The 115343-nt window shown below is 37.0% G+C and carries 115 protein-coding genes, 6 rRNA genes and 1 riboswitch (2 of these 122 cut by a window edge); of the genes, 93 read left to right on the top strand and 28 right to left on the bottom strand.

From position 1 onward, the window contains the following. The 21 genes from rplF to MKY02_RS20960 form a co-directional block, all read left to right on the top strand. Window positions 1–524 carry the 3' portion of a 50S ribosomal protein L6 gene (rplF, locus tag MKY02_RS21060; protein WP_038179095.1) on the top strand. Its footprint begins 16 nt before the window's first position, so the window shows 524 of its 540 coding nt (coding positions 17–540); its start codon lies off the left edge, out of view; it ends in the stop codon at window positions 522–524. Between the two features lie 33 nt (window positions 525–557). Continuing rightward, on the top strand, window positions 558–917 hold the full coding sequence (rplR, locus tag MKY02_RS21055; RefSeq protein WP_038179097.1) for a 50S ribosomal protein L18: 360 nt from the start codon (window positions 558–560) through the stop codon (window positions 915–917). 21 nt (window positions 918–938) lie between these two features. After that, window positions 939–1439, top strand: a complete 501-nt coding sequence (rpsE, locus tag MKY02_RS21050; protein ID WP_038179099.1) for a 30S ribosomal protein S5 — start codon at window positions 939–941, stop codon at window positions 1437–1439. Between the two features lie 13 nt (window positions 1440–1452). Beyond that, window positions 1453–1635, top strand: a complete 183-nt coding sequence (rpmD, locus tag MKY02_RS21045) for a 50S ribosomal protein L30 (protein ID WP_038179101.1) — start codon at window positions 1453–1455, stop codon at window positions 1633–1635. A 33-nt stretch (window positions 1636–1668) separates the two neighbouring features. Next, complete coding sequence (gene rplO / locus MKY02_RS21040; RefSeq protein ID WP_038179103.1) at window positions 1669–2109, top strand: 50S ribosomal protein L15; 441 nt, start codon at window positions 1669–1671, stop codon at window positions 2107–2109. Then, a complete protein-coding gene (gene secY / locus MKY02_RS21035) occupies window positions 2109–3395 on the top strand; it encodes a preprotein translocase subunit SecY (protein WP_038179104.1) in 1287 nt (428 codons plus the stop codon). The genes rplO and secY overlap by 1 nt, the downstream gene beginning before the upstream one ends. 66 nt (window positions 3396–3461) lie before the next feature. After that, on the top strand, window positions 3462–4115 hold the full coding sequence (locus MKY02_RS21030) for an adenylate kinase (RefSeq protein WP_038179106.1): 654 nt from the start codon (window positions 3462–3464) through the stop codon (window positions 4113–4115). A 457-nt stretch (window positions 4116–4572) separates the two neighbouring features. After that, window positions 4573–4791 carry a translation initiation factor IF-1 gene (infA, locus tag MKY02_RS21025; protein WP_038179110.1) on the top strand — a complete coding sequence of 73 codons (219 nt, stop codon included), beginning with the start codon at window positions 4573–4575 and terminating at the stop codon, window positions 4789–4791. A gap of 37 nt (window positions 4792–4828) precedes the next feature. After that, on the top strand, window positions 4829–4942 hold the full coding sequence (gene rpmJ / locus MKY02_RS21020; protein ID WP_000868344.1) for a 50S ribosomal protein L36: 114 nt from the start codon (window positions 4829–4831) through the stop codon (window positions 4940–4942). 23 nt (window positions 4943–4965) lie between these two features. After that, window positions 4966–5331, top strand: a complete 366-nt coding sequence (gene rpsM / locus MKY02_RS21015; RefSeq protein ID WP_038179120.1) for a 30S ribosomal protein S13 — start codon at window positions 4966–4968, stop codon at window positions 5329–5331. 25 nt (window positions 5332–5356) lie between these two features. Next, entirely contained in the window at window positions 5357–5746 is a 390-nt protein-coding gene (gene rpsK / locus MKY02_RS21010) for a 30S ribosomal protein S11 (protein ID WP_038179122.1), read from the top strand. A gap of 140 nt (window positions 5747–5886) precedes the next feature. Then, a complete protein-coding gene (locus tag MKY02_RS21005) occupies window positions 5887–6831 on the top strand; it encodes a DNA-directed RNA polymerase subunit alpha (RefSeq protein WP_038179123.1) in 945 nt (314 codons plus the stop codon). Between the two features lie 54 nt (window positions 6832–6885). Next, window positions 6886–7266 carry a 50S ribosomal protein L17 gene (gene rplQ / locus MKY02_RS21000; protein WP_038179125.1) on the top strand — a complete coding sequence of 127 codons (381 nt, stop codon included), beginning with the start codon at window positions 6886–6888 and terminating at the stop codon, window positions 7264–7266. Between the two features lie 420 nt (window positions 7267–7686). Then, on the top strand, window positions 7687–8532 hold the full coding sequence (locus MKY02_RS20995) for an energy-coupling factor ABC transporter ATP-binding protein (RefSeq protein WP_038179127.1): 846 nt from the start codon (window positions 7687–7689) through the stop codon (window positions 8530–8532). Further along, window positions 8508–9380 carry an energy-coupling factor ABC transporter ATP-binding protein gene (locus MKY02_RS20990; protein WP_038179129.1) on the top strand — a complete coding sequence of 291 codons (873 nt, stop codon included), beginning with the start codon at window positions 8508–8510 and terminating at the stop codon, window positions 9378–9380. The genes MKY02_RS20995 and MKY02_RS20990 overlap by 25 nt, the downstream gene beginning before the upstream one ends. Beyond that, complete coding sequence (locus MKY02_RS20985) at window positions 9377–10174, top strand: energy-coupling factor transporter transmembrane component T family protein (RefSeq protein ID WP_038179130.1); 798 nt, start codon at window positions 9377–9379, stop codon at window positions 10172–10174. The genes MKY02_RS20990 and MKY02_RS20985 overlap by 4 nt, the downstream gene beginning before the upstream one ends. 22 nt (window positions 10175–10196) lie before the next feature. After that, window positions 10197–10946 carry a tRNA pseudouridine(38-40) synthase TruA gene (truA, locus tag MKY02_RS20980; protein WP_038179132.1) on the top strand — a complete coding sequence of 250 codons (750 nt, stop codon included), beginning with the start codon at window positions 10197–10199 and terminating at the stop codon, window positions 10944–10946. Window positions 10947–11118: 172 nt separating this feature from the next. After that, window positions 11119–11556 carry a 50S ribosomal protein L13 gene (gene rplM, locus MKY02_RS20975; protein WP_038179134.1) on the top strand — a complete coding sequence of 146 codons (438 nt, stop codon included), beginning with the start codon at window positions 11119–11121 and terminating at the stop codon, window positions 11554–11556. Window positions 11557–11577: 21 nt separating this feature from the next. Continuing rightward, on the top strand, window positions 11578–11970 hold the full coding sequence (rpsI, locus tag MKY02_RS20970; RefSeq protein ID WP_038179136.1) for a 30S ribosomal protein S9: 393 nt from the start codon (window positions 11578–11580) through the stop codon (window positions 11968–11970). A gap of 158 nt (window positions 11971–12128) precedes the next feature. Next, the gene (locus tag MKY02_RS20965; RefSeq protein WP_038179138.1) at window positions 12129–12842 is read left to right on the top strand and encodes an N-acetylmuramoyl-L-alanine amidase; all 714 of its coding nucleotides are present in this window, start codon (window positions 12129–12131) and stop codon (window positions 12840–12842) included. 79 nt (window positions 12843–12921) lie between these two features. Beyond that, on the top strand, window positions 12922–13983 hold the full coding sequence (locus MKY02_RS20960) for an Mrp/NBP35 family ATP-binding protein (RefSeq protein ID WP_038179140.1): 1062 nt from the start codon (window positions 12922–12924) through the stop codon (window positions 13981–13983). Window positions 13984–14041: 58 nt separating this feature from the next. Here the strand turns inward: MKY02_RS20960 and gerD are convergent, their stop codons facing one another. Beyond that, entirely contained in the window at window positions 14042–14641 is a 600-nt protein-coding gene (gerD, locus tag MKY02_RS20955; RefSeq protein WP_038179142.1) for a spore germination lipoprotein GerD, read from the bottom strand. Window positions 14642–14791: 150 nt separating this feature from the next. Here gerD and MKY02_RS20950 point away from each other — a divergent pair, with 150 nt between their 5' ends. Continuing rightward, window positions 14792–15472 (top strand): KinB-signaling pathway activation protein, encoded by a 681-nt coding sequence (locus tag MKY02_RS20950; RefSeq protein ID WP_038179191.1) that lies wholly within the window; start codon window positions 14792–14794, stop codon window positions 15470–15472. Between the two features lie 169 nt (window positions 15473–15641). On the opposite strand, the gene MKY02_RS20945 is transcribed toward MKY02_RS20950, so the two are convergent. Beyond that, window positions 15642–16295 (bottom strand): hypothetical protein, encoded by a 654-nt coding sequence (locus MKY02_RS20945; RefSeq protein ID WP_038179144.1) that lies wholly within the window; start codon window positions 16293–16295, stop codon window positions 15642–15644. A 262-nt stretch (window positions 16296–16557) separates the two neighbouring features. Here MKY02_RS20945 and MKY02_RS20940 point away from each other — a divergent pair. From MKY02_RS20940 to MKY02_RS20860, 17 genes are all read left to right on the top strand, one after another. Further along, window positions 16558–18110 (top strand): 16S ribosomal RNA (locus MKY02_RS20940). 184 nt (window positions 18111–18294) lie between these two features. After that, window positions 18295–21224, top strand: a 23S ribosomal RNA gene (locus MKY02_RS20935). 63 nt (window positions 21225–21287) lie between these two features. Next, window positions 21288–21403, top strand: a 5S ribosomal RNA gene (gene rrf, locus MKY02_RS20930). Together the 16S, 23S and 5S rRNA genes form the textbook arrangement of a ribosomal RNA operon. A 2893-nt stretch (window positions 21404–24296) precedes the next feature. After that, window positions 24297–25849: ribosomal RNA gene (locus tag MKY02_RS20925) — 16S ribosomal RNA — on the top strand. A gap of 184 nt (window positions 25850–26033) precedes the next feature. Then, a 23S ribosomal RNA gene (locus MKY02_RS20920) occupies window positions 26034–28963 on the top strand. A 63-nt stretch (window positions 28964–29026) separates the two neighbouring features. Next, a 5S ribosomal RNA gene (gene rrf, locus MKY02_RS20915) occupies window positions 29027–29142 on the top strand. 169 nt (window positions 29143–29311) lie between these two features. Next, complete coding sequence (locus MKY02_RS20910; protein ID WP_038180857.1) at window positions 29312–29887, top strand: dienelactone hydrolase family protein; 576 nt, start codon at window positions 29312–29314, stop codon at window positions 29885–29887. Window positions 29888–29938: 51 nt separating this feature from the next. Then, window positions 29939–30316, top strand: a complete 378-nt coding sequence (locus MKY02_RS20905) for a GntR family transcriptional regulator (RefSeq protein ID WP_038180856.1) — start codon at window positions 29939–29941, stop codon at window positions 30314–30316. A 15-nt stretch (window positions 30317–30331) separates the two neighbouring features. After that, window positions 30332–31432 (top strand): DUF1648 domain-containing protein, encoded by a 1101-nt coding sequence (locus MKY02_RS20900; RefSeq protein WP_340711656.1) that lies wholly within the window; start codon window positions 30332–30334, stop codon window positions 31430–31432. 274 nt (window positions 31433–31706) lie between these two features. Beyond that, entirely contained in the window at window positions 31707–32105 is a 399-nt protein-coding gene (locus tag MKY02_RS20895) for a hypothetical protein (protein ID WP_038180854.1), read from the top strand. A gap of 532 nt (window positions 32106–32637) precedes the next feature. Next, window positions 32638–32901, top strand: a complete 264-nt coding sequence (locus tag MKY02_RS20890) for a CD3324 family protein (RefSeq protein ID WP_038180852.1) — start codon at window positions 32638–32640, stop codon at window positions 32899–32901. A 120-nt stretch (window positions 32902–33021) separates the two neighbouring features. Next, entirely contained in the window at window positions 33022–33660 is a 639-nt protein-coding gene (locus tag MKY02_RS20885; protein WP_038180850.1) for a FusB/FusC family EF-G-binding protein, read from the top strand. A 298-nt stretch (window positions 33661–33958) separates the two neighbouring features. Then, window positions 33959–34264, top strand: a complete 306-nt coding sequence (locus tag MKY02_RS20880; RefSeq protein WP_038180847.1) for a metal-sensing transcriptional repressor — start codon at window positions 33959–33961, stop codon at window positions 34262–34264. A 444-nt stretch (window positions 34265–34708) separates the two neighbouring features. Then, window positions 34709–34915, top strand: coding sequence for a copper chaperone CopZ (copZ, locus tag MKY02_RS20875; protein ID WP_038180843.1), 207 nt, complete (start codon window positions 34709–34711; stop codon window positions 34913–34915). 104 nt (window positions 34916–35019) lie between these two features. Beyond that, complete coding sequence (locus MKY02_RS20870) at window positions 35020–37440, top strand: heavy metal translocating P-type ATPase (protein WP_038180840.1); 2421 nt, start codon at window positions 35020–35022, stop codon at window positions 37438–37440. Window positions 37441–37454: 14 nt separating this feature from the next. Continuing rightward, window positions 37455–38246, top strand: coding sequence for a hypothetical protein (locus MKY02_RS20865; RefSeq protein WP_038180838.1), 792 nt, complete (start codon window positions 37455–37457; stop codon window positions 38244–38246). 94 nt (window positions 38247–38340) lie between these two features. Then, window positions 38341–38622, top strand: coding sequence for a glutaredoxin family protein (locus tag MKY02_RS20860; RefSeq protein ID WP_038180835.1), 282 nt, complete (start codon window positions 38341–38343; stop codon window positions 38620–38622). A 294-nt stretch (window positions 38623–38916) separates the two neighbouring features. On the opposite strand, the gene MKY02_RS20855 is transcribed toward MKY02_RS20860, so the two are convergent. From MKY02_RS20855 to MKY02_RS20845, 3 genes are all read right to left on the bottom strand, one after another. After that, entirely contained in the window at window positions 38917–39546 is a 630-nt protein-coding gene (locus MKY02_RS20855; RefSeq protein WP_038180832.1) for a nitrite reductase, read from the bottom strand. A 187-nt stretch (window positions 39547–39733) separates the two neighbouring features. Next, window positions 39734–40669 (bottom strand): cation diffusion facilitator family transporter, encoded by a 936-nt coding sequence (locus MKY02_RS20850; protein ID WP_038180829.1) that lies wholly within the window; start codon window positions 40667–40669, stop codon window positions 39734–39736. 11 nt (window positions 40670–40680) lie between these two features. Next, window positions 40681–40989: an ArsR/SmtB family transcription factor gene (locus tag MKY02_RS20845; protein ID WP_038180826.1), complete on the bottom strand. Its 309-nt coding sequence runs from the start codon at window positions 40987–40989 to the stop codon at window positions 40681–40683. 302 nt (window positions 40990–41291) lie between these two features. Here MKY02_RS20845 and MKY02_RS20840 point away from each other — a divergent pair, with 302 nt between their 5' ends. After that, a complete protein-coding gene (locus tag MKY02_RS20840; protein ID WP_179078260.1) occupies window positions 41292–42431 on the top strand; it encodes a sensor histidine kinase in 1140 nt (379 codons plus the stop codon). Window positions 42432–42496: 65 nt separating this feature from the next. Here MKY02_RS20840 and MKY02_RS20835 read toward each other — a convergent pair whose 3' ends face one another. The 3 genes from MKY02_RS20835 to MKY02_RS20825 form a co-directional block, all read right to left on the bottom strand. Next, complete coding sequence (locus MKY02_RS20835) at window positions 42497–43255, bottom strand: FixH family protein (protein ID WP_340711655.1); 759 nt, start codon at window positions 43253–43255, stop codon at window positions 42497–42499. An 81-nt stretch (window positions 43256–43336) separates the two neighbouring features. Further along, window positions 43337–44227 (bottom strand): EamA family transporter, encoded by an 891-nt coding sequence (locus MKY02_RS20830; protein ID WP_038180820.1) that lies wholly within the window; start codon window positions 44225–44227, stop codon window positions 43337–43339. Between the two features lie 237 nt (window positions 44228–44464). Beyond that, window positions 44465–45034 (bottom strand): GNAT family N-acetyltransferase, encoded by a 570-nt coding sequence (locus MKY02_RS20825; RefSeq protein WP_038180818.1) that lies wholly within the window; start codon window positions 45032–45034, stop codon window positions 44465–44467. Window positions 45035–45240: 206 nt separating this feature from the next. Between MKY02_RS20825 and MKY02_RS20820 the strand changes: the two genes are divergently transcribed. Both MKY02_RS20820 and MKY02_RS20815 read left to right on the top strand, forming a co-directional pair. Beyond that, entirely contained in the window at window positions 45241–46197 is a 957-nt protein-coding gene (locus tag MKY02_RS20820) for a carbohydrate kinase family protein (protein WP_038180814.1), read from the top strand. Beyond that, window positions 46197–46619, top strand: a complete 423-nt coding sequence (locus tag MKY02_RS20815) for a protein-tyrosine phosphatase family protein (protein WP_038180811.1) — start codon at window positions 46197–46199, stop codon at window positions 46617–46619. The genes MKY02_RS20820 and MKY02_RS20815 overlap by 1 nt, the downstream gene beginning before the upstream one ends. 360 nt (window positions 46620–46979) lie before the next feature. Here the strand turns inward: MKY02_RS20815 and MKY02_RS20810 are convergent, their stop codons facing one another. After that, window positions 46980–47687: a DUF421 domain-containing protein gene (locus MKY02_RS20810; RefSeq protein WP_081730030.1), complete on the bottom strand. Its 708-nt coding sequence runs from the start codon at window positions 47685–47687 to the stop codon at window positions 46980–46982. A 148-nt stretch (window positions 47688–47835) separates the two neighbouring features. Here MKY02_RS20810 and MKY02_RS20805 point away from each other — a divergent pair, with 148 nt between their 5' ends. Next, on the top strand, window positions 47836–49050 hold the full coding sequence (locus MKY02_RS20805) for an MFS transporter (protein WP_038180808.1): 1215 nt from the start codon (window positions 47836–47838) through the stop codon (window positions 49048–49050). Window positions 49051–49113: 63 nt separating this feature from the next. On the opposite strand, the gene MKY02_RS20800 is transcribed toward MKY02_RS20805, so the two are convergent. Next, complete coding sequence (locus tag MKY02_RS20800; protein WP_038180804.1) at window positions 49114–49788, bottom strand: universal stress protein; 675 nt, start codon at window positions 49786–49788, stop codon at window positions 49114–49116. Between the two features lie 313 nt (window positions 49789–50101). Then, a complete protein-coding gene (locus MKY02_RS20795; protein ID WP_268746457.1) occupies window positions 50102–50233 on the bottom strand; it encodes a hypothetical protein in 132 nt (43 codons plus the stop codon). Between MKY02_RS20795 and MKY02_RS20790 the strand changes: the two genes are divergently transcribed. The 9 genes from MKY02_RS20790 (at window position 50233) to MKY02_RS20750 (ending at window position 57081) form a co-directional block, all read left to right on the top strand. Continuing rightward, entirely contained in the window at window positions 50233–50508 is a 276-nt protein-coding gene (locus MKY02_RS20790; RefSeq protein WP_051448597.1) for a hypothetical protein, read from the top strand. The two genes, MKY02_RS20795 and MKY02_RS20790, sit on opposite strands and share 1 nt — an antisense overlap. 113 nt (window positions 50509–50621) lie before the next feature. After that, window positions 50622–50867 (top strand): PHP-associated domain-containing protein, encoded by a 246-nt coding sequence (locus MKY02_RS20785; protein WP_081730029.1) that lies wholly within the window; start codon window positions 50622–50624, stop codon window positions 50865–50867. 443 nt (window positions 50868–51310) lie between these two features. Further along, the gene (locus MKY02_RS20780; protein WP_038180801.1) at window positions 51311–53716 is read left to right on the top strand and encodes a Na+/H+ antiporter subunit A; all 2406 of its coding nucleotides are present in this window, start codon (window positions 51311–51313) and stop codon (window positions 53714–53716) included. After that, the gene (locus tag MKY02_RS20775; protein ID WP_038180798.1) at window positions 53706–54128 is read left to right on the top strand and encodes a Na(+)/H(+) antiporter subunit B; all 423 of its coding nucleotides are present in this window, start codon (window positions 53706–53708) and stop codon (window positions 54126–54128) included. Before MKY02_RS20780 ends, MKY02_RS20775 begins: the two co-directional genes overlap by 11 nt. A gap of 3 nt (window positions 54129–54131) precedes the next feature. Next, on the top strand, window positions 54132–54470 hold the full coding sequence (locus MKY02_RS20770) for a Na(+)/H(+) antiporter subunit C (protein WP_038180795.1): 339 nt from the start codon (window positions 54132–54134) through the stop codon (window positions 54468–54470). Then, a complete protein-coding gene (locus MKY02_RS20765) occupies window positions 54463–55944 on the top strand; it encodes a Na+/H+ antiporter subunit D (protein WP_038180792.1) in 1482 nt (493 codons plus the stop codon). The genes MKY02_RS20770 and MKY02_RS20765 overlap by 8 nt, the downstream gene beginning before the upstream one ends. A 21-nt stretch (window positions 55945–55965) precedes the next feature. After that, on the top strand, window positions 55966–56448 hold the full coding sequence (locus tag MKY02_RS20760) for a Na+/H+ antiporter subunit E (protein WP_038180789.1): 483 nt from the start codon (window positions 55966–55968) through the stop codon (window positions 56446–56448). Beyond that, on the top strand, window positions 56448–56732 hold the full coding sequence (locus MKY02_RS20755; protein ID WP_038180787.1) for a Na(+)/H(+) antiporter subunit F1: 285 nt from the start codon (window positions 56448–56450) through the stop codon (window positions 56730–56732). The genes MKY02_RS20760 and MKY02_RS20755 overlap by 1 nt, the downstream gene beginning before the upstream one ends. Beyond that, a complete protein-coding gene (locus MKY02_RS20750; protein ID WP_038180784.1) occupies window positions 56710–57081 on the top strand; it encodes a Na+/H+ antiporter subunit G in 372 nt (123 codons plus the stop codon). The genes MKY02_RS20755 and MKY02_RS20750 overlap by 23 nt, the downstream gene beginning before the upstream one ends. A 118-nt stretch (window positions 57082–57199) precedes the next feature. Here the strand turns inward: MKY02_RS20750 and MKY02_RS20745 are convergent, their stop codons facing one another. Together MKY02_RS20745 and MKY02_RS20740 are read right to left on the bottom strand one after the other, a co-directional pair. Continuing rightward, complete coding sequence (locus tag MKY02_RS20745) at window positions 57200–57901, bottom strand: response regulator transcription factor (RefSeq protein ID WP_038180952.1); 702 nt, start codon at window positions 57899–57901, stop codon at window positions 57200–57202. Continuing rightward, window positions 57894–60605: a sensor histidine kinase KdpD gene (locus MKY02_RS20740; protein WP_340709394.1), complete on the bottom strand. Its 2712-nt coding sequence runs from the start codon at window positions 60603–60605 to the stop codon at window positions 57894–57896. The genes MKY02_RS20745 and MKY02_RS20740 overlap by 8 nt, the downstream gene beginning before the upstream one ends. A gap of 264 nt (window positions 60606–60869) precedes the next feature. Here MKY02_RS20740 and kdpF point away from each other — a divergent pair, with 264 nt between their 5' ends. The 9 genes from kdpF to MKY02_RS20700 all read left to right on the top strand — a co-directional run bounded on the left by kdpF (window position 60870) and on the right by MKY02_RS20700 (window position 69245). After that, entirely contained in the window at window positions 60870–60950 is an 81-nt protein-coding gene (kdpF, locus tag MKY02_RS22115; protein WP_076034203.1) for a K(+)-transporting ATPase subunit F, read from the top strand. 23 nt (window positions 60951–60973) lie between these two features. Further along, complete coding sequence (gene kdpA, locus MKY02_RS20735; protein WP_340711654.1) at window positions 60974–62668, top strand: potassium-transporting ATPase subunit KdpA; 1695 nt, start codon at window positions 60974–60976, stop codon at window positions 62666–62668. A 15-nt stretch (window positions 62669–62683) separates the two neighbouring features. After that, complete coding sequence (kdpB, locus tag MKY02_RS20730; protein WP_038180775.1) at window positions 62684–64750, top strand: potassium-transporting ATPase subunit KdpB; 2067 nt, start codon at window positions 62684–62686, stop codon at window positions 64748–64750. Window positions 64751–64760: 10 nt separating this feature from the next. Beyond that, the gene (kdpC, locus tag MKY02_RS20725) at window positions 64761–65399 is read left to right on the top strand and encodes a K(+)-transporting ATPase subunit C (RefSeq protein ID WP_038180773.1); all 639 of its coding nucleotides are present in this window, start codon (window positions 64761–64763) and stop codon (window positions 65397–65399) included. Window positions 65400–65626: 227 nt separating this feature from the next. Beyond that, window positions 65627–66049: a GNAT family N-acetyltransferase gene (locus MKY02_RS20720; protein ID WP_038180770.1), complete on the top strand. Its 423-nt coding sequence runs from the start codon at window positions 65627–65629 to the stop codon at window positions 66047–66049. Between the two features lie 213 nt (window positions 66050–66262). After that, window positions 66263–67699 carry an ABC transporter permease gene (locus MKY02_RS20715; RefSeq protein WP_340711653.1) on the top strand — a complete coding sequence of 479 codons (1437 nt, stop codon included), beginning with the start codon at window positions 66263–66265 and terminating at the stop codon, window positions 67697–67699. A 10-nt stretch (window positions 67700–67709) separates the two neighbouring features. After that, window positions 67710–68387, top strand: coding sequence for an ABC transporter ATP-binding protein (locus tag MKY02_RS20710; RefSeq protein ID WP_076034207.1), 678 nt, complete (start codon window positions 67710–67712; stop codon window positions 68385–68387). Window positions 68388–68529: 142 nt separating this feature from the next. After that, entirely contained in the window at window positions 68530–68742 is a 213-nt protein-coding gene (locus tag MKY02_RS20705) for a hypothetical protein (RefSeq protein WP_038180763.1), read from the top strand. Window positions 68743–68963: 221 nt separating this feature from the next. Next, window positions 68964–69245, top strand: a complete 282-nt coding sequence (locus MKY02_RS20700) for a hypothetical protein (RefSeq protein WP_038180761.1) — start codon at window positions 68964–68966, stop codon at window positions 69243–69245. Between the two features lie 172 nt (window positions 69246–69417). On the opposite strand, the gene MKY02_RS20695 is transcribed toward MKY02_RS20700, so the two are convergent. The 3 genes from MKY02_RS20695 to MKY02_RS20685 all read right to left on the bottom strand — a co-directional run bounded on the left by MKY02_RS20695 (window position 69418) and on the right by MKY02_RS20685 (window position 72090). Next, window positions 69418–70872, bottom strand: a complete 1455-nt coding sequence (locus tag MKY02_RS20695) for a sensor histidine kinase (RefSeq protein ID WP_076034208.1) — start codon at window positions 70870–70872, stop codon at window positions 69418–69420. Next, window positions 70865–71530, bottom strand: coding sequence for a response regulator transcription factor (locus MKY02_RS20690; RefSeq protein WP_038180757.1), 666 nt, complete (start codon window positions 71528–71530; stop codon window positions 70865–70867). Before MKY02_RS20690 ends, MKY02_RS20695 begins: the two co-directional genes overlap by 8 nt. A 209-nt stretch (window positions 71531–71739) precedes the next feature. After that, window positions 71740–72090 carry a YybH family protein gene (locus MKY02_RS20685; protein ID WP_038180755.1) on the bottom strand — a complete coding sequence of 117 codons (351 nt, stop codon included), beginning with the start codon at window positions 72088–72090 and terminating at the stop codon, window positions 71740–71742. Window positions 72091–72287: 197 nt separating this feature from the next. Between MKY02_RS20685 and MKY02_RS20680 the strand changes: the two genes are divergently transcribed. The 4 genes from MKY02_RS20680 to MKY02_RS20665 all read left to right on the top strand — a co-directional run bounded on the left by MKY02_RS20680 (window position 72288) and on the right by MKY02_RS20665 (window position 74901). Next, window positions 72288–72905, top strand: coding sequence for an NAD(P)-dependent oxidoreductase (locus tag MKY02_RS20680; protein WP_038180752.1), 618 nt, complete (start codon window positions 72288–72290; stop codon window positions 72903–72905). 40 nt (window positions 72906–72945) lie between these two features. Continuing rightward, a complete protein-coding gene (locus tag MKY02_RS20675) occupies window positions 72946–73620 on the top strand; it encodes an ankyrin repeat domain-containing protein (RefSeq protein WP_081730028.1) in 675 nt (224 codons plus the stop codon). Window positions 73621–73768: 148 nt separating this feature from the next. Next, window positions 73769–74005, top strand: a complete 237-nt coding sequence (locus MKY02_RS20670; protein WP_038180749.1) for a hypothetical protein — start codon at window positions 73769–73771, stop codon at window positions 74003–74005. 80 nt (window positions 74006–74085) lie between these two features. Further along, the gene (locus tag MKY02_RS20665; RefSeq protein ID WP_076065548.1) at window positions 74086–74901 is read left to right on the top strand and encodes a metallophosphoesterase; all 816 of its coding nucleotides are present in this window, start codon (window positions 74086–74088) and stop codon (window positions 74899–74901) included. 53 nt (window positions 74902–74954) lie between these two features. Here the strand turns inward: MKY02_RS20665 and MKY02_RS20660 are convergent, their stop codons facing one another. Next, window positions 74955–76097 carry an FAD-dependent monooxygenase gene (locus MKY02_RS20660; RefSeq protein ID WP_076065547.1) on the bottom strand — a complete coding sequence of 381 codons (1143 nt, stop codon included), beginning with the start codon at window positions 76095–76097 and terminating at the stop codon, window positions 74955–74957. Window positions 76098–76298: 201 nt separating this feature from the next. Here MKY02_RS20660 and MKY02_RS20655 point away from each other — a divergent pair, with 201 nt between their 5' ends. From MKY02_RS20655 to MKY02_RS20645, 3 genes are all read left to right on the top strand, one after another. After that, entirely contained in the window at window positions 76299–77615 is a 1317-nt protein-coding gene (locus tag MKY02_RS20655; RefSeq protein WP_051448595.1) for a hypothetical protein, read from the top strand. Between the two features lie 289 nt (window positions 77616–77904). After that, on the top strand, window positions 77905–79182 hold the full coding sequence (locus MKY02_RS20650) for a dicarboxylate/amino acid:cation symporter (protein ID WP_340711652.1): 1278 nt from the start codon (window positions 77905–77907) through the stop codon (window positions 79180–79182). Between the two features lie 103 nt (window positions 79183–79285). Then, the gene (locus MKY02_RS20645; protein WP_038180741.1) at window positions 79286–80020 is read left to right on the top strand and encodes a sulfite exporter TauE/SafE family protein; all 735 of its coding nucleotides are present in this window, start codon (window positions 79286–79288) and stop codon (window positions 80018–80020) included. A 106-nt stretch (window positions 80021–80126) separates the two neighbouring features. On the opposite strand, the gene MKY02_RS20640 is transcribed toward MKY02_RS20645, so the two are convergent. Continuing rightward, the gene (locus MKY02_RS20640) at window positions 80127–81314 is read right to left on the bottom strand and encodes an alanyl-tRNA editing protein (RefSeq protein WP_340711651.1); all 1188 of its coding nucleotides are present in this window, start codon (window positions 81312–81314) and stop codon (window positions 80127–80129) included. A 118-nt stretch (window positions 81315–81432) separates the two neighbouring features. On the opposite strand from MKY02_RS20640, the gene MKY02_RS20635 reads away from it, so the two are divergent. The 14 genes from MKY02_RS20635 (at window position 81433) to MKY02_RS20570 (ending at window position 95457) form a co-directional block, all read left to right on the top strand. Next, window positions 81433–81723, top strand: a complete 291-nt coding sequence (locus MKY02_RS20635; protein WP_038180735.1) for a DUF6509 family protein — start codon at window positions 81433–81435, stop codon at window positions 81721–81723. Between the two features lie 117 nt (window positions 81724–81840). Beyond that, window positions 81841–82986, top strand: a complete 1146-nt coding sequence (locus MKY02_RS20630) for a VanZ family protein (protein ID WP_038180733.1) — start codon at window positions 81841–81843, stop codon at window positions 82984–82986. Window positions 82987–83154: 168 nt separating this feature from the next. Then, window positions 83155–83922, top strand: coding sequence for an ABC transporter ATP-binding protein (locus tag MKY02_RS20625; RefSeq protein WP_038180730.1), 768 nt, complete (start codon window positions 83155–83157; stop codon window positions 83920–83922). Next, entirely contained in the window at window positions 83909–85822 is a 1914-nt protein-coding gene (locus MKY02_RS20620) for an ABC transporter permease (RefSeq protein WP_076034214.1), read from the top strand. The genes MKY02_RS20625 and MKY02_RS20620 overlap by 14 nt, the downstream gene beginning before the upstream one ends. 5 nt (window positions 85823–85827) lie before the next feature. Then, on the top strand, window positions 85828–86187 hold the full coding sequence (locus MKY02_RS20615; protein ID WP_076034215.1) for a YxeA family protein: 360 nt from the start codon (window positions 85828–85830) through the stop codon (window positions 86185–86187). Between the two features lie 397 nt (window positions 86188–86584). Then, window positions 86585–87037, top strand: a complete 453-nt coding sequence (locus tag MKY02_RS20610; protein ID WP_038180723.1) for an Lrp/AsnC family transcriptional regulator — start codon at window positions 86585–86587, stop codon at window positions 87035–87037. A 280-nt stretch (window positions 87038–87317) separates the two neighbouring features. Further along, window positions 87318–88259 carry a nickel ABC transporter permease gene (nikB, locus tag MKY02_RS20605; RefSeq protein WP_340709387.1) on the top strand — a complete coding sequence of 314 codons (942 nt, stop codon included), beginning with the start codon at window positions 87318–87320 and terminating at the stop codon, window positions 88257–88259. Between the two features lie 33 nt (window positions 88260–88292). Further along, entirely contained in the window at window positions 88293–89168 is an 876-nt protein-coding gene (locus tag MKY02_RS20600) for an ABC transporter permease (RefSeq protein WP_412104678.1), read from the top strand. Window positions 89169–89187: 19 nt separating this feature from the next. Then, window positions 89188–90726, top strand: coding sequence for an ABC transporter substrate-binding protein (locus tag MKY02_RS20595; RefSeq protein WP_038180715.1), 1539 nt, complete (start codon window positions 89188–89190; stop codon window positions 90724–90726). 8 nt (window positions 90727–90734) lie between these two features. Continuing rightward, the gene (locus MKY02_RS20590; protein ID WP_038180712.1) at window positions 90735–91745 is read left to right on the top strand and encodes an ABC transporter ATP-binding protein; all 1011 of its coding nucleotides are present in this window, start codon (window positions 90735–90737) and stop codon (window positions 91743–91745) included. Further along, window positions 91714–92730 carry an ABC transporter ATP-binding protein gene (locus MKY02_RS20585; protein ID WP_038180709.1) on the top strand — a complete coding sequence of 339 codons (1017 nt, stop codon included), beginning with the start codon at window positions 91714–91716 and terminating at the stop codon, window positions 92728–92730. The genes MKY02_RS20590 and MKY02_RS20585 overlap by 32 nt, the downstream gene beginning before the upstream one ends. Before the next feature lie 2 nt (window positions 92731–92732). Then, window positions 92733–94337 carry a gamma-glutamyltransferase family protein gene (locus MKY02_RS20580; RefSeq protein ID WP_038180698.1) on the top strand — a complete coding sequence of 535 codons (1605 nt, stop codon included), beginning with the start codon at window positions 92733–92735 and terminating at the stop codon, window positions 94335–94337. Beyond that, window positions 94331–94927, top strand: a complete 597-nt coding sequence (locus MKY02_RS20575; RefSeq protein ID WP_076034216.1) for a chromate transporter — start codon at window positions 94331–94333, stop codon at window positions 94925–94927. Before MKY02_RS20580 ends, MKY02_RS20575 begins: the two co-directional genes overlap by 7 nt. Then, window positions 94924–95457: a chromate transporter gene (locus MKY02_RS20570; RefSeq protein ID WP_038180695.1), complete on the top strand. Its 534-nt coding sequence runs from the start codon at window positions 94924–94926 to the stop codon at window positions 95455–95457. The genes MKY02_RS20575 and MKY02_RS20570 overlap by 4 nt, the downstream gene beginning before the upstream one ends. A 199-nt stretch (window positions 95458–95656) precedes the next feature. Here the strand turns inward: MKY02_RS20570 and MKY02_RS20565 are convergent, their stop codons facing one another. The 3 genes from MKY02_RS20565 to MKY02_RS20555 form a co-directional block, all read right to left on the bottom strand. After that, window positions 95657–97804 (bottom strand): M28 family peptidase, encoded by a 2148-nt coding sequence (locus MKY02_RS20565; protein WP_051448593.1) that lies wholly within the window; start codon window positions 97802–97804, stop codon window positions 95657–95659. 570 nt (window positions 97805–98374) lie between these two features. Further along, entirely contained in the window at window positions 98375–99805 is a 1431-nt protein-coding gene (locus MKY02_RS20560) for a sensor histidine kinase (protein WP_076034218.1), read from the bottom strand. Window positions 99806–99812: 7 nt separating this feature from the next. Beyond that, window positions 99813–100511: a response regulator transcription factor gene (locus MKY02_RS20555; protein WP_038180691.1), complete on the bottom strand. Its 699-nt coding sequence runs from the start codon at window positions 100509–100511 to the stop codon at window positions 99813–99815. A gap of 148 nt (window positions 100512–100659) precedes the next feature. Here MKY02_RS20555 and MKY02_RS20550 point away from each other — a divergent pair, with 148 nt between their 5' ends. From MKY02_RS20550 to MKY02_RS20540, 3 genes are all read left to right on the top strand, one after another. After that, entirely contained in the window at window positions 100660–101904 is a 1245-nt protein-coding gene (locus MKY02_RS20550) for an RNA-splicing ligase RtcB (protein WP_038180688.1), read from the top strand. A gap of 88 nt (window positions 101905–101992) precedes the next feature. Then, entirely contained in the window at window positions 101993–102607 is a 615-nt protein-coding gene (locus MKY02_RS20545; RefSeq protein ID WP_038180686.1) for a PH domain-containing protein, read from the top strand. Between the two features lie 142 nt (window positions 102608–102749). After that, window positions 102750–103295 (top strand): HPP family protein, encoded by a 546-nt coding sequence (locus MKY02_RS20540; protein WP_038180684.1) that lies wholly within the window; start codon window positions 102750–102752, stop codon window positions 103293–103295. Window positions 103296–103684: 389 nt separating this feature from the next. Here MKY02_RS20540 and MKY02_RS20535 read toward each other — a convergent pair whose 3' ends face one another. Continuing rightward, window positions 103685–104167, bottom strand: coding sequence for a SepA family multidrug efflux transporter (locus MKY02_RS20535; protein WP_038180682.1), 483 nt, complete (start codon window positions 104165–104167; stop codon window positions 103685–103687). A gap of 216 nt (window positions 104168–104383) precedes the next feature. Further along, window positions 104384–104680 (bottom strand): hypothetical protein, encoded by a 297-nt coding sequence (locus MKY02_RS20530; RefSeq protein WP_038180679.1) that lies wholly within the window; start codon window positions 104678–104680, stop codon window positions 104384–104386. Window positions 104681–104901: 221 nt separating this feature from the next. On the opposite strand from MKY02_RS20530, the gene MKY02_RS20525 reads away from it, so the two are divergent. Genes MKY02_RS20525 through MKY02_RS20510 form a run of 4 tightly spaced genes read left to right on the top strand, consistent with a single transcriptional unit; the run spans window position 104902 to window position 107265 of the window. Continuing rightward, window positions 104902–105315 (top strand): BlaI/MecI/CopY family transcriptional regulator, encoded by a 414-nt coding sequence (locus tag MKY02_RS20525; RefSeq protein WP_340709381.1) that lies wholly within the window; start codon window positions 104902–104904, stop codon window positions 105313–105315. 3 nt (window positions 105316–105318) lie between these two features. Beyond that, the gene (locus tag MKY02_RS20520; RefSeq protein WP_340709380.1) at window positions 105319–106167 is read left to right on the top strand and encodes a M56 family metallopeptidase; all 849 of its coding nucleotides are present in this window, start codon (window positions 105319–105321) and stop codon (window positions 106165–106167) included. Between the two features lie 53 nt (window positions 106168–106220). Next, a complete protein-coding gene (locus MKY02_RS20515; RefSeq protein WP_340709379.1) occupies window positions 106221–106871 on the top strand; it encodes a DsbA family protein in 651 nt (216 codons plus the stop codon). After that, window positions 106861–107265: a disulfide oxidoreductase gene (locus MKY02_RS20510; RefSeq protein ID WP_038180669.1), complete on the top strand. Its 405-nt coding sequence runs from the start codon at window positions 106861–106863 to the stop codon at window positions 107263–107265. Before MKY02_RS20515 ends, MKY02_RS20510 begins: the two co-directional genes overlap by 11 nt. Before the next feature lie 54 nt (window positions 107266–107319). Here the strand turns inward: MKY02_RS20510 and MKY02_RS20505 are convergent, their stop codons facing one another. The 5 genes from MKY02_RS20505 to MKY02_RS20485 form a co-directional block, all read right to left on the bottom strand. Continuing rightward, entirely contained in the window at window positions 107320–108075 is a 756-nt protein-coding gene (locus MKY02_RS20505; protein ID WP_038180666.1) for an amino acid ABC transporter ATP-binding protein, read from the bottom strand. A gap of 17 nt (window positions 108076–108092) precedes the next feature. After that, window positions 108093–108806, bottom strand: a complete 714-nt coding sequence (locus tag MKY02_RS20500) for an amino acid ABC transporter permease (RefSeq protein WP_340711650.1) — start codon at window positions 108804–108806, stop codon at window positions 108093–108095. 12 nt (window positions 108807–108818) lie between these two features. Continuing rightward, window positions 108819–109526 (bottom strand): amino acid ABC transporter permease, encoded by a 708-nt coding sequence (locus tag MKY02_RS20495; RefSeq protein ID WP_340711649.1) that lies wholly within the window; start codon window positions 109524–109526, stop codon window positions 108819–108821. 84 nt (window positions 109527–109610) lie between these two features. Further along, on the bottom strand, window positions 109611–110477 hold the full coding sequence (locus tag MKY02_RS20490; protein WP_038180659.1) for a transporter substrate-binding domain-containing protein: 867 nt from the start codon (window positions 110475–110477) through the stop codon (window positions 109611–109613). A 35-nt stretch (window positions 110478–110512) separates the two neighbouring features. After that, a complete protein-coding gene (locus tag MKY02_RS20485; RefSeq protein ID WP_038180656.1) occupies window positions 110513–111688 on the bottom strand; it encodes an acyl-CoA dehydrogenase family protein in 1176 nt (391 codons plus the stop codon). Window positions 111689–111799: 111 nt separating this feature from the next. Further along, a riboswitch (SAM riboswitch) is annotated at window positions 111800–111902 on the bottom strand. A 344-nt stretch (window positions 111903–112246) separates the two neighbouring features. On the opposite strand from MKY02_RS20485, the gene MKY02_RS20480 reads away from it, so the two are divergent. The 4 genes in view from MKY02_RS20480 to MKY02_RS20465 are tightly spaced (at most 30 nt apart) and all read left to right on the top strand, a layout consistent with a single transcriptional unit that may run on beyond the window. Then, entirely contained in the window at window positions 112247–113431 is a 1185-nt protein-coding gene (locus MKY02_RS20480; protein WP_038180654.1) for a betaine/proline/choline family ABC transporter ATP-binding protein, read from the top strand. Window positions 113432–113461: 30 nt separating this feature from the next. Then, the gene (locus MKY02_RS20475) at window positions 113462–114097 is read left to right on the top strand and encodes an ABC transporter permease (protein ID WP_038180651.1); all 636 of its coding nucleotides are present in this window, start codon (window positions 113462–113464) and stop codon (window positions 114095–114097) included. A gap of 15 nt (window positions 114098–114112) precedes the next feature. Continuing rightward, the gene (locus MKY02_RS20470) at window positions 114113–115045 is read left to right on the top strand and encodes an osmoprotectant ABC transporter substrate-binding protein (RefSeq protein ID WP_340711648.1); all 933 of its coding nucleotides are present in this window, start codon (window positions 114113–114115) and stop codon (window positions 115043–115045) included. Continuing rightward, window positions 115038–115343, top strand: the beginning of a protein-coding gene (locus MKY02_RS20465) for an ABC transporter permease (protein ID WP_340711647.1). 390 nt of this gene lie beyond the right edge of the window; 306 of the gene's 696 nt are visible here — the first part of the coding sequence; its start codon is at window positions 115038–115040; its stop codon lies beyond the right edge, outside the window. Before MKY02_RS20470 ends, MKY02_RS20465 begins: the two co-directional genes overlap by 8 nt.

Here is a 115343-nt window from a genome sequence, read left to right as displayed (position 1 = left end):
AAAAACCAATCGAGGTACCTGCTACTGTAACTGTAACTGTCGCTGCTGACAACACAGTAACTGTTAAAGGACCAAAAGGTGAACTTGTTCGCTCTTTTAACAAAGATATGAAAATTGAACAAGAAGGTAACGTGATTACAGTATCTCGTCCTTCTGAGTCAAAAGACCACCGTACTAACCATGGTACAACTCGTGCTCTTTTAGCAAACATGATTACTGGTGTTTCTGAAGGATTTGAACGTGCACTTGAATTAGTTGGTGTAGGTTACCGTGCTCAATTACAAGGAACTAAACTTGTATTGAACGTAGGTTACTCACATCCTGTTGAGTTCACACCTGAAGAGGGAGTAACTGTAGAAGTTCCTTCAAACACTAAAGTTATCGTTAAAGGGATTAGCAAAGAACGTGTTGGAGCACTTGCTTCTAACATTCGTCAAGTGCGTCCACCAGAGCCTTATAAAGGTAAAGGGATCCGTTATGAAGGCGAATTCGTTCGTCGTAAAGAAGGTAAAACAGGTAAATAATGCTGCTTAAAGCATTAGAAAGGAGTGACCTCTGTGATTACGAAACAAGATAAGAATCAAGTTCGTAAAAAACGTCATGCGCGCGTGCGTTCTAAAATTACTGGTACTGCTGAATGTCCACGTTTAAACGTATTCCGTTCAAACAAACACATTTACGCACAAATTATCGATGATTCTAAAGGCCTAACACTAGTAAGTGCTTCAACTATGGATAAAGAGTTTGAAGGAACTGCTGGTAACTTAGAAGCTGCTACAAAAATCGGTGAAACTATCGCTAAAGGCGCTGCGGAAAAAAACATCAAAGCTGTTGTATTTGACCGTGGTGGTTACTTATATCATGGACGTGTTAAAGCTTTAGCTGAAGCTGCACGTGCAAATGGTTTAGAATTTTAATAAGAAGGAGGTACACATTTCATGAGTCGCATTGACGCAAACAAACTAGAACTTGAAGAACGCGTTGTTACGATCAACCGCGTTGCTAAAGTTGTTAAAGGTGGACGTCGTTTCCGCTTCACTGCACTAGTAGTGGTTGGAGACCGTAATGGCCATGTTGGTTTCGGTACAGGTAAAGCTCAGGAAGTACCTGATGCAATTCGCAAAGCAGTAGAAGATGCGAAGAAAAACTTGATCGAAGTTCCACGTGTTGGTGGTACAACACCACACTTAATCATGGGTCGCTTCGGTGCAGGTAACATCATGATTAAACCTGCTGCTCCTGGTACAGGAGTTATCGCTGGTGGACCAGTTCGTGCTGTATTAGAGCTTGCTGGTATCACTGATATTCTTTCAAAATCACTTGGTTCAAATACGCCAATTAACATGGTTCGCGCTACTGTTAGAGGTTTATCTGAACTTAAACATGCTGAAGAAGTTGCAAAACTTCGCGGTAAATCAGTAGAAGAACTATTAGGTTAAGGGGGGAAATAATATGTCAACTAAACTACAAATTACCCTTACTAAAAGTTTAATCGGTACTAAACCTGCTCAACGTAAAACAATCGAAGCGCTTGGCTTACGTAAAGTAAATCATACTGTTGAACATCCAGATAATGTGGCTGTTCGCGGTGCGATCACAAAAGTAGCACATTTAGTTACTGTTACAGAGATTTAATTCAAAAATCAATAACAAGGAGGTGCCACCCAAATGAAACTTCATGAGTTAGAACCAGCTTTAGGTTCACGTAAAGAACGTAACCGCGTAGGTCGTGGTATCGGTTCTGGTAACGGTAAAACTTCTGGTAGAGGGCATAAAGGTCAAAAAGCTCGTTCTGGCGGCGGCGTTCGTCCAGGATTTGAAGGCGGTCAAAACCCATTGTTCCGTCGTTTACCTAAACGTGGATTTACGAACATTAATCGTAAAGAATACGCTATCGTAAACCTTGACGCTTTAAATCGTTTTGAAGACGGCACAGAAGTAACACCAGCTTTATTAATTGAAACTGGTGTTGTGAGCAACGAGAAAGCTGGAATCAAAGTTCTAGGTAATGGAACTCTTGAGAAAAAGCTTACTGTTAAAGCTCATAAATTCTCAGGTTCTGCTAAAGAAGCAATTGAGAATGCTGGCGGACAAATCGAGGTGATTTAATGTTTCAAACAATCTCTAACTTTATGCGCGTGAGAGATATTAGAAATAAAATCATTTTCACTCTTTTGATGTTGGTCGTATTCCGTCTTGGAACGTTTATACCGGTACCAAACGTCGACGCTAATGTATTAAAAGCCACTGATCAATATAGTTTAGTTGGTTTCTTAAATACATTTGGTGGGGGAGCTTTGTCAAACTTCTCGATTTTTGCTATGGGTATAATGCCATACATTACGGCTTCAATTATAGTTCAGCTATTGCAAATGGATGTTGTCCAAAAGTTCACCGAGTGGTCAAAACAAGGTGAAGTTGGTCGACGTAAAATCGCTCAATTTACACGTTACTTCGCAATTATCCTTGCATTTATTCAATCAATCGCAATGTCTTACGGTTTTAACCGTATGTACGGCGGTTCATTGATTAAAGATGAGGGTGTTATGACGTACTTAACAATTGCGATTGTGTTAACTGCTGGTACTGCATTTTTACTTTGGTTAGGTGAGCAAATTACTGAAAAAGGTGTTGGGAATGGTATTTCCATTATCATCTTCGCAGGTATCGTAGCTGCATTGCCAAACACTGTGAATCAAATTTATGCTTCACAATTCGAGAATGCGGGAGAGCAATTATTCATCCGTATAATCGTGATGGCTCTTATTGTATTGGCCGCTCTTGCGATTGTTGTAGGTGTCATTTACGTTCAACAAGCGTTGCGTAAAATTCCTATTCAATATGCAAAACGTGCTGGTGCTCAAAGAGGTGCACAACAATCTCATTTACCATTGAAAGTAAATGCGGCTGGGGTTATCCCAGTAATCTTTGCTGTTGCGTTTATCGTAACGCCAAGAACAATTGCAACTTTCTTTGGAGATAATAAAGCAACTCAGTTCATTGAAAGAACGTTCGATTATTCTCAACCAGTTGGGATGATCATTTATGTAGCGTTAATTGTTGCGTTTGCATATTTCTATGCGTTCGTTCAAGTGAATCCTGAAAAAGTTGCAGATAATTTGAAAAAGCAAGGTGCCTATATCCCGGGTATTCGCCCAGGTAAAAGCACTCAAGATTATCTAACAACTGTTTTATATCGCTTAACGTTTGTAGGTGCGATCTTCTTGTCGCTTGTTGCGATTCTTCCAATCATTTTCATTAATGTTGCGAAGCTTCCATCATCGGCACAAATTGGCGGTACTAGTCTACTAATCGTTGTCGGTGTTGCACTGGAAACGATGAAACAATTAGAATCACAACTTGTGAAACGCCACTACAAAGGTTTCATGAAATAATGTTGGTTTCTAGGGACGATTTTCGTTCCTTGAACCTTCACAATAACTTGAGGGGGCTCTCTCCGTATGAATATCGTTTTGATGGGTTTGCCTGGTGCTGGTAAAGGCACTCAAGCAGATAAAATTGTTGAGAAGTACGCAATCCCTCATATTTCTACAGGCGATATGTTCCGTGCAGCTATTAAAGGTGGTACGGAATTAGGTCTTTTAGCGAAATCGTTTATTGATAAAGGTGCACTTGTACCAGATGAAGTAACGATTGGTATCGTTCGCGAGCGCTTAAGCCAACCTGATTGTGATCAAGGCTTCCTACTAGATGGTTTTCCACGTACTATTGAACAAGCTGATGCGTTAGATAATATTTTATCTGATCTTGGTAAGAAAATAGAATATGTAGTAAATATTCAAGTAGAACAAGAAGAGTTGATTAAACGTTTAACAGGTCGTCGTATCTGTAAAGTATGTGGCTCTGCTTATCACTTAGTGTTTAATCCTTCTAAAGAGGAAGGCATTTGTGATAAAGACGGAGGAGAACTTTATCAAAGAGCTGACGATAATCCAGAAACGGTTTCTAATCGCCTGGAAGTGAATATCAAACAAACACAACCTTTACTTGATTTTTATCAAGATAAAAACGTGTTAACAAATATCAACGGACAGCAAGATATCTCAGATGTTTTTGCTGACGTAGATGCTCTATTACAGGGCAGCCGCAACTAATACCCGAATCCCGGGTGCAGATAACTGCCTCCGCGGGGAGTATGCGGTAGCAACGGAAATGTATTTTCGAGAGCTGCAAAAGCATATTGTGCCCGGTCTATGCACTGATGAATTAGATGTATCGGTATACGGGATACCCTTTGTCCTTGATGCAATCATAGTTCTGAAAGGGTATAATGGGTTTCGTGGAAGCATCTGTGCAAACGGGTATGGAAGGATCTTATCCAAGGCAATTCCGGATGGTCATGTTGACATGAGGGAAACAAGGTTCAAACGGAAAGTCAATTCCATGGGTTGTAAGAAGCGAAACCTGATGAGCGTCTTTCGAACATCTCTCATACAATCCAAACATATGTTGAGACGAGTCGTTTCTTTCATGAAAGAAAAAAACTTGAAGCAAATTCCGTTTGATTTGAAGATGGGAACCTGAATTGCATATAGAAGGGAGACAGGGTCGATGGCGAAAGACGATGTAATTGAAATCGAAGGCACAGTTGTTGAGACTTTGCCAAACGCGATGTTTAAGGTAGAATTAGAAAATGGTCATACAGTTCTTGCTCATGTATCGGGCAAAATTCGTATGCACTTTATTCGCATCTTGCCTGGAGATAAAGTAACTATTGAGTTATCTCCATATGACTTAACTCGCGGTCGTATCACATACCGTTTTAAATAATCTTTTGCACTCCGGACCACTAAGGAGGTTAGGTTAGATGAAAGTGAGACCATCTGTGAAACCGATCTGCGAAAAATGTAAAGTTATTCGCCGACGCGGTAAAGTAATGGTAATCTGTGAAAATCCTAAACACAAACAAAAACAAGGTTAATTTGAAGGAGGTGCACAACGTATATGGCACGTATTGCTGGTGTTGACATTCCTCGCGACAAACGCGTTGTAATTTCATTAACTTACATTTACGGAGTAGGTAACACTACTGCTAAGCAAGTTCTTGCTGGAGCAGGTGTTTCTGAAAGTACTCGAGTTCGCGATCTTACTGAAGACGAACTTAACAAAATCCGTGAACAATTAGACACTTATAAATTAGAAGGTGATCTTCGTCGTGAGATCTCTCTTAACATTAAACGCTTGATGGAAATCGGATCTTTCCGTGGTATCCGTCACCGTCGCGGTTTACCTGTTCGCGGTCAAAATACGAAGAACAATGCGCGTACGCGTAAAGGTCCTCGTAAAACTGTAGCGAACAAGAAAAAATAATCGGTAAAGGAGGTTTCTTCTTAACATGGCACGTAAACAACAATCTCGTAAACGTCGTGTGAAAAAGAATATCGAATCTGGTATTGCTCACATCCGTTCTACATTTAATAATACAATTGTAACCATCACTGACATGCAAGGTAACGCTGTTTCTTGGTCAAGTGCAGGTGCTTTAGGATTCCGTGGTTCTCGTAAATCAACTCCTTTTGCTGCACAAATGGCTGCTGAAACTGCTGCTAAAACATCAATCGAGCATGGTTTAAAAACTTTAGAAGTAACTGTTAAGGGTCCTGGTGCAGGTCGTGAAGCTGCTATTCGTGCACTTCAATCTGCAGGTTTAGACGTTACAGCAATTAAAGATGTAACTCCAGTTCCACATAACGGTTGCCGCCCACCAAAACGTCGTCGTGTATAATTGATGAATCTCAATCTATTGATTGAGAATCTCATTTCTTGTACAAACTGAATTGTGCAGACACATGATTGATTAGACATTCGATTTTATGTAGGAAATAAAAATCATACATTCGATGTTTTGAAGGAGGGTAAATTTGAATGATCGAAATTGAAAAACCAAAGATTGAAACCGTTGAGATCAGCGATGATGCCAAATACGGCAAGTTTGTTGTAGAACCACTTGAACGTGGATATGGAAACACTTTGGGAAATTCTTTACGTCGTATCCTTCTGTCTTCTTTACCAGGAGCTGCTGTTACTTCAATCCAAATTGACGGCGTACTACACGAATTCTCTACTATTGAGGGCGTTGTAGAAGATGTTGCATCAATTATTTTGAACATTAAAAAGCTAGCTTTAAAAATCTATTCTGATGAAGAAAAAGTCATTGAAATAGATTTCAAAGGTGACGGAGTAGTAACTGCTGCGGATATTACGCATGACAGTGACGTTGAAGTGTTAAACCCAGATCTATATATTGCAACTATTGCTAAAAATGGTCATCTTCGTATGCGTATGTATGCGCAACGTGGACGTGGTTACACTCCTGCTGATCAAAACAAACGCGAGGATCTTCCAATTGGCGTGATCCCGATCGACTCTATTTACACTCCAGTTTCACGCGTCAACTTCCAAGTAGAAAACACTCGTGTTGGACAATCGTCTGATTTCGATAAACTTTCTCTTGATGTATGGACAGATGGTAGCATCGGTCCTAAAGAGGCGATTTCGCTCGGAGCAAAAATATTAACCGAGCACTTAAATATCTTCGTTGGTTTAACAGACGAGGCACAAACTGCTGAAATCATGGTTGAAAAAGAAGAAGACCAAAAAGAAAAAGTCTTAGAGATGACTATCGAAGAGCTTGATCTTTCTGTGCGTTCTTACAACTGTTTAAAACGAGCAGGTATCAACACTGTTCTTGAACTTGCTAACAAGTCTGAGGACGACATGATGAAAGTTCGTAACCTAGGACGTAAATCATTAGAAGAAGTAAAAGCGAAGTTAGAAGAGCTTGGTTTAGGGTTACGCGAAGAAGACTAAGCGAACTTTTATATAAAAGACTGATCAGTTATTGAACAAAGGAGGGAAACATCCATGGGTTACAGAAAACTTGGACGTACAAGTTCTCAACGTAAAGCGATGTTACGCGATTTAGCTACTGACTTAATCATCAATGAGCGCATTGAAACAACAGAAACTCGTGCTAAAGAATTACGTTCGGTTGTTGAGAAAATGATTACTTTAGGCAAACGCGGAGACTTGCATGCTCGTCGTCAAGCAGCTACATTTATTCGTCGTGAATTAGCTACTACAACTGACGCTGAAGGCAATGAATCAACAGTTTACGCTTTGCAAAAATTGTTCGATGATGTAGCACCACGCTACGCTGAACGCCAAGGCGGTTATACACGCATTATGAAAATGGGACCTCGCCGCGGTGACGGTGCGCCTGTAGTTGTGATTGAACTAGTTTAATCATACGATGCGGAGGAGGGTGTTTGGTTCATAGCTATTTGAACTGCACCCTCTTTTTTTAAAAATTAGAATTAAGATTTATACGACAAATTTAAAAGCAGAGTGTTATGATGAGCGGACATAAGTGCCGTCTCGTTTAGCTCTACGCACCTCATTCACTCTTAAGGTCTGAGCAACTTTAAGAACGGAGATACGAAACAAAGCGCATTTCTCTGAATGGGGTGCGCGCTTTTTTATTTAATTTGGAAGAGCCCTAGCTCATGTCCACTAAATATTAGCAATGAAGAGAATCGACTTTCGCCGTTATAAGCAAAAGTCGTATTTTTCTAATCTAGAATCTTTTCAGCTAGTATTCATACATAAAACAGTGTAAGTTAGAGAGAACAGCGGAGCGAAGTTGAGCGAGAGGAGTTTGAGCATATGGATGAAATCTTATCACTGGAACACATCACATTTACATATTCCCCGGATGAACCGGATATTAAGAACGCGGTTGAAGACGTGTCATTTACTGTGCATGAGGGCGAATGGATTGCGATTGTTGGTCACAACGGATCTGGCAAATCAACTATCGCGCGCCTTATGAACGGCTTATTGTTCCCACAAGAAGGAACGATTAAGGTTTTGAATCAGTCATTAACAGAAGAAAATCTTTGGGATATAAGATCTCAAATGGGTATGGTATTCCAAAATCCTGATAATCAGTTTGTTGGAGCGACTGTACAGGATGATGTTGCTTTCGCACTTGAAAACAACGGTATACCATATGAAGAAATGGTTAAACGTGTACATGAGGCATTGAAACAGGTAAAGATGGATCAGTTTTTAAATCATGAGCCACAGCATCTATCAGGTGGTCAAAAGCAACGTGTGGCAATTGCAGGTGCACTTGCACTAAAACCGAGATTACTGATTTTGGATGAAGCGACATCAATGCTCGATCCTCAAGGTCGTGCTGAAGTACTTGCTACTGTACAAGCATTACGTGAAGAGACTGGTTTAACGGTCCTATCAATTACACATGATTTAGAAGAAGCTATATTAGCTGATCGTATGTTATTTATGAATGGTGGCAAGAAATTTGCTGAAGGAACACCATCTGAAATTTTCGCTTTAGGCGACCAATTAGTAGAGCTTGGATTAGATTTACCATTTGCTATGAAGCTAACAAAGCTTTTGAAACAAAATGGTGTAAAGCTTCTAGGCGAGCACATGACAGAAGAAGAGCTGGTGAATGACTTATGGACATCCAACTTCAAAAAGTAAGTTATGCTTATGCACAGGGAACGCCATTTGAAAAGAGAGCGTTATTTGATGTTGAATTGGCTATTCCTTCAGGTAGCTATCAAGCAATTATAGGTCATACAGGATCAGGGAAGTCTACGATTTTACAGCATCTAAATGCCCTTTTAAAACCTACAGAAGGTACTATACAAATCGGAGACAAGACTATTACAGCTGGTAAAAAGACGAAGGATTTAAAACCAGTTCGTCAAAAAGTAGGGATTGTATTTCAGTTTCCCGAACATCAGTTATTTGAAGAAACGGTTTTAAAAGATATTATTTTCGGTCCGATGAACTTTGGTATCTCTGAAGACGAAGCGACAAAACGTGCGCAGCAACTAATCGAGCTCGTAGGTTTACCACTTACGGTACTTGATAAATCACCATTTGATTTATCTGGTGGTCAAATGCGAAGAGTTGCTATTGCAGGGGTACTTGCTATGGAACCGGAAGTAATTGTCCTTGATGAGCCAACCGCTGGACTTGATCCTCGAGGTCGTAAAGAAATTATGGATTTATTCCTACAACTACACAAGGAAAGAAATTTAACGACAATCCTTGTGACACATAGTATGGAAGATGCGGCACGTTATGCAGATCGAATTGCAATAATGCATGAAGGGAAATGTGTATTAACAGGAAATCCAGAAGAAATCTTCGGTAATGCTAAGCAATTGGCAGCTTATCGACTAGAGCCTCCACGTATTGTACGTTTCCAGAGAGAATTTGAAGAGAAGGTCGGTCGCAAGTTACCAACGCTTTGTCTAACGGAAGAAGAGCTCGCATCAGCGATTGCGGAAGCTGTTCGAGAGGAGCGTGCGGGTCAATGATGGAGAAAATGATTTTTGGCCGCTTTATGCCAGGGGATTCCTTCGTGCATAAATTAGATCCTCGCTCGAAATTATTATTTGTATTCGCATTTATCATTATCGTATTTTTAGCGAACAATCCTGTGACGTATGCAGCTCTCTTTGTGTTTACACTACTTGTTATTTTTGTTTCGCGGATTAAATTATACTTCTTAATAAATGGCTTGAAGCCGGTTATTATATTAATGGCATTTACATTCTTACTTCATATTTTCTTCACGAAGGAAGGTGAACTGCTTTATCACTGGAAGTTTATCAGTATATATGAAGAAGGTTTGAAGCAAGGTATTTTCATTTCTATTAGATTTTTAGTATTAGTCTTTATGACATCCATTTTGACGCTAACAACTTCACCGATTTCAATTACAGATGGATTAGAAGTTCTATTGAATCCATTCAAAAAATTAAAATTACCTGTACATGAGTTAGCTCTAATGATGTCAATATCGCTTCGCTTCATCCCTACACTAATGGATGAGACAGATAAGATTATGAAGGCACAAATGGCGCGTGGATCTGATCTTAGTACAGGACCAATTAAAGAACGTGTTAAAGCCGTAGTACCATTGTTAGTACCACTCTTCGTTAGTGCATTTAAGCGTGCGGAGGATTTGGCAACAGCAATGGAAGTACGTGGTTATCGAGGCGGAGAAGGACGGACACGCTATCGCCAGCTGAAGTGGGATAGTAAGGATACATTAGCGATCCTGTTACTTGTAGCTATGACAGCATTATTAATAATCCTTCGTAGTTAATGAATGAGGAGACTGCATAACGATGAAAAGAAGAATGAAAGCTACAATCACATATGATGGAACGAATTTCTCAGGTTACCAAGTGCAACCTGAGAAACGTACAGTGCAAGAAGAGCTTCAGAAAGTACTTACCGTCATGCATAAAAATGAGATTGTCCAGGTGACAGCAAGTGGGAGAACAGATGCTAAGGTGCATGCAACAGGCCAAGTAATCCATTTTGATACGACACTGTCCATTCCTCTTGATCGTTATGCACAAGCATTAAACGTTCAATTGCCGAGAGACATCCGAATTGTTCAAATAGAAGAGGTGTCTAATGACTTTCACGCGAGGTTTAGCGTCCATGGTAAGCGATATCGCTATATCTGGTCGTGTGAAGCCGTACAGAGCCCTTTTAGACGTTTTTATGCGACACCTTCCAATGGTGTAAAGCCAAATGTTATGGCTATGCAAGAAGCAGCACAGTATATTCTAGGGACACATGATTTTTCGTGCTTTTGTGCAGCCAATACAAGTGTGAAAGATAAAGTGCGTACTGTTGCAAAGTTAGACTTTGAATGGCATGGTGAGGAATTGCATATGACAATTGAAGGAAATGGCTTTTTGTATAATATGGTGCGAATTATTGCAGGTACTTTATGGGAAGTCGGAATTGGTAAACGCCAAGCTGATGAACTTGCCTCAATTATTGCTTCAATGAATCGAGGAAATGCCGGTAAAACCGCGCCACCACACGGATTGTACTTAGAATCTGTGTTCTATAACGACTGAAGCAACATCACCAGGTGTTTTTGGTTAAGCACTTGACAAAAGTTGTTATTCGTTATAATATGACATATGGTATTTTCATTACCCCACTCGATAAGCCCCGAATCTTATAGTGTTGTGGATAAAGAAAACAATTGGAACAGAAAATAGAAACAATTAGTAGGAGGATACTAACATGCGTACAACATTCATGGCTAAAGGTCACGAAGTAGAGCGTAAATGGTTAGTAGTTGATGCAGAAGGCAAAACTCTTGGTCGTTTAGCTTCTGAAGTAGCTGCTATCTTACGCGGTAAACATAAAGCAATTTTCACACCAAACGTTGACACTGGGGATCACGTAATCCTTATCAACGCTGGTAAAATCGAATTAACAGGTAAAAAATTACAAGATAAAATTTATTACCGTCACACTCAATTTGCAGGTGGTTTAAAAACTCGTACTGCAGGTGAAATGAAAGAAAAATATCCAAAACAAATGCTAGAATTAGCTATCAAAGGGATGCTTCCTAAAAACTCTTTAGGTCGTCAAATGTTCACTAAACTTCACGTATACGCTGGAGCAGAACACCCACACGCAGCACAAAAACCAGAAGCATATGAGCTTCGCGGATAATCATTAGAGGAGGAAATACCCTTGGCACAAGTTCAATATATCGGCACAGGTCGTCGTAAAAGTTCTGTAGCTCGCGTACGTTTAGTACCAGGCGAAGGAAATATCGTTATTAACAACCGCGACGTTGAAAACTACGTCCCATTCGCTGCTTTACGCGAAATTATTAAACAACCATTAGTAGCAACTGAAACAGTTGGAAGCTACGACATTCACGTTAACGTGAATGGTGGTGGATACACAGGTCAAGCTGGCGCAATCCGTCACGGTATTGCACGTGCATTACTAACAGTTGATCCTGATTTCCGTCCAGCACTTAAATCAGCAGGTCTACTTACTCGTGACCCACGTATGAAAGAACGTAAGAAGCCAGGTCTTCGCGGCGCTCGTCGTGCACCTCAATTCTCAAAACGTTAATCATTCGTTTATGCGAATTCAAACCGTCCCATTTTTATGGGGCGGTTTTTTGTTTTAAAATACAAGAAGTTATATATAAATGATATTTATACGCTTATCAATACGACATATCGTCCAATCTTATGGCATATATTAATGCAAAAGGGCGGTGTCGTTATTTGAAGCGGTGGCTTATTTTAGGGACAATTTTACTTTGTTGTATACTATTTGTTGTATATGGAGTAAAAGCATCAGATCGGGGATTTTTCATCTCAGAAACTCTTGGTGGAGTGAAAATAGTAGTAGATGCTGGGCATGGCGGGATAGATGGCGGTGCATCTACGGCGGATATTATTGAAAAAGATATCACACTTGCCATTGCGCAAAAGGTAGAGAAGAAGTTAAAGAAAAAAGGTGCGACTGTATTTATGACTCGTACTAAAAATGGTGATGTTATTGCCGAACATGCTTCAGATCAAAGTTACAACACATTGCGTGAACGTAAAAGAGAAGACATTTTTTTAAGAGAACGACTTGTAGCTAAGCAAAAACCGGATCTCTTTATAAGTATTCATGCTAACGCAATTCCAGAAACGAAGTGGAGAGGTGCACAGGTATTCTATCATGCAAATGGGCATCCCGGTGGTGAGTTTTTGGCAAAAGAAATTCAGTCTTCTATTCGAGAGAATTTGAAGAATACAAAACGAGAAGCGCTGTCTATTAAGCAAGTATATTTATTGAAAAAAGCTACGATGCCTTCTGCACTTATAGAGACAGGCTTTCTCAGTAATCCAGAAGAACAAAAATTACTTACATCACCGAATTACCAAGATCAAATGGCAGATGCAATTGTCCAAGGAATTGAGCAATACTTTGAGATTAATATTGAATAAAGCAACTCGTAGACCTAATTCATACCCTTTGTGATATACTAAAATTCGAAAAAAGATATTTACTAGAGGAGTGTCTATTGTGATTAATGAACAACAAGTCCGTGAATTAGTCGGAGAACTAAAAGATCCTTTTTTACATAAAACATTAGCAGAAACAAACGGTATTACGAATGTCTCAATAAAAGAAGAAAAAAACCATGTAAGTGTGAAAGTGGCGATTGCTAAAACTGGTACACCAGAACAAATGCAATTACAAATGCAAGTTGTAGATGCATTGAAAAACGCTGGAGTGGAAACTGTAGGTATTCGTTTTGAAGAACTTCCTCAAGAAATTTTAGAACAATTTCGTGGTACAGCTACAAGAGCAGAAGCTCAAGATGTATTATCTCCACTTAATAATGTTAAATTCATTTCAATCGCTTCAGGTAAAGGCGGTGTAGGTAAATCAACAGTATCAGTTAACCTTGCTGTAGCTCTTGCACGTCTTGGCAAAAAAGTCGGCCTAATTGACGCTGATATCTATGGTTTCAGTGTGCCTGATATGATGGGTGTACAGACAATGCCAGTGGTAGAAGAAAACCGTATTATTCCGGTTGATCGCTTAGGTGTGAAAATGATTTCTATGGGCTTCTTTGTTGAAGATAATGCACCGGTAGTATGGCGCGGACCAATGCTTGGAAAAGTATTAGACCAATTCTTCCGCGATGTAGAGTGGGGCGAGCTTGACTACTTACTATTGGACTTACCTCCAGGTACAGGGGATATTGCACTTGATATTCACCAAATGCTACCTGAATCAAATGAAATCGTTGTGACAACGCCACATCCTACTGCAGCGTTTGTAGCAGCTCGAGCAGGCGCAATGGCAATTAAAACTGATCATAACATCCTTGGTGTTATTGAAAATATGTCTTGGTTCCAATCAAAAGTATCTGGCGAACGTGAATTCGTCTTCGGCGAAGGCGGCGGTCCTAAATTGGCTGAAGAACTTCGCACAGAATTACTTGGTCAGATTCCATTAGGTCAACCTGACTGGAATGATGTTGATTTTGCACCATCTGTTTATGCAAAAAATCATTCTACAGGTCAAATTTATCTTGATATCGCTCGTAACGTAATTGGAAAATTAGAAGAAAAATAATTACTAAAAGAAGCGGGACCCTATAAAAGGTCCCGCTTCTTTTTGTTAATCATTACTGTCATTGTTTCTGTTTATCGCCACTGGACTCATCGCCACTTTTACCACCCTTTGATTTCTCTCCACCACCACCTGATTCACCGGCAGATTGAATCAGTTTGAGCCATTTTTCTTGTAGAAGTGGGCTTTCAATTGTTTCAGCAATAATTTTTTCTAAATTTTCTTTTGAATTTGCTGATTTTAAAATCTTCTCGAGCTGTTTTTGCATATCGGGCTGACCAAAAAATTGTTCAAGATCTTTTTGGAATGAAGCATCTTTAATTAAGTCCTTCATAACGCCTTCTTGTTCCTTCTTCATACTTTTAGCAAATGTTTCACGGAATTTTGGATCTTCAAACTGTTTCTTCCAATATTCTTCAGATTTTTTGGATAGCAATGTTTCCTCAATTGCTTTTTTTACTTCTTCATTTTCCAATATAACTAAATCCCGAAAGCTGTTATCTTCTAGAAGCTGTCGTATTGCTTTTTTGCCATCTTCAGATTGCAGTGCATCGAGCATTATTTTCTTTACTTCATCATAGGACTGTGTATTTTGTTGGTTTGCAGAACAACCTGCCAAGAAAACGATGAAGCAAAATGAAAAGACGATCCTTTTGGCCATTCTAATCCCTCACTTTCTTCATATTGCTTTCAATTATTGTTCACAATTAACGAAGTAATATGTATTGATTTGCAGGAGAAATAGATTTTTTGCGGATTCGTTGTTAGAATGAAACAAGAAATTGTTTTTATAAACGGAGGACTTTTAGTCGTGACGATACGAAATTGGTTTAAATTTTTCTTAAATGCAATGTTGATCGGTGGTTCTATTACAGGAGTTTTTAGTTTATTCATTAGATGGAACGACTTTTATGCTGTGCATTTCTCTAATGGAGAATGGGCAGAGTTCTTTTCAGGAATTATTTGGTTTGTTATTTTAGGTTTTACAATGAGTGTTATTGCGCAAATGGGGTTCTTTGCATATTTAACTGTGCATCAAATTGGAGTGAACATTTTCCGTTCTTTAACATTATGGAATTGGGTACAAATGCTAATTATAGTTGTTACGTTAGTTGATTTGGTATTGTTACGCTTCAAACCATATGCTCATACTGCTCAAGATTGGCTCTTGTATATAGTTTTATTGCTTGTCTTATTGGCAGGATCAATTGCAACAGCTATTCAAAAGACAAGGCTAACAAAGAAACACGTTCTCATTCCAGCCTTATTTTTTATGATTGTTGTAACCACTCTAGAATGGTTAATCGCGTTATGGGTACGTACTGACGGTGGTGATGAATACGTAACGTTATTACTATTCCCGCTTTTAGCAGTTAATGCTTTCCAATTGCTGGTTTTGCCGAAGTATAATGCAAAGTCAGATGAAGATCGATTAAAACTGGAAGAGCGTCGTAAAGCACGTCGATTAGCCGAAGCATCTAAAGTGAAGTAATAAGTAAAGTGATGTCCTTGTATAGATGGACATCACTTTTTTTGTGAAAAAACATTAGTATTGGACTAATAGTATTGAAACGTCATAACATGCTTTGTTTTTTAAAATTAGTGAATCATAGACAGTGTTAAGTAATAATTATCCCTATCTCTTGTGAATGAAGACTCTCTTAAGGGAACTTCTTATCCTTTACTTCGTAGCCAAAGATTGTCTTTTCTAAAGTAGAAAATTCGTATTTAGCGCGCAATTCATCAATTTTTTTAAAACTTATACGTTCTTCTTGATGCATAGGAGCAGTAATAATATCTCCTTTTACAAGTATAGGTAGTTTATCGGTCGACCATACTTTAGTAGATCCGAGCATATTAATTTGTTCTTGCCATAAATGTTGACGCATATCACTAGGGAATAGTTGGTCCTTTGTTCTAAACCATAATGGCTTTACGCCAAAATGCTTTTCATAAATAGCGATTTCTTCCTCCAAGGCCAGTAGGTTACTTTCATAATATGTGCTTTCTTTTCCTAATAATCCAGTTGGAATCTTTTTCTCTTTAATTAATTGTAAAATCGCAGGGGAACGATTAATCCAATCCTTATCTAATAGTAATAGAGGATAAGGGGGAGACAAAACCTTTACCCATTGCTCCAGTTCCTGATCTCCGAATGAAACATCAATTGTTAACGTTTGACCATAAGTACCTTTTGCAATTACATCTGGACCATCTGTTACATTAAAAACTTCTAAAAGTTTCTCTTTCGTAGGTATAAGTAATAAAAAAACAACCAAAATAAAACTACTAAAAATGATAGTTTTCCGCATCATATCAACGCTCCCACTCATTTTTTATTATCACTAAAAAAATCCCCTATTACTTTTTTATGATAATGTGTTGACAATAATGCAAAAAGGATGATAAGATATGGAAGTCGTCAAAACAACACGACAAAATGAACCTTGAAAACTGAACATGCAAGACGTTAATCAATAAATGATTTTGAACATCAACTCTGTTGGTGGATCAAAACAAAAATAGATATCATCTTCGGATGATACGCTAGCAAAGCTAATGAGCTTTCAAACTACTTTTATGGAGAGTTTGATCCTGGCTCAGGACGAACGCTGGCGGCGTGCCTAATACATGCAAGTCGAGCGAATGATGAAGAAGCTTGCTTCTTCTGATTTAGCGGCGGACGGGTGAGTAACACGTGGGCAACCTACCTAGTAGATTGGGATAACTCCGGGAAACCGGGGCTAATACCGAATAATCCATTTTGTCACATGGCAAAATGCTGAAAGGCGGTTTCGGCTGTCACTACTAGATGGGCCCGCGGTGCATTAGCTAGTTGGTGGGGTAACGGCCTACCAAGGCAACGATGCATAGCCGACCTGAGAGGGTGATCGGCCACATTGGGACTGAGACACGGCCCAAACTCCTACGGGAGGCAGCAGTAGGGAATCTTCCACAATGGACGAAAGTCTGATGGAGCAACGCCGCGTGAGTGATGAAGGTTTTCGGATCGTAAAACTCTGTTGTAAGGGAAGAACAAGTACGTTAGTAACTGAACGTACCTTGACGGTACCTTATTAGAAAGCCACGGCTAACTACGTGCCAGCAGCCGCGGTAATACGTAGGTGGCAAGCGTTGTCCGGATTTATTGGGCGTAAAGCGCGCGCAGGTGGTTTCTTAAGTCTGATGTGAAAGCCCACGGCTCAACCGTGGAGGGTCATTGGAAACTGGGAGACTTGAGTGCAGAAGAGGAAAGTGGAATTCCAAGTGTAGCGGTGAAATGCGTAGAGATTTGGAGGAACACCAGTGGCGAAGGCGACTTTCTGGTCTGTAACTGACACTGAGGCGCGAAAGCGTGGGGAGCAAACAGGATTAGATACCCTGGTAGTCCACGCCGTAAACGATGAGTGCTAAGTGTTAGGGGGTTTCCGCCCCTTAGTGCTGCAGCTAACGCATTAAGCACTCCGCCTGGGGAGTACGGCCGCAAGGTTGAAACTCAAAGGAATTGACGGGGGCCCGCACAAGCGGTGGAGCATGTGGTTTAATTCGAAGCAACGCGAAGAACCTTACCAGGTCTTGACATCCCAATGACCGCTCTAGAGATAGAGTTTTCCCTTCGGGGACATTGGTGACAGGTGGTGCATGGTTGTCGTCAGCTCGTGTCGTGAGATGTTGGGTTAAGTCCCGCAACGAGCGCAACCCTTGATCTTAGTTGCCATCATTTAGTTGGGCACTCTAAGGTGACTGCCGGTGACAAACCGGAGGAAGGTGGGGATGACGTCAAATCATCATGCCCCTTATGACCTGGGCTACACACGTGCTACAATGGACGATACAAAGAGTCGCTAACTCGCGAGGGTATGCTAATCTCATAAAATCGTTCTCAGTTCGGATTGTAGGCTGCAACTCGCCTACATGAAGCCGGAATCGCTAGTAATCGTGGATCAGCATGCCACGGTGAATACGTTCCCGGGCCTTGTACACACCGCCCGTCACACCACGAGAGTTTGTAACACCCGAAGTCGGTGAGGTAACCTTTATGGAGCCAGCCGCCGAAGGTGGGATAGATGATTGGGGTGAAGTCGTAACAAGGTAGCCGTATCGGAAGGTGCGGCTGGATCACCTCCTTTCTAAGGATAATTACGGAAACAGATCTTGGATCTGTCGATTAACGTCTTGCGTTCAGTTTTGAAGGCTCATTGTAAAATGATCTTCAAAACCTTGTTCTTTGAAAACTGGATAAAACGACATTGAAGCAAATTAAGTAACACATTTTTTATTATTAAGTTTTTTAGGCTTAATAACTAACTTTTAGGTTAAGTTATTAAGGGCGCATGGCGGATGCCTTGGCACTAGGAGCCGAAGAAGGACGGCACTAACACCGATATGCTTCGGGGAGCTGTAAGTGAGCTTTGATCCGGAGATTTCCGAATGGGGGAACCCACTGTTCGTAATGGAGCAGTATCTTGACGTGAATACATAGCGTCTTGATGGCAGACCCAGGGAACTGAAACATCTAAGTACCTGGAGGAAGAGAAAGAAAAATCGATTCCCTGAGTAGCGGCGAGCGAAACGGGAATAGCCCAAACCAAGAGGCTTGCCTCTTGGGGTTGTAGGACACTCTATATGGAGTTACAAAGGAATGAGTTAAACGAAGCGGTCTGGAAAGGCCCGCCAGAGCAGGTAACAGCCCTGTAGTTGAAAGTTCATTCTCTCTTGAGTGTATCCTGAGTACGGCGGAACACGTGAAATTCCGTCGGAATCTGGGAGGACCATCTCCCAAGGCTAAATACTACCTAGTGACCGATAGTGAACCAGTACCGTGAGGGAAAGGTGAAAAGCACCCCGGAAGGGGAGTGAAATAGATCCTGAAACCATGTGCCTACAAGTAGTTAGAGCCCGTTAATGGGTGATAGCGTGCCTTTTGTAGAATGAACCGGCGAGTTACGATTACATGCGAGGTTAAGTTTTAGAAGACGGAGCCGCAGCGAAAGCGAGTCTGAATAGGGCGAATGAGTATGTGGTTGTAGACCCGAAACCAGGTGATCTACCCATGTCCAGGGTGAAGGTAAGGTAACACTTACTGGAGGCCCGAACCCACGTACGTTGAAAAGTGCGGGGATGAGGTGTGGGTAGCGGAGAAATTCCAATCGAACCTGGAGATAGCTGGTTCTCTCCGAAATAGCTTTAGGGCTAGCCTCGTGATAAAGAATCCTGGAGGTAGAGCACTGTTTGAACTAGGGGTCCATCCCGGATTACCGAATTCAGACAAACTCCGAATGCCAGTGATTTATGCACGGGAGTCAGACTGCGAGTGATAAGATCCGTAGTCAAGAGGGAAACAGCCCAGACCACCAGCTAAGGTCCCAAAGTAATTGTTAAGTGGAAAAGGATGTGACGTTGCTTAGACAACCAGGATGTTGGCTCAGAAGCAGCCATCATTTAAAGAGTGCGTAATAGCTCACTGGTCGAGTGACGCTGCGCCGAAAATGTATCGGGGCTAAACAATTCACCGAAGCTGTGGATGGACATCTTAGATGTCCGTGGTAGGAGAGCGTTCTAAGTGCTGTGAAGTCAGACCGGAAGGACTGGTGGAGCGCTTAGAAGTGAGAATGCCGGTATGAGTAGCGAAAGACGGGTGAGAATCCCGTCCACCGAATGACTAAGGTTTCCTGAGGAAGGCTCGTCCGCTCAGGGTTAGTCGGGACCTAAGCCGAGGCCGATAGGCGTAGGCGATGGACAACAGGTTGATATTCCTGTACCACCTATTTACCATTTGAGCAATGGGGGGACGCAGTAGGATAGGGTAAGCATGCTGTTGGTTATGCATGTTCAAGCAGTGAGGCGTGAAATGAGGCAAATCCCATTTCTATAACGTTGAGCTGTGATGACGAGGACGTATGTCCGGAGTTCCTGATTTCACACTGCCAAGAAAAGCCTCTAGCGAGGTAAAAGGTGCCCGTACCGCAAACCGACACAGGTAGTCGAGGAGAGAATCCTAAGGTGTGCGAGAGAACTCTCGTTAAGGAACTCGGCAAAATGACCCCGTAACTTCGGGAGAAGGGGTGCTCTAGTAGGGTGAAAGCCCGAGAGAGCCGCAGTGAATAGGCCCAGGCGACTGTTTAGCAAAAACACAGGTCTCTGCAAAACCGTAAGGTGACGTATAGGGGCTGACGCCTGCCCGGTGCTGGAAGGTTAAGAGGAGTGCTTAGCGCAAGCGAAGGTGCGAATTGAAGCCCCAGTAAACGGCGGCCGTAACTATAACGGTCCTAAGGTAGCGAAATTCCTTGTCGGGTAAGTTCCGACCCGCACGAAAGGCGTAACGATCTGGGCACTGTCTCAACGAGAGACTCGGTGAAATTATAGTACCTGTGAAGATGCAGGTTACCCGCGACAGGACGGAAAGACCCCGTGGAGCTTTACTGTAGCCTGATATTGAATTTTGATACATCTTGTACAGGATAGGTAGGAGCCAGAGATTCCGGAGCGCCAGCTTCGGAGGAGGCGTTGGTGGGATACTACCCTAGATGTATTGAACTTCTAACCCATGCCCCTTAGCGGGGTAGGAGACAGTGTCAGGCGGGCAGTTTGACTGGGGCGGTCGCCTCCTAAAGAGTAACGGAGGCGCCCAAAGGTTCCCTCAGAATGGTTGGAAATCATTCGTAGAGTGTAAAGGCATAAGGGAGCTTGACTGCGAGACCTACAAGTCGAGCAGGGTCGAAAGACGGGCTTAGTGATCCGGTGGTTCCGCATGGAAGGGCCATCGCTCAACGGATAAAAGCTACCCCGGGGATAACAGGCTTATCTCCCCCAAGAGTCCACATCGACGGGGAGGTTTGGCACCTCGATGTCGGCTCATCGCATCCTGGGGCTGTAGTCGGTCCCAAGGGTTGGGCTGTTCGCCCATTAAAGCGGTACGCGAGCTGGGTTCAGAACGTCGTGAGACAGTTCGGTCCCTATCCGTCGTGGGCGTAGGAAATTTGAGAGGAGCTGTCCTTAGTACGAGAGGACCGGGATGGACACACCGCTGGTGTACCAGTTGTTCTGCCAAGGGCATCGCTGGGTAGCTATGTGTGGACGGGATAAGTGCTGAAAGCATCTAAGCATGAAGCCCCCCTCAAGATGAGATTTCCCATTACGCAAGTAAGTAAGATCCCTCAAAGACGATGAGGTAGATAGGTTCGAGGTGGAAGTGTGGCGACATACGGAGCTGACGAATACTAATAGATCGAGGACTTAACCAAATTTTACTTAACAAACTTCAATGTAATTTATCCAGTTTTGAGAGAACAAGTTCTCTAATATAGTCTAGTGATGATGGCAAAGAGGTCACACCCGTTCCCATGCCGAACACGGAAGTTAAGCTCTTTAGCGCCGATGGTAGTTGGGGGTTTCCCCCTGTGAGAGTAGGACGTTGCTAGGCACATCAAAGCACAGCTGATTTAATCAGTTGTGCTTTTTTTTTTGTATAAAATTATTTTAATGCTTTAACATCAAATAGTTGGGTGACTAAAACCTTATTTATATTTAATGAGGAATACATCTTTTACTTCAAATCGTTTCAAAATTTTAAAGCCGAATGCATTTCGTTTAAGCACTTTCAGGGAGTTAGCTTATTAAAGCCGGGCTATTTTCTTTAGATTGACCAAACCATGTACAAAAGTGTTTATTATTCATGAGCTCTAGAGACATATCGGTATACCTCTTTAGATACCAAATCATTTAGTTTACTTTACTTTCTCTTTTATAAAAGACATTGTGTAGTTTTTGTATTTCTTTTAATCATAGGGATTGCATTTTTTTGTGTACAACGGGGAATAGAATTCATTCCCTAATAGATACAAGGACAATAAAGATATTTCTCTGTGATAATTAAAGGTTGATTTAACTCTCTTTGAACGGCTGCCTTGAAGGATGGATTCATATCCATGACAACAATATCTGCATTCGTTGAAGTTATATCTGATTTTTTTCGGCAATCCAAGTATAAAGAAATCGTGGTTCTCTTGCGCTTTTTTACTCAATTATTTGAAATTCTCTACAAAAATATTATAGAATTTGTTTTTAAAGTGCACTCCAATTTTAAGAGACAACTAACAATTGAGTGGCGGCTCTTTTATGAAAAGTTTACTCTTGAAATTATCATCTATGTTTTACAACGAAATTTAAAAGTCCAATTTTAGAATCTCAAATTCATTTATTATCTAGAGAAGGAAGGAAAAAACTTAAGTTGGAGCGTTAAAGACTTCTTGTATTAGAAAAGGAAGGGTCGTCCACCAATGAAGGAATAGCCAAAGAAGTACAAGCATTAGGAGAGTTAAGATATAACTTTATATTCATGCTTTAATCTATAAATTACTTGCGGTTTGTCCATTGTAAGAGTAGCCCCTATTCTAGGGGAGATCTTTATTACTGGATGGAGCAAATGAATTATCTACATAAATAAGAGTATAAATTCAAATCAAATAAATAATATGTTTGATAAAGATTAAGTAAGGTATGAGCAGCGTAGTATTCACTGGAAATACGTAATAGAAAGTTATCAAATCAATTCCAAAACAGAATTTATTTTGATGTGTCGATTAGGACTGAAATGTCTTATTTGTATGAAAAAACATCTTATTGAAAAAAAGACAGTTACATTTCCTTTGTATCGTGACTTGTGATAGAGAGGTTAGACTAACCCTTAGAGCTTTTTAAAGTTAGTAATTCTTTTATTATATATGCAGTTCAAGGCTGGTACGATCCAATAAAGTTATATCAGTACTTAACTAAAATTTTTTTCATAAAGTTTTTTATAAAGGGGGAACTGGGTGTAGTTATAGAGAACTTTTTTAATTATTGAACTCAAAAATACACTAGTCGGTTTATCATCATAAAATTTATCAACTTTTTATATAATTTGTTTTGTTTATATTCATATAGTTGTCTAACGTAATGTGAGATATAGTAGTTTTTATTTCAAATGTATAATACTGAACTCTTTGAACTCTTATTATATGTATTTAATAAGTTGTTCTGTTTTTTAATCAACTAGAGAAATAATTCCGTATATACATAATCGACTCTTCATTCTTTTATTTCTTAACAAAAGTAAAAGTTACTCTATGTTATAAAAAGAATTGAATCTTGTAATAACCGATAAATTGAGCTTATAGTAGGTGCTATTTGTTGGAATTAGGTAATTATTATTCTATTATCTTTGTTTTATGGCAGTTAATAATGGTAATGAACTCAAATAATGATTGAGCTGATTAATCGTGAAACTGTCTTTTCAACTTTTTAAGACGAGTGTAATAAGGGGGATGTTTATGTTGATAAGACCTAATACTAGTTCTTAAAATCTGATTTAAAACGTTATTATTCTAATGCTTATTTTATTATTTTGTTATTAAATGACCTACACACATTAGTGTAAAGTACATTAAAAGTGGATAATTTGTTATCTAATGCTCCATCTAAAGAGACTTAACCAATAATCTTTGAATAAGTAGATTTCTGACAGCCTCTTAGAGTGTAGGAGCTAATGTTATAGAACAAAGAAGTATATTTACGGTTGAAAGATTTACTTCATCTTTGTTAGGTTCATTCATTCTGAGTACAGGAAATAAAGCTTATTTTTTTCTAGGATATCTAGCGATGGATCTAAATTCATTTGTTCTAGGTGTGATAATAATCAAAGCATCTAATAGAACAGGATTAATCGTACTTTAATCTTTTCTGGTGCCTCTAAGTAAAGCTAGTCCATTTGCAAAGCGATTTCATGAAAATCTCTTTTAAATGATAATAATCAAATGTATAAAGTTTTCTAATCTCTTTAATATTTTTCTTTAATGCTATTCGATAAACTCTAAAATGCACAAAGGAAGTAATATAAAGTTAATAGTATTGAGCCTTATATAATAAGCGGTCAATCCCTAGATAGATATCTAAAACCTTACTCTAACTGCGTAGCTACGCCTCTCTCGGAACAGTTTTTATAAACATAAAAACTCCTTTTATATTTTTCTGTAATAAAGTGTTGACAGTTATATCTAATGTGTTGTATTATATTAATTGTCGCTAAGACGTACTGAGAAAAACTTAATAACTTCACTTTCAAATAAAACTTTTAAAAAGTTGTTGACAGTTGAAGATATAAATGTTAGGATTTAAAAGTCGTCAAAACAACACGACAAAATGAACCTTGAAAACTGAACATGCAAGACGTTAATCAATAAATGATTTTGAACATCAACTCTGTTGGTGGATCAAAACAAAAATAGATATCATCTTCGGATGATACGCTAGCAAAGCTAATGAGCTTTCAAACTACTTTTATGGAGAGTTTGATCCTGGCTCAGGACGAACGCTGGCGGCGTGCCTAATACATGCAAGTCGAGCGAATGATGAAGAAGCTTGCTTCTTCTGATTTAGCGGCGGACGGGTGAGTAACACGTGGGCAACCTACCTAGTAGATTGGGATAACTCCGGGAAACCGGGGCTAATACCGAATAATCCATTTTGTCACATGGCAAAATGCTGAAAGGCGGTTTCGGCTGTCACTACTAGATGGGCCCGCGGTGCATTAGCTAGTTGGTGGGGTAACGGCCTACCAAGGCAACGATGCATAGCCGACCTGAGAGGGTGATCGGCCACATTGGGACTGAGACACGGCCCAAACTCCTACGGGAGGCAGCAGTAGGGAATCTTCCACAATGGACGAAAGTCTGATGGAGCAACGCCGCGTGAGTGATGAAGGTTTTCGGATCGTAAAACTCTGTTGTAAGGGAAGAACAAGTACGTTAGTAACTGAACGTACCTTGACGGTACCTTATTAGAAAGCCACGGCTAACTACGTGCCAGCAGCCGCGGTAATACGTAGGTGGCAAGCGTTGTCCGGATTTATTGGGCGTAAAGCGCGCGCAGGTGGTTTCTTAAGTCTGATGTGAAAGCCCACGGCTCAACCGTGGAGGGTCATTGGAAACTGGGAGACTTGAGTGCAGAAGAGGAAAGTGGAATTCCAAGTGTAGCGGTGAAATGCGTAGAGATTTGGAGGAACACCAGTGGCGAAGGCGACTTTCTGGTCTGTAACTGACACTGAGGCGCGAAAGCGTGGGGAGCAAACAGGATTAGATACCCTGGTAGTCCACGCCGTAAACGATGAGTGCTAAGTGTTAGGGGGTTTCCGCCCCTTAGTGCTGCAGCTAACGCATTAAGCACTCCGCCTGGGGAGTACGGCCGCAAGGTTGAAACTCAAAGGAATTGACGGGGGCCCGCACAAGCGGTGGAGCATGTGGTTTAATTCGAAGCAACGCGAAGAACCTTACCAGGTCTTGACATCCCAATGACCGCTCTAGAGATAGAGTTTTCCCTTCGGGGACATTGGTGACAGGTGGTGCATGGTTGTCGTCAGCTCGTGTCGTGAGATGTTGGGTTAAGTCCCGCAACGAGCGCAACCCTTGATCTTAGTTGCCATCATTTAGTTGGGCACTCTAAGGTGACTGCCGGTGACAAACCGGAGGAAGGTGGGGATGACGTCAAATCATCATGCCCCTTATGACCTGGGCTACACACGTGCTACAATGGACGATACAAAGAGTCGCTAACTCGCGAGGGTATGCTAATCTCATAAAATCGTTCTCAGTTCGGATTGTAGGCTGCAACTCGCCTACATGAAGCCGGAATCGCTAGTAATCGTGGATCAGCATGCCACGGTGAATACGTTCCCGGGCCTTGTACACACCGCCCGTCACACCACGAGAGTTTGTAACACCCGAAGTCGGTGAGGTAACCTTTATGGAGCCAGCCGCCGAAGGTGGGATAGATGATTGGGGTGAAGTCGTAACAAGGTAGCCGTATCGGAAGGTGCGGCTGGATCACCTCCTTTCTAAGGATAATTACGGAAACAGATCTTGGATCTGTCGATTAACGTCTTGCGTTCAGTTTTGAAGGCTCATTGTAAAATGATCTTCAAAACCTTGTTCTTTGAAAACTGGATAAAACGACATTGAAGCAAATTAAGTAACACATTTTTTATTATTAAGTTTTTTAGGCTTAATAACTAACTTTTAGGTTAAGTTATTAAGGGCGCATGGCGGATGCCTTGGCACTAGGAGCCGAAGAAGGACGGCACTAACACCGATATGCTTCGGGGAGCTGTAAGTGAGCTTTGATCCGGAGATTTCCGAATGGGGGAACCCACTGTTCGTAATGGAGCAGTATCTTGACGTGAATACATAGCGTCTTGATGGCAGACCCAGGGAACTGAAACATCTAAGTACCTGGAGGAAGAGAAAGAAAAATCGATTCCCTGAGTAGCGGCGAGCGAAACGGGAATAGCCCAAACCAAGAGGCTTGCCTCTTGGGGTTGTAGGACACTCTATATGGAGTTACAAAGGAATGAGTTAAACGAAGCGGTCTGGAAAGGCCCGCCAGAGCAGGTAACAGCCCTGTAGTTGAAAGTTCATTCTCTCTTGAGTGTATCCTGAGTACGGCGGAACACGTGAAATTCCGTCGGAATCTGGGAGGACCATCTCCCAAGGCTAAATACTACCTAGTGACCGATAGTGAACCAGTACCGTGAGGGAAAGGTGAAAAGCACCCCGGAAGGGGAGTGAAATAGATCCTGAAACCATGTGCCTACAAGTAGTTAGAGCCCGTTAATGGGTGATAGCGTGCCTTTTGTAGAATGAACCGGCGAGTTACGATTACATGCGAGGTTAAGTTTTAGAAGACGGAGCCGCAGCGAAAGCGAGTCTGAATAGGGCGAATGAGTATGTGGTTGTAGACCCGAAACCAGGTGATCTACCCATGTCCAGGGTGAAGGTAAGGTAACACTTACTGGAGGCCCGAACCCACGTACGTTGAAAAGTGCGGGGATGAGGTGTGGGTAGCGGAGAAATTCCAATCGAACCTGGAGATAGCTGGTTCTCTCCGAAATAGCTTTAGGGCTAGCCTCGTGATAAAGAATCCTGGAGGTAGAGCACTGTTTGAACTAGGGGTCCATCCCGGATTACCGAATTCAGACAAACTCCGAATGCCAGTGATTTATGCACGGGAGTCAGACTGCGAGTGATAAGATCCGTAGTCAAGAGGGAAACAGCCCAGACCACCAGCTAAGGTCCCAAAGTAATTGTTAAGTGGAAAAGGATGTGACGTTGCTTAGACAACCAGGATGTTGGCTCAGAAGCAGCCATCATTTAAAGAGTGCGTAATAGCTCACTGGTCGAGTGACGCTGCGCCGAAAATGTATCGGGGCTAAACAATTCACCGAAGCTGTGGATGGACATCTTAGATGTCCGTGGTAGGAGAGCGTTCTAAGTGCTGTGAAGTCAGACCGGAAGGACTGGTGGAGCGCTTAGAAGTGAGAATGCCGGTATGAGTAGCGAAAGACGGGTGAGAATCCCGTCCACCGAATGACTAAGGTTTCCTGAGGAAGGCTCGTCCGCTCAGGGTTAGTCGGGACCTAAGCCGAGGCCGATAGGCGTAGGCGATGGACAACAGGTTGATATTCCTGTACCACCTATTTACCATTTGAGCAATGGGGGGACGCAGTAGGATAGGGTAAGCATGCTGTTGGTTATGCATGTTCAAGCAGTGAGGCGTGAAATGAGGCAAATCCCATTTCTATAACGTTGAGCTGTGATGACGAGGACGTATGTCCGGAGTTCCTGATTTCACACTGCCAAGAAAAGCCTCTAGCGAGGTAAAAGGTGCCCGTACCGCAAACCGACACAGGTAGTCGAGGAGAGAATCCTAAGGTGTGCGAGAGAACTCTCGTTAAGGAACTCGGCAAAATGACCCCGTAACTTCGGGAGAAGGGGTGCTCTAGTAGGGTGAAAGCCCGAGAGAGCCGCAGTGAATAGGCCCAGGCGACTGTTTAGCAAAAACACAGGTCTCTGCAAAACCGTAAGGTGACGTATAGGGGCTGACGCCTGCCCGGTGCTGGAAGGTTAAGAGGAGTGCTTAGCGCAAGCGAAGGTGCGAATTGAAGCCCCAGTAAACGGCGGCCGTAACTATAACGGTCCTAAGGTAGCGAAATTCCTTGTCGGGTAAGTTCCGACCCGCACGAAAGGCGTAACGATCTGGGCACTGTCTCAACGAGAGACTCGGTGAAATTATAGTACCTGTGAAGATGCAGGTTACCCGCGACAGGACGGAAAGACCCCGTGGAGCTTTACTGTAGCCTGATATTGAATTTTGATACATCTTGTACAGGATAGGTAGGAGCCAGAGATTCCGGAGCGCCAGCTTCGGAGGAGGCGTTGGTGGGATACTACCCTAGATGTATTGAACTTCTAACCCATGCCCCTTAGCGGGGTAGGAGACAGTGTCAGGCGGGCAGTTTGACTGGGGCGGTCGCCTCCTAAAGAGTAACGGAGGCGCCCAAAGGTTCCCTCAGAATGGTTGGAAATCATTCGTAGAGTGTAAAGGCATAAGGGAGCTTGACTGCGAGACCTACAAGTCGAGCAGGGTCGAAAGACGGGCTTAGTGATCCGGTGGTTCCGCATGGAAGGGCCATCGCTCAACGGATAAAAGCTACCCCGGGGATAACAGGCTTATCTCCCCCAAGAGTCCACATCGACGGGGAGGTTTGGCACCTCGATGTCGGCTCATCGCATCCTGGGGCTGTAGTCGGTCCCAAGGGTTGGGCTGTTCGCCCATTAAAGCGGTACGCGAGCTGGGTTCAGAACGTCGTGAGACAGTTCGGTCCCTATCCGTCGTGGGCGTAGGAAATTTGAGAGGAGCTGTCCTTAGTACGAGAGGACCGGGATGGACACACCGCTGGTGTACCAGTTGTTCTGCCAAGGGCATCGCTGGGTAGCTATGTGTGGACGGGATAAGTGCTGAAAGCATCTAAGCATGAAGCCCCCCTCAAGATGAGATTTCCCATTACGCAAGTAAGTAAGATCCCTCAAAGACGATGAGGTAGATAGGTTCGAGGTGGAAGTGTGGCGACATACGGAGCTGACGAATACTAATAGATCGAGGACTTAACCAAATTTTACTTAACAAACTTCAATGTAATTTATCCAGTTTTGAGAGAACAAGTTCTCTAATATAGTCTAGTGATGATGGCAAAGAGGTCACACCCGTTCCCATGCCGAACACGGAAGTTAAGCTCTTTAGCGCCGATGGTAGTTGGGGGTTTCCCCCTGTGAGAGTAGGACGTTGCTAGGCACATGAAAGCACAGCTGATTTAATCAGTTGTGCTTTTTTTATTGTTTATAATAAGGTCTTTTAATAGATAGATAATTTTGCAGTCGTATAGGAATAAAACTATTTATTTACATATTTTAGGTATTAGTGAGCTTTGATATAATATATTCAAAAAGATTGGTGGATTCTTATGACATTAAAAAAACCATTAGTTATTTTACTCCATGAAATTTATGGAGTTAACGATCATATGGAGTATTATAAAGTTATTTTTAATGATGCAGGATTTGATGTAATGGTTCCTAATTTACTAGATAGAAAACCTTTTCATTATTCAGAAGAAGCGGAAGCATATACATACTTTATGATAGAAGTAGGGTTTGAAAAGGCGGAGTTAATAATTGAGCAAATTATAAATGAACAAAAACAATTTTATGAGGATATTTATATTGTTGGATTCAGTATAGGCGCAACGCTGGCATGGTTATGTAGCGAAAAGTCAGTATCAGCTGTTTTCGCTTTTTATGGATCGCGTATTCGTCAATACTTACATATTAACCCAAAAGTTCCTACTGTGGTTTATTTTGCTGAAAAAGAGAAATCTTTTAACCCTCAAATAATTCTTAAGCAATTACAACAAAAAAATCAAGTTTATACTCACTTAGTGAATAAAAGTCATGGCTATATGAACCCCTTTGATAAAAAATTTGATAAATTAGCAGCTGATGAATCAACAAATGAAATTTTTAGATGGATTAAATTGTAGGTATTTATTTGATTTGTTATAATATATATAGAACAGAATGGAGTGATACGTATGTTTCTGCAAATTGAGCCACAATCAGATGTGCCGATATATACGCAACTAACGCAGCAAATTATTGAAGGTATTGCCAGTGGACAGTTAAAGCCTGGAGAGTCCTTACCATCAGTTAGAGCATTGGCAGCTGATTTAGGCGTAAATATGCATACGGTTAATAAGAGTTATCATGAATTAGAGAAGAAGGGTATGATACTCATTATCCCAAAGTCTGGTGCAGTTGTTTCAGGACCAAATGATTTAGGTGTGACAAATGCGCAAATACAACAAGTTGAGAGAATGCTACGACCTGTGGTTGCAGAAGGGCTGGTCGTTGGATTGGGGGCACAAGATTTACAACAACTTGTGCAAAAACTAATAAAAAACTTGTCATAAAGGGGCCTAAAGGAAATGGATGGATATATTTTTTCATTAGTTATGTTCGCTGTGATTGGTTTACTACAAGCATTTGTACCATATTGGATTAAAGAGACGATTGTTTTTGGCGTAACCGTACCAGATCAGCAAGTCTATCACCCTATTGTGAAAGCATCTAAAAAGATATATACTTTAACACTTTTAAGCATCCTAATCATTATAGTGGCAGGTTATATTTTATGGGAACTAAATAGTAGAGTGAATGATGAGTTAGCCGTTATTGTGGGAATATCCCTACAATTTATATTGATCGGTATAAGTATGGTGATGTATTTTATATTTCATAATAAAATTACGAAGTTGAAAAAAGTAGAGGAATGGGGAGCAGACCTGAAACAAGTAAAGGTAACAGACTGGTCTGTACGGGCACGTGATGAAATGTTACCGATATTCTATTTTTTACTACCAATCTTTGTTGTAGGTGGCCTAATTATTTACACTTATATGCAATATCCATTACTTCCTGAAAAAATTGCAACACATTGGGGGCCTAACGGTCAGCCGGATGCCTTTACAGATAAAAATAGATTTTCAGTAATTGCATTACCACTCATTTTATTAGTGATGCAGATTATGTTTGCAGGTATTATTGAGTTAACACGTCGCTCTGGAATTAAAATTAGTGCGACTAGAACGCAGCGATCCATTCGTCAGCAACTGGCATTGAGAAAGTATTCGAGTTGGTTAATGTTTTTAATGACCATGTTAATAACAATTCTCTTTAGTTTCTTACAATTGACAACAATTCATAGCGACCTAGTAAGTGAGAGCGTGATGCTTATCATGTTCATTAGTTTCATTTTTCTCACGATTATTGGAGTAATTACTTTTGCAGTGAAATTGAGTAGTTTAGGTGAAGCTAAAGGGACTAATTATTCGTCTTCTGGCATTACAGATGTAGACGAAGACCAGTACTGGATAGGTGGTCTTATTTATTTTAACCGCAATGATCCATCAGTCTTTGTAGAGAAGCGATTTGGTGTTGGGTGGACGGTAAATATGGCTCGTCCTACTGCCATTGCATGTATTTTCGGGCCGATTGTATTAATTATTTTAATTTCTATATTTGCATAGAACGATGAAGATGCTGTAGCTAACATATCTACTTAAACACGTCTATAGAGCCGATATAGACCTTAAAAAGTAGAAATATAAACTAGGTACATCAAATTATCAAAGAGCTTTATAAGGTATCTAATGACGATATCTGAGTAATGAGTTCATCGAATAAAAGGACCACATTTACAACCAAACTACTTAATTTGTAACGATTTGTTCATGTGGTGTTCATATTGGCAAAGTAATGTTACTACCATAGTAATAAAAAATTCTATGGGGGAATGACATTATGGAGGCAAAATGGAGTTTACGCTTAATTCGTTTAGCAGCAATTTTTGGTTTGATTGGAGCTGGATTAGGTTCGCATATGGCGGGCTCTGGTAGTTATCAATTCCGTCCGATTCATGTTCATATTTTATTAGTAGGTTGGTTATCAGTGTTCTCATGGGGTATGTTCTATCGCGTCTATAAAGTGAAATCAGCAAAATTAGTAGCGGCGCATGGATGGACTGCAATTATTGGCTCTATTGGTTTAACGGTCGGTATGTGGTTAAACGCACTAAAGCCATTTAACGTGAACGAAACATTCGCATTAGTCTTTTATATCGTAGGCGGAACGATTTTATTGGTAAGCTTTGGTTTATTCATCATTACAACATTCATGATCGATACTAAGGGTAGAAAATGAAGTAATATATATGAGAAAAGCATCTTCAGAAAATAGATTGAAGGTGCTTTTTGCGTTTTTACACACATATAAAACAAGAACTGATAATAAATCATTTAGTATAAGGCTTACAGCATAAATATAATTATATTAAGTATTTTAGCCCTTATTTGCAAAGTATTTCCCGGGAAATACTTATAAATCAAGTCAAATTAACACTTTACCATCACTTTGATCGAAAATTTCATAGGTGAAGTAATCAATCAGATCATACAAACAAGAAATTGCAAAATAGTCCTTTAACGGTGTAAAATATTGTGTGAATCGATATTGATTTATCGTATCGTATCGTCCAATTTATAAAAGGATGTGATTAGGGTGGGATATGAAAAATACTTACCAGCTACTACAAGAACTCATGCAAAGCCTTTTAATAATAATTTGGCGATTCTTTGCATGGGGTGATTAAAGTATCATCGCCGTTGCATGTCATATTATTCATTGAAATGCTTTGCCCTAAACTTCAATTATGATAGTGAAGGAGCGAGTTCCAATGAGATATGTGAATGCACAGGATATTATACCGCAAAAGCTGTTAGCTGAAATTCAACAGTATGTACAGGGAGATTTACTCTATATTCCCAAGCTAGAAAAAAACAGGGTCAAATGGGGAGTTCATTCTGGTGAGCGTAAACGGCTATCTATACGCAATGCACAGATACGAGATGCATTCCGAAATGGATCATCTTTAACAAACCTAGCCGAGCAATACAATTTATCTGTGGAAACAATAAAAAAAATTATTTATACAAAATAAGTCGTAATAGCTGCTATCGTAACTAGCAGCTATTTTTATGTAGAGTTTAATTATAAAAATAATCCCCAATTGTAAACCTGATATATATGTAGTAAGTTGAATATAAAGGAAGTGATACGAATGGAACTCTTTATGAATGTAGAGCAATACCAGTTCGTCAAGAAGCAGGCTAAGAAATTAGCTAATGCTTATGCGAACACCAATGATGGGCATGTCCTTCAGGCGGTACAGGCGCTAGTAATGGAGAGTATTAATGAGAAACTCATTGGATTAGATGAAGATAGCAGTAGTATTGTGAAGCAAATCGTAACTATAAAAACGAAGGAGCAGCTTGAAAATTTTATTGAAAAGATAAAAGTTTATGTTACGCCCTTTGAAAAGCTAACTGAAAAAGAACTAAAAAAGCTCTTCCCAAAAGATAAAAAATTGAAAGTTCCAGATTTAAAAAATATAGATTGGACTGAAATTTCTTATTTAAGTTGGTTCGATTCTGGAACTAACCGTAAATATATTGTTTATAGAAATGATAACAACATTAAAAGTATCCGAGGCGTCTTTAGTCAATCTAGTAAAAAGGGAATATGTACTATTTGTAACCAGCATCAATCAGTCGGAATGTTCATGAGCTCTAAAAAAGGTAAAGCGATAGGCACATATGTAAAAAGAGGAAACTATATTTGCGTAGATAGTGCAGCATGTAATGAAAATTTAACAGATTTTACTAGGCTAACAGACTTCATTCAAACGATTAATGACTAAATTTTAGCTAAAGCAAATCATCTAATTTAGTTGATTTGCTTTTTTTATTTGCATATTTTGGAAGATATAAGTAAGGGGATAGATATTTCTAAAATAAATTATTAATCCATTAACATATTAAAATTCATGCAGATTCCGTTTCAAAATAAATAAACATTCCAGTAAAAATGTCGCAACACTTAGAAAGAGCATATTGTAACCTCTCCTACTTTGTAAACAAGAGTCAAGAAAATAATTATGGTACAATCAAGTTAAACTCATCATTAATAATACCCTCGTAAGAAAAGAAGGTGACAATATGTCAAACCCGTCAGAAGAAGTAAAAATTACACATCGATCAACAAAGGAAAAAGATGATATTTTAAATCGCTTAAAACGAATTGAAGGACAAGTTCGTGGTATTCAAAATATGGTTGAAAACGATCGTTACTGCGTAGATATCTTAATTCAAGTATCCGCTATCAATGCAGCATTGAAGAAAGTGAACATGAATTTATTAGAAAAGCATACTAGCCATTGCGTATCGGATGCGATTAAGAATGGTGAAGGGGAAGAAGCGATTAAAGAATTAATGGACGTTTTTAAGCAATTTGCAAAGTCCTAATGAGTGATAGTCAGCTATTTATGCTGGCTTTTTATCTCGTTATTGACATACCTAACGGGGGTATGGTAAATTGTTTATAGGGAGCAATAAAAACTCCAACGAAACTTTGGAAGGAGAGATAAAAAGAATTAGCAGAGTTATGGACGCTTATAGTAATTAAGAAATTTAGCCGGGAATGCCAAGTTTTCAATATAGATGGATAAAAAAATGAGTATAAGAAAAACTTAAAGTGAAGCTCCGTTTTAGAACACTTTAATTATTTGATTAGTATTAATAGTTTTTCATGTAGCTATTAGAACGGCTGAAAAGGTATAGATAAGATGGTACAAACAAGGTGAAAGAGTTTGTAGTATTTTTAGTTAGATAAACAAAAGTTTTATTTTACCCTACGTGGGTATAGTAAATTTATAAAGGGAATAAAAACACAATAGGAGGAATTTTTTTATGCAACAAATAACTTTAAACGTACAAGGCATGTCTTGCGGACATTGCGTTAATTCAATTGAAGGAAATGTAGGTAAGTTAAACGGAGTTGAATCTGTAACAGTACATCTTGATACAGCAAAGGTAGATGTATCATTAGATCCAAATGTGATCAGCTTAAAAGAAATTAAAGATGAAATTGAAGATCAAGGCTATGATGTAGAGTAATCTACTTAAAGAAAAAAGTGTCAATAATAAATCGTGCTGGTTTTTTCAGCACGATTTATTTTAAAACAAAGCATTCATAATTGCAGTGATGTAAGGAGTGAAAAATGATGAGTCAAAAGAAAGCGACTTTACAAATAACAGGTATGACATGTTCTGCTTGTGCAAATAGGATTGAAAAAGGATTGTCCAAAATGGAAGGTGTTGAAGAGGCAAATGTGAATTTTGCACTCGAAAAAACACAAATTGTCTATGATTCAGATAAAACAGACGCTACGAAATTTAAGGAGAAAGTTAAAGCGTTAGGATATGACGTAGTAAGTGAAAAAGTTGACTTCGATGTTACTGGGATGACTTGTGCAGCTTGCGCAAATAGAGTTGAAAAACGCTTAAATAAATTTGACGGAGTTGAACTAGCAACTGTTAACTTTGCATTAGAATCTGTTCATGTGGAATACAATCCAGAACAAGTGAATATTCCTGAAATGCAAGAGGCGATAAAAAAACTTGGTTACTCTCTTGAAGAAAAACAAGAAAAAACTGGTGACCATATCGACCATCGCCAAAGAGAAATTCAAAAACAACAAGGGAAATTTATTTTCTCGCTTATTTTGTCTATCCCTTTGTTATGGGCAATGGTAAGTCACTTCGAATTTACAAGCTTCATTTGGTTGCCGGATATGTTGATGAATCCTTGGGTTCAATTTGCCCTAGCAACACCTGTTCAATTTATTGTTGGTAAACAATTTTATGTTGGCGCATATAAGTCATTAAAAAATAAGAGTGCAAACATGGATGTACTTGTGGCATTAGGTACATCAGCTGCTTATTTCTATAGTTTATATTTAAGTATCAAGTCGATTGGCACAAATGCTCATATGGTGGAGCTATATTATGAAACAAGTGCGGTTTTAATCACCTTGATTATTTTAGGAAAGCTATTTGAAGCTAAAGCAAAAGGTCGTTCATCTGAGGCTATTAAGAAATTAATGGGGCTACAAGCGAAAAACGCTACTGTTTTTCGTGACGGCAAAGAGATAATCATTCCTATTGAGGAAGTATTAAAAGGGGATATTGTCTACATTAAACCAGGTGAAAAAGTACCTGTTGACGGTGAAATTGTGGAAGGTCAATCAGCACTTGATGAAGCAATGTTAACGGGTGAAAGTATTCCTGTAGATAAAACAGTGGGCGATACGGTTATTGGTTCAACGATTAACAAAAATGGTTTTTTGAAAATTAAAGCAACGAACGTTGGGAAAGATACAGCTCTAGCGCAAATAATTAAAGTAGTTGAAGAGGCACAAGGCTCAAAAGCACCGATTCAACGTTTAGCTGATGTGATTTCAGGTATATTTGTTCCAATTGTAGTAGGTATAGCTATTATTACGTTCCTTGTGTGGTACTTCATGGTGAGTCCGGGAGATTTTGCGGAAGCACTTGAGAAATTCATCGCAGTATTAGTCATTGCTTGTCCATGTGCACTTGGCTTAGCGACACCGACTTCAATCATGGCTGGATCGGGCCGTGCAGCAGAATTCGGAATCTTGTTTAAGGGTGGCGAACATCTTGAAACAACACACCGTTTAGATACAATTATCCTAGATAAAACAGGAACTGTTACAAATGGTAAACCATCATTAACAGATGTTTTGTTAGCACAAGGTGTAGATGAGGTAAACTTCCTTAAACTTGTGGGTACAGCAGAGAAAAACTCTGAGCATCCACTTGCAGAAGCAATTGTATTAGGGATAAAAGAAAAAGGTATTGAACTTGGTTCTTCTGAAATATTTGAAGCAGTCCCTGGTTACGGTATTCAGTCTAAAGTGGATGGTAAACAATTATTGATTGGTACACGTAAACTAATGGCGAAACACAACATTCAAGTGCAAGATGTATTAGTACAAATGGAGAATTTAGAGAAGCAAGGTAAAACAGCTATGTTAGTTGCTATCGATGGTCAATACGCGGGTCTAGTAGCTGTAGCAGATACAATTAAAGAAACATCAAAAGATGCTATTGCTCGTTTACACAAATTAGGGTTAGACGTAGTAATGATTACAGGAGATAACACTCAAACAGCAAAAACAATTGCAGCTCAAGTTGGAATTAAGCATGTCATTGCAGAAGTTTTACCAGAAGGAAAAGCAGATGAAGTAAAAAAACTTCAAGCTGTAGGGAAAATTGTTGCGATGGTAGGCGATGGTATCAATGATGCTCCAGCATTAGCGACAGCTAATATTGGGATGGCAATTGGTACAGGTACTGATGTAGCAATGGAAGCGGCAGATATCACGCTAATTCGAGGCGATTTAAACAGTATTGCCGACGCAATTTTCATGAGTAAGAAGACCATTTTGAATATTAAACAAAACCTTTTCTGGGCACTTGCATATAACAGTTTAGGTGTACCAATAGCCGCAGTCGGTTTATTAGCTCCGTGGTTAGCTGGAGCAGCAATGGCGTTTAGTTCCGTTTCTGTTGTTCTAAATGCTTTAAGACTACAACGTATTAAGCTAAAAGTTTAGAGGAGGCAATATATATGAAACGTAGTACGGCAACTTGGGCTATTTCCGCAATTGTCTACTTAGGAATTATCATAATAGGTTACAGTGTATATGCCAATATGAACCCAAAAGCAGAAGTAACAGACGATCATAATAGTAAAAATGAACATACAGATCATAAGGTAAGTGACATGAGTGAAGTTACACCTAAAGTAGCTTACGCTAATGGAATTACAACAGTAGAATTAAAAGACAAAAACAATAATGCACCAGAATTAGAAGTTTCCCACGAAAAGCTAATGCATTTAATCGTTGTTAGTGCAGACTTAGAAGAATATCATCATTTTCACCCTGAAGAAGCGAATAAAGGAATCTATCAAAACAAGTTTGACTTAGCTGATAATTCTTATAAAGCATTCGTAGATATCAAACCAAAAGGGCTTCCGTATTCAGTGCAACCAATTGAATTTCATGTTGGTGAAACACATCAAAAGAACAGCGGGAATAATCTTGTTGTAGATAAAGGATTTACAAAAACCATTAACAATCAGCCAGTGGAGCTTAAGACTACAGCATTTAATGTGAATAAGGAAATCACTTTGAATTTTGATTTGAAAGGGGCTAAACCTGAACAATATTTAGGTGCTTTAGGCCATGTTGTCATTTTAGATGAAAACGCGGAGAACTTTATTCATGTACATCCTGTATCGAATGATCAAACCGTTTTTAAAACAGAATTCACTAAGCCTGGTGTATATAAAATGTGGGCTGAATTTAAGTTTGGTGAACAAGTAAACGCTTATCCGTTTGTAATCGAAGTAAAATAAGATTTTGAAAAGGGGGTATTTCTAAGTCGGGAGAACGACTGATGAGAACCCCTTTTTGCTAGGTTATAAAATACTTAGTGGGAGGTCGTTATGAATGAAAAAACTTCAATTGGAGCTCTATACAAGACCGACATGTTCAGATTGTCAGGAAGCGAAAGTGTTTCTTGCCAACAATAACATTTCATATATAGATTATGATTTAACGCAACAGCCGTTAAAGGAAAAAGAGTTAATCAAGTTAAGCGGCGCAAGAATGGTTCCTACCTTTGTGTTCAAAAATAACTCTTTGTTAGGTCTGGCTAGCAAACTAACAGTAATGATTGGATTTGAACAAAATCTAGATGAAGTAAAAAGGTTATTAATGATTAATAACTAAAAATCGAGAACCTGCTGCAAAAGTAAGCAGGTTCTTTTTTTCATTCAAATATAAAAGTAATCTTTTCATATATAAAGATATTTAAGATTCTACATCAATGATGAGAGAGGAATAGTAAAGAACATAAATCATTGGATCGAGCAAAATGAGTATAGAATTTCTATATAGTTGAGATAGCTTAAATAGAAAGAATGCACACGCTTCATTTAGTATGAAATGAAACGTGTGCAAGTGGAATTACAGTATAACTTATATATATTGATATATTACTCTCGAATTTTAAATTTCCTATATTTAATGAACAAGTTGCGCTTTAAGATTGTCTAATCCAAAGCGTTTAATGAATTTAAATAACGGTTCACGCTTTTTACCATTCTCAGCATAAATTTCAACGATTTTCTCTACAACCTCATACAATTGTTCAGGAGTAAGTTGCTCCATTAGTAAAGTCCCTGCTTGAGCATCAAAACCTTTTGCTTTTCCTCCTATATATAAATCATAGCCATTTTTGATTTTCATGACGCCGATATCATTGACTAAAGGTTCACCGCAGCCGATGGGGCAACCTGTATAGGCTGGGCGAAGCGTAAAGGGAACGGGTTTTCCTGCAATACGTTTATTTAGTTCAATAGCAACTGGCATACCTTCTTGTTCTGACCCTTTGCAGAAATTACAAGTTCTTAGGCTTTTGACGAAATTTCCGACAGGGTAACAGGACAGGCCAACTTCTTTAAATTTCCCTTTTACGAATTCCACATTACTTTCAAGTACATCGATGTAAAGCTGCTGGAAAGTCGTCAATTCCAGTTCATCCCCGTCATTCATGTACTGAGCAATGACAGCCAACTGTTTGGCATTTAGTTTAGCACCAAATGAAATTCCACCGTTAACGGCTAATTTCACTGTGTTGTCATTTTGAGTCATATCTATTTTCACAACCTTCTAATCTTTTATCATTTGAATTGCACATTTACATAATACCATACCGTGGGAGGGTATAATAAGTTTAAATAAAATAATTCCGCGGATAATTGTTCACGAAATTATTTTCCCATAGGAAACAGGATAGAATTGATTCGTTTTGAACGATTTCTTAATACCTGCTACATTTTTAGACTTTCATGTTTTCATGTTGAAGCATTGATTTTTCAACTTGAATTGTAGTGTGTCCAATATGGAATTCTTTCTCGATTACATGAATGGCTTTTTGAAGAATCACTTGTTCATTTTCTTCATCTTTAATTAGTAAATGAGAACTTAAAGAATTTAATCCAGATGTAATTGTCCAGATATGGAGATCATGTACATTAATAACACCATCTATACTCTCTAATGCTTTTTTTACCTCTTGTTGATCAATTGCTGCCGGTGTCCCTTCCATTAATACATGTACGGTATGCTTAATAATTCCCCATGCACCTTTTAGAATTAATAATGCAACAACAACACTAATGATCGGATCTGCAATGTACCAGTCGAAGAAATACATGACAATACCAGCAACGATAGCTCCGACAGAACCTAATGCATCCCCAAGAACATGAAGATAAGCACTTCGAAGATTGACATTATCTTTTACATCACCTTTACTCATTAATGACCATGCGCTAATAAGATTTGCTAATAATCCAACTAGAGCAATTAACATCATAGAACCACTAGCAACAGTTGGTGGTTCAAAGAATCTTCCATAAGCTTCATAGATGATGAAACCTGCAATTAAGAATAAAGTGATGCCATTAAAAAAGGCTGCTAGAATCTCAAATCGATGGTAACCAAATGTTCTCTTTGGAGAAGCGGCTTTAGCAGCAAATCCTATCGCCACTAAGCTTAGGATTAAAGAAGCTGTATCACTTAACATATGTCCAGAATCTGCAAGTAAAGCTAAACTATTAGTAATTAAGCCTCCAATAAACTCCAATAACATAATTCCTGCCGTGATTGAAAGGGCTATAATAAGCCCCTTTTTGTTGCCGTCCCTGCTATGATCATGCCCGTGGTGGTGATGCCCGTGATCATGACTGTGGTCGTGTCCGTGATGATGCATATAAATTCCCCCTAATCATGTAATGAGTGGTCAATTACTTGTTTGAGTACTTCAATAACATGCTCGTCATCATAGCTATAAAATAATGATTTACCCTGACGACGTGATTTCACTAAACGTAAGTTTTTCAGAAAGGATAGTTGATGGGATACAGCAGATTGAGTCATGTTCAGAACATCTGCAATATGTCCAACTGAACATTCTTCCTGCGATAGTAAATATAAAATTTTCACTCTTGTAGGATCTGCTAATGCTTTGAAAGTTCTTGCAACATCTTCAACCGTCGATTCATTTAAAAAGTGATGTTTACTTTGCTCCAATTAATTGACCCTCCCTAATATTATTATATGAACACATGCTCATATGTTGATATTACAATATTATATGTGATTTGTAAACTACGTGTGCATTATTTTGCATTAATTTAGAAATTTAATTCGTCTAAATATAATAATCAATCATTCATAAATATTATAAGTGCTATTTAGAAGAATTTATTTCTTTAACATGCTAGTGGTTGTCAGGTGATGTTTTATGATTTCTAGAATCAAAATGGCTATCGGTTTGGATTTTTTAAAATTTTGTTATAATAAAAGATTAGAAAGAGTGGTGAATTGACAGAATGTCGAATTGGTATAGTATTTTCCCGAAAAATCCATTGCTTAGTATTTCGACTTGGATTCTTTTCTGTTTCGTCCCTCTTTACTTTGTTTTTCGTACAACATCTACATTAATTGTATCTATTGCAGTTGCTATTTTGATTGTATATATTATTTGTTTTCGCTTTTCTTATAGTACTAATAATGGTTTAGTTTATGTGTGCATTTCCCTAGAGATGGTTATAAATGCGGTAATGACAGTTCTTTTTGGCTACATTTATTTTGCCTTCTTCACGGCTTTCTTTATCGGGCGAATTCGCCATACTGTTGGGTTCTATATTATGTATGGTCTTCATATTGCTATGACCGTTGGTTCAATTATAGGGGGTTTCTTTATCGAGACAGAGCTATTTATTAAAGAGATTCCTTTTATCGTTATTGTCGTATTTGGTGTGATTTTAGGGCCCTTTTATATATATAGCACAAACAAACGTGATAAATTACAAGGACAATTAGCAACTGCCAATGAGCGTATTTCTGAACTAAGCGTTTATGAAGAACGTCAACGGATTGCTAGAGATTTGCACGATACTTTAGGGCAAAAGCTTTCTATGGTTGGCTTGAAGAGTGATTTGGCTATTCGTTTAGTAAAAAAAGATCAAGATGCTGCAATACAAGAGCTTCGGGATATTCGTCAAACAGCTAGTATTGCTTTAAAAGAAGTGCGAGAAATGGTGTCGAATATGAAGGCTGTAAAAATTGAAGATGAGCTATTACATGTTCAACAAATTTTAACAGCAGCTGATATTAAAATGATTATTGAAGGTAAATCAGAATTTAATCACATTCCTGCAATTATTGGCAATACATTAAGTATGTGTTTGAAAGAGGCCGTCAATAACGTAGTAAGACATAGTAAAGCAACTGAATGCAAAATTACCATTAAACAAAAATCCGATGTCATCCAATTGACTGTATTGGACAATGGTATAGGTATTTCTAATATGAATAGAAAACCGTCGAGTAACGGTTTAAATGGTATGAAGGAAAGAGTCGAGTTTGTAAATGGTGACCTAGAGATTTCTGAAGAAAATGGTACGCTTGTGAAAGTTACTTTGCCAAATGTTATCATGTACCAAAAGGAAAATTCAAAGCGTAATTAAAATTATACTATTGAATATACAAAGGCCCCTAAAGATATAGACTTTACGGGCCTTTGCTCTGTTATTTATTTCACTGTAAATGTTTTTTCTTCATGGAAATGAAGCTCTTTGCCTTTTTCAACATGAAGCGTTACATTATAAGTACCTGCATCATTGAAAGTGTTTTTTACTTCGTAAGTACCGTCTGCTTTTTCTTTTAGTGTTAACCATCCAGCTTCTTCAGTTTCTTTATTAACAACTTGGAAACGAACTTTTGCATCTGTCAGTGCTTTACCGTCATGCTCAATAGTGACACTAAAATTAGTGTTCTCACCTTTTTTAGCAGTTGTTTGAGAGAATGTAGCAGAAGTATCTCCATGTGCATGTTCATGTGCTTCTTCTGAATCGTGATCATTGTCTTTAGTTTTTGCGACTTTTCCTGCAACTTTCATATCTGCATCGACCATTTCATGACCCTCACCATTTGTTACATGTGCTGTAATTTCATAATTACCAGCTTCTTTAATTGTCATTTCAGCTACATAGACATTATCTTTGTTTACTTTAGTTTCTAACATTTTATCTGAATGGGTATCAGCATTTTCCACTTCGAACGTTACTTCTGAAGCATTTGTTAAAACTTTTCCATCTTCTGTTACTTTTACTTGGAATTCAACTTTTTCTCCGACATCAGCGGTTTTAGGGACAGTAACATCAGCTTTTAGAACAGGAGCCTTGACTTCCTGTTTTTCGACTTTATCTGTATTTTTCTCTTCATTATCATTACAAGCTACAAGTGCAACACTTGAAATTAATGCTAATGCTGTTAGTGCAATTTTGCGCATAAAAAAAGCTCCCTTCTATTCAATACGATTGATTGTACCAAAAAAGAAGAGAGAGTTTGCAAAAAAAGTGTGAAGTTTTATCTAATTTGCTTTATTTCTTGTCAATAGAGTAGGTAAAGTCATACCAATTAATACTAGAATAATCCCTACAATTTGTATCCAAGTTAAAGATTCATGTAGCACAACAACCGAAACAGTAATTGCTACAGGTAGTTCCATGGCACTTAAAATAGAAGCCATACCACCACCGACTTTAGGGACAGCGATTGTGAATAATAATATCGGTAAAATTATACCAAATACTCCAAGTAGTAAGCCGAATTTCCAAAGTCCAGCACCAAATAATTGTCCATTCCAAACAATTTCAGGTGATAAGAAAATAGATATTAAAACAAGTGCAAAGAATGACATAATCAACATCCGTGCAATTGTAGAAATTTCTTCAGTTGGTCTTGAATTGATTTGGATGAAAATAGAGAAGCTGACTGCAGCAGCAAAACCAAATACCCAACCTTGCCAAGCAATACCGCTTAAATCGACATCTAAAATCCCAGCTGCCAAAATTGTTCCCGCGAAGAGGAAAATAAGAGAAATGACTTCCTCGCGCTTTGGTAAGCGACGATGTAATAAACAATCGATAAGCATGCCAACCCAAGTGAACTGGAATAACATAACAACCGCTAAAGAAGCAGGTAAATAATTTAAAGATTTTCCGTAAACAATACCTGTCGTACCTGTGAAAATCCCGGCTAAAAGTAATATAATCAGACTTTGTTTAGATAGTCGAGGTAACTTACGTTGTGTAAATATAAAGAGTAGCAATGCAAGTGAAAATCCAATAACATATTGGCTAGTAACTGCCTCAGCTGAATCAAATCCGTGTTGCATAGCTACCTTTATAATAGTGGACAATATTCCGTAACTACTAGCCGCAAGTACAACTAATAGCGAGTAAAATAAATTTTTATTCATATAAACAACTCCTATTATTGGCCAGATTAGAATCAACCAAGAGGATAGTATAACATTTTTTTAGAATTTGTGAAGAGGGAAGTTTACTGTGTAGTATTACTTTTTACACAAAAAAACATGAGCATCTTTTGAAGAGACTCATGTTTTTATATTAGTTGTAGTAATTATAAAATTTGTTATTTAAAGCTGTTAACCATAGGGATAGAAGCTTTTGGTTTTGGTCGATGGACGAGTACCTTAGCAATAAAGAGGCTTAACCATATGGTGGAAAGGTTCGTCTATGATTGTCCATGGTTCTGTGATGACGTATCCCATACGTTTGTATAGTTGGAGTGCTTTTTCTTTTTGAGTTTCTACATTTAATGATATTTTTTTATAACCTTTTTCACGTGCTAGTTGTTCGGAGAATTCTAGAAGAATGGTGCCGATCCCTTGACCACGGAAGTCAGGATTGATGCAAATTGTATCGACGTAATATTCGTCTTCATGAGCTTCTTTATCCACTTTTGGTGTTTCTGCGCCTTTTTCTTGTAGCCATGTTTCTAAGTTGGCATCCATTTGCGGTGCTGCATCACCCGAATAAATTACTAGAGTACCGACTACTTGACCATTATGTTCTGCAACATATGTATTGAGGTATGAGTGACGGTTATCTGTGCGCTCAAATAAGTTAATTAATTCGCTTTCGATAGCTTTAGGTTCTGTTTCACCTGTCATACGATTTGCGATATCTCCTATTGCCTCAATAATAAGTGGTGCGACAAATTTACCATCAGCTAGTTCAGCATTTCTTACAGTAATCATCATTTTTTATCAAACTCCTTCAAGGTTAAGTATAGCAAATAGAGAAGGCAATTTCCGATTATAAGTGTTTGTGCCTATGACGAATTAAAGAATGAAAGGGAGGTTCTCCTTAATTTGACGAAAGATGTCGAAAAATACCGAAAGAAACTTTTTCAATGAGCGATTTCATGGTACGCTAGAAGTAAGATATTTTGTGGAGGAGTTTGTGAATGTTAGACTCAAAAAAAGAATTCGTTCTCGTATACGGAGATGCGTTTGTAGATTTTATTGCCAATGATATGACTAACACATCGTTTACTAAGTTTTTAGGTGGTGCTACTGTAAATGTAGCTGCAGGAATTAGTCGCATCGGTGCGCCTTCTGCATTAATCACTATAACAGGGGATGATGAAACATCTGAATTCGTCCGTAATGAGCTAGATAAAGAGGGCGTAAACATGAATTATGCAAAAATTGTCCCTGAAAAACGTGTAAGTGGTGTACATGTCCATCTAACTGAAGGAAATGATCGCATTTTTACGAATTATATTGATGAAACACCTGATTTACAAGTAGAGCCTGAGCATTTGCAAGAAGAAGCATTTAAACGTGCTTCTATATTTAATATCTGTTCAAATACTATGTTCCATCCGACTGCACTTGAAACAACTCGTGCAGCAGTAGTATTGGCTAAAAAACATAATGTATTACTTGCGATGGATGCCAATATTCGTCCATTACGTTGGGAAAGCCAAAAAGTTTGTTATGATACAATAAATACATTTTTGCAAAGTGTAGATATGTTGAAGTTGGCTGATGAAGAACTGTTCTTCTTAACAGAAACCACAACCCTAGAAGAGGGGGTTGTAGCGTTAGCAAAATACAATATTCCTTTTATAATGATAACGGTTGGCGCACAAGGCACGTATGTCGTATTGAATGGTGAAGTGAAACATGTACCGTCGATTCCAATTACATGTGTAGATTCGACCGGTGCTGGCGATGCATTTATGGCTGGTATTTTACGACATGCACATTTATATGGTATACCAAAAACAATGGAAGATGCTTATAATTGTGTATTCTTTGCAAATCAATTAGGCGCAATGGCTGCAACAAAAGCAGGTGCTATTACAGCAATGCCATGTTTCGAGGAGATAAAATCACTTATTAAAGAAGGTGTTTAATGGTGGAGAAAAAATATCATGCATTATTGGATGATCGAATTTTCTTTGGAGGGGCAGCAGATGCAGAAGAAGCTGTTACTAATGAAAAAATTGACGTTGTCGTCGATTTACGTGTGAAAGAACCAGAAAAAGTTACTTATTATAGAGTACATGCCCCTATTGCAGATGAAGCGGAGCAGGTTGAAGCCTCTATCTTGGAAGCGGTCGATAAAGTAGTATCAGCATATCGTGATGGGAAAAAAGTTTTTTTTCATTGTGGAGGCGGTGGTGGCCGTGCAGGTACTGTCGCGGTTGGTACACTTATTGAACTAGGACAAGCAACTTCTGTCGAAGAAGCTGAGCAAAAAGCAAAAGCTATACGTAATAAGGTAAACGTTCGCGAACCGATGAAGATTGCTTTGCAAAATATATATGATAAATAATTTTTGAAACCTTGTTGAATTAACAACAAGGTTTTTTTGATAAAGCCACTTATAAAAATGTCCCTATTCAACAATAATTTTCCTTTTTAATTCATTTCATGAAATGAATTACTCACTAAAAACAAAAAAGGTGTTTCCTGGAGAATACCTATGATAATTGCTAATTTACTACACGCAAAGAACAATAAAAACGAATGGTTTATTAACATAAGTACTCTCTACATTATTACTGATTTAGGAAAGGTGAATTATGTAATTGAAAGCGCCTATCGAATAAAAGCGCTCTTTATTAATAATTGTATAAGCCAATATTGAAAAAACTAATCATAATTTTATTCTTAATAATAAGTAAATGAATTATTATATATCCTTATCCCTCACGGTAATATACAGTGAGCCATTGGGTTGGACCTGAGCGTAAAATACATCATTTACAGCTTCAATCTCTTTTTTGCGGAGCTTACGTATTAACCAATCTTCAGTTAAATTTAGTTCCTCCATTGTACTCCAGACGATCTTCCCATCAGCGATAACTTCCATGGGTATATGAGGGGGAGTTGAGACGTCGGCCTTTACATCTTGTTTTGTGGCACTCTGTTGAGGAGTCTTTTTCAAAATGCTCAGTTCTCCATTTGTTTCTAAGACAGCGTATTCTATATCTTGAATTGAGAAGACGGATTGTTCACGCATCATCATCATGACATCATCCATATGCAGCCTCGCGGATTTTAATGCTTGTACAGATAGCTCACCATGTTTAATGATAACTGTAGGTGTATCATCGATTATTACTCGTATCTTTGGAAACTTAATTGCGAGGATACTCATAAGTATTGTCAAAGCAGTCCACCATACTAGAGAAATCAAGCCATCTATAAAGGGTGTTTCTTCTTGAGAAGCGATTTCTGCAGCTGTCGAACCAATCGTAATACCTGTAATGTAATGGAAAAACGTTAACTGACTTAGCTGTTTTTTCCCGAGCCAACGTGCCAATATGAGGAGTACTATAAATGATATGGTTGTTCTCAGCATCATTTCCCAAAAGTTAATCTCGAAAAAATGGTCCATGTAAATCAAACTCCTTTTCACTTCATATCTGTTAGCTTTCCTTTAAAAACAATAGATATTCCCGATTAATATGAAAACATTTGCTTAATTATTGTTATAATAAGTAAATTGATTATTTCGTAAACAGAAGGAAGTGTAATGAAAGAAGATGACGACAGTAAATAAAACGCACTCGCTAGGGAATCCAGTATATCCGATAATGTTTGCAATAGGGCTTTGTCATTTGTTCAATGATACTTTACAAGCCGTTATCCCAGCGATGTTTCCAGTATTAGAAAGTGAGCGAGGTTTAACATTTACTCAACTTGGTTTTATAGCATTCGCATTAAATATGGTAGCTTCAGTATTACAACCGGTTGTTGGTTATTTTAGCGATAAAAAGCAAAAACCTTATGCACTACCGCTTGGTATGACTAGCTCATTTATTGGTATGGCAGGTTTAGCTTTTGCCGCAGATTACTGGATGATCTTAGTTTCGGTTATATTTTTAGGTTTTGGCTCTGCTATTTTCCATCCAGAAGGTTCACGTGTTTCTTTTATGGCCGCAGGTTCGAAACGTGGATTGTCACAATCTATTTATCAAGTTGGTGGTAATTCAGGACAAGCACTTGCACCTTTGATTAGTGGCTTTATTTTAGTGCCATTTGGTCAAAAAGGAGCAGCGTGGTTTTTAATTGTTGCCGCTATAGGCATCATAGTTTTAACTAAAATTTCAGCGTGGTATAAAAAACAGTTAGAGGAAGAACGTTTATCTAAAAAGAAAAAAGGGATTATTTCTTCTTTGCCACAAATGACGAAAAAGCAAATAGGAATAGCACTGGGCTTATTAATGATGGTCATTTTTGTTCGTTCATTTTATGTGACGAATATAACAAGCTTTTATATTTTTCATTTAATGGATAAGTATGGATTGACTATACAAAAAGGGCAGTTGATTATTTTTATATTTTTAGCTATTGGTGCAGTTGGGACATTCTTTGGGGGACCGATGGCAGACAAATTAGGGCGTAAAAATATCATCTTATTATCGGTGCTTGTACCGATGCCACTTGCCTTAATATTGCCTTATGTTCCATTGTGGGGTGTTATTGTACTACTTATTTTAATAGGATTCTTCATTATGCTAAGTTTTTCTGTGACAGTAGTTTACGCACAAGAATTAGTACCAAGTAAAATTGGCACTATGGCAGGATTAACGGTTGGATTAGCTTTTGGGATGGGAGCAATCGGAGCAGTAGTTATTGGTATTATGATGGACCATTATGGGATTTTTAAAACAATGGTTGTTATATCTGTATTACCAATACTTGCATTAGTTGCTTTTGCATTACCGACAGATCGTAAATGGAAATTAAAAAGTTAAAGGTATTTATAAGTGAAAAAGCTGTCTAATGGTTCATTTAAATAACCATTTAGACAGCTTTTATTATTGGCGAGATTTACTTGGGATTTTCGTTGAATCTGTTACATGATTTTCAGAGATATGTACCTCATGCATTTTGTTTTCATGCATAAACTTGAAGATACCATTGTCAAAATCAGTACCAATTTCTTTGAAGAAAATACCTTCGTAATAAATGTTTTTTGAGCATGTAAAGCTTACTTTATAATCGTTACCGTCCTCTAGTAAATATGCTCGAACACCTTTTTCGAACATCGCATCTTCTTCATTACGGACGTGACGTTCAACAGAAACGACATGTAAATCGACAAAAGAGATTGTTTTAAGAAGTAAATTCATAAATGAACCTTTCGTAATTTCCTCCCATCGACTTTGTGCAGTTTGTCCAATAACGACTTGTGTGATGTTGTATTGGTGTGCAACCTCTGCAATAACATTTTGTATTGGCTTTTTCTCGTTGTCGCGAATGATAAATTCCTCTACCTCTAGCTCTTCCGCAAGTTGTTGCCAATTGTTAAGATATTCAACCTTCTCAGCATCGAAGTTATCAAATGGCTGCGGATCAACCGTTAGAATATAGAGTGGACAATCTAGCATTTTAGCCATTTTATACCCTCTGCGAATCAATCTTTCTCCGTTTGCTCCGTAGTATGCACATACTAAAATACTCTCGTCCATACGTCCTCTTAAATGTTTCACGGCAGTTCACACCTCGTGTTTAGTATTTTGTTCCTTTATATGAAAGTGTCTTAATTTTATATGGTTAGTTGAAGCAAGAATATAAATACCTGACTGCGTCTAGGAATAATCCGTTTTATCACTTTTAGAGTTGACTCTTTTTCTTCAAAATAATCATGAATACTAATATGTATCCATATGGCTTCTTATTATGATGGTACTCACATTTATAGTCAAGTGCCCAAATATGTAAAAATTTATTGTTTAATAAGAGGTTATAAGGAAAGGACCTCGTTTGATAAGAAAGATAAACAATAATAAATTAAATTAAAAATTATCTACGCAATAAATCTTTATATTTACTGCGTAATGAATTTAATTTTTCGAGTTTTGAAATAGAATTTTCCTTCAACTGTTTTCCTACATCAATAATTAAATTTTCTATTAAAAAAGTGGGAGCAATCATTGAATGGAACTCCCATAACGCACCTCTACTTTGATCAAACATTTGTTTATGAAAATGAGTATTACCTAATTGACGGCATAAAGGTCTTTCCAGCAATGGAAGTGGATATTAAAGAAGTAGGACATATTTTATTAATTGGTAATCGTACAGATATTGGTGAACTACGTATAGCCCTTGAACCGTTTACAGATAAAAATAGCTTTATTGAATTTGAACAGTTACTTGAAAAAGCTGAAGCATATAATCTTTTGAAAATAGGTGCTCACCCATTTTGAGACAGTACTTCATTGAATGAGTTGGATCCACAATTGCTTTGTAGGTTAGATGCATTCGATTTAAATGGGAAAGACTTATATCAACAGGGTATTAATGAGAATTCTGAAAAAGTATAGGCTTCGCAGAAAATCTAGAAAAATCAGTTGTTGGTGGCAGTGATACGCATCATTTTATGCAATATGGGTGTATTGTAAATGAGCTTGAACAAGAATGTTCAACAATCGATGAACTGAAAAAAGTAATCTTTGAAGGTAGATATACGATTGAGATTTCTTCAGAACTACATGAGAAGGTTAAAACAGCAAAAGAGATGAAAGAAATAGAGAAAAGAAAAATGGAAAAGTTAATCAAAAATTAACATGAAGAAGATGTATTATAACGGCGGATTTTTTATGACATGATGGAGGTTATGTCTATAGAAAATTCGTCTTTTTTTAATATTGATAAAGAAAAATTAACAATTTTATGACTATTTATTGTGTCAGGGGTGTCTATTATGATGATTCGAGTAGCATAAAAGTGAAATGACCGAGAAAATATTGTATAATTTACAGGTAATATCGTTATATCCTTTTTAATATATTATCGCCATAATATGCGTTCATAGATATTAAATAGATGTAATACTAGTTTTTTACCACGTATTGTTTTACCCCTAATTCTGCATTCTTTCATTAATAAAGCACTATAAGAACCTTAGTCAGGACTCTTAATATGTTGGTAAGTATTTTGCCATAGGTTAACCATTTCAAATTAAAATTCACATAATTTTAGAATACTGTTACAAGGAGGTTTGGACTTTTGACAATAAATTTGGCAATTGTAATACCGTTTTTGATGGCAATACTTATTCCAATACTATATAGGCGTTTTACAAAACTACATATAGGTTGGCTTGTATTAGCCGTTCCTGTCATTATTTTTATAATGCTAGTTCGATTAGTCCCATTTGTGGCGGAAGGTCATACTTATTCTCATACGTATAATTGGATTCCTTCTTTAGATATAAACTTTACAACATATTTAGATGGACTAAGTATGATTTTTGGACTTCTTATCACTGGTGTAGGTAGCTTAGTTATTTTATATTCCATTTTCTATTTATCTGCTAAAGAATCCCTTCAACATTTTTACTGCTATTTACTCCTTTTTATGGGCGCTATGCTTGGCGTCGTATTTTCCGATAATTTAATGGTGTTGTACGCTTTTTGGGAGCTTACAAGTGTTTCTTCATTCCTGCTTATTGCGTTTTGGCATCATCGTAAAGCTTCGCGTGCTGGTGCACAAAAAGCGATGCTTATTACAGTTACTGGCGGCGTTTCGATGCTTGTTGGTTTTATTATGTTGCATATGATGACGGGTTCATATAGTGTGCATGAAATCATACGTAATGTAAGTGAATTCACGGACCATCAGCTGTTTATTCCTGCAATGATATTAATATTATTTGGAGCATTTACAAAATCTGCACAGTTCCCATTCCATATATGGTTGCCAGATGCGATGGAAGCACCAACGCCCGTTAGTGCATATTTACATTCAGCTACGATGGTGAAGGCTGGAATATACTTAGTTGCACGGTTAACGCCTATTTTCGGTGGAGATGCGATTTGGTTTTGGCTTGTCACTGTAGCTGGGCTTGTGACGTTGTTCTGGGGTTCGTTTAATGCGGTGAAACAAACGGATTTAAAAGCATTACTCGCATTTTCAACCGTCAGTCAATTAGGACTTATTATGAGTTTGTTTGGTATGGGTTCAGTCGCCTTTAGGCTGGGTTATTCAGACTCTACTATTATTTATACACAGGCAACTTTTGCTGCACTTTTCCATTTAGTAAACCACTCAACCTTTAAAGGTGCATTATTTATGATGGTTGGAATAGTGGATCACGAGCTAGGTACACGTGATGTACGGAGGCTTGGGGGCTTGATGTCACTAATGCCTCTGACGTTTACGGTCGCTGTCATTGGTAGTTTGTCGATGGCTGGAATGCCACCATTTAATGGCTTCTTAAGTAAAGAGATGTTCTTTGCGGCAGCGATTCATATGAGAGAACTTGATATCTTTTCAATTAGTAGTATAGGGATATTATTCCCTGTTGTAGCTTGGATAGCGAGTATTTTCACATTTGTATATTGCATGATCATCATTTTTAAAACATTCTTTGGTAAACCTTATGAAAACAATGAGGGGAAACCTATTCACGAGGCACCAATAGGAATGCTTGTCTCTCCAATTATTTTATGTGTGCTTGTTGTAGGAATATTCGTTTTCCCAAATGTTCTTGGTCAATACATTTTGAAACCTGCAATGGCAAGTATTTATCCGGGATTTGCTCCTGCTGATGTACTTACGCCAGAAATTCATGCTTGGCATGGTATTAATACGGAATTACTCATGACGATAGGGGTCGTTATTGTTGGGGTAATGTTGTACAGGAAATTAAAAACGTGGAAGCCTGTGTATCGAATATTCCCATATCGTTTTTCGTTTAATGAACTGTTCAGGCATTTATTAGAGGTACTTGAAAGTGGTTCAAATAAGGTGACAACTAGTTATATGACGGGTTCACTAAGGAAATATGTCCTTTATATCTATTTATTTTTCATTTTAGCGGTTGGTGGCTATTTCTTATTTAGTGGTGGATTTGCGTATAGTAGTGCAAATGATGCGCCGGTTGAGATTTATGAGTTGATGTTAATCATTGTGATGTTGTTAGCTGGCATATCTATGCTTTTTGTTAAGTCACGATTAACGGCTACTTTATTAAACGGGGTTATTGGCTTCGGTGTATCAATTTTCTTCGTTATTTTCCGAGCACCAGATCTCGCTTTGACACAGCTTATTGTGGAGTCCGTGACGACAGTGTTATTTTTACTTTGCTTTTCATTTTTACCAGAATGGAAACGAGAGGATTCTCCAAAATCAGTGAAGATAAGTAATGCAGTAGTCGCTGGTGCAGTAGGCGCGCTTGTAGTGGTGATGTCATTTGCAGTAATGTACTATGATGAATTTGATTCAATTTCTTCATATTTTGAGAATGCATACGAGCTAGCCGGAGGCGCCAATATCGTTAATACGATCTTAGGTGATTTCCGTGGTTTTGATACGATGCTTGAAGTGGTGGTTCTCTTTATTGCCGGCTTAGGTGTTTATACACTGATTAAACTGAAGGCGAGAAAGGAGGATACAGACAATGAAAATTAATGATGTAATTTTGCGGACGGTAACAAAAATTGTCGTCTTTATCATTTTGACATTGTCCGTTTATTTATTCTTCTCAGGGCATTATTCTCCAGGTGGAGGCTTTATCGGGGGGCTAGTACTTGCATCTGCAATTGTATTAATGTACTTAACTTCAGATATTGAGACAGTGCATAAAGGTATGCCGTTTGATTTTAAATTAGTTGCAGCACTGGGCGTGTTGATAGCTACAGGGACGGGTTTTGCCTCAGTCATTTTCGGCAAAGATTTCATGACACAGGCTGCTATGAAATTGAATTTACCGATTTTTGGTGAAACGGAATTAGCCTCTGTTGTATTATTTGAAGCAGGTGTGGCAATGACCGTTATTGGTGTCGTTGTTACCATAATTTTAAGCATAAGTGAGGATGAGTAGACGATGGAAACATTAATGATTTTATTAATCGGTGTGCTAATTGCAGTCGCTACGTATTTAATCCTCTCGAAAAATTTGATCCGAGTGATTTTAGGAACTGCTGTATTATCGCATGCAGTCCATTTATTAATATTAACAATTGCCGGTGTTAAAAAGGGTAATGTACCGCTGTTGGAAGAAGCTGAAGCTCCGTATACAGATGCACTGCCACAGGCATTAATTTTAACAGCAATTGTTATTAGCTTTGCTGTGACAGCTTTTGTTTTGGTACTAGCTTATCGCACATATCAATCCAATGGAACAGATGACTTGGAAGGATTGCGGGGGCCAGAGAATGAATAACATTGTAGTAATTCCTTTAATTTTACCAATTATGCTTGGTATCGCACTCGTGTTTTTACGTCCATATGTGAAGACACAACGTGTGATTAGTCTGTTGACGATGGTAGCAATAGCTATTGTAAGTGTGATAATGCTTGGAAGAATTCAAGAGACGGGTATTATGCGACTTGATTTTGGTGGTTGGAAGCCACCGTTCGGTATTTTATTTGTTGCAGATTCTTTTGCTGTATTACTTGTATTAACAACGAGTATTGTGACAGCCATTTGTTTGCTTTATGCGTTTTCGTCTATTGGTGAGAAACGAGAAAACATGTTTTTTTATCCGTTCGTGTTATTACTAGTAGCGGGTGTAAATGGTTCCTTTTTAACAGGAGATATTTTTAATTTATTTGTTTGTTTTGAAGTGATGTTGTTGGCATCGTATGTACTTATTACGCTTGGTGGGGAAAAGGCACAGCTACGTGAATCATTAAAATATGTACTAATAAATGTATTGGCTTCTTGGTTTTTCTTAGTAGCACTTGCGTATTTATACGGCACATTAGGAACATTGAATATGGCGCATTTAGCAGAGCGAGTTGCTGAAGCTGGGCAAGACCCTATTTTGACGACAATAGCGTTACTTTTTCTAGTTGTCTTTGCATTAAAAGCTGGTCTACTGTTATTTTTCTGGTTGCCAGGTTCATATAGTGTGCCTCCTACTGCTGTGGCAGCTTTGTTTGGAGCTCTTCTAACAAAGGTTGGGATTTATGCCTTGTTCCGTATGTTCACACTTATTTTCATACATCAGCCGGAAGTGACGCATATGCTCATTAAAGGTATGGCAGCGGTGACGATCATTGCTGGTTGTTTAGGGGCTTTAGCGTATAAAGATATACGCCAAATTGTTGCGTATAATGTTGTGATTGCTGTGGGCTTTGTATTAATTGGACTTAGCGTTTCGACAGAAGCGGCTTTTGAAGGAGCCATTTATTATTTAATGCACGATATGATAGCGAAGGCTATGCTGTTCTTACTTGCTGGTACGATGATTTACTTAACTGGAGAAAAGCGCTTTGACAAGATGAGTGGTTTGATAAGAAATTACCCTGTTTTGGGTTGGATGTTCTTTGTTGTAATGGTATCACTTGCTGGGATTCCACCTCTTAGCGGATTTGTAGGCAAGGTACTTATTGGGCAAGGACTGATTGAGACAGGTTCATACGTATTATTAGCACTGGCATTTATATCAAGTGTTGTTGTGTTGTATTCATTATTACGTATCTTCTTAAATGCTATTTTTGGCGAAACAATTATAAGTATTGAAGATGAAACGCCTTTGCCGAAAAGAATGCTTACTCCAATTGTATTATTTGCAATTTGCACGATTGCACTTGGCTTTGGAGCAGAGGGGTTGTCCAGTTATGTAAGTGATGCGGCAAATACTTTAGCTAACCCATCAATTTATATTGATGCAGTGCTCGGCGGAAAATAAGAAGGAAAGAGGTGAGACGTGATGCCCGCACAGTTTTTATTGAATATATTTATCGCGGTGCTATGGATGTTATTGAAAGATGAAGATGCCCCGTATTTCTCTACATTTATGACGGGATTTGTTGTTGGAATCGGAATATTGTATTTGATGCATCGCTTTTTTGGAACTCAATTTTACTTAAAAAGATTGTTTGCACTCATTAAATTGCTGTTTCTTTTTATATGGGAACTGTTATTATCTAGCGAGCTTGTTTTAAAGCAGATTTGTAGTCCAAAGTTGAAGATAAAGCCTGGGATTTTCACATATAAAACAGCCTTAAATGGTGATTTGGAAATTACTACTCTTTCAATTTTATTAACGCTGACCCCTGGTTCGGTTGTGATGGAAATATCGCCAGAAGGAGACCTTTTCTACATTCATGCAATGGATTTGGAAAAGTCAAAGGCAGATGTACTACGCTCAATTGGTAACTTTGAGAAAGCAATTATGGAGGTGACACGCTAATGAAGGAGACGATATTACTCATTTCACTAACATTATTTGCATTGACGATTATGGTTGCGTTTTACAGAGTTTTACGTGGTCCTTCAATGCCAGATCGCGTAGTAGGTCTTGATATGATTGGTGTTAATTTGCTTTCGATGATAGCGATTATTTCAATTGTATTGAAGACGAAGGCATTTCTAGAGGTTATTTTGATTTTGGGAATTCTGTCGTTCATTGGGACGATTGCATTTTCAAAATATCTAGAGAGGGGCACTATAGTTGAACGTAAATCCGATCATTGAGTGGGTAGGTGTGTTATTGATTTTAGGTGGTAGTCTGATGAGTTTAATTAGCGCATTTGGTTTGCTTCGCTTGCCAGATGTGTATACTCGTTCACATGCAGCCACGAAGAGTTCAACATTAGCTGTACTACTATCGCTTCTTGGTGCGTTCTTATACTTTTGGGCGCATGAAGGCTATATAAGTGTTCGTTTAATACTTGGTATTGTCTTTGTGTTTTTAACAGCTCCTGTAGCAGGACATTTGATTACTCGTGCTGCGTATCGTTCAGGTGTTGAGTTATCGGAGTCTTCGGATGATGATGAACTTGAGGATGTCTTGTTCCCTGAAGGGCGCAATAAGGGGAGTTAGGAATTGAGTTTTATAGGAAGCGAAAGGCTATCTGATTAAGTGGAATTGCTTAATTAGATAGCCTTTTTAATGTATTAGATGCTAGAGCTCTACCTATAGATTAAATGTTTTCTCTACATTATTCGTCCTCATAACGAAGCATTCGGTACCCGACACGTACATGAGTTTGAATATACTTTGGGTTTGCAGGATTCTCTTCAATTTTCTTGCGTAAAGTTGCCATGAAAACCCGCAAACTGGGTACATCAGATGGTAATACTTGTTGCCAAACTTCTTTCAATAGAAAATTGTGCGTCAATACTTTTCCAACATGTTTGGCCAATACGACCAATAATTTGTACTCAATTGGTGTAAGGTGAATTTCTTCTCCACGAATAAATACGGTGTTAGCTAAATAGTCAATTTTCAAATTACCATTAGTAAATATGGGAAGTTCCATATCTAGAAGACTGTCTTTTTTTACTCTCCTAAGAGCTACCCGAATTCGAGCAAGTAGTTCATCTACGCTAAATGGTTTCGTCACATAATCATCTGCCCCTGCATCGAGAGCGTGAATTTTATCATGCTCCTCACCACGTGCGCTGACAATAATAATTGGAGTTTGGGACCATCCACGAATTTTATTAATCACTTCAATGCCATCCATATCTGGTAGGCCAAGATCAAGAATAATTACATCTGGTGGCATTGAAAGTACCTTTTGCAATGCTGATTTACCATCAATAGCAATATCGTATTCATAGCCTTGCGTACTCAATGTCATTTTAATCAAATTTCCAATTGCTTTATCATCTTCTATAACAAGAATTCGGTTATTCATTGACATTGACAACTCCTTTTTGAAGTACAAAACTAAAAACGGTACCTTTTGGTTTATTGTCTGAAACAGTTAATTTACTATCGTGTACTCTTAGGATGGTTTGGCATAGTGCTAAGCCGAGCCCTAGACCCCTTCGGCTATCACTACGATAATTTTTCCCTATTGTAAAAGGTTCAAATAGTCGTGTTTTTAGAGCATCATCAATGCCAGGTCCATTATCGCTAATACTTATATGCACATAGTCTCCCTGCTCCTTTGCAGATAAGATAATCTCACTTCCTGCTGGAGTATATGTCAGTGCATTATCAATAATATTGATAATCACTTGAATGATAAGTCGTGCATCCATCACAGCAAATAACAAGTCTGGCTCGACATGACAATGAATTTGATGTGTATGTTCATTACGAACTACATGCATGAGCGCCTCTTGTATAATATCTTCAACAAGTTCAGGTCTCATCTCAATCGCAAGTTGCCCATCATCTAGCTTTGAAACGGCAAGCAAATTCTCTACCATTTGTACAAGCCATTTTGAGTTGCTGTAAATATCTTGGTATAGCTGTTTTTTTTGCATATCGTCAATTTGGCTGCTTTTGGTTAATAATATATCAGCATTACCTGAAATACTCGTAAGTGGCGTCCTTAAATCGTGGGAGATGGCACGTAAAAAGTTTGCTCGCATTTGCTCAAGTTCAGCTTCCCGTGTAACTTGCTCATTGGATTTCTGTAAATACCATTTATCAATGGCAAACGAAAAATCATTCATAATCGCATGCAGAATATGTCGTTCAAAGGCAGGTAGTGGTGTTTCTTTCGACAACATAATACCAATTACTCCTTTGACATCATCACCAGAAAGAACTGGTAAATAATAAGAACTTGCTCCAGGAAACGTATCAGTAGAAACACCAGCTACCTGCTTATTATTGGAAACCCATGTTACTACAGCACGCTCGTTTCGATTATTAAATAGATTTTCCAACTCTTTATTTTTTGAATTAGTCATCACATCGGTTGGGAAAAATGATGTTTTCATAATCTGTTGATTGTTTATCTCAAAAAACATCGCTGGCTTTTCGACAAGCTTTACAACTTGTGACATACCCTCTGTAACAATTTCTTGTAACGATTTTGCTTGTTGTAGCTTACGGTTAGTTTCAAGCAAAACCTCCATTCGGTAAGACTTTTGTACAGCACCGAGAGCTTGTTTTTTTACTTTCCTAGTCAAACTACTTGTGATTATCCCAGAGATGAACATGATGAAAAATGTCATAGGATAATCTCTGTTGTATGCTTCAAATGAGAACCTTGGTTCAGTGAATATAAAATTGAAAATAAGAACGGCCATCAATGAACTAATTATGCTAAATACCCAGCTTGTCGACCAAATGGCAAGTATTAACACGCCTAAAATGTATATTGTTATGATATTGGCTTCACTTACGCCTATTCGTGCAAAGAACAAACCAATTAAGGATGCCAAGCTAAAAACGAATAGCATTTTTAGTAAGTCATACCAATTGAATTTTAGTTGTGATCGTACATCTGGGAAACGTATTGATTCGTTTTCTTGGTCAGGTACTATATACATAGCTAAATTAGGCACAAATTCGTTGAGCCGATCTCCGATTTTTGAATTAGGTTTCCACCACTGTTTTTTTGTAGTTGTTCTACCGATAACGAGTTTTGTAACACCACTCATTTGAGCATAATTGGCTAGTGCTGCAGCAACATCATCTTCTTGTACAGTCACTATATGGCCTCCAAGTTGCTCCGTTAGTTTAATATGCTGCTGTAACCTTTCTAAATTAACCTCGTTTTCATCCTTCATTTCTTTGTTATGTACATAAAGTGCAGTGAATTTTCCGTGTAAGGCTTGAGCAAGTCTCGCTGCAGTTCGGATTACTTTCGCATTTGTAGGTGAACTACTGATACCTACTAAAATATGTTCCTCAATTTGAGAGGTATGGAACAGTGAACAGCTTTCCTGCGTTTTCTGATAATCAATTGTATCGGCAGTCCTGCGCAAAGCTATTTCGCGGAGTGCTATTAAGTTAGCTTTTTGAAAAAAATGTTGCATTGCTTTTTCAGCCTGTTGAGTGTGATAAATTTTGCCTTCTTTTAATCTTTGAATTAGATCATCAGGCTCAATATCTACGAGTTTTATTTGTGTAGCATTATCAATCAGATAATCTGGAATACGTTCATTTACTTTTACACCCGTAATTTCTTCAACCAAATCATGAAGACTCTCAATATGTTGGATATTAACAGTTGTATAAACATGAATTCCTTTTGCTAATAATTCTTGAACATCACCGAATCGTTTTAAATGGCGCATTGTTGGAACATTTGTATGCGCTAGTTCATCAACCAGTACAAGATCAGGTTTACGTTCAAGCACTGCATCTATATCCAGTTCTTCAAATGACTTTCCTTTATAGTGAATCTTTTTGGTAGGAACCATCTCAAGTCCGTCGAGCAAAGCAGCTGTTTCTGGTCGGGGATGTGGTTCAACATAGCCAACAACTACATCCAAACCTAGCTTTTTTGCTTGATGGGCAGTATCGAGCATTGAATATGTTTTTCCTACTCCAGCAGCATACCCAAGAAATATCTTCAGGCTCCCCGATGCTTCTTTTGATTCCTGTCTTTTTACCTTAGCTAAAATAGCATCGGGATTAGGGCGCGTGTATTCCATCCATCTTCACCTCCTTCTTATTATAGCCCCAACTAGCATTAAGACAGTATTAAGATTGAATCTTAATACCATTTTAATACAATTAGCTCTTTTTCTAACACTACATTAATTTTAACTGCATTATGATTATCCATGAAATCAATAGAAGGAGTGATTGACTTGATGGATTTATATATGGTCATTGCATTAATCCTAAGTTTTGCTAGTCTCTATTCGCTAACGGCTTGGTGTTACAAGCAAGTAGACAATTAAGGGGGTCTCATTATGTGGGTTGTAATAGGTATCATTATTGTTTCATTGTTTGGTTATTTAGGTTATGCATTGCTCTATCCAGAAAACTATTAATAAACCTATAGGGGGAAATAAATATGTGGCAAATTGCCTTAGTGCTAGTCATTTATTTACCGCTTGTCATTGCAGCAGGTCATTATTTGTATCAAGTGACGATGCAGCAAAAGACATGGCTTGATCCGGTAATGAATCGCGTGGATAACATTATCTATAAATTTTGTGGAATCAAGCAAGTTGATATGACCGGTAAACAATATGTAATAGCGCTCATTCTATCAAACGCAATTATGGTATTCATCGGCTATTTCATATTACGGATTCAGTCGACTTTATTTCTTAATCCAAATGATATCGATAACATGGAATCCACGTTGTCATTCAATACGATTATTTCATTTATGACAAACACAAATTTGCAACACTATAGCGGAGAATCAGGGTTAAGCTATTTGGCTCAGATGCTTGTCATCACATTCATGATGTTCACATCGGCAGCGACAGGTTATGTTGCATGCATGGCATTCTGTCGTAGATTGGTAGCAAAATCGGATACAATCGGAAACTTCTTTGTGGATTTTGTACGTGTGATAACACGCTTATTAATACCTCTTTCATTTATAGTGGCGTTAATTTTAGTAGCCCAAGGTTCGCCACAAACTTTAAATGGTAACGAAACAGTTCAGACAATAGAAGGGAAAATGCAGGATATTGCACTTGGCCCTATTGCATCCCTTGAATCGATTAAACACATCGGTACAAATGGTGGTGGTTTTAACGGAGCCAATTCAACCACACCCTTTGAAAATCCAACAGTCATTTCAAACATTGTGGAAATGCTATCTATGATGTTATTGCCTGGTGCTTGTGTTGTGACATTCGGTTTAATGGTAGCAAATCGACGTAAGAAAACGCTATTTGGCAAACAAGGTTTGGTTATTTTTGCAGCTATGTGTATTCTTCTCCTCATCGGCTTAGTTACTTGTTACATAGCAGAAAGTGTAGGTAACCCCATAATTAATAATCTAGGTATCTCTCAAGATATAGGTAGTATGGAAGGAAAGGAAATGCGCTTTGGTATCCCCCAATCTGTGTTGTTTACAGTGGTAACGACGGCCTTTACGACAGGCTCAATAAATAATATGCATGATTCTTTAACGCCGCTTGGTGGTATGGTACCAATGTTTAATATGATGCTGAATGTCGTGTTTGGGGGTAAAGGTGTTGGATTAATGAACATGATGATGTATGTCATGTTAACTATTTTCATCGCGTGTTTAATGATCGGACGTACTCCACAATTTTTGGGCAAAAAAATCGAAGAGAAAGAAATGAAATTAATTGCACTATGCATTTTAGTCCACCCGGCTCTTATATTGTTATTCTCAGCTCTTGCTGTAGCGACTACTGCTGGTATTGCAGGAATTACAAATCCGGGAGCACATGGATTATCACAGGTTTTATATGAATATGCCTCATCCTCAGCAAATAATGGTTCAGGGTTTGAAGGTTTAGCTGATAACTCGCCATTTTGGAACATGACCACTGGCTTTGCTATGTTCTTTGGACGCTATCTATCTATCATTATTCAACTTGCCATTGCGTCGCTTCTAGCGAAAAAGTTATGGCACAGTGATTCGGTGGGGACATTGAAAACCGACAATCCGATGTTCACATTCTTGCTTATTGCTATTGTCTTGATGATTGGTGCATTGACCTTCCTGCCAGCCTTAGCATTAGGCCCGATTACAGAACATTTACAAATACGTTCTTAATGAGGAGAGACATAAATGGAAACCGTAACGAAAAAGAGTTTTATAAATCGTGATATTATGAAGAGTTCAATTTTAGGCGCATTCAAAAAATTAAATCCTTTATATATGATAAAAAATCCGGTTATGTTCGTAGTGGAAGTAGGTTTTGTTTTTGTCGTTTTGTTAACCATTTTCCCGAATATGATGGGTGATGTCACTGAGGGATCAGCCCGTCTTTATAATGCGATAGTAGCTTTCATCTTGTTTATTACAATCTTATTTGCGAATTTCGCTGAATCCATTGCAGAAGGGCGTGGAAAAGCGCAAGTTCAGTCACTTAAGAAAACAAAAACAGTGACAGAGGCTTGCGTTTTACTTGCTGATGGAACGCAGGTCAAAAAACAAGCCGATGAACTTAAGAAAGGTGATATTGTCTTAGTTCAGGCAGGAGAAGTTATCCCAAATGACGGGGAAGTAATTGATGGAATTGCAACAGTTGATGAATCGGCAATCACTGGCGAGTCAGCACCTGTTGTGAAAGAACGAGGTGGAGACTTTTCATCTGTTACAGGTGGAACGACAGTGACGAGTGATTGGCTGGAAATTGAAATCACCTCACTGCCTGGGGAATCTTTTTTAGATAAAATGATTGCTCTTATTGAAGGGGCTAGTCGAAAAAAAACACCGAATGAAATTGCCCTAAATACGTTATTAGTCAGTTTAACGATTATCTTTTTACTGGTTGTTGTTACGCTTTATCCTATGACTACTTATCTACAAGTGCATATTCCAATCGCCACACTTGTTGCTTTGATCGTCTGTTTAATCCCAACAACAATTGGAGGATTGTTATCGGCAATTGGAATCGCAGGAATGGATCGTGTAACACAGTTCAATGTGATTGCTATGTCAGGTAAAGCTGTGGAATCATGCGGTGACGTGGATACATTGATTTTAGATAAAACAGGTACTATCACTTATGGAAATCGTTTTGCTTCCGAATTTTTACCTATCCAAGGTGTTGGGAAAAAAGAATTAATACGTGCGGCATGGTTAAGTTCATTGACAGATGATACGCCTGAAGGGAAATCTATTTTAGCTCTTGCAAGTCAATTAGATGTGGATAGTACTGATGAAAGAAAGGTCATTGATACGAGCGAACATATTGCATTTTCAGCATATACTCGCATGAGTGGTCTAGATATGAAGGATGGAACGAAAATACGTAAAGGTGCGTATGATTCGATAAAAAATAAGAGTGTAAATGCTGGTTATGAAGTACCGAAGGATCTAGAAAGTCTAGTTCATCAAGTATCATCTTTAGGTGGTACACCATTAGTAGTAATGAAGAATGAAAAGATTCTTGGCGTTATATATCTCAAAGATATCGTAAAGCCTGGTTTAAAAGAGCGTTTTGAAAAACTTCGTTCAATGGGGATTAAAACCATCATGTGTACAGGTGACAATCCACTCACTGCAGCTACAATAGCAAAAGAATCTGGAGTGGATAGCTTTATTGCTGAAAGCAAACCTGAAGATAAAATCAAGGTGATTAAAGATGAACAATCTCAAGGGAAAATTGTCGCTATGACAGGTGATGGCACGAACGATGCACCCGCTTTGGCACAAGCGAATGTGGGGTTAGCTATGAACTCGGGAACGAATGCTGCGAAAGAAGCAGCAAATATGGTTGATCTAGATTCTAATCCTACGAAAATTATTGAAGTTGTAGAAATAGGGAAGCAATTACTCATGACTAGAGGTGCATTAACGACGTTCAGTATTGCAAATGACGTAGCAAAATATTTCGCTATCATACCCGCTATGTTAATGGTTGCAGTTCCGGAAATGAGTGCTCTAAATATTATGCAGTTAAATTCACCAACAAGTGCAATCATTTCAGCACTAATCTTTAACGCGGTTATTATACCTCTCTTAATCCCAATAGCAATGAGGGGAGTGAAGTATGAGCCAATGAGTGCCTCGAAATTATTAAGAAGAAACTTGCTAGTATATGGGCTAGGAGGTATTATCGCACCCTTTATAGGTATTAAACTAATCGATTTAATGAGCGGACCAATATTGAATTTAATGGGTTTATAGGAGGGATAACATGAAAGCATTTTTTAGCAATTCTAAACAAGCGCTGAAGGTTACATTATTAATGTTTGTATTGTGTGGCTTACTTTATCCATTCGCTGTCACTGGGATGGCACAAGTGTTATTCAATCATGAGGCAAACGGGAGTTTAATTGAGATGGATGGCAAAATGATAGGCTCGGATAAATTGGGGCAGGCTTTTACTTCACCTGAATTTTTCTGGGGGCGTGTTTCAGCCATCAATTACAATGTTTATACGAAAGAAGATCTTGTACCCAATGCTAAGGGGGAGACAAATTATAATGGCGTCAGTTCAGGTACCTTTAACTATGCACCGTCTAATCCTGAGCTAAAAAAACGAATGGAAGCAGATATTGAAACATTTCTAAAAGCGAACCCAGGGGTACAACGTGAACAAATTCCAGCTGATTTAGTTACGGCATCTGGATCGGGACTTGACCCACATATCAGTGTAGAGTCTGCAAAAATCCAAATAAAACGTATAGCACAAGCAAGCAGTCTCTCTGAAGACGAAGTGAATGACATTGTAAAAGCAAATACTGATAGTCGCACATTTAATGTTTTTGGAGAGGATAAAGTTAACGTCCTTAGCGCAAATTTAGATATTTATAAAAAAATGAAGGGAAAATAATTAGGAAATAATAATTGTGATAAATAGGATGAAATAGCCATTTAGTTTCCGTGGTTTATCGGCGCTCGATGGCTAATTCTTTTGTAGTTGATTTTGTTATTAAGAAATTGAAATAAATTCTATACAGATAAAACCTTAATAAAATGGCATTTTCATAAGTATTTTAAGCAGGTATTTGCCGGTCTATCAAGAACAAGTATATGAAAGCGAAAAAGGAGGAATTGTATATGGAGATTCAAATTATTAAAGAAAAAAATAAAAGTAGTCACGATTACATAAATGACCAGCTATATAAATATAATTTGGCTCACTTCCCAGTAGATTTAAGAGGCAGGTATCAAGAGATTAGTATTTTTCTTAAAGATGAACACGGCAACGTTCGAGGTGGCATTATAGGTCAAGTGTGTTGGAATTGGTTAGAAATACATTCATTAATCGTTGATGAAGATTTACGTGAATATGGATATGGTACAAAACTTCTATTAGAAATAGAAAAGATTGCAATAGAAACAAAATGTGATTTTATCAAAGTAGATACACTAAGTTTTCAGGCATTAGGCTTTTATGAAAAGCATGGCTATGAGGTATTTGGTAGCATTGATAATGTTGGCAGAGACTATCAGCATTACTATTTGAAAAAGGAATTATAAAAAATACAAAAGAGCTGTCCCAAAGTAGGTTTTTATCGACTTTGGGACAGCTCTTTTATAGTTAAACATATTTTATCTCGTTTGGTAAAACCATAAATTATAATATTATCTTCTCCACATAAACTTCCTCATATCTATTGATAGACTCCTAGATAACTTCATACTAGCTCCAGACAAGTGCTATATATTTTAGATATCAAGGAGGTTATGGAAATGAATTTTATTAAACGAGCATTTTTAAGTGTAAGAGCAAGAAAGGGGAAATCCCTTATCCTATTTACTGTATTTTTAGTCGTTGCTAATTTAACCTTAGCAGGATTCGCCATGCAAAATGTCACAGAGACAGCGAGTGATCTTGCTAGAAAAAAGTTGGGCGTTGACGTAACGCTAGGATTAGACCAAAAAAAGGTTCAAAAACATATAGAAAAACAGTATGAAGAAAATCCAAATGAGAAAATAAATCTTCCGGAAATTTCTACAGAGGAAGCAGATAAGTTAGCTAAATCACCCTATGTAAAAAATTTCAACTATATAAAAGAAGCTTATGGTTTAGCGGATGGCTTTACTCCCATTGAGGTTGATGAAAATGAAAATGAAGGCTCGGTTGGTTTCGTTGGTGGAGGCCAAAATGATAGAGAAATGCCAAATATATCATTGGTCGGCGTGAGAAGCTCTGATTTATTGAAAGGATTTACAGAAGGAACGGAGAAAATCATTGAGGGGCGTACCATAACAGCAGAAGATAAAGGTAAGAAAGTAGCCTTGATTGAAAAACAGTTAGCTGAACAAAACAAGCTAAAGGTTGGTGATAAGGTGAAGATCAAAACAGACGATGGAAAATCGAAAATAAAGGTAGAAATAATAGGGATTTATGAAGCATCCGATACAACTGGCCAAAACATGCCAATAGCGTTCTTGAAGCCATCTAACAAAATATATGTTTCGTGCGAATCGTTAAAAGAATTTTCTGGAAATAAGAATATGAAGGGCACACCCATTGATAAAGCCATTTATTACTTAAATGATCCAGATCATATCGATGCTTTTAAAGCACTGGGGAAGAAAACAAACATTGATTTTGACCTATTTAAACTAGATGCTCATGATGCCTTATATAAAAAAATGATCGGCCCTATTGAAAACATGGCAACCACTTCAAAATGGATTGTATATATGGTTTCAATCACTGGAACAATTATTCTTGGTCTTATCATAATGTTGACTATAAAAGAACGTCGGAAGGAGTTAGGTATCTTACTGGCGATTGGTGAGAAGAAAGGGAAATTAATAGGTCAACTCTTAGTAGAAGTATTATGTATAGCTGTTTTAGCATTTAGCCTTTCTATATTTACAGGTGGGGCAGTTTCTCAAAAAATGGGAGACAGTTTATTACAGAAAGAAATTACGGCTTCTGAAGAGCAAGAAAATAATCCAGGGGAACAAGGAAAAGCGGTTATGATTACGAGTGCGATGGATGGTGATCTAGGTAAAGATGTAGATCCTATTGATAATATTGATGTAAGTGTAACATCACAAGATATTTTGAATTTAGGTGGGTTCGGTCTATTAATCGCAATTTTAGCAACACTTCTTCCGGCATTATCGATTCTTCGATTGAATCCAAAAGAAATTTTATTAAAAGACGAATAGAGGGATAGACATGGATACTATATTACAATTCAAAAATCTGAATTATCACTATCACAGCAATAATAAAAAAATCAATATATTAGATAACGTAAACTTCTCGTTTCAAACGGGCTGCTTATATACCATTTTAGGACCATCAGGATCGGGGAAAACAACTACCCTTAGTTTAGCAAGTGGATTAGATGTTCCAAGAGGTGGTTATGTATTATACAACGGAAGAGATATACGGAAGATAGGTCTAGATACTTATCGAAACAAACATGTTTCGATTATCTTTCAATCTTATAATCTTATAACGTATATGACTGCTCTTCAAAATGTAGTCACCGCGATGGAGATTACAGGGGTCGATGTAAAAGACAAAAAAGAAAGAGCACTTGAGTTATTAAGTAAGGTAGGATTAACAGAAGTAGAAGCAAAAAGAAAAGTATTACAGCTTAGCGGTGGTCAGCAACAGCGTGTAGCGATTGCTCGCGCACTATCTTGTAACGTAGATTTATTAATTGCTGATGAACCAACTGGAAATCTAGATCAAGAAACTTCTATGGAAATTATCGACCTATTTAAAGAACTTGCTCATAAAGAAAATAAATGTATCATTGTCGTTACTCATTCCCAAGAAGTGGCCAAGCAATCAGATAAAGCGTTGTATCTAGAAAAAAGAAATTTAGTACTTAGACAATTATAGGGAAAACGAGTATTAAAGCTAAAAAATATGTCGGTAACGCTGTGAAAAAAGAAATAAAACCATGCAAACTAGTATAGTTCTAATTAGATAAAATCTAGAAATACAGTGGTGAAACTCATAAGAAAGGGGTGAGAGAGATACGATGAAAATTGTGGCTTCTATTGGTCTAGTGACAATCGGTATTTTAATTGGTACGTATTTAAATCTTTTAAATTTAGGCTATAACACAGAATCGGGTCCAAAAGAAACAGATTCGTATCAAGATAGTAGAATGCCAAATGCACCAAATCCAGAAGTGATGCCCCCTTCTAACCAAGATAAGCATGAGAGTGGTAGAACAGGATCACCTAGTTGAGTTTCAGAAGATAGAAAGAATAATGGGATAGCTTCAAGATAGACTCAGAAGGCAAAGGTCCTCAACGAATGAGGATCAAATAATAGGTGTGTTGCCTTCCAAATAAAAACAGCTTGTGGATTTAAAATCCCGCAAGTTGTTTTTATTTGGAATATTTTAAGGTAGAATGAAATGAAAAAGAACATTTTTATTCACGAAAAGGTTAGAGAGGAGTAAATCTATTGGAACTAAGTGGCTGGATTTTTATGACGATTGCCGTATTCTATTTTCCACTCTTTGTATGGCTTTCTTTCACATATATTGAATCTACAAAAGAACCTAAAAGAAGACCAATATATTATGGATTTTTGCTTTCTTTTTGTATTTTTAACATTTTGAATAATACTCTCCTTAAATTAAATAGTTCATACGGCTTATCAATTATTGCAAGTTTTATAGTCTTGTTTAGTGTATTTATGTTGTTAGCTGTCATGAGGGACAAAAAAGTTATTGAAGAGTATTGAGGTTGTTAGAATATAAGTTGTTCAAAGGTTAAATGTAGTTAACAATTTTACATAGAAAAATCCATTTTGAATTATCTCTTTCAAAATGGATTTTTTCTTCTTCTTAAAAATGATCTTTTGAAAAAAATTATAGAAATTTCTTTCAAAATTAAAATCTAAACTATTTTGTTGTTCACTTTGTGGATAAAGGAATGGTAAATAAAAATTGTACGCCATTTTCAGTGTTATTTAAAGAATAGGTAATAGAAAGTGTTTCAAAAACTTGCTTTACAATATATAACCCTAAGCCACTTCCACCAGTATTTCGATTTCTTGATTTTTCGATTCTATAAAACGGATCGAAAATTTGCTGTAAATCCTCTTCTTTAATTTTAATACCTGTATTAATGACTTTAATTTGAATGTGTTGTTTTGAGTCCGCAGTTAAAGATATATATACTTTCTCTCCATGAGGTGAATACATAATTGCATTATGAACAATATTTTTGCAGGCTTTTTCTAAAAGAACCCGGTCTGTATAAACAAGATGGTGAGAACCAACTTGTTTTATCATTTGAATGTCTTTTTGAGAAGCAAAAAATTCAAGATCTTTTGTGATTGTATTAATTAATTCCGAGAGATTTACTTCTTCCAATTGTAGTTTAAAAGTATGTTGCTCTAATTTTGACATGCTTAAAATCTCGCGAACAAGTTGTTCCATACTTTCGATAATTTGGTGATTCTTCTTTAAGTATTGGTCACGATTTTGATACGGGCCAATATTATAAATCATTCCTTCTAAGTATCCTTTCATGACGGTGAGAGGAGTTTTTAATTCATGTGCTACTATTGAGAAAAATTCCCTGCGTTTTTGTTCTATTTTTCTTTCTTTTTCAATATCGCTTTTTAACTGTTGATTTGCTTTCTTTAAATCATGCATAGTATGTTGTAAATTAACTGACATATCATTTAAGCTATTGGATAATTCCGCTAGCTCATCATTGGATCGAACCTCGATTTTTTCAGAGAAATCCAAGTTCGCCATCTTTTGTGCCCCTTGATTAATATAAATGAGAGGTTTTGTGATGAACCGTGAATACAAATAAGCACTACCTAAACCAATAACAATCACAATAATACTAATATAAGGAAGGAAAAGGGCCAATACCTGTGAAGCTTCATTAATAGGTTGAAATGTTGCGAACACCACGAGTGTTAAGTTAACGTTTAGGAATTGAATAGGTATGGTAGCATTATACGAATTGGAAAGATTATCTGAATTCTCCAATGGACCTTTAGTAGCCGGCGTTACTGCTACCCCTTTACTATTACTACCGGTAAAGGAAAAGGTAGGAGAATAAATAATTCTTCCTTCTTGATCTTGAAGGTAGATTATTGCGTTATTTTTTTGTGAATATTTATCAAGAAGTGGTATTGCATTTTGAAAAGTAAGATCCTTGGATTTATCAATTATTTCTTCTATTCCTGTTTGAAGTTGATCTGTTTTATACTGTTCATAAAACGTAGGGAGAAAGAAGTATAAAGTTAGATACATCACTAATGCAAAGGCTAACAAAATAAGTGAAGTAATCCAAAAGAGTTTATAAGTAATTCGATTCATCTTTGTGATTTTTAATATTTTATTCATCGATTTTGTAACCAATGCCTTTTACGGTTTTAATATAAGGTATATCTAATTTTTTTCGTATGTTTTTAATATGTGTATCGATAATACGTGTTTCACTACAATATTCGTAGCCCCAAGCCTTTTCTATAATTCGCTCTCTTGTAAGTACTTTTTTTTCATTTTGAAGTAGTAGTTGCAGAATTTCGAATTCTTTTGTAGTTAATAGTATTTCAATCTCATTAACATATACTTTATATGCTTCACAATCAACATGGACTTCTTTAAATACTAAATGATTATCCGTACTTTGATCATAACTTCTTCTCAGTACTGCTTCGACTCGTCTAATCAGAACATGGAAAGAAAAAGGCTTAGTAATATAATCATCGATTCCAATATCAAAGCCTTTCATTTGATGTTGTTCTTCTTCTAATGCGGTTAGCATAATAATTGGTACATTAGACTGTTTTCGTATCATTTGTGCCATTTCAAATCCCCTAAGGTTTGGCATCATCACATCCAAAAGAATTAAATCATAGGAATGCTTATTAAATTGTCTCATTCCTTCTAATCCATCTGATGCGGTTTCAACAATATAGTTTTGTGTCATTAAAAATTGTTTTATTAACTCTTGAATTTCTTTGTCATCCTCTACTACAAGAACTTGATAGTTTCTCACTGTATCACCTCTTAAAGCATTATAACCGTGTTATCTGGAGTTTATGTGAAGAAACATTGGTATGATACTTAGAAACAATATAGAAAATTAATAGGGAAACTTTGTTTATTTCTATACTAACTCTCCAAAACCCGTATACGAATGTATGGAAATCTTCGTATACGGGTTTTATTTATGTTTCTTAGAAAGTATCTTATTGATCATTACTTTTAAGAGCTTAAATGCTCATGAACTAGAAGCCATCTATCCGCTTCTTTCACAAAAATATTAGTGGCTCTTCCTTTGCCACATATATACTCATCATTAATATATCCCTCATAGAAATATGTATAAATACAAGTTGCAGAGCTTTCTTTTTGGTCTAACCATTCAACATCATGTGCTTCGTAATTTTCATTCTTTACTATTGACCAAGCATTTTCAAAGTATTGTTGGATTTCTTCGTGACATGTGCAGGTCTGATCCGAGAAAAAATATACAGCTTTAGGATGCAACAATTTTTTTACTTGCTTAAAATCATGCGTATTTGTAGCTTTAATATAACTATCTAATATCTGCATGGAATCCCTCCTATAGATTGTTAAAAATAGTATACTAATCCCTAAATCCCCTGTCTAATTTACGCAAAAAACTTCCATAAAGCATTCTATTATTTCCAACAAAACAAACAATGCTAAACTATAAAGAAGACGATGAAAAAATATATAAACCATTTCATAAATCACCAATTATAAGAATAATAAAGGAGCATCACCAAATGAAAATCACAATCTTCGGTGCAACCGGACGCGTAGGAAATGAAGTATTACAACGTGCCTTAGCTGAAGGGCATGAAGTTAAGGTACTCGTACGTTCGCTAGAAAAATTGCCAGCACATCCAAATCTCCAAAAGTTTAAAGGAGATGTTAAAAATTTTGAACATACGGTCCAAGCTATGGAGCAGGCAGACGCAGTAATAAGTGCAATTGGTACGGACAAAACGACAACATTATCAGAAGGCGTCCCAAATATTATTAGGGCGATGGAGCAACTAAATGTAAAAAGAATCGTCACAATCGGTACAGCCGGCATTTTAGATAGCCGCGCTGAAAGAGGAAAACTACGCTTCCAATCATCTGAATCCAAACGAAAGCTTACTTTTGCGGCAGAGGAACATGCAAAAGCATTCCGTGCATTAGAAGCATCGGATTTAGATTGGACAATTGCTTGTCCAACTTATTTACCAGATGGCTCAGCTATTGGTGTATATCGTACAGAAAGAAATATGCTACCACTAAACGGAGAGAAAATTACAGTAGGTGACACTGCTCACTTCGTTTATCAGGAATTATTTCAAAATGAATTTAAACACTTACGTGTCGGTTTGGCATACTAATTTGGAAAAGTAGTTTCACAAAGAGGAATGGTGAAATCATATGGGAATGCGTAATAAAGCAATTTTTGCGGCTGTATCATTAGGTTTAGCATTTGCAGGTTATGTGACAGTTAAGAAAGTAGGGGTACAGATGTCATTATTTGAAGCTGTTGAGAAGCAAGATAGTAATGCTGTAAAAAAAGCGCTGAAATCTGAACAAGATATTAATACACAAGATGGCAAAGGACGCACAGCGCTTATGATTGCGACATATAATAACGACGTGAAATCGGCGAAAGTGTTAACTGAAGCAGGAGCCGATGTAAATATTCAAGATGATATGCAAAATTCTCCATTTTTATATGCAGGAGCAGAAGGTTATTTGGACATTGTAAAGCTAACTTCAAAAGCCGGTGCAGATCCTAAAATTACAAATCGCTATGGTGGTATTGCTTTAATTCCAGCTTCTGAGCACGGGTATGTTGATGTTGTAAAATTTTTATTAACTGAAACAAATAGTGATGTGAATCATATTAATAACTTAGGGTGGACGGCATTATTAGAAGCAATCATCTTAGGCGATGGTGGTAAAAAACAACAAGAAACTGTGCGTATTTTGTTAGAGCATGGAGCTAATCCAAATCTTGCGGATAGAGATGGTGTTACTCCACTTGAGCATGCAGAAAAACTTGGTTACAAAGAGATTGAAAAACTGTTAAGAAAAGCTCGATATTAATTCCAATTTTGCTTGTATCAGTGTTCCGATTAATTATCCGATAGCGGCAATAAGCAAACTCACTATAAAACAGTAAATTAAGGGTAAAGTTTATAAAACGCATAGTACCCTGTACAATATAGATCTTTCAGAGAAAGTTAAGCCAACTGTGATTAGCTGGTCAGATCAGCATACATTAAATTTTAAAAAACCTGATTCATATGAATTCGAAGGTAATATTTTTACAGATGAAATTGGTCTTTTCCCATTTGCCCAAAGTGGATTTGACACAATTGACGGAAATATCGGTGCTGATGGCTCTACTTATGTCATTCTGAAAGTTCCGAAACATATCAATGTATTAGATGAAAACGGGTCGAGAATGTATCCACCAGTTGAATATTGATACCCAATGAATATAGTTGATAGTATTATGTTAAGGATTGTAATGAGGAAAAAAGAGATTAAAGAAACGAGCGATGACCATTGAAGAAGATTTTACGTATTATTATCGGATTAATACTGGTTGTGATTTTTTGTATAGTAAATAACAAATGGTTAGTCACAACGACGTATAAAATAGAGTCTAAGAAATTACCAAAATCTTTCGATGGTATGCGCATCGTTCAAGTTTCTGATTTACACGATGCTACATTTGGCAATAAGCAGGATCGACTTATTAAAAAGGTTCTAGATGCAAAGCCGGATGCCATTTTCTTGACAGGCGATGTTATTGATCGCAACCGCTATGATTTGGAGGAGAGCATGCAGGCTGTCGCTGGTTTTGTGAAAATTGCGCCGGTTTATTATGTTACAGGTAATCATGAAATAGCTGTAAATAAAGTTTCCGAAATTAAAGGTGCTCTTACTGAACTGGGCGTCAATGTATTATCAAACAGTACCTTGCCATTTAAAAAAGATGGAGAAGTAATTCAAATTGTAGGTATTGAAGATCCGCTTGCTGGAACAGATACACAAGCAATGCTAGATACTGCACTTCTCCATCAATCAGAGGCTAATTTTAAGCTTTTACTAGCTCATCGTCCTGAATACATGACAGTATATGCTGAAAATAATATTGATATAACATTTTCTGGTCATGCACATGGCGGACAATTCCGTTTGCCAGGTGTCGGTGGTCTCATCGCACCAGGGCAAGGATTCTTTCCGAAATATACAGCTGGTACATTCGAGGTCGATCATATGACTCAAGTAATTAGTCGGGGGCTTGGTAATAGTCTAATGCCTGTTCGCTTACTCAATTTACCTGAAATTGTCGTGGTGGAATTACATTCTATATAATAATAAAAAATTTCGCTAGGTCCTGATAAGCATTTCAGTACTTAGCGATTTTATTATTTAAACTTCACATCAAATAGGAATTTTAATCTCCACAGTAAAGCCTTTGACGGTATAAGTGGAAAGGCGATATCTCGTGCCTTAGCTAAAATCGGGGAACCAAGTTGAGCGCTCCAACCAATTTGGCGCGAAAGTGAGATTACTTTTGCTGTACGAGCTACGCGTTCGCTTTCATAGTGTTGGAGAGCGTCTTGAAAATTAGCGTATTCAGCAAGAGCCGTCGTTAAAACAAGTGCATCTTCAATCGATTGCCCAGCCCCTTGGCCCATATTTGGCGTTGTAGCATGTGCAGCATCTCCTAACAAAACGATACGTCCATATGCGAACTTCATTAGAGGACGGATATCTTTTATATCATGGTGTAAAATAGCATCTGGTTTTGTATCCAGTATAAGGTCAGCAACGTGAGCAGGGAATTTTTCAAACAAACGAGCGATTTCTTTTCGACCTAGGGTGTGATAAAAAGCATCATTTTCGTGTGCATTGACGCAGGCAAACCAGTAAACTTGTCCGTTTTTCAAGGGGGCATAGCCAAATCGTCCAGAAGTTTCCCATATTTCACAGGATGTATGTTCATCAACACGCCCCTTGTTTTCAGCTACACCACGCCAGCACATATAACCGGCATAACGCGGAGCAGAGTCAGGTACAAGTTTTTGCCGAATAGGTGAGTGAATCCCATCTGCCGCAATGAGCAAATCAGCTGTCACATATGTCCCATCTTCAAAAAAAGCTGTTACTTGCGTATCCTCAGATACAACATCTACACATTTCTTACTATATTTCACCGTTCCTTCAGCTAAAGCTTCTAATAAAGTACTATGTAGATCAGACCGTTGAATCGTAATGTTTTCCTGTCCGTAAAGTCGTTTAATAGCACCAAAATCGATTGTGTTCAATATTTTTCCAGTGCTGTTTTGAAACACTTGCGTTGTCAAAGTCGTTCCATTTGTATAGACCTTTTCTCCAACGCCCATTTTCATGAGTGCCTGCATGGCATTTGAACCAATGCCAATACCGGTGCCAACGGGTTGGAAAGTAGGAGCGGCTTCGAAAACTTCAACATGTATTTGTCTTTTTTGAAGGGCAACTGCAGCACATAAACCTCCGATGCCGCCACCAATGATTGCAATCTTCAACTATAATCAAAACCTTTCAGAAATGAATTATTTACTATAATTATAGGGTATAACAAAGACGGTTGTACCTATTATGCTTACGTTTCATAAATAGGACTAGTCGCATCTACATTAAATTGTTAAAATATTCATACAGATGCAGTCGGTATTTATATGTTCACATAACCGATAATTACTATTAAAAGGAGGGCGACATGTAAAGTGAACAATTATTATGTACAAAATAGAGTGTCCCTACCTGACCAACACACGAATCAAGCCGATAAAAATAATATTTTAGAACCTTTTTTAGATGTGAAAACGGTAAAACACTTGAAGAAAAAATATATTGCGGAAGTACAGGAGCGTTTACCGATGTATTTTTCAGCAGATAAGCGAATGAAAATGCAATCGCTTACAGAAGAGCAATTTCAACAACAAGGCTTGCCAAAAGAAATTTTCTGGAAGATGGTCGAATTTAATGTGAGTACAAAAGGTGGGATTTCTTTTGAACGACTTCCTGCTATTGGCGAGCATCTCGATTATTTAGCTTCCGAATATATCACATATAAAATGCGTATCGAACGTGATTTTGAAAGTGAAGACCAAGTAGCACAACTTGCTAAACTGGATGAAATTTTTGGTCGTGGGTTAAAAAGAATGTCGAATGCTTTTATTGATTCTGTCGGCGCTTTTTTTGAAAAAAATGAAGTAGTAGGAGAATCAGCTTTAATGGAGCAATCGATTAAAGGGATTTATCAATACAAACTTGCTAAATACGGAAATTTTGTTGTAGCAAATAAGGATTACGCTTTTATTAAAGGTACATCGGATGAGTGGTTGGAAAGAGATTCATATTTTATGGGAGATATTCTACGCTTAGTGATAGCTAAAATAGATGAGAATCGTATTAAAATAAGAGAAAATCCGTATACAACATTGGAATTAAATGCAGTAGCGGCTTTTTACCAAGCAGTACAACGTAGATTAGCTAACCAAAAATCAACTTCCGTTAGCGAGGAGCAGCTAGGAGTAGAGCTTGGGTTTTTAGGTATGAAGTTAGAACTTCTGATTCAAAAAGATGGTATATCCCCTGAACTAGCTAGTAAAATGGAGACTGCGTATTTATCATTTTTCAACTACAAAATAGAAGATATAAATCAACGTCAATTAGAGACTAAAAATAATCCTTATACTAGAAATCGAGAAGCATTTAGCGATTTAAATCGTGAAACGGTTGAGGATTGGGCAAAACGTTTGCGTAATAGCTTACAGGAAGAAAATCCTCAACAAGTATTTGAAGCAACAATCTTATTGGCCTACAATATATTCCAAAAGAAAGTGCAACAAGTGAGTAAATTAGAACGCTACCAAGAGCAAAATGATTGGAATACGTTTTATGAGGAAGCTCCAACGAATAATTATCAAGTTGAGCTACCAGATGTATTTTGCTATAACGCATTAATAGTCGATTGGAATAAATTTATAACTGAAACAATCGTCGATCAAAAGATGCTTTTCATTAAAGATAGAATTTAAAAATTGTCGTTTGTATTTGAAAATTTTTTATTTAAACAAGGTTTAAGAATTTGAACTAGAGGGTATTTGTAAATTACCCATTTAAAAAATACTTATTGTAGTTAATATTTAAGTTCATTGATGATGTATTTTAAGTACAGCATTAAACTCCTTTATTGATCGTTAAGTTTTAAGTAAATAGTTAGTTAAAATGCCCGTATGTGAAAATAGTCAATACTATATCACTGCGGGCATTTTCTATAATTTTTTATTTAGAAATTGGTATTCCATTAAACGAGGAGGGAAAAAGATGAAGTTAGCTCGTAATATTATTATTGCACTCATATTAGGTGCGTTAGTTGGTGTTGGGATGAATATGTGGGCGGAGGATATCTTTCCTAAGGTGGATCAATACTTCTTTAGCCCATTAGGTACCATTTTCTTGAGTCTTATTAAAATGCTTGTAGTGCCACTTGTGTTCTTCTCCATTATTTTAGGGACTGCGAATATTGGTGATCCAAAAAAGTTAGGACGTATAGGTATTAAAACGATGGTCTTTTTCCTATTGACTACGGCAATGGCTATTATTTTAGGGATTGGCTTAGCTTCGATAATTCAACCAGGGAACATCGGGCAGTTCGAAACAACAGGCTTAGAATATAAAGCAGACAAAGCCCCACCCATCTCAGAAACGTTCCTTTCTATTATTCCAACAAACCCTATCCAAGCAATGGTAGAAGGAAATATGCTTCAGATTATTTTTTTCGCAGTCTTTGTGGGGATAGCTATTAGCTACCTTGGAAGCAAAGCAAACACTTTACTGAAAGTGATAAACCAGGGAAATGAAGTCATGATGATTTTAGTGAACATCGTGATGAAGTTTGCTCCATACGGTACATTTGGTTTACTTGCTTCTGCTATCGGTAAACAAGGGATAGGTGCCATCAAAGCGATGGGACTTTATATGGTTGTAGTCATGCTCGCACTTATTTTGCATATGTTCATTGTTTATGGTACAGCTATATCATTATTATGTCGTAGAAATCCGGTGCAATTTTTCAAAGACTTCTTCCCAGCTATGACCGTGGCCTTCAGTACATCAAGTAGTAGTGCAACATTACCTGTATCAATGGAGATAGCTCAGAAGAAGATGGGTATTCCTAAGGCCATTAGTAGTTTTGTCCAACCATTAGGTGCAACAGTGAATATGGATGGCACTGCCATAATGCAAGGAGTAGCAACGATTTTTATCGCTCAAGTATTCAACGTGGATTTAACTTTTGGTCAACTTGTTACAGTTGTTATGATTGCTGTACTAGCAAGTGTTGGAACCGCAGCTGTACCTGGAGCGGGACTGATTATGCTGGCAATGGTTTTACAATCTGTTGGGCTTCCAGTTGAAGGAATAGCTCTTATTATTGGAATTGATCGTTTACTCGATATGGCACGAACAGCGGTTAATACAACAGGTGATATCACTTGTGCAGCGTATATAACAGAAAGTGAAAAGCGCAAAGGTGAAACTTTTGAAGACAGCAATTCAAATGAAGAGGATTCATTTGAATTAGAGGGTCATAGCTCATATTAAAATGAATGGTCATCCTATGGGTGGCCATTTTATATTTACATTTATTGTTATGACGACTTCGTATAAAATGGAAGTAGGTTGATAAGATGGAAGAAGGGGTCTTGTGTCATTTTTTATCTTCATTGTGATTGGCTTTGCCGGAAACTTTATTGGCACACTAAGCGGGGGAGGTGGATTGATTTCTTTACCGACGATGCTTCTTTATGGTCTACCCGTGCATTCTGCTATTGGAGCAAATAAAGTAGCGAATACAGTTAGTTCATTTACTAGCTTTCTAGTAATCTTTAAAGAGAAGGAAATTACGTTAAAGGAATCAGGTATCGTGTTAGTCACTTGTTTATTAGGCGGAGCAACAGGAGGAATGGTTGCCTCGTTAATGAGTGGAGATACATTGACACTAGTAGCAATTTTTTTATTAGGCTTTGCTTTTATAACTTCATTATTAAAGAAAAGTAATTTTGAAGGGGAAGAACAATTTAAGCTGAATATTAAAACCGGTTCATCGTTATTTGGAATTGGTATGTATGACGGGATGTTTGGACCTGGAAGTGGTACATTACAGATGTATTTATATGCAAGTCAGAAAATTGCTTATATCCGTGCGGTAGGCTTAAATAGAGTAGGTGTTTTTGCAGGGTGCTTTGGTAGTTCTATCACATACATTTCGACAGGGAAAATCGAATGGCCACTGACAATTGCTTTAATGTTTGGCGGTATAATTGGCGCACAAGTAGGCATTAAAGTGGCGCGTAAAATGAATGTGAAATATATTAATCCGCTATTACGGGGTATTACGCTCTTATTAATCGTACAAATTGTTGTAAATTATTATAAGTAATTGCTGAACTCAGTTAATTGGTTTAATTGATAATTTAAAATCCACCTCTTTATAGAAAGAGGTGGATTATTTTAATTGTAAAAAAGTGAGCTAACTGGTTGCCTGTTTATATAATATTTCTCATCTTCTCTAGTAATTCAGCACCCGTCATCGTATGGTCGCCACCACCCTGTACAAAGGCATCGCTACCGCCACCTTTGCCATTTAATAATGGTAGGACTGCTGAAGAAATATCTTTCATACTCATATCAATTGCATTTGTACCGCGAGCAGCGACAAACTGTAACTTCTCTCCTTGCTCAGCAACGAGAAGCACCACGATATTTTCATTTTCGGCTATAACTAGTCGAGCTAACTTTTGCAATTCTTGAATGGAACGCGCTGCATAAACAGCACCAGTTACACCGTTTTTAGTGGTTGCTGCAAGTTCTAATGCTTCATATGATAGCAATTGTTCTTTGGCTGCATCTAAAGCTTTCTCTAATCCTTTTTGAACAGTAAATAGTTTTGAAATTGTATCAGCCACTTCGTTTTCAGGAGTACTTGCTAGTTTAGCCACTTTACTTAGTTCATTTTTTCGCCAGTGTAGTTCACTTAATACGCGTCCGCCACAAACAAAATGCACGCGTATTTTTCTTTTTTGTTTTTCAGTATGCATAATTTTAATGGCGCTAACTTGTCCGGTTGAAGTGGGATGAATACCACCACAGCCGTTATAATCGTAATCTGGAATGATAACCAGGCGAATTTCTTTTGTTACACTCAGTGCTTTACGAAGGTTATAGCGTTCTAATTCATCTACTGTCACCCACTTTGTTTCAATTGGTCGATTTTCCAAAATAATTTTGTTAGCTAGAGCTTCTACTGCTACAAGTTCGTCTTCACTAATGTTTTCAATATCTAAATCTATCGTTACAGTTCCTCGCCCTAGATGGAAGCTAATGGTTTGGTAGCCGAATAGCTCAACAAAAGCAGCGGTCAAAATATGTTGCCCTGCATGTTGCTGCATATGATCGAATCGTCGTTCCCAATCGAGCACGCCCATTACCAATTCATCATCGTTAGGTAAAGACTCTGCAATATAATGACGAATTTCGTCGTCCACTTTCTCTACATCTACTACGGCAATGCCATTTAAAGTACCTGTATCATGAGGTTGACCGCCACCAGTAGGATAGAATGCTGTATTATCAAGCACGATAAATTCGCGTCCGTCATCTTCAATCCCTTTTCTTATAATTTTTGCTGGAAACTCTTTCATCATCGCATTTTGATAGTAAAATAATGTCTGCAAACGTCATCACTCCTAATTTTTTTATCGAAAAGTACAGGTAAATCAGCTAAAAACTTTACTAATCGCATTTTTGCTTTAATATTAATGATTGAAACATGCAAAAGAGGAGCGATTCTTTATGGACATTTTAGCATATACAATGGATGAAATTTTAGATCCTACAAATATTATTGAAGGACAACGCTTTGAATTCTTATTAGATATCGAAGTAGATGAAGAAGACGAACTATTTGTAGAAGGTGGTCTTGAGATTCGCGCAATCGTAGGGAAAAAAGAGGACGACTTTAAGCTTGCGAATTACTTCATCATTGATAAAGGTACTGAAAAAATGCTCGAATTTGGTCTAGAAGAAGATGAAGAAGAATTGATTTTGAGTTTTTGTAAAGAGCGCATTATAGCAGGCGAATAACAAATTGATTAGGTAACAGGAGGCATTCGATTTTAGTTTAAATACTTTTAATCTGAATGCCTTTTTTGGTATGATGAGAATTATTTTATGAATTAATGACGAAAGAGGTAGGAGAGCATGTCAGCTTATACACAGCCAATTTACGTTGCAATGATAGTATTTATCCTTTTGGCCGTTATTATTTTTGTGCCTTGGCTTATTTACACATATCGTAAATATGGATACTTGCCATTATCAACGACGCTAATCGCATTTTCATTTATTTTTTATTTTATTAGCGCATTATTTTTAGTTCTACTCCCATTACCAGAATCACGTAATACTTGTATTACACAACAGCCAGGTACACAGCATTATTCATTGATGCCGTTTACCTTTATCTCAGATATGTTTAAAAATAGTGGTGTGATTTTATCTCAGCCAAGTACATATGCATTATTAGTTAAACAGTCTGCCTTTTATCAAGCCTTTTTTAATTTCTTATTACTATTACCGTTTGGCGTATACTTACGTTATTTCTTTCAACAAAGAAAGTACTGGAAAAGGGCACTTGGCTTAACTTTTGCATTAACATTATTTTATGAAATTACACAAGTGACGGGTATTTATGGTATTTATAACTGTGCGTATCGTATTTTTGATGTGGATGATTTGATGCTTAATACATTAGGCGGCATACTTGGCTTCTTCATCGCACCTGCTATTTTGGCATTGTTCCCATCAAAAGAAAGCATTAATGCAAAAGCGGAAAGATTGATTGCACTTGATGATGTTCGTGCAATGTCTGTATTAATCGCATTACTTATTGATATTTTCATTATTGATCTGCTTGGGCAATTAAGCACTACATTTACAGAGTCAAATTTAATTATAAATTTCCTGATTAAATCTATTGTCATTTTCATTGCATTTTTTGTCATTCCAATCTTGTGGAATGGACATTCAATTGGTTCGAAAATTATGCGTTTCCGCTATGATAGTAAAGTAAGTACTATAGATACAAATAAGCGATTGTTCAAACGTTTTGGTGCAATCTATCTTACTTATTTTGCATTCTTTGTACTAAGTATTTTCGCTCAAATGAACTTACAAATTGGTTCACCGTATTATAAATTAAAAGTATTTTTAGCACTGGGTACAAACTTACTTGAATTAGTATTAATAGTTGTTCTGTTCTTCCATGCATTGCTCGTTGCATTTGGAAAAGGCAAACGACGATTTTACTTTGATGAAGCATCAGACTTACACACAACGAGAAAATAAAGATAGAAAAGGACTTTCTGTAAATCGGGAAGTCTTTTTTTATTTGCGAAAATAACAATTAATAGTGCTCGAATAAGATTTAAGGTTCCTGTAAGGTTACGACAATTATGCTGTAAGGATGAGGCGATATAGTATGTATATCAACAAATGACAGTAGAGGTGACGCAAATGGAATCATTATTAAAAATAGAAAACGTCAAAAAAATATATGGTAAAACATCGAATACTTACACAGCGTTAGAAAATATATCATTTCAAATTGAGCATGGTGAATTTGTTGGGATTATGGGTCCCTCAGGAGCAGGTAAATCAACATTACTAAATCTTCTTGCAACAATCGATTCGCCAACAGAAGGTAAAATCTTTATGAATGATAAGGGTATACATGATATGAAGGAAGCTGAGCTCTCAGATTTTAGACGCGATAATCTTGGCTTTATCTTTCAAGATTACAACTTGCTAGATTCACTAACCGTAAAAGAAAATATTCTATTACCGTTAGCAATTGCAAAAGTACCTGCAAAAGAAATTGAACAACGCGTCCAAAAAATAGCTAAAGTTTTTGGAATTGAATCTTTGCTTAGTCAATATCCATATCAAATTTCAGGAGGTCAAAAGCAACGTACGGCTGCTGCAAGAGCAATTGTTACAGAGCCTGCGCTCATTTTAGCTGACGAGCCAACAGGTGCACTAGATTCAAAATCTGCAACAGACCTACTAGAAAGCTTAAGTTCACTTAATGAGAACAACGAATCAACGATTATGATGGTTACGCATGATGCTTTCGCCGCAAGTTTTTGCCGCCGCATTATATTCATTAAGGATGGCAAGCTTTCAACGGAAATCTACCGTCGCGATCAAACGCGGAAAGAGTTTTTCCAAGAAATTTTAGATACTTTATCTGCAATTGGGGGTGAGGTTGATGACGTTATTTAGTTTAGCTAGAAAAAATATTGCACGAAATTTTTCACAGTATTTTTTGTATATCGCATCGATGGTATTCAGTATCGTCATTTATTTTACCTTTGTTACTTTAAAATATAGCGATATTGTCTCTGATATGACGAAGTCTTCACAGAAGATGGGGTCCCTTATGAGTGGAGCCGCCGTGGTACTACTCTTCTTTGTTGCTATTTTCATCGCATATTCAAATTCATTTTTCATGAAAAAGAGAAAAAAGGAAGTAGCGCTTTATGCATTATTAGGCGTTAGAAAACGTCAAATTGGTTTCATGTTATTTTTTGAAAACTTATTACTTGGTGTATTTTCATTAGTGATAGGTGTTTTTCTAGGATTCCTTAGTTCAAAATTGTTCGTTACCTTATTAATCCGTTTAATGGGTTATGATGTTGTCGCTCCATTTACGTTCTCAACGGAAGCGGTTATAAATACAGCATCTGTCTTCCTAATTATCTTCTTCATCACTTCATTCCAAGGATATCGTTTAATCTATCAATTTAAATTAATCGATCTATTCCATGCATCGAAGAAAGGTGAAGTAGCACCCAAGCCGTCATGGATTGTCGCTATCTTAGGCGTAATAAGCATCGGAACGGGTTATTGGTTAGCTTTACAGAACTTATTAACATCCGAAGCATGGCGTATTTTAGGAATGTTTACACCACTTATTATATTAGCAACAGTTATTATAGGAACTTTCCTTTTGTTCCATAGTGTTACAGGTTTTGTTCTAACTTTATTCAAGCGTCGTGAAAAATGGCTTTGGAAAGGTCTACACTTAATGACCATTTCACAATTGCTTTACCGGGTTCGTGGTAACGCCCGTACATTAACTGTTATCGCTATTTTGAGTGCAACAACAGTAACAGCTGGAGGTGCGGTTTACAGTCTGTATTACAATATTAATGACAATGTAAAGCTCACTGATCCAAACACATTTATGTACGAGCAAACAGCGAATGTCGATAACGAAAAAGTAACATCATTACTACCAAATACAATATATGATGAAAATATCTCAGCATTATTCGTTACATTTGAGGCGAAGCAACTTGATTCGGCAATGGGAACAGACGGAGATAAACGTATTTACACAGTAATCAATGAAACAACATACAACAAGTTAGCGAAACTTCAACAAAAAGAAGAACTAAATTTAAAAGGTAATAAAGCGACTATGATTGATGTTCAATATCATGAAAGTCTATCGCCGAAATATGCGGGTAAGACGATTACAGCGGAAAAAAAAGGAACAACAATTACATTGGAAGGGTATCATGAAGTTCCAGTCTTAAACCTAATGGCAGGAATGACACTAGTAGTCACAAATGAGCAATATAAAGAGCTTGAAAAACAAGGTGAGAGTGTGCAATTCCGTGCTATTGGAGTAGATGATGCAACAACTGATTTATCTAAGAAAATTGCTAGTGTATTGCCTGACAAAGCTCAATTTTCAAGCGCACCTGAGGATTATCAAAACGGTATTGAAGGAATGGGTTCACTATTATTCATTGGTAGTTTCTTAGGACTTGTCTTCCTAGCAGCCACAGGTAGTATTATCTACTTCAAAGTACTAACAGAAGCAGAGGAAGATAAGTCACAATACAATATGCTTTATAAAATGGGTGTTGGTGCAAGAGAAATGAGAAAAACAGTGGCATCTCAAGTATTTGTTATTTTCTCTGTACCACTTGTCATTGGTCTTACACATAGTGCCGTAGCATTAACAGCATTTTCAAAGTTATTTTCGATGGATTTCACTAAGCCTGTCATCATATGGATGGTTGCTTACACAGCTATTTATGGAATCTATTACGTATTAACGGTTTATTCATATAATCGAATTATTACCCAAAATAATAAAAGAGAAGGATGATAATAATGAAAAAATTTTTAATTGCAATTGGCGCACTGATCCTAATTGGGGTTATAGGCATTGTAGTATTAGGGAAAATTGATTTTAATCGTATGAATGCAGATAACTATTATGTGCATATTACAGAAGATGGTTTTAAAAAAGAGGAGAAGCAGTCTGATGGGAAAATATTTGTCACTTATATTTATAATCTAGAAGGCGTAAATGCAAAAGGTGAAGCAAAATCATTTGAATTCACTGCAAGTAAAAACTTACGTAAAGATGCATATTTAATGCTTTATGTAAAAGACAAAAAAGGCGTTTCTTCATACGATGAAGTTAAGCTTTCGGATATTCCAAAAGAAGCACAAGCGAAATTAAAATAACTATCTAATTAGGTTGTCACCAAATTCTAACTCACAGAATTGGTGGCAACCTTTTCATATATTCAAAGATAGGGAAATGGATAAATCTTTAATATGAAAGTTAAATGAATTTATATGAAAATAATTTCCCGGGACATATTGAGTTCTTTGATACAAATAGAGTGCTTTAAAAAGAATAAGTTTACTATTTTAAAAGAGTACATGACTTAAAAATTTCTTTCTTGTTGAGTGTATATTACAGTACATATGTTATATAAAATAAGTTTTGAGCTTGCTAAATTCTCAGAGTTTTAATGGTTTTTTAATGAAATATTCTTTCTACTGACGAATATTTCAGCTATATTATTAAAGAACTAGTTAAAAACTATATTGTGTTGAAAATAAAGGGGTGATATGAATGGAGCAAATGGATAGTATCGATAAAAAAATATTGGATTTATTAATTGGAAATGGACGAATTTCTTATGTAGATATAGGTAAAGAATTAAATCTTTCAAGAGTGGCTATTCGTGAACGAGTTAATAATTTACAAGAAAAAGGAATAATTGAACGGTTTACAGTGGTGGTGAATTCTGAAAAAATAGGAAAAAATGTTTCTGCTTTTTTTGAAGTAGATTGTGAGCCAAAATCATTAGTTGAAGTGGCAGAAAAATTAGCTTTTAATCATAGTGTAGTAAGTTGTTATCAAATGACAGGGCCATCAACATTACACATGCACGTATTAGTCGATGATTTCGCCAGTTTAGAAAAGTTTATTAATGAAGAGTTATATGCTTTAGAAGGAATAACGCGAGTTGAAAGTAATATATTACTTAGAAGATTTAAAAGTCGTTTAGGATTAAAACTCTAAGAGAATCGATATTCGGTTCTCTTTTTTTTGATTTGTAGAGCCGAACTTTTGTGAATCCCTCGAGATTAACATCTGATCGATAACTTTGTATTTCCATTCATTTGTTAATAATTAAATATAAATTGATTAATTAATGTAATGAAAATCAATATAATTTAAAAATTTCGAAAATTCTATAGATTTTTATAATTTTATATTTTATAATCAAAAACAGTGAAAACTATCCGTTTGTTAATCCAAATGGGGTTTTTAATTAACAAATGATTAAGGAGGTTTTGATTTGATAAGTCTAATTGCTCGACGAATAGTTGAACTTTTATTGTTATTAGTGGGGATATCATTTCTTGTGTTTTCATCTATGTATATTGCTCCAGGTGACCCTTCAACAATGATAGGCGGACCAACTGCAACTGAATCTGACCTTGAAAATATACGAGATAACTTGGGGTTGAATGACCCATTCCTCGTTCAATATGGTCGTTACGTAAAAAATGCAGTACAGGGGGATTTTGGATATTCTTATCAGACAAAACAATCAGTTTCTGAGGCAATAGCTGTCCGATTTCCGAATACTTTAAAGTTGGCCATAGCAAGTATGATTGTTGCGATAATTATTGGTATTGTCGCTGGATTAATATCTGCATTACGCCATAATACATGGCTAGATGCAACATCTACAACTTTTGCGCTAGCAGGAATTTCAATTCCAAATTTTTGGTTAGGTGCGTTACTAATTTTAGTTTTTGCTGTGAATTTACAGTGGTTGCCAGTTGGTGGAATGGATCAGCCGTTGTATACATGGGAAGGAATTAAGCAGTTGATATTGCCTGCTATTACATTAGGTACAGGGTCTGCTGCAATGATTGCCCGTATGACACGCTCCTCTATTCTAGAAGTCGCGAAAGCTGATTATATTAGAACTGCTAGGGCAAAAGGATTGAAGGAAGGAAAAGTTATCTGGATACATACGTTAAAAAACGCGATGATTCCGGTTATTACCGTAATCGGTCTGAATTTTGGACTTTTACTCGGTGGAACAATAATTACAGAGAAAGTATTTGCTATTAATGGTGTTGGGCGTTTAATGATTGATGCTATAGCTATGCGAGACTTTCCTTTAGTACAAGGTTCAGTGTTGCTTGTTGCGACATTATTTGTAGTCGTGAACTTAGTAGTTGATATCGTATATACATTTATCGATCCACGAATTAATTACGATTAAGAGAGGAGGACAGAAATGACGACTTTATCAAATATGGAAGAGCAAGTAACTAAGCCTAAAAAGATGGAAAGTAATTTTATTTCTTTAACTAAAAGATTATTGAAAAATAAACTAGCAGTTATAGGATTACTAATTATTATAGTACAAATTTTAATGGCGATATTTGCTCCAATGGTTACATGGCATGATCCGATTAAGCAGAATCTTGCACAAAGCGAATTACCTATTTTTTCAGAAGGTCATTGGTTAGGAACTGATAACTATGGTCGAGATGTTTGGTCAAGAATTGTATACGGTGTTCGAATTTCATTATTAGTAGCTATTTCATCCGTGTCACTAGGCTTGGTAGGAGGATTGATACTAGGTTTATTGGCAGGATATTACAAAAAGTTAGATGGATTCCTTATGAGAATTGTTGACCTATTATTTGCTTTTCCCGGAACACTATTAGCAATGTTAATTATTGCTATGTTAGGAGCAAGTCTAGTGACAGTTACGATTGCGATTAGTGTCTGGTCTATTCCTGCATGTGCGCGTATTGTCAGAGGGTCTGCCCTTTCTATAAAAGAAAAAGAATATATTATGGCTATGCGGTCTCTTGGAGCATCCGATTTTAGAATAATATTTAAACATATTTTACCGAACTCATTCGCGCCAATTATTGTATTTGCAACAATGCGAATGGCTACAGCCATTTTATCTACCGCTTCACTAAGTTATTTAGGTCTTGGTGCTCAGCCACCTAGTCCTGAATGGGGGGCAATGATTGCTCAAGGACAAGCTTTTATGTGGACTTCGCCACATTTAACTATTGTCCCAGGAATAGCTATAATGTTAACCGTTTTTGCATTTAATGTTGTTGGTGACGGATTGCGTGATGCGCTTGATCCGAATATGGATATTCATTAAGTTATGGGGAGGAAAAGAAATGAAACAAAATCTAGTGTTTTTACTTTTACTACTAATGTCTATTATTTTAGCAGCATGTGGAAAATCCAGTTCAGCTCCATCAGGGGGGGCTAATGCAGATGGATCAATTGATAAGTTTGTGTACGCTTCTACCGCTGATGTCGCTGGTCTATCTCCGATTTTAACAAATGATTCTATATCAGCAAACGTGCAAGAGCATGTTTATGAAACGTTATTTAACCGCAATTCTGAAACTGGAGAAATCACACCAAAATTAGCAGAGTCTTATGAAAATACAGATGAAAATACTTGGATGATTAAACTTCGAAAAGATGTAAAGTTTCATGATGGTACACCTTTCAATGCAGAAGCAGTAAAGTATACATTCGATAAATTGCGTGATCCAGCAACTGCTGCTCCTCGTGCATCTCTACTAGAACCAGTAGATGAAATTAATGTAATTAATGAATATGAGATTAAAATTAAAACGAAGTACCCATATGGCCCATTCTTAGCTTCTTTAGCTCATACAAATGCTGCTATAGTGAGCCCTACCGCTGATAAAAAACAAGATTTAATGAAAGAACCTGTAGGTACAGGGCCATTTAAGTTTGTAAGTTATACGCCAGGCGATGAAGTAGTTTTAGAGGCTAATGATGAATACCGTGATGGTACACCAGCAATTCAACAACTAGTTTTCAAGGTAGTGCCTGAGGTCTCAACAGCTATATCTATGTTACAAACAGGTGAAGTTGACTTTATTGATAATTTGCCAAGTGAACAAATTAGTCGTATTGATTCTCTAAAAAATATTGATGTAACAAAGAAAAATGGCAGTTCAATTTATTACCTAACTGTTAATCATTCTATTAAAGAAAATCAAGATCCTGAGTTGCGAAAAGCAATAGCAGCCGCGATTGATCGTGATGCGTTTGTATCAAAATTAAATGGTCTAGGCGTACGCAGTGACAGTGTTTTAGGACCAGAGATTTTTGGATATGAAAAGGACAAGGATTCCGCTGGACAAGCCTATGACCCTGAGCTAGCAAAATCATTAGTAGATAAAAATGGATATTCAAATCGTCCAATTAAACTTTTAACAGCAAACAGAGCAAACTTTATTTTAATGGCTGAGATTGTACAAGCGCAATTAACAGAAGCGGGTTTTAAAGTTCAAATAGAAACTATGGAATGGGCAGCTTTCTTAGATACTGCTAGAGCAGGAGAATACGATATTACTTTCTTAAGCTGGGCTAACTTAACACAAGATGGGTCTGAAATGTTATATCCAAATCTGCATAGCGATAATATTAAAGAATCCAATCGTACAAAATATAGTAATAAGAAATTCGATGAACTTGTAGATGCTTCTCGAGAAACGATTGACCAAGATAAGCGATTAGAATATCTTAATCAAGCAAATGGTTTATTGTTAGAGGATAACGCTGTAGTCGTTATGTATCATGGTGTTGTGACAGCGGCAATGAACAATAAATATGAGGGATTAATATTAGAACCTAATGGAAAATGGTTATTAAAAGATGTGAAAAGAAAGTAGGGTAATTTATGAGGGAGACATTGTTGGAAGTGAATAACTTAATTACTGAATTCCGTACAGCTGATGGGAATGTTCAAGCTGTGCGGGATGTCTCCTTTTTTGTTAAAAAGGGAGAAACACTTTGTATTGTAGGAGAATCAGGTTGTGGCAAAAGTATAACATCTTTATCTATCATGGGGTTACTTCCAAATAACGGTATAATTTCAGGTGGTGAGATTAAATATGAAAATCAAGCTATCCATGCATTAAATGCTGAAGAAAAGAGAAAATTGCGTGGATCAAAAATTTCAATGATATTCCAAGAACCTATGACCGCATTGAATCCTGTATTAACAATAGGTTACCAATTAAGAGAACCTTTCATGTTGCATCACAAAGTAAATAAAAAGCAAGCTAATATACAAGGAATAGAGTTATTAAAACAAGTAGGTATTCCATACCCTGAAAAACGGATGAAGCAATATCCACATGAATTAAGTGGTGGAATGAGACAACGTGTCATGATTGCACTTGCCTTAGCTGGAAACCCTGGTTTACTCATTGCTGATGAGCCAACTACTGCCTTAGATGTGACTATACAAGCTCAAATTCTCGATTTAATCAATTCGCTTAAAGAAAAATTAGATATGGGCGTTATGTTTATTACCCATGATATGGGTGTTGTGGCAGAAGTTGCGGATCGAGTGATGGTTATGTATGGAGGAAAGAAAATTGAAGAAGGATCAGTAGAAGAAATATTTAATCAACCTCGTCATCCATATACAATAGGCTTGTTAAACTCCGTGCCCAATGTTGATGACCCTGAGTTTGAGTTAGAACCAATACCTGGATCGTTACCAAGTTTAACAGAGCAGATTTCAGGTTGTAGATTCCATCCAAGATGTCAATTCGCTACAGAGCAGTGTAGAATCACAGCACCTACTGAATTTGAAATTGGAAATGATCATAATGTAAGCTGTTGGTTGGTCGAAGAGGAGGCGAGTAATAATGGTAGAGCAATTGGAGTTGCAAAAGCGTAAAATAATTCTTAAATTGAATGGTGTAAAAAAATATTTTCCTATTAAAAGTGGATTATTAAGACGTGTACAAAATCATGTCAAAGCTGTAGAATCGGTAAATTTAGAATTATATGAAGGCGAGAGTTTAGGCGTAGTAGGCGAGTCAGGATGTGGAAAATCAACATTAGGCAGAGCAATACTAGGCTTAGAGCCTTTAACTGAAGGTAAAATTAGTTTTCGCGATGAAGAGATACAAGATCTCAAGAGAAAAGAAAAGCTAAGGTTTGTTAAGGAAATGCAAATGATTTTCCAAGATCCCTTTGCTTCTTTGGACCCGAGACAACGAGTTGGAGATGCACTAAGTGAAGTATTTTCAATTCATACAAACATGGGGGCAAGAGAACGTAAAGAAGCAGTTCTTAAGTTATTAGGAGAAGTAGGCTTAAAAGAAGAGCACTATGACAGATATCCACATGAATTTAGTGGCGGGCAGCGCCAAAGGATTGGCATTGCAAGGGCAATTGCTCTTAATCCCTCTTTTATTATTTGTGATGAAGCGGTATCAGCCTTAGATGTATCAGTACAAGCGCAAGTACTAAAGTTATTGAAGACATTACAAGAAAAATATCACTTATCCTATATGTTCATTTCACATGATTTAGGTGTAGTTCGATACTTTTGCAATCGTGTACTTGTAATGTATTTAGGGAATACAGTTGAGTTGGCAGAAGTTGAGGAACTTTTTAAAGAACCTCTTCATCCATATACTCAGGCGTTATTATCTGCGATTCCAAGACCATCTGTCAACACTAAAGTTCAACGGGTACGACTTCAAGGAGATTTGCCAAATCCAGCAAATCCACCGACAGGTTGTCCATTCCATACAAGATGTCCGGTAGTAAAAGATATTTGTAAAACAGAAAAACCACAGTGGGAAGAATATACAAGCGGTCACTTCGTAGCATGTCATTATGCTGGGACTAGTATTGTGTCAGGAGAGGTATAAAAATGGATCATTTATTTCACCCGTTCACGGGAAAACGTCATACTGTATTTGGCAGAAAAGGTATGGTGGCAACTTCACAACCATTAGCTGCTCAAGCAGGACTAGAAATCTTACAAAAAGGCGGGAATGCAATTGATGCTGCTATTGCAACAGCGGCTGCATTAACAGTTGTAGAACCAACTTCAAATGGTATTGGTGGAGATGCCTTCGCATTAGTTTGGACTAAGGATCAACTACATGGTCTAAATGCATCGGGGCCTGCTCCAAAGTCAATCTCAGTTGAGAAATTACGGGAAAAAGGGTATGAAAAGATCCCTACATATGGCGTATTACCAGTTACAGTTCCTGGTGTACCAGCCGGTTGGGTAGAGCTTTCTAAAAAATTTGGTAAGCTATCGTTTAAAGAAGTACTTGAACCTGCTATCCGATATGCTGAAGAGGGATATCCTGTTTCACCGATATTAGGAAAGTTTTGGGATTCTGCATATCGTAAATTCAAGGAAACATGTACATCCGAGGAGTTTACTAGTTGGTTTGATACATTTGCTCCTAATGATCGTGCACCGCACATCGGAGAGATGTGGTCATCTCCTGGCCATGCTTCAACTTTAAGACAAATAGCAGAAACCGATGGACATGCTTTTTACCATGGAGAATTAGCAGAGAAAATGGATGCATTTATGAAACAACATGGTGGCTATTTATCGAAAGAAGATTTAGCTGATTATAAAGTGGAATGGGTAGATCCAATTTCTACTACTTATAATGGGTATGATGTGTGGGAAATTCCCCCGAATGGTCAAGGATTAATTGCACTAATGGCTTTAAACATTTTCAAACAGACTGGAGATTCTAAGTGGCAAGATGCTGAAACGATTCATCGACAAATTGAAGCTATGAAACTAGCATTTACTGATGGAAAGGCATTCGTGACAGAAGTTGATGAAATGCCAATAGATGTACAGCATTTATTGTCAGATGAATATGCTACAAAACGCGCGGCGTTAATAGGTAAGCAAGCCATTAATCCGGAACCGTATGAATTACCTAAAGGTGGGACTGTCTATCTAGCTGCAGCTGATGAAGAAGGAAACATGATTTCATATATTCAAAGTAACTATATGGGTTTTGGTTCAGGAATTGTGATTCCCGATACGGGAATTGCATTACAAAATCGTGGGCATGATTTTTCATTGGAAAAAGAACATCCAAATATTCTTAAGCCAGGAAAACGTACATATCATACAATTATTCCGGGATTTTTAACAAAAGAAGGGCAAGCAATCGGACCATTTGGCGTGATGGGAGGATATATGCAACCACAGGGCCATTTCCAAGTCGTAGCTAACACAGTTGATCATCAATTAAATCCACAAGCCACATTAGATATGCCACGTTGGCAGTGGGTTGGAGGGAAAACTGTGCATGTTGAACCAGAGTTCCCGAACTACATTGCTCAATCACTTATACGAAAAGGTCATAATGTGCAAGTGATGTCAGACGGTGGAAGTTTTGGCCGTGGACAAATTATTTGGAGGGATCCTGAAACGGGCGTATTACAGGGTGGAACAGAATCACGAACAGATGGAGCTATTGCTACTTGGTAAAAAAAAATGAAGTGAAGTCCCAAAGTGAACGCCCTATTTTGCGACTACATGGAGAGATTGCATCCGCATTTTTTAGAGTAGGTATGCTAGGATTTGGCGGTGGACCATCTGCTATTCCTCTTGTTCATCAAGAAGTGGTGAAAAAGTATAAGTGGATGGAAGATGATGAGTTTAGTGACGTAGTAGCACTTGCTAACACTATGCCGGGTCCAATTGGTACAAAAATGGCTGGCTATATAGGATATAGAGTAGCTGGAGTGGTAGGTGCAATTAATGCAATTTTAGTCAGCGTAGTCCCAACAATTGTATTAATGATTATATTGCTATTTTTATTACAAACGAATAAAGATATACCTGCCGTTCAGGCAATGGCTTCGGCGGTTGTACCAGTAGTAGCTGTAATGCTTGGTATATTGGCTCTAGATTTCGTTAAAAAGTCTGGCGAATCTATGGGGTGGAAGAAAACACTCATTATTCTTTTGCTTTCATTCATTGCAATGTCTTTATTAAATATACACCCGGCTTTTGTCATCTTGTCGGTCTTTATAATCGTCTTTGCTCCTCTAGTAAAAAGGAGGAATAATAAATGATTTATTGGAATATTTTTATGGCATTTTTTATTCCTGGTATTTTAGGTTATGGAGGGGGTCCTTCTTCTATTCCGCTCGTTCAGCAAGAGGTAGTTGAGCACTATGAATGGATGACCAATCAAGAATTTTCAGAAATGGTCGCAGCGGGCAATGCATTACCAGGGCCAATAGCAACAAAAATGGCTGGCTTTGTTGGATATGACCAAGGAGGTATTTTAGGCATTATTGTTGCAGTTTTTGCTACAGTTGCACCTTCTTTGCTCCTCATGATAGCGTTGTTAAGTGTCTTAATGAAATACAAAGAATCACCATACGTTAAAAATTTAACGAAATATATTCGCCCAATCATAGCCGTATTATTATTAGTGATGACTTTCGATTTCGCAAAAGATGCTTGGTTAAGTATAGGTTGGATATCAACATTAATAATAATGATTGGCTCTTACTTGTTACTTGAAAAGATTAAAATTCATCCGGCTTTTGTTATTTGTATTGCATTGATATATGGGATGGTATCTACACTTTTTTAAATTACAAGGTAATATGGATAACAAAAAACAAATGTTATTGATAAATAGCCTCAACGGGCAAAATAAAACACCTTCTAGTTAGAAGCTTGGTTTAGATATACCAAACTAACTGGAAGGTGTTTTAAAGATGACTCATTTTTAGCTCCATAGAACCTATTGTTGAAAGATAACAGGCTGTTAGAGAGCTATTTTGTTGTCATTATTTCATTTTATCAAGTTGTGCATTTAACTCTTTAACACTTTTCACTTCATCTTGAACAGATGTCTTTAGTAATTTTTCTTGTCTTTCAAGAGCTGCATTTAGAGTTGATATTTCTTTAGAAACATCAGCATTCTTTTGGTCACGTTTCTTTTTCAATGATGCTACTGTGTCATATAAGTCTTCGTGACCCATAATACGACCTGCACCCCACATTAAACGATCTGCAGGTTGATCCAATACATAATCTGTGAAGTAATCGAATACCTCTTTGTCAAAATCATAAGTGTACCAGTTATTATCAATTAACCATAAATAATCATCTAGTGCTTTACCCGCATCACCTTTTTCAAGTGCTTTGATTGCTCCTTGTAAGTTAGGGATATTATTTTGTGCGTGTTCGTGAGGGAAAATTGGTTCGTCTTCCCAAGTTAAACGTACGAATTGATCTTGAGCATATTTATAAGTAGCTAACAAACTACTATTTAAAGAGCGACTGTCATCATAAAGCTTTTTCACTACTTTTTCGTCACCAGCTACTAATGCTTTTGTATAATCAGCATTAATTTTTTCAACTTGAGCATTAATCTCTTTAGCTGTTTTAGCCGTTTCTTCAATAGCTGCTGTTAATTCGTTTGAAGAAACATTTGCAGATTTAAAGACATCAGATTTAACAGATTTAGCTAATGCATCTAATCTTGTTGTGAAATCAAGAGGTGTTACAGCTGTTTGGTCATAATGCATAGCTAGTAGACCATATAAATTTAAATGGAATTCTAAAGCTTGACCGTTATAAGTATCTTCATTATCGTACTGTGTATGATAATGTGAATGCATGAATTCGCTATCTTGGAAATCATTTCGTAATGATGGAACACCTGCAATAGAGAATGAAAAATCATCCGACCAAGTGCGTAATGGTGATACAACAGAAATACCGTCTTTATATACACCATCAACTGATGGTACAGACTTCGTGAATTTAGTTAAGAAGTTTTTCAACTCATAATCTGCTCGAATTTCATTTGTCGTTGTATGCTCATAAGCTGGAAGCTCGAAGTTCATGTCTGCAAATGCTTTTCCAACCCATTCTGGATGGATGCGGAAAATTTGATTGTAAGCACCAGTAGACCAGTCATAACGCGTATTTGAAACGCCCCATTCTTCGGCAGCCAATGCATTAAATATAATTGTTTTCTCAGGTTTATAGCCACTGTCTACTAGACCTTTCGCTACGCCCATCATTAGGGCAATCGCAGCATTATCATCTTGGAAACCGTCAAAGTAAGAATCATAATGTGCTGAAAGGATGATATATGATTCTGGATCTTTACCTTCGATTTTCCCATAGTAATTGTATGTTGGTTGATCGAATTTAACTGTAGATTTGGCATCAAAGTTAACAGTAAGTTTATTGTTATTTGCTTTTAGTGATTTTTTTAACTCTTTCGCATCATTTTGAGACATAGAAAATGCAGGCGCATCATCAGGTCCACAAATATCCTGTGCATTTAAAGCGTCGCCATCTACTTCGCTATAACCTTCACTTTGCACGGCTATAACTGCAGCTGCCCCTTTTAAATGAGCTTGATAGGCTGGGTAGTTAACCCACCAATCTTCTCGTTGGTTTACATCTATAAGTACGAGCTTGCCTTTAATATCAAGGTTTTTCAAATCATCTGATGTTCCACGATTTGCATAAACAACATCAAATTCTTTCGTCCCCTTTGTATCAAAATTTGTTTGATATGCCCCTAAAACAGCTAATTTTTCTTTACCATCAACTGTATTGAATGTCATATCTGCTTTTTCGAATGTCCAGCTATCAACTGTAAATTCATCTTTTGATACGTCGGTAAGCCCAATTTTCTTCATTTCATCTGCAATTTTTTCGCCAGTTTTTAGTTCTGCTTCAGAGCCTGCAGTACGATATCCTAGCTTTTCATTTGTTTTAAATTCTTCAAGACTTTTGGCGAAATCAAATGAATAATCAGCACTTACTTTTGATAAATAATTATCGGAGTATTGCTTTACTGCTGCTAAATCCCCATTTTCTTTTACCTCCGTCTTTTTGTCTGCTGGTGTACAAGCCGCAAGTGATGATGCAATTAGAGCTGTTGCTATTGCACCACGAAAAAATCTGTTCAATTAACCACATTCCTTTACAATAATTTTTTTCAAGCAGAACTAATTAAACGATAGTTTTAATAAAATAGCAATATTTTTTCGAATTGTTAGACAAAATATTTTTCGACAAATAGAAGGAAGGCAATATATTTAATTTGAAATAGTAATTTAGATTCATAGACTCTAACAACTAATGTATTAAGATGGGGTGGAATTTTAATAAAACTTACATTAATCTTAGGAATACGAAAAAGCTAGGAGTTAAAATTTACTCTTAGCTTTTTATGTCATATTGGTAAGATGTTATTTCATAAAAAAATTATCGGAGTATTGCTTCAATTCTGCTAAGCGTCACTTACTTTTACTTCTGTCTTTTCTTCTGCCAGAGCTCAAGCTGCAAGTGATGAAGTGATTAGAGTTGTGGCTATTACACCACAAAAGAATCTTTTAAACTAGCATTATTAACTCGTGTCCTGTTTTTTGGTACATTACTAATTTGATATTAATTTCCCTTAAATACCAATATTGTTTTAAAAATGATAATTTAGTTATGTGAAAAAAAGAAATATAAAAAACCAGCATGCGCTGGTTCTAAAGTAAAATTGTAATAGTTGTACCTTCATTTAATACACTAGATAATCGCAGATCGCCGTTGTGAGCGAAAATAATATCACGAGCAATTGCCATTCCTAGCCCGGTACCGTGTGTGTTTTTTGTATTTGATCCCCGGTAATAACGATCAAATACTTGTTTAATATCTTCAGGTGAAATACCTCTACCATTATCAGTTATCATTATTCGTGTTTTATAAAGAGTAGGTTGTGAATCTTCAACTTGTCCACATTGTGGATAATCGGTATCAATTTTTATTGTTACACACACATTTTCATCGTTATGCACAAGTGCATTGTAGATAAAGTTCAAAATGGCCCTTTTTAGTAATTTTTTATCCACTTTATGCACGATTTTATTCACATTACTAACAAATTCTACCTGACGTTCCCCAAATTGAGGGTCATTCAACAATTCAATCGTCAGTTCGCGTATAAAGCTTACTATATTAATATCTTCAAAGTGCATAGGTAGCTGTTGATTACGTAAACGAGTCGTTAAATTTAAATCATCAAGTAGATCTTTCATATAAATAGATTTTTTCTCAATAATAGTTGAGAATTCTTGTACTTCGCTAGCAGTGAGATTATCAACATCATCCTTCATCAGTTCAGCATATCCTTGAATTGATGCAAGGGGAGTTTTCATATCATGTGATACATTACTAATCCACTCTTCACGCATTTGATCTAGGCGATTCCGCTCTTTCTCATGTTCACTTAATTTTATTGAGAGTTCATTTACATTGAGGAAAACGTCTTTATACACACCATTTGGTACGTTTATTTTTTTGAATTGGCGGTTACGTAGTTGTCCGATAAAATCAATTAATATGTGAAGTGGTTTCGTTAAATGTCGTGTGAACAACAACCCGATGATCAAAGCGACTAGCACATCCACTATTAAAAATGCTATTAAAAGTAGGTTAATAAATTTTAAAAATTGATCATAATCATAGTTCAAAACATAACGTCCAACCCCGTAATTCTTCACACCGACAAAATAATCTAAATCGTCCATTGTACTAATATAAACAGTCGTATTGCTATCAACTTCTTTATATTTATACATTTGCACGACTTCAGCAGGGGAGTAGCTCGTGGCAAGATTATCTGGTGTCTCATAAGCAGCAACTTGGTTCCCTTTAGAATCTAAAAATTGAACCCATGCATTCTTATCTTGCAATGCTTTTACACCTTCATCATTTACAATAGGTAAACCATTTTTAATCTCGACATATTGAGAGAAGGAACGTGTGAATTCCTCAGAAGAGGTTTCAGGAGTGCTTAAAGCAAGATGACTTCTTTGATAAAGGAGTAGTCCAACTAATAGCACAGTATTGATGATACCGACAATAATAACAATCATTACAACGGACCATAAAAAACGTCCAGTTATTCTCCACTTCATTTTATCATCACCCCTTACTGTTCAATTTATAGCCTAGACCTTTAACGGTGATCAAAAATGTTGGGTTAGATGGAGTATCCTCAATCTTTTCACGTAACCGGCGTATATGCACCATGACTGTATTATCTGAACCAAAAAAGTCTTCTCCCCAAACTCTTTCAAAAAGTGTTTCTTTACTTAAGATTTGATTAGGATGATGGATAAAACAATTCATTAAGCCAATCTCCTTTGCTGTAAGCTCGATTATTGTGCCATTTTTCTTCAATTCAGTACCGTCCATATTCATTTCAAAAGGGCCTACAGTAATATTGTTTAAAACTGTTTTTTCCTCCGAAAAGCTTGCTCGTCGTAGTTGTGCTTTCACTCGATAAGCCACTTCTTTAGGGCTAAATGGTTTTGTAATATAATCATCCCCACCAATTGCGAGCCCTAAGAGCTTATCAATCTCTTCATCCTTCGCGGACATAAATAAGATCGGTACATTTGAGATTTCACGAATCTGTTTGCATAAATCATACCCTTCACCGTCAGGCAGCATAATATCTAGTAGCACTAATTCGGGTTTTACTTCCTGGAATTTAGCCCAGCCATCACGAATTGTTCCAGCCGTTATCACATTTGAAAAGCCTTCCTTATGTAATACTGTTTGTAGCAAATTTGCCAAATCCTCTTCATCATCTATTAATAAAATACATTGTGTGTTCATTAGAAAGCCTCCTCCGTATTAATTGTTATATCGTAAGTATAGTATACGTTTTCATTTTTCACTGCATATGATAATTTCAAACACTCACCTAGTATGTTAAAATAGCCCAAACTACACTGGCGGAAAAAATTACAAGGAGATGACTAATTTGATTGAAATAAAGGGTTTGTATACAAATGCGAAAATATTTTCCCATATTAAACAGGACAAAGCAGTAGAACAAGTTCAAGAATTATGCGACCAACAATTTTTAAACGATGCGAAAATTCGTATTATGCCTGATTATCATGCTGGTAAAGGTTGTGTCATTGGTACAACTATCGTCTTAAAAGATAAAGTCGTTCCAAACCTAGTAGGAGTAGATGTTGGCTGCGGAGTACATGTGACAAAGATTGCACCAATCGACATCGACTTCCAAAAGCTTGATGATACTGTAAAACAATATGTTCCATCCGGCACCAATTTACATGATAACGACAGTATTCGATACGTCACAGGCAACTTCCCTAAAGCACAGCAATTTATAGCTTCTCATATTTTAAATGATGAAAGAAGTAAGCTTAGTCTCGGAACATTAGGTGGAGGTAATCATTTTATCGAAGTATCTCAAGATGAGGATGGCTACCTGTATCTATGCATTCATACAGGTAGCCGCTCAGTAGGTGCTAAAATAGCTACTTATTATCAAAAGATAGCATATGAAAAAATACAACACCGCGATGTATCAGGAATAGTAGCTGCTTTAAAAGAGCAAGGGCGCTTTCAAGAAATTCAACCTGCCCTTAAGAAATACCAAAAAGAAACACCACTTATTCCAAAGGAACTTGCTTATGTACAAGGTGAAGATTTTCAAAATTATATCCATGATATGAAGCTTGCACAGCAATACGCAAAAGAAAATCGTCGACAAATTGCGCGTTCTATTATTGAACATTTAGATCTTGAAAAGTATTTAGTTGAAGAATTTGATTCTATTCACAATTATATCGATACTGACAATATGATCTTAAGAAAAGGTGCCATTTCTGCGCAAAAGGGGGAACAGCTCATTATACCTATTAATATGCGTGACGGCTCCATTATCGCCTATGGGCAGGGAAATGAAGATTGGAACTATTCAGCCCCACACGGTGCAGGGCGTATTATGAGCCGTACTCAAGCGAATAAAAATTTAAATCTTGAAGAATATCAAAAAACAATGGCTGGTATTTGGACATCATCAGTTAATAAGGAAACGCTTGATGAAGCGCCAATGGCTTATAAACCAATGGAAGAAATTCTTGAAAATGTCCGTAATACTGTTGATGTCAAAACTATCATTAAGCCTGTTTATAACTTTAAAGCGAGTGAGAATGAGTGGCCATCTTATCGCCGTAAGAAACGTTCTAAATAATTTTTGATCAGAAATGGAACTTGTCCTAATGTTACTTCGTATATAGAGAAGATAGAATAAAATCTTAACATTAGTGGAGGAACAAAATATGCTTAAAAAATTTGCCTCAGATGCACTAGGTCTTTCTGATATTGGGATTGTCGTACCAAAAGAAAATTTCGACAAAACAGAAGCCGACGATTTCGTTCTACACGAATCAGGTGAAGTTGTTTACTTCCTAATCAAAACGAAAGCAGACGAATATTGTTTCACAAATAAAGCACTGATACACGTAGACGGTGAAAATGCGATTAGTAAAAAGCGTCTATTAAAGCGCTATGACTATCAACATAGCACAATTACAGATGTTATGTTAGAAACTGCAGGCACAATCGATCTAGATATCGAAATTAAATTCACTATTAACAATATTCCAATGTCCATCGATATTCACAAAAAATTCGACACAGAAATTAAAGATTTATATAAAGCACTTCATGCAATTTCAGTAGAAATGAAAAACAACACACAATACTTTGAAATAGCTCAAAACAGCTTAACGTATGCAGCAGAGTCAATCGGCAAAGTAGAGAGTAATGTAGTAACACCGGCTCAATCATTTGAACAAATTGCTCGCTTCGCTAACGATTGGGTTCTTCAAAACAAAAAGCAATATGTTAAAGAAGATTACAGAGAAATATTTGAATTATATATTAATCACTAATAAAAAAGAAGTTATCCACTTTAGTGGATAACTTCTTTTTTAGTGACTAGTAAAAGCATTTCTAGCAATATAATTTAAATATTAAGACTCCTTAATTATTCACTTAGTTGTAGTAAAGTAAATAAATCAGGAGGGAAACAACGTGTCACAAAATGCATCACCAAAACAAAAATCAAAAACGCTATCGTACATCGCTAAAATGAGAGGTAAAGGCAATTCACCGCTGAAAACAAATTGGAAAGATATACTGACAGCTTTAATTGGTTGTTATATCACGATCTTTGTTCTCCTTGAACTAACGAAAATGACTAATACGCTATGGTTTATGGCACCTTTTGGTTCAAGTTGTTTATTAGCCTTTGCTTTTTGGAACGGACCACTATCACAGCCACGTAATATTATTGGAAGTCATGTATTAACAAGTGCAGTTGGTATCATTATACTAAACCTTTTTGGTAACGAGCCTTGGGCAATTGCTCTAGCAGTAGCGTTAGCTATAGCACTTATTATGATTACTAAGACAACACATCCACCAGCAGGAGCCAATCCAGTTATAATAATGCTGGGTAACTACAGCTGGCATTATATCATTACTCCTGTATTAATAGGTTCACTAATAATTGTTATTTTCGCACTCATAATAAATAACATGAGAAGCACAAGAAGATATCCAACTTTCTGGTGGTGACAAAATCTACCCAAAATTGGTTAATAATTTTTAGATTAAAACAGCTAACTTAGAAGTGCCTGTTTTAATTTATAAAATTATTGTTCACAGTGAATCATTTTATAGTTAGTGAATTATTTAGGTATTTATATGAAAAATCCGACATCGCTAAGTTATTGGCAGGTTGTCGGATTTTTTATTTAAATGAATGAAAAAAAAGAGCACCTAACCGAGTGTTAGAAGCTCAAAAACAAGTTTATACTCACATGAAGTTCGAACTTTACCGAATTAAAAAACGATAAAATTACCGAACGATTGAAATCTTATCAAATTTTAGTGATTGAGTCAAGCTTTGGATATGTTAGGTTTCTAAAAATAAAAGAGCTTCTATTAAAGAAGCTCTAACTACATCACTCATTTTTTTTAGCTTGCTCTGGTTTTTCATAACTAAATACGGCCACAATAATATATAAAAGTACAAATATAATAATAGAACCAGTCCATGTTACATCAATTCGACTAAAGCTCATTACTAATAAACTTTTAAAAAGGATAGCACAAACAGTAGTTTGTATGGCATAACTAATAACTGCTACCGGTTTTGACCAAAGTAGATTAAAACTCGCAACGACAAATAAATTTATGAAGTCCACCAAGAACATCATTGCGGCAATCAATATTAAAAACCATCCGTAATATAATCCATTTCTATACCACTGTTCGTAAATTTGTATAGATGCTAAATCATACTTAGCCAATAAATTATACAAACCAAAAAATCCGAAGAGCGGTACAGTCACTACTAAAAAAAGTCCAAGAATTAATATAAATATCAAAATCAGAAGTGCTGACCATCCAGATACACGGATTTTTATTTTTTTATTTTTAAACATAAAACTCTTCTTCACCTACTCATGACGCAACTTATGCGCCTCTCTTTAACCCCAAATTAATACTCTCTATTCATTTCATACCTTTCATTATAAATCAGGAATGCTTACAATGCACCTGAATGCTATATCAGAGTATTAGAAGATAATAGAAAGTGGCTAGTGAGCGATGGAATAGCACAGAGGTAAAAGAACTATTAGCTACTTATAAAAAAATCTTCATCCACGTATTCTTTTATACGTTTGAATAAATTGAGTTGGATCCACTTCGATTTCGAACATGAATACTCCTTGGTTTGTATGCAAATAAAATAATCCGGACCCACTAGAGAAAGGTTTATATGACATGTCATGAACATGTTCTAACTTAAAGATTTTTTTGGCAGTTGAAACTGAATCGGTATACAAGTGTATGTGGTGAGTAGTACGTTGTGTTGTTTGTTCAAACCAACCTGTAATCCGCTCTACTAAATGATATTTGATGGCGCATATAGCTGTGTTATTTTGTTGAGTCATGACGATACCTCCAATCATAAGATGCCCATGATAGAAAAACTATACGCATATCTTAACAGTTTTCTAATTAAAGAATGTTATTTGAACCCTCAAATTTAATGAATTCATAATATATTTAATAATTAAAGATGATAAATGATGTTAATAAATAGTATTTGGTTAACAATTCTTGACTGGAAATAGACGTAACACTACAATGAGTAATGTGAGGTGAACAAGTCGTGAGGATTCGAAAATTCAAAATGAACGAAAGTGGGTTAAATCGTTTTTTTGGCCCTCTAGAAGCAAAGATTATGGACATTTTATGGAACGATGTAGAAATGACCATCAAAGATGTTCAACAAACACTTGATCAAGAAAAGTTGACGAACTTTAACACAGTCATGACAGTCATGAATCGATTAGTAGAAAAGGGAATTCTTCAAAAGAGAACAGAAGGTAGATCGTCTTTGTATAAGCCAGTTCTCTCGAGAGATGACTTTTTGAATACACAATCTAAAGAAATGACTAATGAGCTAATTGACGAGTTTGGTAATGTTGTAGTTAGCCATATGCTTGATGCATTAGAAGATGTCGATGATGATCTTGTAGCTATGCTTGAGAAAAAAATTAAAGAACTGAAAAAGGACATGTAACGTATGTACAAACGTCACTCGTCTATCACCCTCATCGTATCACTCATTATTTCGGGAATTATTTTTTTAGAAATGGGTTTATATTTCGTAGCAAAGATAGCTGGTTGGACTGTTCAATACAATCTTGTAGCCGTCTGTCATAGCTGGATGAGGATAGCAGGATTGTCTTCACTGGACTATATACTTGATATACTGGTCGGCTATACACTGATTTTGACTATATGGAAAATAGGATCTCAATTCTATCATGCTATTCGTATGAAAAAGAGATTTAAGCAATATAGAGAGAATATGCTTACACTCAATATGAATTGTATATATAGCCAAGGTAAAGAGGTATTGCTTGTCATTTCTCATCCTACACCATTAGCACTTACTATTGGGTTTATAAGACCAAAGATCGTCTTATCAACAGGTTTGATGAATCTTATATCTGACGAAGAGTTAGAAGCGGTTATTTCACACGAGATGTACCATAAGGAAAATCGAGATCCACTTAAAATCTTTTTAATGGAACTCTGTTCATCTACAATGTGGTATATTCCGATTTTAGATTGGTGTAATCAGAAATATAAAATCATGAAAGAATTACTAGCAGATGAATATGCTATTGAAAAACAGCAGACATCTGTCCACTTGGGTAGTGCCTTGTTGAAGATGTTAAAAGTAAGTAAGTATGAAAAAATGCCTTTTTCTTATGCATCATTTGCAGATACATCTGTTAACTATCGAATTGGCTTTATTTTAGATCCGTTAAGAGAAATTCAATGGAATTTACCAGTGAAAATGTTAGTAATCTCTTTAGCAGTTTTTAGCTTTATTTGTTCTTTATTTATTTACGCCTTGGCGTAAATTTTTTACCCCAATACACTACGTAATGTAGTCTTGATTAGGAGTGCTTATTAATGTCTAAGAAAATATTTTGGTTTGTAGGTATAGTAGTAGTTTGTATCGTAGGTATTATTTTTTTAACGAATTCTGCAGAAAAATCGGCAGAAATTGATTATAAAGGGCAACCGTTTTTAGGTGAAGCATCAGCACCCGTAGATATTGTTGAATTTGGTGATTATAAATGCCCAAGTTGTAAAGACTTCAATGATCGACTGTTTCCTATTATTAATAAAGACCTTGTTGAAACAGGGAAAGCCAAGTTTTACTTTGTGAATTATTCTTTTATTAATGTCGATTCCAATCGTTCAGCCAAATTTGCCGAAACGGTCTATAAAGAATTGGGAAATGAGAAGTTTTGGGCTTTCCATGAACTAATGTTCAGTAAACAACCAACAGATTTATCTTATGAAAAAGTAGATTTATATACTGAGGACTTTTTAGAAGATGCATTATCTGAAATAGCCACTGAGAAAGAAACTAAAAAGGTAATGAAAGCTTTTGGTGAAAATGCGGGACAAGAAGCATGGGATAAAGATATGCAAATGGCAAAAAATCTCGGTGTCCAATCAACACCAACTATCTATATTGATGGCAAGCAATTCACTGGAAACACATACGATGATTTTGTGAAAATGGTAGAAGAGGCGACTGCTAATGGTAAATAAAGCACTCCTCTTTGGCTGGATAACGTCGATTATAGCCATGATGGGTAGTTTGTTTTTTAGTGAAAAAATGGGTTTTATCCCATGTACACTTTGTTGGTATCAGCGTATATTAATGTACCCACTTGTCTTTTTCTTAGGGATGGCATTTTATAGGAATGATAAAGCGATTTATAAATATGTGCTTCCAATGTCGACTTTTGGGATGCTTCTCTCTGGCTATCATTATGCATTACAAAAGATACCATCCATGCATGAGTTCAGTACATGCACAAATGGAGTACCTTGCTCAGGGCAATATATTAATTGGTTTGGCTTTGTAACGATTCCATTTTTATCTTTTATCGGTTTTACATTGATTACAATTTCGATGTTAGTACTATGGAAACGTAAATAAATAAATTAGAAAACGCCCACCTCTTATAAAACTTAGAGGTGGGCGTTTTTTAATTTAAATAAAGAATGAATAATCTTCAGGTAGCACACGTTTTAAAAATTTCTTCGTACGTTCTTCTTTAGGTTTAACGAAAATTTCATGAGGATTACCTTCCTCAACGACAACGCCACCATCCATAAAGATAACGCGGTTAGCTACATCTTTAGCAAAGGACATCTCATGAGTAACTACAAGCATTGTTGTACCTTCATTGGCGATATTCTTCATAACAGCTAGTACTTCACCAACAAGCTCTGGATCTAGAGCAGATGTAGGTTCATCAAAAAGAATAATATCAGGATTCAAAGCAACTGCACGTGCAATACCAACTCGTTGTTGTTGTCCACCTGACAGTTGGCTTGGATAAGCATCATATTTGTCGGTAAGACCAACTTTACTTAAAGCTTTTTTACCGATTTCAATAGCTTCATTTTTTGGCACTTTACGTCCAATAATAAGGCCTTCTATGACGTTTTCAAGTGCAGTTTTATTGTTAAATAGGTTGTAGTTTTGAAAGACAAATGCAATTTTCTGTCGAATAGCATGAATATCTTTTTTCTTTGCATCATGTAAATCTACATCAATTTCTCCGAAAGTAGCATGACCTTGATCTGCCTTTTCTAAAAAGTTAAGGCAACGGAGTAAAGTCGTTTTACCGGAACCACTAGGACCTAAGATGACGACAACATCCCCCTTATCAATGGATAAGTCGACACCTTTTAATATTTCATTATTGCCAAATGATTTATGCACATTTTTAATATTTAACATATTATCACACCCCAGTTTTAAGCATTTGCTAATTTATATTTCCGTAAGTGTTTTTCATACAATTTAAATCCATATTCGACAACACTACATAAGATTAAGTACACGATGAATATATCTATATATGCTTCAACATAGTTGTAACCTACGTTTGCAGCAACCTTAGCTTTCAATGTGATTTCCTGTAAAGACATTGCGTAACCAAGGGAAGTAGCTTTGATGAGGTTGACGGTTGCTGTACAAATATTCGGTAGTGCTACCACAAGTGCTTGTGGAATGATGATGCGTCGGTATGCTTGATAAGTCGTTAAGCCTACCGAATGTGCAGCTTCTAACTGTCCTTTGTTGACTGTGCTCAGTGCAGAACGGAAAATCTCGATTAAAATGGCAGTAGTGCTAAATGAAAAGACGATAAAGGCGTACCAAATTGGATGGATTTTATAGACATCAATAGCAATATCATATTTTTTAAATAGTGCGGTTAAAATTAATGGAACGCTACTATAGACGATGAAGATTTGAATAATAATAGGTGTACCTCGTACAAAAGATACGTACACTTGAGTTAAACGTTGTATAAAAGGTATTCGATAAATACGTGTTAAAGCGAGTGAAAACGCAAGAGGTATAGCAATCAGTAAAGAAACAATAGTCACGAGTAGGGCCACTGGTACGCCAGACAATGCGACGAAAAATGTATCAATCAAAAAATTATAATTTAATCCTTCAGACATGCGCGTACCTCCTTATGTTGTCTCCAAAGTTTTTTTACCTTTACTAAAGAATTTCTCTAGAATTGAGAAGAATTTTTCGATGATCAATGACAATACCCAGTAGATGATTGCTAAAGCGATAAAAATTTCGAGAGCATGTGCATTTATATTGCTGGCGATAATGAGATTAGCTTTTCCAACGACATCAATAAGCCCGATAGTATAAGCAAGTGCACCTTCTTGTAATAAGGCAATCATACCGTTACCAAGATTGGGGAGTGCTACAACTAAAGCTTGTGGAAAAATAATACGACGATAGGCCTGAAAAGGTGTTAGGCCTACACTAACAGCTGCTTCGTATTGGCCCTTGTCAATTGAACCGTAAGAAGAACGAATTACTTCTGACATAATGGCTGCAAATTGTAGTGTGAAAGTTACGATAACAAATATGGCTGTATCAATATCATGCAAATTGAGGCCGAAATTTTCAGCTAATGCAGGTACACCATAATAAACGAGAAATAGTAAGACGATTGAAGGTGTACAACGCATGATAGTTGTATAGCCGTTTGCAAGTTTTTGAGCAATTCTACTGCTACTCAGTTTGGCTATCGCAAGTAATAAACCGAAAAAAGAACCTAGTAAAATGGACAGACCTGCTATCATAAATGTCACCTTTAGAAAGGGGAGTAAAATAGGGAGTGACTCCCAGATGTAAGATGCATCAAAATATTTTTCCATATGCTCACCATTTTCGTTTTGTATTGGAAAGGCTGTTGAGTGTAATGACTCAACAGCCTAAGGACGTTACGTATGCATAAGCAATTAACGTTCCACTTGCTCAAGTACTTCAAATAAATCACGGTCGTAGAATTTTTTGCTTAGTTCATTTGTTTTTTGTTCTTCTTTAATTTGTTTTATAGCTTTGTCGTATGCATCTGCAAATTTCTGTTCTTTTTTGTTGTATAGTGGCCATGTTTTAATTACTGCAAATTCGTTGTACACAATGTCATTTTCTAATTTATGATAAGCACCGTCTTTGGCTGTAACTTGTTGGTTAAAAGGACCTTCAATCATTACACCACCATCTACTCGACCTTCATTGACCCATTGAACAATATCGATAGTGAAAGCATCTCCAGCTTTTAGTTTTACTTTGTTATCTGGATTTTTTTTGTTGTATTCATCGATGACTGTATATTGAGCATTATTAGCAGCGATTGGTGCTAGAGAGTAACCTGCTGATGCAAAGTCTTTTAACGACTTAATATTTTCATCCTCTTTACGTAATACTAAACCTGCACTACTTAAGCCAAGGAACTCTTTAGGGTAGATGAATTTTTCTGTACGCTCTTCTGTGAAGAAGGCATTTTTGACACCGACTTGGTATTTACCTTGTTCGACACCAATCAATAGGTCGTCACTAGTCGTGCCTACATATTCAAATTTATAGTCTGGTAATAATTCATCTACTAGCTTCATCACTTCTACATCGTATCCAGTTGGATTACCTTGGTCGTCAATATATGAAATTGGCTTACTCGCTTGGTCAAAGGCAACTTTCACGGTACGTACTTTAGAGGAATTTCCTTTATCTTTAGAATCGGATGCTTCACTTGTAGAGCAACCAGCTAAAATTGCTATTGAAGTAATACCGACTGCTGCAAATTTTAATAGTTTTTTACTGAACATATCTTAAAACCCCTTTTAAGTTTATTTTTTTATTATTAATTCACAATCGAATTCTTTTTCTTTTCTTCTTCAATAGCTGTTAATGCTAATTTTGTAATAGTCATATCATCCATTGGAGGATTGTGTAGACCCGCACGGACATTCCGGTAATATCGTTGTAATGGATTAGCGTTTTGTAAACTTTTTGCACCTACTACTCTCATAGCTTTATCAACGATATCAATGGCTGCATTAGTCACTGTATGTTTGGCAACGGCAATTTCATTGCTCAATGAGTCTCTTCGTTTTGGGTCGTCATAAGCTTCTGCTGTACCATATAAGACAAATCTAGATTGCTGAAGTTTTAACTCAATTTCACCTAATTGATGCTGCACATTTGGTAATGAGCTGATCGGTGAATTTAAGCTATTTGGTTGATGATGATTTGCGAAGTGAACCGCATAATCACGAGCTGCTTGTGCTATGCCTAAATATGTTGCAGGAATATGCAACAACCAGCCGTTGATTTTACCTCCGCTTGGATGATTTGGTAATTCGACTAAATCCGAGTCACTTACTTTAACATTTTGTAATATTAAGTCGTGACTTGATGTGCCGCGCATCGACATAACATCCCACGTTTCTTCAATAGATACCCCTGCTGTATCTTTATGAATTAAAAAGAACCCGACTTGTTGTTTTTCTTCAATCCAAGCAGAAGTTAAAAAATAATCTAAAACAGGGGAAGCCGTTGTGAAAATTTTGCGTCCATTTATAAGCCACCCTATTTCAGAACGAACTGCAGTTGTTCCAGGACGCCCGCCTCGAGTGGGGCTGCCAGTGCGTGCCTCACTTACAGAACGATTCACAATGGCGCCATTTTGTACTTCGTTTGCAAAAAAATTAAGCTTGTCATCTGACCACAATTTCTCCTGATACAATTCACCCACAACTCCTAAAGTCCAGCCCATTGAAAGTGAAGTATTCTCATCGTAGCTTGCAAGTGTTTCTTGTAGAAGGACCATATCGTAAACTGAAAATCCTTCGCCACCAAATTCTTTCGGCAAAGTGATTGCAGGATAGCCAATTTCGCGTAGCAGGCTAAAGCTCTCTTTAGGAAAGATAGATAATTCATCTACAGTTGCGGCGCTACCTGTAATTTGGTCTTGAAGCAACGCTAGCTTATCTAACCATTGTCGTTGTAGCTCTGTTCTTATAAATATCTCTTTCATAATAAATCCCCTCGTCTTTTCTAAGTTTATAATTCTTATAGAATTACTATGTATTGAAGGTATAAAAAATCCCCCATTTATAATAGAGGGAGCTTAAATGTTGTGTATGCACCCTTATCTGTCAAGATTTCTCTTGCTGGAAGTAGCACCATTCTGTTATACAGTGGTTGCTGAAGCTTCATCGGACCAGTCCCTTAGCTTCTCATGATAAGTAATATTCTATTGTTTCAATTATCTTACTTTTTCTAAAGATGAAAGTCAATATGAAAAACAAAGTATTTTTGTAGGGATTAAAAGTTATAGAAAAGAACCTAAGATTACAATTTAAAATGAGATAAATTCTATTGGATATAAATGAAGGATTTTAATTATCAATGATCAGTAGATTGCAAGGAATCAAAGCATTTGACGTATTGAAACAAGCACATTCATACAGTTGGAAATTGTGATGAATTATACAATCAAGTAAATATTTTCAATATTTTTATTTTTTGAGGTTTAATGTCTATCGATAGTGGGTAAAAGAACTTAGGTTATAAAATTTGAGGGGGAATACTTATGCTAAAGATAGAGAATTTATCGAAAGTATATAGGGGTGGAAAGAAAGCCGTTGATGATATGAATATTGAAATAGAACGCGGTGAATTTGTCGCCTTTATCGGTACAAGTGGAAGTGGGAAAACGACTGCCATGCGTATGATTAATAGAATGATAGAACCAACCAAAGGCACCATATACTTAGAAGGGGAAGATTTAGCGAAAAAGAACCCCGTAGCACTTCGTAGGAGTATTGGATATGTTATTCAACAAATCGGTCTTATGCCACATATGACCATTCGTGAAAATATTACGCTTGTACCTAAATTGTTAAAATGGACAAAAGAAAAGAAAGATCAAACAGCAGAACGCCTCATTGAACTTGTTAATTTACCTCAAAGCTATCTCGATCTATATCCCGCGCAATTATCTGGTGGTCAACAACAGCGTATCGGCGTGCTCCGGGCATTAGCCGCAGACCAAGACATTATCTTAATGGACGAACCATTCGGCGCATTAGACCCTATTACTCGTGACACGCTACAAGACTTGATGAAAGATTTACAGCAACGTCTTGGTAAAACAGTAATTTTCGTCACGCACGATATGGACGAAGCGATTAAATTGGCAGATCGTATTTGCATAATGCATAGTGGCCAAGTTATCCAATTTGATACTCCTGACAATATCCTATCTAACCCTGCTAACGAATTTGTTCGTGAATTTATTGGCTCTCACCGTTTAATGCAAGAAAAACCAAGTGCAAAAATTGTTGATGATGTAATGATTAAACCAATCTCTATAACGTTAGAAAAAAGTATTAATGATGCTTTTCGTTTGATGGTGACAAAGCGTGTCGACACATTATTTGTTGTTGATGGACAAAATCATTTGAAAGGTTATATCGATGTTGAGGGATTAACTACGGCACGACATACCACTTCTAGCATTTCTGAAGCAGTAGAAAAAGACGTCTTTTATGTACGAAATGGTACAAAATTACAAGATTCAGTGCGTCGTATTTTAAAGCGGAATTTAAAACACATTCCTGTTGTAGATGAAGAGCATCGTTTAATTGGACTTGTTACTCGTGCAAATATTGTGGATATGGTATACGACACTATTTGGGGTGATGAGGAAATAAATGAGGATGCAAATGGTATTAATCCAGAGCAACAAAGTGAATCTAATAAACAACTTAACTGAATATTAACTAAATAGAAAGGACGTGAGTAGATGATTGATTTTATAACACAAAACGGCGGAGATATTGTGCAAAAAACATGGGAACATTTTTATATATCTGCTATAGCTTTAATTTTAGGTATAGTCGTTGCAGTTCCTTTAGGTATTTTATTATCAAAACTACAGAGAACCGCTAAAATCGTTTTAGGTATTACAAGTGTTTTACAAACACTGCCGTCATTAGCTATTTTAGCAATTATGATTCCATTCTTAGGAGTCGGGAAAATCCCTGCAATTATTGCTCTATTTATCTACACACTATTACCTATTTTAAATAATACTTATATTGGTATGAATTCTGTGAATTCAGGTCTGAAATCAGCAGGAATTAGTATGGGAATGACAAAAATACAATCCATCGGGATGGTGGAACTGCCATTAGCTATCCCTGTCATTATGTCTGGGATTCGCTTATCTGCAGTGTACGCAATCTCATGGGCAACGTTAGCATCTTACATAGGAGCAGGTGGCTTAGGTGATTTTATTTTTAATGGACTGAACCTTTATCAACCTGAATTTATTATTGGCGGCGCTGTATTAGTAACTATTTTGGCCTTAATTACTGACTTTATATTATCTAAAGTAGAAAAGTGGGCTACACCAAGAGGTTTAAAAATTGAACGTTAGGAGGGGAACATGCTTATGAAATATAAAAAAATAATTACCATTGGCTTGATTATGACGGTGTTAATTTTATCTGCTTGTTCACTAACCGGTTCAAGTGATGATAATGACGTGAAAATTGCTTCAATGACAACGACAGAAAGTAAGATTATGGCTAATATGCTGAAATTAATAATTGAACATGAAACAGATGAAAAGGTAGAACTGATTAATAATTTAGGATCAAGTGTCGTGCTGCATCAAGCAATGATTAACGGCGATGCAAATATTTCTTCAACACGTTATACAGGAACAGACCTTACTGGGGCTTTAAAAGAAGATCCTGTTAAAGATCCTAAAAAAGCGATGGATACTGTACAAAAAATATTCCAAGAGCGCTATGATCAAACATTTTTCGACACATATGGTTTTGCAAATACGTATGCATTTATGGTCACACGTGAAATGGCTGAAAAGCATCATTTGAAAAAAGTGAGTGACTTAAAAGGCATCGCAAAAGATTTACAGGCAGGCGTCGACAACTCATGGGTCAATCGTGTAGGGGATGGCTATAAAGACTTTGTGAAAACGTATGGTTTTGATTTTAAAGACGTTTATCCTATGCAGATTGGGCTTGTCTACGATGCTGTAGAAGCAGGCAAAATGGATGTGATTCTTGGCTATACAACAGATGGTCGTATTGCAAGTTATGATCTTGTTGTATTAGAGGATGACCGACAATTCTTCCCACCGTATGATGCGAGTACTCTTGCAGTAAATGAATTATTAGAAGCAAAACCAAAAGTAAAAGAAGCGATTGAAAAATTAATAGGTAAAATTTCAACAGAGCAAATGCAAAAGCTTAACTATGAAGCTGATAACAATCTAGTTGAACCAGCTATTGTGGCCGAAAAATTTTTAGAAGAACATAATTATTTTGAAGATGAAGAAGGAGGGAAAAAGGATGACTGATTTAAATACATTCCAACAATTCTTTTACTACTTCTCTGAAAATGGTTCTTATGTATTCGAGCAATTTATAACACATTTTTTTATCTCAATTTACGGTGTAATCTTAGCAGCCATCGTCGGTATTCCACTAGGCGTACTAATTTCGAAATACGCTAAATTATCAGGGTTTATCATTACGATAGCGAATATTATACAGACTATACCAGCGCTTGCATTACTAGCGATTCTTATGCTAGGTATGGGGCTTGGAAAAACGACAGTAATTATCACGGTATTCCTATATTCATTACTGCCGATT

Origin of the sequence: Viridibacillus sp. FSL R5-0888, from assembly GCF_038009105.1 — a bacterium.
GTDB lineage: Bacteria > Bacillota > Bacilli > Bacillales_A > Planococcaceae > Viridibacillus > Viridibacillus arenosi.
Note: the sequence above shows the minus strand (reverse complement) of the source record. Positions and strands in the feature narration are given on the sequence as shown.

Coding starts and splice junctions, on each gene's coding strand:
- rpsE (WP_038179099.1), top strand. CDS start 939: ATGAGTCGCATTGACGCAAACAAACTAGAACTTGAAGAACGCGTTGTT.
- rpmD (WP_038179101.1), top strand. CDS start 1,453: ATGTCAACTAAACTACAAATTACCCTTACTAAAAGTTTAATCGGTACT.
- rplO (WP_038179103.1), top strand. CDS start 1,669: ATGAAACTTCATGAGTTAGAACCAGCTTTAGGTTCACGTAAAGAACGT.
- secY (WP_038179104.1), top strand. CDS start 2,109: ATGTTTCAAACAATCTCTAACTTTATGCGCGTGAGAGATATTAGAAAT.
- MKY02_RS21030 (WP_038179106.1), top strand. CDS start 3,462: ATGAATATCGTTTTGATGGGTTTGCCTGGTGCTGGTAAAGGCACTCAA.
- infA (WP_038179110.1), top strand. CDS start 4,573: ATGGCGAAAGACGATGTAATTGAAATCGAAGGCACAGTTGTTGAGACT.
- rpmJ (WP_000868344.1), top strand. CDS start 4,829: ATGAAAGTGAGACCATCTGTGAAACCGATCTGCGAAAAATGTAAAGTT.
- rpsM (WP_038179120.1), top strand. CDS start 4,966: ATGGCACGTATTGCTGGTGTTGACATTCCTCGCGACAAACGCGTTGTA.
- rpsK (WP_038179122.1), top strand. CDS start 5,357: ATGGCACGTAAACAACAATCTCGTAAACGTCGTGTGAAAAAGAATATC.
- MKY02_RS21005 (WP_038179123.1), top strand. CDS start 5,887: ATGATCGAAATTGAAAAACCAAAGATTGAAACCGTTGAGATCAGCGAT.
- rplQ (WP_038179125.1), top strand. CDS start 6,886: ATGGGTTACAGAAAACTTGGACGTACAAGTTCTCAACGTAAAGCGATG.
- MKY02_RS20995 (WP_038179127.1), top strand. CDS start 7,687: ATGGATGAAATCTTATCACTGGAACACATCACATTTACATATTCCCCG.
- MKY02_RS20990 (WP_038179129.1), top strand. CDS start 8,508: ATGGACATCCAACTTCAAAAAGTAAGTTATGCTTATGCACAGGGAACG.
- MKY02_RS20985 (WP_038179130.1), top strand. CDS start 9,377: ATGATGGAGAAAATGATTTTTGGCCGCTTTATGCCAGGGGATTCCTTC.
- truA (WP_038179132.1), top strand. CDS start 10,197: ATGAAAAGAAGAATGAAAGCTACAATCACATATGATGGAACGAATTTC.
- rplM (WP_038179134.1), top strand. CDS start 11,119: ATGCGTACAACATTCATGGCTAAAGGTCACGAAGTAGAGCGTAAATGG.
- gerD (WP_038179142.1), bottom strand. CDS start 14,641: ATGGCCAAAAGGATCGTCTTTTCATTTTGCTTCATCGTTTTCTTGGCA.
- MKY02_RS20945 (WP_038179144.1), bottom strand. CDS start 16,295: ATGATGCGGAAAACTATCATTTTTAGTAGTTTTATTTTGGTTGTTTTT.
- MKY02_RS20910 (WP_038180857.1), top strand. CDS start 29,312: ATGACATTAAAAAAACCATTAGTTATTTTACTCCATGAAATTTATGGA.
- MKY02_RS20905 (WP_038180856.1), top strand. CDS start 29,939: ATGTTTCTGCAAATTGAGCCACAATCAGATGTGCCGATATATACGCAA.
- MKY02_RS20900 (WP_340711656.1), top strand. CDS start 30,332: ATGGATGGATATATTTTTTCATTAGTTATGTTCGCTGTGATTGGTTTA.
- MKY02_RS20895 (WP_038180854.1), top strand. CDS start 31,707: ATGGAGGCAAAATGGAGTTTACGCTTAATTCGTTTAGCAGCAATTTTT.
- MKY02_RS20890 (WP_038180852.1), top strand. CDS start 32,638: ATGAGATATGTGAATGCACAGGATATTATACCGCAAAAGCTGTTAGCT.
- MKY02_RS20885 (WP_038180850.1), top strand. CDS start 33,022: ATGGAACTCTTTATGAATGTAGAGCAATACCAGTTCGTCAAGAAGCAG.
- MKY02_RS20880 (WP_038180847.1), top strand. CDS start 33,959: ATGTCAAACCCGTCAGAAGAAGTAAAAATTACACATCGATCAACAAAG.
- copZ (WP_038180843.1), top strand. CDS start 34,709: ATGCAACAAATAACTTTAAACGTACAAGGCATGTCTTGCGGACATTGC.
- MKY02_RS20870 (WP_038180840.1), top strand. CDS start 35,020: ATGATGAGTCAAAAGAAAGCGACTTTACAAATAACAGGTATGACATGT.
- MKY02_RS20865 (WP_038180838.1), top strand. CDS start 37,455: ATGAAACGTAGTACGGCAACTTGGGCTATTTCCGCAATTGTCTACTTA.
- MKY02_RS20860 (WP_038180835.1), top strand. CDS start 38,341: ATGAAAAAACTTCAATTGGAGCTCTATACAAGACCGACATGTTCAGAT.
- MKY02_RS20855 (WP_038180832.1), bottom strand. CDS start 39,546: ATGACTCAAAATGACAACACAGTGAAATTAGCCGTTAACGGTGGAATT.
- MKY02_RS20850 (WP_038180829.1), bottom strand. CDS start 40,669: ATGCATCATCACGGACACGACCACAGTCATGATCACGGGCATCACCAC.
- MKY02_RS20840 (WP_179078260.1), top strand. CDS start 41,292: ATGTCGAATTGGTATAGTATTTTCCCGAAAAATCCATTGCTTAGTATT.
- MKY02_RS20835 (WP_340711655.1), bottom strand. CDS start 43,255: ATGCGCAAAATTGCACTAACAGCATTAGCATTAATTTCAAGTGTTGCA.
- MKY02_RS20830 (WP_038180820.1), bottom strand. CDS start 44,227: ATGAATAAAAATTTATTTTACTCGCTATTAGTTGTACTTGCGGCTAGT.
- MKY02_RS20825 (WP_038180818.1), bottom strand. CDS start 45,034: ATGATGATTACTGTAAGAAATGCTGAACTAGCTGATGGTAAATTTGTC.
- MKY02_RS20820 (WP_038180814.1), top strand. CDS start 45,241: ATGTTAGACTCAAAAAAAGAATTCGTTCTCGTATACGGAGATGCGTTT.
- MKY02_RS20815 (WP_038180811.1), top strand. CDS start 46,197: ATGGTGGAGAAAAAATATCATGCATTATTGGATGATCGAATTTTCTTT.
- MKY02_RS20810 (WP_081730030.1), bottom strand. CDS start 47,687: ATGGACCATTTTTTCGAGATTAACTTTTGGGAAATGATGCTGAGAACA.
- MKY02_RS20805 (WP_038180808.1), top strand. CDS start 47,836: ATGACGACAGTAAATAAAACGCACTCGCTAGGGAATCCAGTATATCCG.
- MKY02_RS20795 (WP_268746457.1), bottom strand. CDS start 50,233: ATGATTGCTCCCACTTTTTTAATAGAAAATTTAATTATTGATGTAGGA.
- MKY02_RS20775 (WP_038180798.1), top strand. CDS start 53,706: ATGAAAATTAATGATGTAATTTTGCGGACGGTAACAAAAATTGTCGTC.
- MKY02_RS20770 (WP_038180795.1), top strand. CDS start 54,132: ATGGAAACATTAATGATTTTATTAATCGGTGTGCTAATTGCAGTCGCT.
- MKY02_RS20765 (WP_038180792.1), top strand. CDS start 54,463: ATGAATAACATTGTAGTAATTCCTTTAATTTTACCAATTATGCTTGGT.
- MKY02_RS20760 (WP_038180789.1), top strand. CDS start 55,966: ATGCCCGCACAGTTTTTATTGAATATATTTATCGCGGTGCTATGGATG.
- MKY02_RS20755 (WP_038180787.1), top strand. CDS start 56,448: ATGAAGGAGACGATATTACTCATTTCACTAACATTATTTGCATTGACG.
- MKY02_RS20745 (WP_038180952.1), bottom strand. CDS start 57,901: ATGAATAACCGAATTCTTGTTATAGAAGATGATAAAGCAATTGGAAAT.
- MKY02_RS20740 (WP_340709394.1), bottom strand. CDS start 60,605: ATGGAATACACGCGCCCTAATCCCGATGCTATTTTAGCTAAGGTAAAA.
- kdpF (WP_076034203.1), top strand. CDS start 60,870: ATGTGGGTTGTAATAGGTATCATTATTGTTTCATTGTTTGGTTATTTA.
- kdpA (WP_340711654.1), top strand. CDS start 60,974: ATGTGGCAAATTGCCTTAGTGCTAGTCATTTATTTACCGCTTGTCATT.
- kdpB (WP_038180775.1), top strand. CDS start 62,684: ATGGAAACCGTAACGAAAAAGAGTTTTATAAATCGTGATATTATGAAG.
- kdpC (WP_038180773.1), top strand. CDS start 64,761: ATGAAAGCATTTTTTAGCAATTCTAAACAAGCGCTGAAGGTTACATTA.
- MKY02_RS20720 (WP_038180770.1), top strand. CDS start 65,627: ATGGAGATTCAAATTATTAAAGAAAAAAATAAAAGTAGTCACGATTAC.
- MKY02_RS20715 (WP_340711653.1), top strand. CDS start 66,263: ATGAATTTTATTAAACGAGCATTTTTAAGTGTAAGAGCAAGAAAGGGG.
- MKY02_RS20710 (WP_076034207.1), top strand. CDS start 67,710: ATGGATACTATATTACAATTCAAAAATCTGAATTATCACTATCACAGC.
- MKY02_RS20705 (WP_038180763.1), top strand. CDS start 68,530: ATGAAAATTGTGGCTTCTATTGGTCTAGTGACAATCGGTATTTTAATT.
- MKY02_RS20695 (WP_076034208.1), bottom strand. CDS start 70,872: ATGAATAAAATATTAAAAATCACAAAGATGAATCGAATTACTTATAAA.
- MKY02_RS20685 (WP_038180755.1), bottom strand. CDS start 72,090: ATGCAGATATTAGATAGTTATATTAAAGCTACAAATACGCATGATTTT.
- MKY02_RS20680 (WP_038180752.1), top strand. CDS start 72,288: ATGAAAATCACAATCTTCGGTGCAACCGGACGCGTAGGAAATGAAGTA.
- MKY02_RS20675 (WP_081730028.1), top strand. CDS start 72,946: ATGGGAATGCGTAATAAAGCAATTTTTGCGGCTGTATCATTAGGTTTA.
- MKY02_RS20650 (WP_340711652.1), top strand. CDS start 77,905: ATGAAGTTAGCTCGTAATATTATTATTGCACTCATATTAGGTGCGTTA.
- MKY02_RS20635 (WP_038180735.1), top strand. CDS start 81,433: ATGGACATTTTAGCATATACAATGGATGAAATTTTAGATCCTACAAAT.
- MKY02_RS20630 (WP_038180733.1), top strand. CDS start 81,841: ATGTCAGCTTATACACAGCCAATTTACGTTGCAATGATAGTATTTATC.
- MKY02_RS20625 (WP_038180730.1), top strand. CDS start 83,155: ATGGAATCATTATTAAAAATAGAAAACGTCAAAAAAATATATGGTAAA.
- MKY02_RS20620 (WP_076034214.1), top strand. CDS start 83,909: ATGACGTTATTTAGTTTAGCTAGAAAAAATATTGCACGAAATTTTTCA.
- MKY02_RS20615 (WP_076034215.1), top strand. CDS start 85,828: ATGAAAAAATTTTTAATTGCAATTGGCGCACTGATCCTAATTGGGGTT.
- MKY02_RS20610 (WP_038180723.1), top strand. CDS start 86,585: ATGGAGCAAATGGATAGTATCGATAAAAAAATATTGGATTTATTAATT.
- MKY02_RS20600 (WP_412104678.1), top strand. CDS start 88,293: ATGGAAGAGCAAGTAACTAAGCCTAAAAAGATGGAAAGTAATTTTATT.
- MKY02_RS20595 (WP_038180715.1), top strand. CDS start 89,188: ATGAAACAAAATCTAGTGTTTTTACTTTTACTACTAATGTCTATTATT.
- MKY02_RS20590 (WP_038180712.1), top strand. CDS start 90,735: ATGAGGGAGACATTGTTGGAAGTGAATAACTTAATTACTGAATTCCGT.
- MKY02_RS20585 (WP_038180709.1), top strand. CDS start 91,714: ATGGTAGAGCAATTGGAGTTGCAAAAGCGTAAAATAATTCTTAAATTG.
- MKY02_RS20580 (WP_038180698.1), top strand. CDS start 92,733: ATGGATCATTTATTTCACCCGTTCACGGGAAAACGTCATACTGTATTT.
- MKY02_RS20570 (WP_038180695.1), top strand. CDS start 94,924: ATGATTTATTGGAATATTTTTATGGCATTTTTTATTCCTGGTATTTTA.
- MKY02_RS20560 (WP_076034218.1), bottom strand. CDS start 99,805: ATGAAGTGGAGAATAACTGGACGTTTTTTATGGTCCGTTGTAATGATT.
- MKY02_RS20555 (WP_038180691.1), bottom strand. CDS start 100,511: ATGAACACACAATGTATTTTATTAATAGATGATGAAGAGGATTTGGCA.
- MKY02_RS20545 (WP_038180686.1), top strand. CDS start 101,993: ATGCTTAAAAAATTTGCCTCAGATGCACTAGGTCTTTCTGATATTGGG.
- MKY02_RS20535 (WP_038180682.1), bottom strand. CDS start 104,167: ATGTTTAAAAATAAAAAAATAAAAATCCGTGTATCTGGATGGTCAGCA.
- MKY02_RS20530 (WP_038180679.1), bottom strand. CDS start 104,680: ATGACTCAACAAAATAACACAGCTATATGCGCCATCAAATATCATTTA.
- MKY02_RS20520 (WP_340709380.1), top strand. CDS start 105,319: ATGTACAAACGTCACTCGTCTATCACCCTCATCGTATCACTCATTATT.
- MKY02_RS20515 (WP_340709379.1), top strand. CDS start 106,221: ATGTCTAAGAAAATATTTTGGTTTGTAGGTATAGTAGTAGTTTGTATC.
- MKY02_RS20510 (WP_038180669.1), top strand. CDS start 106,861: ATGGTAAATAAAGCACTCCTCTTTGGCTGGATAACGTCGATTATAGCC.
- MKY02_RS20505 (WP_038180666.1), bottom strand. CDS start 108,075: ATGTTAAATATTAAAAATGTGCATAAATCATTTGGCAATAATGAAATA.
- MKY02_RS20500 (WP_340711650.1), bottom strand. CDS start 108,806: ATGTCTGAAGGATTAAATTATAATTTTTTGATTGATACATTTTTCGTC.
- MKY02_RS20495 (WP_340711649.1), bottom strand. CDS start 109,526: ATGGAAAAATATTTTGATGCATCTTACATCTGGGAGTCACTCCCTATT.
- MKY02_RS20490 (WP_038180659.1), bottom strand. CDS start 110,477: ATGTTCAGTAAAAAACTATTAAAATTTGCAGCAGTCGGTATTACTTCA.
- MKY02_RS20485 (WP_038180656.1), bottom strand. CDS start 111,688: ATGAAAGAGATATTTATAAGAACAGAGCTACAACGACAATGGTTAGAT.
- MKY02_RS20480 (WP_038180654.1), top strand. CDS start 112,247: ATGCTAAAGATAGAGAATTTATCGAAAGTATATAGGGGTGGAAAGAAA.
- MKY02_RS20475 (WP_038180651.1), top strand. CDS start 113,462: ATGATTGATTTTATAACACAAAACGGCGGAGATATTGTGCAAAAAACA.
- MKY02_RS20470 (WP_340711648.1), top strand. CDS start 114,113: ATGAAATATAAAAAAATAATTACCATTGGCTTGATTATGACGGTGTTA.